Annotated in this window: 115 protein-coding genes, 3 pseudogenes and 1 riboswitch (2 of these 119 running past the window's edge); of the genes and pseudogenes, 52 read left to right on the top strand and 66 right to left on the bottom strand. The window is 44.2% G+C overall.

Annotated elements, in window-relative coordinates; translation table 11 throughout:
• The 3 genes from malE to malG all read left to right on the top strand — a co-directional run.
• Positions 1 to 1024 carry the 3' portion of a maltose/maltodextrin ABC transporter substrate-binding protein MalE gene (gene malE, locus C1S74_RS24575; RefSeq protein ID WP_045398554.1) on the top strand. 155 nt of this gene lie to the left of the window's left edge, so 1024 of the gene's 1179 nt are visible here — the last part of the coding sequence; its start codon lies beyond the left edge, outside the window; it ends in the stop codon at positions 1022 to 1024.
• 80 nt (positions 1025 to 1104) lie between these two features.
• Positions 1105 to 2679 (top strand): maltose ABC transporter permease MalF, encoded by a 1575-nt coding sequence (gene malF, locus C1S74_RS24570; protein ID WP_045398552.1) that lies wholly within the window; start codon positions 1105 to 1107, stop codon positions 2677 to 2679.
• A gap of 12 nt (positions 2680 to 2691) precedes the next feature.
• Entirely contained in the window at positions 2692 to 3582 is an 891-nt protein-coding gene (gene malG, locus C1S74_RS24565; RefSeq protein WP_020194055.1) for a maltose ABC transporter permease MalG, read from the top strand.
• A 374-nt stretch (positions 3583 to 3956) separates the two neighbouring features.
• Here malG and C1S74_RS24560 read toward each other — a convergent pair whose 3' ends face one another.
• The 3 genes from C1S74_RS24560 to C1S74_RS24550 form a co-directional block, all read right to left on the bottom strand.
• The gene (locus C1S74_RS24560) at positions 3957 to 4202 is read right to left on the bottom strand and encodes a hypothetical protein (RefSeq protein ID WP_038877777.1); all 246 of its coding nucleotides are present in this window, start codon (positions 4200 to 4202) and stop codon (positions 3957 to 3959) included.
• Between the two features lie 159 nt (positions 4203 to 4361).
• A complete protein-coding gene (locus C1S74_RS24555; RefSeq protein WP_038867221.1) occupies positions 4362 to 4847 on the bottom strand; it encodes an acyl-CoA thioesterase in 486 nt (161 codons plus the stop codon).
• 166 nt (positions 4848 to 5013) lie between these two features.
• Positions 5014 to 5919 carry a DMT family transporter gene (locus tag C1S74_RS24550; RefSeq protein ID WP_045398551.1) on the bottom strand — a complete coding sequence of 302 codons (906 nt, stop codon included), beginning with the start codon at positions 5917 to 5919 and terminating at the stop codon, positions 5014 to 5016.
• Between the two features lie 98 nt (positions 5920 to 6017).
• Between C1S74_RS24550 and C1S74_RS24545 the strand changes: the two genes are divergently transcribed.
• Positions 6018 to 6806 (top strand): AraC family transcriptional regulator, encoded by a 789-nt coding sequence (locus tag C1S74_RS24545; protein ID WP_045398549.1) that lies wholly within the window; start codon positions 6018 to 6020, stop codon positions 6804 to 6806.
• Here the strand turns inward: C1S74_RS24545 and C1S74_RS24540 are convergent.
• Positions 6801 to 7718: a M14 family metallopeptidase gene (locus C1S74_RS24540; protein ID WP_045398547.1), complete on the bottom strand. Its 918-nt coding sequence runs from the start codon at positions 7716 to 7718 to the stop codon at positions 6801 to 6803. The two genes, C1S74_RS24545 and C1S74_RS24540, sit on opposite strands and share 6 nt — an antisense overlap.
• A 173-nt stretch (positions 7719 to 7891) precedes the next feature.
• Here C1S74_RS24540 and C1S74_RS24535 point away from each other — a divergent pair, with 173 nt between their 5' ends.
• On the top strand, positions 7892 to 8800 hold the full coding sequence (locus C1S74_RS24535) for a DUF808 domain-containing protein (RefSeq protein ID WP_045398546.1): 909 nt from the start codon (positions 7892 to 7894) through the stop codon (positions 8798 to 8800).
• A gap of 104 nt (positions 8801 to 8904) precedes the next feature.
• On the opposite strand, the gene pyrC is transcribed toward C1S74_RS24535, so the two are convergent.
• Together pyrC and C1S74_RS24520 are read right to left on the bottom strand one after the other, a co-directional pair.
• Positions 8905 to 9933: a dihydroorotase gene (gene pyrC / locus C1S74_RS24530; RefSeq protein ID WP_045398544.1), complete on the bottom strand. Its 1029-nt coding sequence runs from the start codon at positions 9931 to 9933 to the stop codon at positions 8905 to 8907.
• A 155-nt stretch (positions 9934 to 10088) separates the two neighbouring features.
• On the bottom strand, positions 10089 to 10253 hold the full coding sequence (locus C1S74_RS24520) for a YqaE/Pmp3 family membrane protein (RefSeq protein WP_005453437.1): 165 nt from the start codon (positions 10251 to 10253) through the stop codon (positions 10089 to 10091).
• Positions 10254 to 10527: 274 nt separating this feature from the next.
• Here C1S74_RS24520 and C1S74_RS24515 point away from each other — a divergent pair, with 274 nt between their 5' ends.
• Complete coding sequence (locus tag C1S74_RS24515; RefSeq protein WP_045398543.1) at positions 10528 to 12345, top strand: hybrid-cluster NAD(P)-dependent oxidoreductase; 1818 nt, start codon at positions 10528 to 10530, stop codon at positions 12343 to 12345.
• A gap of 111 nt (positions 12346 to 12456) precedes the next feature.
• Here the strand turns inward: C1S74_RS24515 and nadE are convergent, their stop codons facing one another.
• A complete protein-coding gene (nadE, locus tag C1S74_RS24510) occupies positions 12457 to 13287 on the bottom strand; it encodes an ammonia-dependent NAD(+) synthetase (protein WP_045398541.1) in 831 nt (276 codons plus the stop codon).
• 210 nt (positions 13288 to 13497) lie between these two features.
• On the opposite strand from nadE, the gene C1S74_RS24505 reads away from it, so the two are divergent.
• Positions 13498 to 14019, top strand: a complete 522-nt coding sequence (locus tag C1S74_RS24505) for a nicotinate-nicotinamide nucleotide adenylyltransferase (protein ID WP_045398539.1) — start codon at positions 13498 to 13500, stop codon at positions 14017 to 14019.
• 26 nt (positions 14020 to 14045) lie between these two features.
• Positions 14046 to 14528, top strand: a complete 483-nt coding sequence (locus C1S74_RS24500; RefSeq protein ID WP_045398538.1) for a hypothetical protein — start codon at positions 14046 to 14048, stop codon at positions 14526 to 14528.
• Between the two features lie 67 nt (positions 14529 to 14595).
• Here the strand turns inward: C1S74_RS24500 and C1S74_RS24495 are convergent, their stop codons facing one another.
• A complete protein-coding gene (locus C1S74_RS24495) occupies positions 14596 to 15204 on the bottom strand; it encodes a cupin domain-containing protein (protein ID WP_045398536.1) in 609 nt (202 codons plus the stop codon).
• A 192-nt stretch (positions 15205 to 15396) separates the two neighbouring features.
• Here C1S74_RS24495 and C1S74_RS24490 point away from each other — a divergent pair, with 192 nt between their 5' ends.
• Positions 15397 to 16503 (top strand): 1-acyl-sn-glycerol-3-phosphate acyltransferase, encoded by a 1107-nt coding sequence (locus C1S74_RS24490; RefSeq protein ID WP_045398535.1) that lies wholly within the window; start codon positions 15397 to 15399, stop codon positions 16501 to 16503.
• A 104-nt stretch (positions 16504 to 16607) separates the two neighbouring features.
• On the opposite strand, the gene C1S74_RS24485 is transcribed toward C1S74_RS24490, so the two are convergent.
• Entirely contained in the window at positions 16608 to 17207 is a 600-nt protein-coding gene (locus C1S74_RS24485; RefSeq protein ID WP_045398533.1) for a leucine-rich repeat domain-containing protein, read from the bottom strand.
• Between the two features lie 146 nt (positions 17208 to 17353).
• Here C1S74_RS24485 and C1S74_RS24480 point away from each other — a divergent pair, with 146 nt between their 5' ends.
• On the top strand, positions 17354 to 17626 hold the full coding sequence (locus C1S74_RS24480) for a YnjH family protein (protein ID WP_045398532.1): 273 nt from the start codon (positions 17354 to 17356) through the stop codon (positions 17624 to 17626).
• A 76-nt stretch (positions 17627 to 17702) separates the two neighbouring features.
• Here C1S74_RS24480 and C1S74_RS24475 read toward each other — a convergent pair whose 3' ends face one another.
• Positions 17703 to 18002: a YfcZ/YiiS family protein gene (locus C1S74_RS24475; RefSeq protein ID WP_039975028.1), complete on the bottom strand. Its 300-nt coding sequence runs from the start codon at positions 18000 to 18002 to the stop codon at positions 17703 to 17705.
• 527 nt (positions 18003 to 18529) lie between these two features.
• Between C1S74_RS24475 and C1S74_RS24470 the strand changes: the two genes are divergently transcribed.
• Entirely contained in the window at positions 18530 to 18991 is a 462-nt protein-coding gene (locus tag C1S74_RS24470; protein WP_038867249.1) for a TetR/AcrR family transcriptional regulator, read from the top strand.
• A gap of 87 nt (positions 18992 to 19078) precedes the next feature.
• On the opposite strand, the gene C1S74_RS24465 is transcribed toward C1S74_RS24470, so the two are convergent.
• The 6 genes from C1S74_RS24465 to C1S74_RS24440 are packed head-to-tail and all read right to left on the bottom strand — an operon-like array spanning position 19079 to position 23614.
• Entirely contained in the window at positions 19079 to 19861 is a 783-nt protein-coding gene (locus C1S74_RS24465; RefSeq protein ID WP_038867251.1) for a heme ABC transporter ATP-binding protein, read from the bottom strand.
• Positions 19861 to 20898: a FecCD family ABC transporter permease gene (locus C1S74_RS24460; RefSeq protein WP_038867253.1), complete on the bottom strand. Its 1038-nt coding sequence runs from the start codon at positions 20896 to 20898 to the stop codon at positions 19861 to 19863. Before C1S74_RS24460 ends, C1S74_RS24465 begins: the two co-directional genes overlap by 1 nt.
• Positions 20899 to 20907: 9 nt before the next feature.
• Positions 20908 to 21777: a heme/hemin ABC transporter substrate-binding protein gene (locus C1S74_RS24455; protein ID WP_045398530.1), complete on the bottom strand. Its 870-nt coding sequence runs from the start codon at positions 21775 to 21777 to the stop codon at positions 20908 to 20910.
• Between the two features lie 27 nt (positions 21778 to 21804).
• Positions 21805 to 22218: an ExbD/TolR family protein gene (locus C1S74_RS24450; RefSeq protein ID WP_045398528.1), complete on the bottom strand. Its 414-nt coding sequence runs from the start codon at positions 22216 to 22218 to the stop codon at positions 21805 to 21807.
• Entirely contained in the window at positions 22215 to 22913 is a 699-nt protein-coding gene (locus C1S74_RS24445) for a MotA/TolQ/ExbB proton channel family protein (RefSeq protein ID WP_042600147.1), read from the bottom strand. The genes C1S74_RS24450 and C1S74_RS24445 overlap by 4 nt, the downstream gene beginning before the upstream one ends.
• Positions 22913 to 23614: an energy transducer TonB gene (locus tag C1S74_RS24440; RefSeq protein WP_045398526.1), complete on the bottom strand. Its 702-nt coding sequence runs from the start codon at positions 23612 to 23614 to the stop codon at positions 22913 to 22915. Before C1S74_RS24440 ends, C1S74_RS24445 begins: the two co-directional genes overlap by 1 nt.
• A gap of 168 nt (positions 23615 to 23782) precedes the next feature.
• On the opposite strand from C1S74_RS24440, the gene hutW reads away from it, so the two are divergent.
• The 5 genes from hutW to C1S74_RS24415 all read left to right on the top strand — a co-directional run bounded on the left by hutW (position 23783) and on the right by C1S74_RS24415 (position 27502).
• Positions 23783 to 25153, top strand: a complete 1371-nt coding sequence (gene hutW, locus C1S74_RS24435) for a heme anaerobic degradation radical SAM methyltransferase ChuW/HutW (protein WP_045398525.1) — start codon at positions 23783 to 23785, stop codon at positions 25151 to 25153.
• A 22-nt stretch (positions 25154 to 25175) separates the two neighbouring features.
• Complete coding sequence (gene hutX / locus C1S74_RS24430; protein WP_045398523.1) at positions 25176 to 25679, top strand: heme utilization cystosolic carrier protein HutX; 504 nt, start codon at positions 25176 to 25178, stop codon at positions 25677 to 25679.
• A 117-nt stretch (positions 25680 to 25796) separates the two neighbouring features.
• Positions 25797 to 26327: a heme utilization protein HutZ gene (gene hutZ, locus C1S74_RS24425; RefSeq protein WP_045398522.1), complete on the top strand. Its 531-nt coding sequence runs from the start codon at positions 25797 to 25799 to the stop codon at positions 26325 to 26327.
• An 86-nt stretch (positions 26328 to 26413) separates the two neighbouring features.
• On the top strand, positions 26414 to 26950 hold the full coding sequence (locus C1S74_RS24420; protein ID WP_045398520.1) for an ATP:cob(I)alamin adenosyltransferase: 537 nt from the start codon (positions 26414 to 26416) through the stop codon (positions 26948 to 26950).
• A 141-nt stretch (positions 26951 to 27091) separates the two neighbouring features.
• The gene (locus tag C1S74_RS24415; protein WP_045398519.1) at positions 27092 to 27502 is read left to right on the top strand and encodes a hypothetical protein; all 411 of its coding nucleotides are present in this window, start codon (positions 27092 to 27094) and stop codon (positions 27500 to 27502) included.
• Between the two features lie 6 nt (positions 27503 to 27508).
• Here the strand turns inward: C1S74_RS24415 and C1S74_RS24410 are convergent, their stop codons facing one another.
• Positions 27509 to 28423, bottom strand: coding sequence for a chemotaxis protein (locus C1S74_RS24410; RefSeq protein ID WP_038893517.1), 915 nt, complete (start codon positions 28421 to 28423; stop codon positions 27509 to 27511).
• Between the two features lie 269 nt (positions 28424 to 28692).
• Here C1S74_RS24410 and ppiC point away from each other — a divergent pair, with 269 nt between their 5' ends.
• A complete protein-coding gene (gene ppiC / locus C1S74_RS24405) occupies positions 28693 to 28971 on the top strand; it encodes a peptidylprolyl isomerase PpiC (protein ID WP_039975020.1) in 279 nt (92 codons plus the stop codon).
• A gap of 489 nt (positions 28972 to 29460) precedes the next feature.
• A complete protein-coding gene (locus C1S74_RS24400; RefSeq protein WP_045398517.1) occupies positions 29461 to 30810 on the top strand; it encodes an alpha-amylase family protein in 1350 nt (449 codons plus the stop codon).
• Between the two features lie 66 nt (positions 30811 to 30876).
• On the opposite strand, the gene C1S74_RS24395 is transcribed toward C1S74_RS24400, so the two are convergent.
• The 4 genes from C1S74_RS24395 to C1S74_RS24380 all read right to left on the bottom strand — a co-directional run bounded on the left by C1S74_RS24395 (position 30877) and on the right by C1S74_RS24380 (position 33577).
• A complete protein-coding gene (locus C1S74_RS24395; protein WP_045398515.1) occupies positions 30877 to 31866 on the bottom strand; it encodes a zinc-binding dehydrogenase in 990 nt (329 codons plus the stop codon).
• A 269-nt stretch (positions 31867 to 32135) separates the two neighbouring features.
• Complete coding sequence (locus C1S74_RS24390; protein WP_045398930.1) at positions 32136 to 32561, bottom strand: GNAT family N-acetyltransferase; 426 nt, start codon at positions 32559 to 32561, stop codon at positions 32136 to 32138.
• A 175-nt stretch (positions 32562 to 32736) separates the two neighbouring features.
• Positions 32737 to 33297: an RNA polymerase sigma factor SigZ gene (sigZ, locus tag C1S74_RS24385; protein WP_005442530.1), complete on the bottom strand. Its 561-nt coding sequence runs from the start codon at positions 33295 to 33297 to the stop codon at positions 32737 to 32739.
• Positions 33284 to 33577: an ArsR/SmtB family transcription factor gene (locus C1S74_RS24380; protein WP_005433559.1), complete on the bottom strand. Its 294-nt coding sequence runs from the start codon at positions 33575 to 33577 to the stop codon at positions 33284 to 33286. Before C1S74_RS24380 ends, sigZ begins: the two co-directional genes overlap by 14 nt.
• A 251-nt stretch (positions 33578 to 33828) precedes the next feature.
• Here C1S74_RS24380 and C1S74_RS24375 point away from each other — a divergent pair, with 251 nt between their 5' ends.
• Positions 33829 to 34965: a permease gene (locus tag C1S74_RS24375; RefSeq protein ID WP_045398514.1), complete on the top strand. Its 1137-nt coding sequence runs from the start codon at positions 33829 to 33831 to the stop codon at positions 34963 to 34965.
• Positions 34966 to 35040: 75 nt separating this feature from the next.
• Here the strand turns inward: C1S74_RS24375 and C1S74_RS24370 are convergent, their stop codons facing one another.
• Entirely contained in the window at positions 35041 to 35412 is a 372-nt protein-coding gene (locus C1S74_RS24370; protein ID WP_045398512.1) for a YybH family protein, read from the bottom strand.
• A 117-nt stretch (positions 35413 to 35529) separates the two neighbouring features.
• Between C1S74_RS24370 and C1S74_RS24365 the strand changes: the two genes are divergently transcribed.
• Positions 35530 to 36396, top strand: a complete 867-nt coding sequence (locus C1S74_RS24365; RefSeq protein ID WP_045398511.1) for a LysR family transcriptional regulator — start codon at positions 35530 to 35532, stop codon at positions 36394 to 36396.
• A 152-nt stretch (positions 36397 to 36548) separates the two neighbouring features.
• Positions 36549 to 36842: a hypothetical protein gene (locus tag C1S74_RS24360; RefSeq protein ID WP_045398510.1), complete on the top strand. Its 294-nt coding sequence runs from the start codon at positions 36549 to 36551 to the stop codon at positions 36840 to 36842.
• 60 nt (positions 36843 to 36902) lie between these two features.
• Here the strand turns inward: C1S74_RS24360 and C1S74_RS24355 are convergent.
• Positions 36903 to 37214, bottom strand: a pseudogene (locus tag C1S74_RS24355) (IS4 family transposase); the annotation flags it as partial.
• Between the two features lie 55 nt (positions 37215 to 37269).
• Here C1S74_RS24355 and C1S74_RS24350 point away from each other — a divergent pair.
• From C1S74_RS24350 to C1S74_RS24330, 4 genes and pseudogenes are all read left to right on the top strand, one after another.
• Positions 37270 to 38301 (top strand): annotated as a pseudogene (locus C1S74_RS24350) (IS630 family transposase).
• 672 nt (positions 38302 to 38973) lie between these two features.
• The gene (locus tag C1S74_RS27150; protein ID WP_197064546.1) at positions 38974 to 39204 is read left to right on the top strand and encodes a transposase; all 231 of its coding nucleotides are present in this window, start codon (positions 38974 to 38976) and stop codon (positions 39202 to 39204) included.
• 41 nt (positions 39205 to 39245) lie between these two features.
• Positions 39246 to 40295, top strand: a complete 1050-nt coding sequence (locus tag C1S74_RS24335; RefSeq protein WP_052437296.1) for an OmpA family protein — start codon at positions 39246 to 39248, stop codon at positions 40293 to 40295.
• A gap of 27 nt (positions 40296 to 40322) precedes the next feature.
• Positions 40323 to 43958, top strand: coding sequence for an Ig-like domain-containing protein (locus C1S74_RS24330; RefSeq protein ID WP_103415384.1), 3636 nt, complete (start codon positions 40323 to 40325; stop codon positions 43956 to 43958).
• Positions 43959 to 44299: 341 nt separating this feature from the next.
• Here C1S74_RS24330 and C1S74_RS24325 read toward each other — a convergent pair whose 3' ends face one another.
• Together C1S74_RS24325 and C1S74_RS24320 are read right to left on the bottom strand one after the other, a co-directional pair.
• Complete coding sequence (locus tag C1S74_RS24325) at positions 44300 to 46258, bottom strand: monovalent cation:proton antiporter-2 (CPA2) family protein (protein ID WP_045398502.1); 1959 nt, start codon at positions 46256 to 46258, stop codon at positions 44300 to 44302.
• Positions 46255 to 46872 carry an NAD(P)H-dependent oxidoreductase gene (locus C1S74_RS24320; protein WP_045398500.1) on the bottom strand — a complete coding sequence of 206 codons (618 nt, stop codon included), beginning with the start codon at positions 46870 to 46872 and terminating at the stop codon, positions 46255 to 46257. The genes C1S74_RS24325 and C1S74_RS24320 overlap by 4 nt, the downstream gene beginning before the upstream one ends.
• Before the next feature lie 319 nt (positions 46873 to 47191).
• Between C1S74_RS24320 and C1S74_RS24315 the strand changes: the two genes are divergently transcribed.
• The 4 genes from C1S74_RS24315 to C1S74_RS24300 all read left to right on the top strand — a co-directional run bounded on the left by C1S74_RS24315 (position 47192) and on the right by C1S74_RS24300 (position 52320).
• Positions 47192 to 49324 (top strand): bifunctional 2',3'-cyclic-nucleotide 2'-phosphodiesterase/3'-nucleotidase, encoded by a 2133-nt coding sequence (locus C1S74_RS24315; protein ID WP_231578781.1) that lies wholly within the window; start codon positions 47192 to 47194, stop codon positions 49322 to 49324.
• A gap of 159 nt (positions 49325 to 49483) precedes the next feature.
• The gene (locus C1S74_RS24310) at positions 49484 to 50425 is read left to right on the top strand and encodes a LysR family transcriptional regulator (RefSeq protein ID WP_045398924.1); all 942 of its coding nucleotides are present in this window, start codon (positions 49484 to 49486) and stop codon (positions 50423 to 50425) included.
• A gap of 179 nt (positions 50426 to 50604) precedes the next feature.
• Positions 50605 to 51582 (top strand): hypothetical protein, encoded by a 978-nt coding sequence (locus C1S74_RS24305; RefSeq protein ID WP_045398498.1) that lies wholly within the window; start codon positions 50605 to 50607, stop codon positions 51580 to 51582.
• 87 nt (positions 51583 to 51669) lie between these two features.
• Positions 51670 to 52320, top strand: a complete 651-nt coding sequence (locus C1S74_RS24300) for a hypothetical protein (protein WP_045398496.1) — start codon at positions 51670 to 51672, stop codon at positions 52318 to 52320.
• Between the two features lie 113 nt (positions 52321 to 52433).
• Here the strand turns inward: C1S74_RS24300 and C1S74_RS24295 are convergent, their stop codons facing one another.
• From C1S74_RS24295 to C1S74_RS24275, 5 genes are all read right to left on the bottom strand, one after another.
• On the bottom strand, positions 52434 to 52865 hold the full coding sequence (locus tag C1S74_RS24295) for a YccF domain-containing protein (protein WP_039985227.1): 432 nt from the start codon (positions 52863 to 52865) through the stop codon (positions 52434 to 52436).
• Positions 52866 to 53058: 193 nt separating this feature from the next.
• A complete protein-coding gene (locus C1S74_RS24290; protein ID WP_045398495.1) occupies positions 53059 to 54273 on the bottom strand; it encodes an MFS transporter in 1215 nt (404 codons plus the stop codon).
• Positions 54274 to 54285: 12 nt separating this feature from the next.
• Complete coding sequence (locus C1S74_RS24285; protein WP_167391158.1) at positions 54286 to 54450, bottom strand: hypothetical protein; 165 nt, start codon at positions 54448 to 54450, stop codon at positions 54286 to 54288.
• 172 nt (positions 54451 to 54622) lie between these two features.
• Entirely contained in the window at positions 54623 to 55345 is a 723-nt protein-coding gene (locus C1S74_RS24280) for a hypothetical protein (protein ID WP_045398493.1), read from the bottom strand.
• A gap of 106 nt (positions 55346 to 55451) precedes the next feature.
• Positions 55452 to 55970: a cysteine hydrolase family protein gene (locus tag C1S74_RS24275; protein WP_045398490.1), complete on the bottom strand. Its 519-nt coding sequence runs from the start codon at positions 55968 to 55970 to the stop codon at positions 55452 to 55454.
• 120 nt (positions 55971 to 56090) lie between these two features.
• On the opposite strand from C1S74_RS24275, the gene C1S74_RS24270 reads away from it, so the two are divergent.
• Positions 56091 to 57014 (top strand): GlxA family transcriptional regulator, encoded by a 924-nt coding sequence (locus C1S74_RS24270; RefSeq protein WP_045398489.1) that lies wholly within the window; start codon positions 56091 to 56093, stop codon positions 57012 to 57014.
• On the opposite strand, the gene C1S74_RS24265 is transcribed toward C1S74_RS24270, so the two are convergent.
• The 9 genes from C1S74_RS24265 to C1S74_RS24225 all read right to left on the bottom strand — a co-directional run bounded on the left by C1S74_RS24265 (position 57015) and on the right by C1S74_RS24225 (position 65080).
• Complete coding sequence (locus C1S74_RS24265) at positions 57015 to 57947, bottom strand: Gfo/Idh/MocA family protein (RefSeq protein WP_045398487.1); 933 nt, start codon at positions 57945 to 57947, stop codon at positions 57015 to 57017.
• 139 nt (positions 57948 to 58086) lie between these two features.
• Positions 58087 to 58803 (bottom strand): hypothetical protein, encoded by a 717-nt coding sequence (locus tag C1S74_RS24260; protein ID WP_045398485.1) that lies wholly within the window; start codon positions 58801 to 58803, stop codon positions 58087 to 58089.
• A 104-nt stretch (positions 58804 to 58907) separates the two neighbouring features.
• Positions 58908 to 60563: a phosphoethanolamine transferase gene (locus C1S74_RS24255; protein WP_045398483.1), complete on the bottom strand. Its 1656-nt coding sequence runs from the start codon at positions 60561 to 60563 to the stop codon at positions 58908 to 58910.
• Positions 60564 to 60584: 21 nt separating this feature from the next.
• Positions 60585 to 60941, bottom strand: coding sequence for a diacylglycerol kinase (locus C1S74_RS24250; protein ID WP_045398481.1), 357 nt, complete (start codon positions 60939 to 60941; stop codon positions 60585 to 60587).
• A 172-nt stretch (positions 60942 to 61113) separates the two neighbouring features.
• A complete protein-coding gene (locus tag C1S74_RS24245) occupies positions 61114 to 61506 on the bottom strand; it encodes a glycine zipper family protein (protein WP_045398479.1) in 393 nt (130 codons plus the stop codon).
• A 133-nt stretch (positions 61507 to 61639) separates the two neighbouring features.
• Positions 61640 to 62926, bottom strand: a complete 1287-nt coding sequence (locus tag C1S74_RS24240) for an ATP-binding protein (RefSeq protein ID WP_045398477.1) — start codon at positions 62924 to 62926, stop codon at positions 61640 to 61642.
• Positions 62926 to 63639, bottom strand: coding sequence for a response regulator (locus tag C1S74_RS24235; RefSeq protein ID WP_045398475.1), 714 nt, complete (start codon positions 63637 to 63639; stop codon positions 62926 to 62928). Before C1S74_RS24235 ends, C1S74_RS24240 begins: the two co-directional genes overlap by 1 nt.
• Positions 63640 to 63829: 190 nt before the next feature.
• Positions 63830 to 64549 carry an SDR family oxidoreductase gene (locus C1S74_RS24230; RefSeq protein ID WP_005442483.1) on the bottom strand — a complete coding sequence of 240 codons (720 nt, stop codon included), beginning with the start codon at positions 64547 to 64549 and terminating at the stop codon, positions 63830 to 63832.
• 225 nt (positions 64550 to 64774) lie between these two features.
• A complete protein-coding gene (locus tag C1S74_RS24225; protein ID WP_009704801.1) occupies positions 64775 to 65080 on the bottom strand; it encodes an isoamylase early set domain-containing protein in 306 nt (101 codons plus the stop codon).
• A gap of 193 nt (positions 65081 to 65273) precedes the next feature.
• Here C1S74_RS24225 and C1S74_RS24220 point away from each other — a divergent pair, with 193 nt between their 5' ends.
• Complete coding sequence (locus tag C1S74_RS24220) at positions 65274 to 65651, top strand: hypothetical protein (protein ID WP_009704800.1); 378 nt, start codon at positions 65274 to 65276, stop codon at positions 65649 to 65651.
• An 86-nt stretch (positions 65652 to 65737) separates the two neighbouring features.
• The gene (locus C1S74_RS24215; RefSeq protein WP_041053586.1) at positions 65738 to 66337 is read left to right on the top strand and encodes a thiol:disulfide interchange protein DsbA/DsbL; all 600 of its coding nucleotides are present in this window, start codon (positions 65738 to 65740) and stop codon (positions 66335 to 66337) included.
• 56 nt (positions 66338 to 66393) lie between these two features.
• On the opposite strand, the gene C1S74_RS24210 is transcribed toward C1S74_RS24215, so the two are convergent.
• From C1S74_RS24210 to C1S74_RS24160, 10 genes are all read right to left on the bottom strand, one after another.
• A complete protein-coding gene (locus tag C1S74_RS24210; RefSeq protein ID WP_005433479.1) occupies positions 66394 to 66639 on the bottom strand; it encodes a hypothetical protein in 246 nt (81 codons plus the stop codon).
• Between the two features lie 154 nt (positions 66640 to 66793).
• On the bottom strand, positions 66794 to 67240 hold the full coding sequence (locus C1S74_RS24205) for a DUF3429 domain-containing protein (RefSeq protein WP_009704798.1): 447 nt from the start codon (positions 67238 to 67240) through the stop codon (positions 66794 to 66796).
• A gap of 11 nt (positions 67241 to 67251) precedes the next feature.
• On the bottom strand, positions 67252 to 67797 hold the full coding sequence (locus tag C1S74_RS24200; RefSeq protein WP_045398473.1) for a glutathione peroxidase: 546 nt from the start codon (positions 67795 to 67797) through the stop codon (positions 67252 to 67254).
• Positions 67798 to 68169: 372 nt separating this feature from the next.
• Positions 68170 to 68826, bottom strand: coding sequence for a 3,4-dihydroxy-2-butanone-4-phosphate synthase (gene ribB, locus C1S74_RS24190; RefSeq protein WP_005433496.1), 657 nt, complete (start codon positions 68824 to 68826; stop codon positions 68170 to 68172).
• Between the two features lie 173 nt (positions 68827 to 68999).
• Positions 69000 to 69140, bottom strand: a riboswitch (FMN riboswitch).
• Between the two features lie 122 nt (positions 69141 to 69262).
• Positions 69263 to 69880, bottom strand: a complete 618-nt coding sequence (locus C1S74_RS24185; RefSeq protein ID WP_005442468.1) for a PGAP1-like alpha/beta domain-containing protein — start codon at positions 69878 to 69880, stop codon at positions 69263 to 69265.
• 59 nt (positions 69881 to 69939) lie between these two features.
• On the bottom strand, positions 69940 to 71796 hold the full coding sequence (locus C1S74_RS24180; protein ID WP_045398471.1) for an MFS transporter: 1857 nt from the start codon (positions 71794 to 71796) through the stop codon (positions 69940 to 69942).
• A gap of 182 nt (positions 71797 to 71978) precedes the next feature.
• Positions 71979 to 72338, bottom strand: coding sequence for a hypothetical protein (locus C1S74_RS24175; RefSeq protein ID WP_045398469.1), 360 nt, complete (start codon positions 72336 to 72338; stop codon positions 71979 to 71981).
• A gap of 10 nt (positions 72339 to 72348) precedes the next feature.
• Complete coding sequence (locus tag C1S74_RS24170; RefSeq protein ID WP_045398467.1) at positions 72349 to 73086, bottom strand: helix-turn-helix domain-containing protein; 738 nt, start codon at positions 73084 to 73086, stop codon at positions 72349 to 72351.
• Between the two features lies 1 nt (position 73087).
• Positions 73088 to 73741, bottom strand: a complete 654-nt coding sequence (locus C1S74_RS24165; protein ID WP_045398466.1) for an HD domain-containing protein — start codon at positions 73739 to 73741, stop codon at positions 73088 to 73090.
• A gap of 106 nt (positions 73742 to 73847) precedes the next feature.
• Positions 73848 to 74618 (bottom strand): hypothetical protein, encoded by a 771-nt coding sequence (locus tag C1S74_RS24160; protein WP_045398464.1) that lies wholly within the window; start codon positions 74616 to 74618, stop codon positions 73848 to 73850.
• 547 nt (positions 74619 to 75165) lie between these two features.
• Between C1S74_RS24160 and C1S74_RS24155 the strand changes: the two genes are divergently transcribed.
• A complete protein-coding gene (locus C1S74_RS24155) occupies positions 75166 to 75348 on the top strand; it encodes a hypothetical protein (RefSeq protein WP_009704791.1) in 183 nt (60 codons plus the stop codon).
• 52 nt (positions 75349 to 75400) lie between these two features.
• Here the strand turns inward: C1S74_RS24155 and C1S74_RS24150 are convergent, their stop codons facing one another.
• The 6 genes from C1S74_RS24150 to C1S74_RS24125 form a co-directional block, all read right to left on the bottom strand.
• Positions 75401 to 76678, bottom strand: a complete 1278-nt coding sequence (locus C1S74_RS24150) for a cytosine deaminase (protein ID WP_045398462.1) — start codon at positions 76676 to 76678, stop codon at positions 75401 to 75403.
• 9 nt (positions 76679 to 76687) lie between these two features.
• A complete protein-coding gene (codB, locus tag C1S74_RS24145; RefSeq protein WP_045398460.1) occupies positions 76688 to 77926 on the bottom strand; it encodes a cytosine permease in 1239 nt (412 codons plus the stop codon).
• A gap of 812 nt (positions 77927 to 78738) precedes the next feature.
• Entirely contained in the window at positions 78739 to 80085 is a 1347-nt protein-coding gene (locus C1S74_RS24140) for a magnesium transporter (protein WP_045398458.1), read from the bottom strand.
• 73 nt (positions 80086 to 80158) lie between these two features.
• Positions 80159 to 81481 (bottom strand): ABC1 kinase family protein, encoded by a 1323-nt coding sequence (locus C1S74_RS24135; protein WP_045398456.1) that lies wholly within the window; start codon positions 81479 to 81481, stop codon positions 80159 to 80161.
• A 102-nt stretch (positions 81482 to 81583) separates the two neighbouring features.
• Positions 81584 to 82807 (bottom strand): HlyD family secretion protein, encoded by a 1224-nt coding sequence (locus C1S74_RS24130; RefSeq protein ID WP_045398454.1) that lies wholly within the window; start codon positions 82805 to 82807, stop codon positions 81584 to 81586.
• Positions 82807 to 83133 carry an MFS transporter gene (locus tag C1S74_RS24125; protein ID WP_005433326.1) on the bottom strand — a complete coding sequence of 109 codons (327 nt, stop codon included), beginning with the start codon at positions 83131 to 83133 and terminating at the stop codon, positions 82807 to 82809. The genes C1S74_RS24130 and C1S74_RS24125 overlap by 1 nt, the downstream gene beginning before the upstream one ends.
• 107 nt (positions 83134 to 83240) lie before the next feature.
• Here C1S74_RS24125 and C1S74_RS24120 point away from each other — a divergent pair, with 107 nt between their 5' ends.
• Complete coding sequence (locus tag C1S74_RS24120) at positions 83241 to 84242, top strand: AraC family transcriptional regulator (RefSeq protein WP_045398452.1); 1002 nt, start codon at positions 83241 to 83243, stop codon at positions 84240 to 84242.
• Between the two features lie 63 nt (positions 84243 to 84305).
• On the opposite strand, the gene C1S74_RS24115 is transcribed toward C1S74_RS24120, so the two are convergent.
• Entirely contained in the window at positions 84306 to 84995 is a 690-nt protein-coding gene (locus C1S74_RS24115; protein ID WP_045398922.1) for a VV20781 family protein, read from the bottom strand.
• A gap of 12 nt (positions 84996 to 85007) precedes the next feature.
• A complete protein-coding gene (locus C1S74_RS24110; protein ID WP_045398451.1) occupies positions 85008 to 86552 on the bottom strand; it encodes a hypothetical protein in 1545 nt (514 codons plus the stop codon).
• Positions 86553 to 86920: 368 nt separating this feature from the next.
• Between C1S74_RS24110 and C1S74_RS24105 the strand changes: the two genes are divergently transcribed.
• A complete protein-coding gene (locus tag C1S74_RS24105) occupies positions 86921 to 87613 on the top strand; it encodes a response regulator transcription factor (RefSeq protein ID WP_045398449.1) in 693 nt (230 codons plus the stop codon).
• A 2-nt stretch (positions 87614 to 87615) separates the two neighbouring features.
• Positions 87616 to 88938, top strand: a complete 1323-nt coding sequence (locus C1S74_RS24100; protein ID WP_045398447.1) for an ATP-binding protein — start codon at positions 87616 to 87618, stop codon at positions 88936 to 88938.
• On the opposite strand, the gene C1S74_RS24095 is transcribed toward C1S74_RS24100, so the two are convergent.
• Positions 88919 to 89575, bottom strand: coding sequence for a pyridoxamine 5'-phosphate oxidase family protein (locus C1S74_RS24095; RefSeq protein ID WP_045398444.1), 657 nt, complete (start codon positions 89573 to 89575; stop codon positions 88919 to 88921). The two genes, C1S74_RS24100 and C1S74_RS24095, sit on opposite strands and share 20 nt — an antisense overlap.
• 100 nt (positions 89576 to 89675) lie before the next feature.
• Between C1S74_RS24095 and pdxR the strand changes: the two genes are divergently transcribed.
• On the top strand, positions 89676 to 91106 hold the full coding sequence (gene pdxR / locus C1S74_RS24090; protein ID WP_045398442.1) for a MocR-like pyridoxine biosynthesis transcription factor PdxR: 1431 nt from the start codon (positions 89676 to 89678) through the stop codon (positions 91104 to 91106).
• 17 nt (positions 91107 to 91123) lie between these two features.
• Here pdxR and yjeH read toward each other — a convergent pair whose 3' ends face one another.
• Complete coding sequence (yjeH, locus tag C1S74_RS24085; protein WP_045398440.1) at positions 91124 to 92386, bottom strand: L-methionine/branched-chain amino acid transporter; 1263 nt, start codon at positions 92384 to 92386, stop codon at positions 91124 to 91126.
• 176 nt (positions 92387 to 92562) lie between these two features.
• On the opposite strand from yjeH, the gene C1S74_RS24080 reads away from it, so the two are divergent.
• The 4 genes from C1S74_RS24080 (at position 92563) to C1S74_RS24065 (ending at position 95019) form a co-directional block, all read left to right on the top strand.
• Positions 92563 to 93018, top strand: a complete 456-nt coding sequence (locus C1S74_RS24080) for an Lrp/AsnC family transcriptional regulator (RefSeq protein ID WP_038877644.1) — start codon at positions 92563 to 92565, stop codon at positions 93016 to 93018.
• On the top strand, positions 93015 to 93392 hold the full coding sequence (locus C1S74_RS24075) for a nuclear transport factor 2 family protein (protein ID WP_045398437.1): 378 nt from the start codon (positions 93015 to 93017) through the stop codon (positions 93390 to 93392). Before C1S74_RS24080 ends, C1S74_RS24075 begins: the two co-directional genes overlap by 4 nt.
• On the top strand, positions 93382 to 94296 hold the full coding sequence (locus C1S74_RS24070; protein ID WP_045398434.1) for a LysR family transcriptional regulator: 915 nt from the start codon (positions 93382 to 93384) through the stop codon (positions 94294 to 94296). The genes C1S74_RS24075 and C1S74_RS24070 overlap by 11 nt, the downstream gene beginning before the upstream one ends.
• A gap of 108 nt (positions 94297 to 94404) precedes the next feature.
• A complete protein-coding gene (locus C1S74_RS24065; protein ID WP_005433441.1) occupies positions 94405 to 95019 on the top strand; it encodes a LysE family translocator in 615 nt (204 codons plus the stop codon).
• Positions 95020 to 95177: 158 nt separating this feature from the next.
• Here C1S74_RS24065 and C1S74_RS24060 read toward each other — a convergent pair whose 3' ends face one another.
• Together C1S74_RS24060 and C1S74_RS24055 are read right to left on the bottom strand one after the other, a co-directional pair.
• Entirely contained in the window at positions 95178 to 95399 is a 222-nt protein-coding gene (locus tag C1S74_RS24060; RefSeq protein ID WP_005442428.1) for a hypothetical protein, read from the bottom strand.
• A 257-nt stretch (positions 95400 to 95656) separates the two neighbouring features.
• A complete protein-coding gene (locus C1S74_RS24055) occupies positions 95657 to 97090 on the bottom strand; it encodes a glyceraldehyde-3-phosphate dehydrogenase (RefSeq protein WP_045398432.1) in 1434 nt (477 codons plus the stop codon).
• A 628-nt stretch (positions 97091 to 97718) separates the two neighbouring features.
• Between C1S74_RS24055 and C1S74_RS24050 the strand changes: the two genes are divergently transcribed.
• Both C1S74_RS24050 and C1S74_RS24045 read left to right on the top strand, forming a co-directional pair.
• Positions 97719 to 100355, top strand: a complete 2637-nt coding sequence (locus C1S74_RS24050; protein WP_045398430.1) for a hybrid sensor histidine kinase/response regulator — start codon at positions 97719 to 97721, stop codon at positions 100353 to 100355.
• A 52-nt stretch (positions 100356 to 100407) separates the two neighbouring features.
• A complete protein-coding gene (locus tag C1S74_RS24045) occupies positions 100408 to 101400 on the top strand; it encodes a Gfo/Idh/MocA family protein (protein ID WP_045398429.1) in 993 nt (330 codons plus the stop codon).
• Between the two features lie 91 nt (positions 101401 to 101491).
• Here the strand turns inward: C1S74_RS24045 and C1S74_RS24040 are convergent.
• Positions 101492 to 102830: pseudogene (locus C1S74_RS24040) on the bottom strand (MATE family efflux transporter).
• Between the two features lie 123 nt (positions 102831 to 102953).
• Complete coding sequence (locus tag C1S74_RS24035; RefSeq protein ID WP_005373603.1) at positions 102954 to 103268, bottom strand: DUF496 family protein; 315 nt, start codon at positions 103266 to 103268, stop codon at positions 102954 to 102956.
• 239 nt (positions 103269 to 103507) lie between these two features.
• Between C1S74_RS24035 and C1S74_RS24030 the strand changes: the two genes are divergently transcribed.
• The 5 genes from C1S74_RS24030 to luxQ all read left to right on the top strand — a co-directional run bounded on the left by C1S74_RS24030 (position 103508) and on the right by luxQ (position 108784).
• Positions 103508 to 103711 carry a hypothetical protein gene (locus tag C1S74_RS24030; RefSeq protein ID WP_231565440.1) on the top strand — a complete coding sequence of 68 codons (204 nt, stop codon included), beginning with the start codon at positions 103508 to 103510 and terminating at the stop codon, positions 103709 to 103711.
• A 93-nt stretch (positions 103712 to 103804) separates the two neighbouring features.
• Positions 103805 to 104458, top strand: a complete 654-nt coding sequence (locus C1S74_RS24025) for a YceH family protein (protein ID WP_045398425.1) — start codon at positions 103805 to 103807, stop codon at positions 104456 to 104458.
• Positions 104455 to 104781: a GIY-YIG nuclease family protein gene (locus C1S74_RS24020; RefSeq protein ID WP_045398423.1), complete on the top strand. Its 327-nt coding sequence runs from the start codon at positions 104455 to 104457 to the stop codon at positions 104779 to 104781. The genes C1S74_RS24025 and C1S74_RS24020 overlap by 4 nt, the downstream gene beginning before the upstream one ends.
• A gap of 329 nt (positions 104782 to 105110) precedes the next feature.
• Entirely contained in the window at positions 105111 to 106208 is a 1098-nt protein-coding gene (locus C1S74_RS24015) for an autoinducer 2-binding periplasmic protein LuxP (RefSeq protein WP_045398420.1), read from the top strand.
• The gene (luxQ, locus tag C1S74_RS24010; protein WP_045398417.1) at positions 106208 to 108784 is read left to right on the top strand and encodes a quorum-sensing autoinducer 2 sensor kinase/phosphatase LuxQ; all 2577 of its coding nucleotides are present in this window, start codon (positions 106208 to 106210) and stop codon (positions 108782 to 108784) included. The genes C1S74_RS24015 and luxQ overlap by 1 nt, the downstream gene beginning before the upstream one ends.
• 58 nt (positions 108785 to 108842) lie before the next feature.
• Here the strand turns inward: luxQ and C1S74_RS24005 are convergent, their stop codons facing one another.
• The gene (locus tag C1S74_RS24005; protein WP_045398415.1) at positions 108843 to 109505 is read right to left on the bottom strand and encodes a flagellar brake protein; all 663 of its coding nucleotides are present in this window, start codon (positions 109503 to 109505) and stop codon (positions 108843 to 108845) included.
• A 94-nt stretch (positions 109506 to 109599) separates the two neighbouring features.
• Entirely contained in the window at positions 109600 to 110526 is a 927-nt protein-coding gene (locus tag C1S74_RS24000; protein ID WP_045398919.1) for a DMT family transporter, read from the bottom strand.
• Positions 110527 to 110674: 148 nt separating this feature from the next.
• Between C1S74_RS24000 and C1S74_RS23995 the strand changes: the two genes are divergently transcribed.
• Both C1S74_RS23995 and C1S74_RS23990 read left to right on the top strand, forming a co-directional pair.
• Positions 110675 to 111136, top strand: coding sequence for an Lrp/AsnC family transcriptional regulator (locus C1S74_RS23995; protein ID WP_042604487.1), 462 nt, complete (start codon positions 110675 to 110677; stop codon positions 111134 to 111136).
• 42 nt (positions 111137 to 111178) lie between these two features.
• Positions 111179 to 111787, top strand: coding sequence for a class I SAM-dependent methyltransferase (locus C1S74_RS23990; protein ID WP_045398412.1), 609 nt, complete (start codon positions 111179 to 111181; stop codon positions 111785 to 111787).
• 477 nt (positions 111788 to 112264) lie between these two features.
• Here C1S74_RS23990 and C1S74_RS23980 read toward each other — a convergent pair whose 3' ends face one another.
• Positions 112265 to 112813, bottom strand: a complete 549-nt coding sequence (locus C1S74_RS23980) for a hypothetical protein (RefSeq protein WP_045398410.1) — start codon at positions 112811 to 112813, stop codon at positions 112265 to 112267.
• A gap of 82 nt (positions 112814 to 112895) precedes the next feature.
• Here C1S74_RS23980 and C1S74_RS23975 point away from each other — a divergent pair, with 82 nt between their 5' ends.
• Together C1S74_RS23975 and C1S74_RS23970 are read left to right on the top strand one after the other, a co-directional pair.
• Positions 112896 to 113564 carry an SH3 domain-containing protein gene (locus tag C1S74_RS23975; protein ID WP_045398407.1) on the top strand — a complete coding sequence of 223 codons (669 nt, stop codon included), beginning with the start codon at positions 112896 to 112898 and terminating at the stop codon, positions 113562 to 113564.
• 143 nt (positions 113565 to 113707) lie between these two features.
• Positions 113708 to 113875, top strand: partial view of a hypothetical protein gene (locus C1S74_RS23970; RefSeq protein ID WP_045398405.1) — the beginning only. It continues 312 nt past the right edge of the window; the window shows 168 of its 480 coding nt (coding positions 1-168); it begins with the start codon at positions 113708 to 113710; the stop codon falls past the right edge of the window.

Here is a 113875-nt window from a genome sequence, read left to right as displayed (position 1 = left end):
CACTGGCATTAAAGTAACAGTGGCTCACCCAGACGGCCTACAAGACAAGTTCCCTCAAACTGCAGCGACAGGTGATGGTCCTGATATCGTATTCTGGGCTCACGACCGTTTCGGTGGTTATGCAGAAGCTGGTCTACTTGCTGAAATCAAACCTTCTCAAGAGGTTCAAGAAGGCATCGTTGATTTCGCATGGGATGCAGTTCGTTATGACGGCAAACTGATCGGCTACCCTGTAGCGGTTGAGTCTCTATCTCTTATCTACAACAAAGACCTTGTTCCAAACCCACCTAAAACATGGGAAGAGGTTGCAGCATTAGATGCGAAACTTAAGAAAGACGGCAAGTCTGCAATCATGTGGAACCTAAAAGAACCGTACTTCACATGGCCACTAATGGCGGCTGATGGCGGTTACGCATTCAAGTACACTTCAACTGGCTACGATGTTAAAGATGCTGGTATTGCGAACAAAGGCGTGAAAGACGCAATGAACTTCGTGAAAGGTCTTGTAGACAAAGGCGTTATCTCTGCGGATATGGATTACTCAGTATCTGAGTCTGCGTTCAACCAAGGCACTGCAGCAATGACTATCAATGGCCCATGGTCATGGGGCAACATCGAGAAGTCTGGCGTGAACTACGGCGTAACGACGCTACCTAAATTCCAAGGTCAATCTTCTAAGCCATTCGTTGGTGTTTTAACTGCTGGTATCAGCACTGCATCACCTAACAAAGACCTAGCAGTAGAGTTCATCGAGAACTACCTACTAACTAACGACGGTCTACGTATGGTTAACAATGATAAGCCACTTGGTGCGGTTGCTCTAAACTCATTCCAAAAAGAGCTAGATTCAGATACTCGTATTGCTGCAACAATGGACAATGCGATGAACGGTGAAATCATGCCAAACATCCCACAAATGAACGCATTCTGGGGTGCTGCTAAGAACGCTATCATCAACGTTGTTGACGGTCGTCAAACTGTAGATGCTGCACTAGCAGATGCAGAAAAACAAATGACTAAATAATTCGGTAATACCCTTTTTAAGGAGGGGGCAACCTCTCCTTACTTTTCTACTTTTATCCTATATTCGCTAGCAGGTTCCCTATGCAGTCAGTTCAAGGTACAAATGCTATGACAGCACCAGAAGCCAGCCTTCCGAGCAGCAAAAAAGTGTTTATCAAGTGGGCACTATTAGGCACAGTCGGCATTATCAATGGCTACGCAACAATCCTTATGTATTCTCGTGGTGAGATTGCGTTTGCACTCCTTACGCTCATTCTTACCGGTTTAGCGCTATTTATTTTTGGTAGTAAAAAGACCTACGCTCATCGCTATATCTACCCAGGTATTGCGGGGATGATCTTATTCATCCTTTTCCCTTTGGCTTATACCATAGGTCTCGCATTCACTAACTACAGCGCAAAAAACCAACTCTCTTTTGACCGTGCGCAGACCGTTTTAATGGACAGAACGTACCAAAGTGGTGATAGCTACCCGTTCACTCTGTACAAAACTGAGCAGGGTCATCAAATTGTAGTGAAGAAAGGTGAAGCGCTTTTAGCAACACCAACCTTTGAATTGCAAGGCTTCTCTGCGACAGACTTAGATTTAGCGCCAATCACAGAAACGACGGGCGATAAAGAACCGATTAAAACGATCGTTAAAAACCGCAGTGCTTTGAGTGGTGTTGATTTACACCTGCCAAACGGCGATGACATCCGTATGAGCGGTCTTCGTAAGTTTGCGGCTGTTGTTCCGCTTTACACGCTGCAAGACGATGGTGAGACGCTATACAACAATCGTACCCAAGAGACACTACGTCCAAATATGGATGTGGGTTACTACCAACCAGTAGACGAAAATGGTCAGTTTGTTGGTAACACGGTTTCTCCAGGTTTCGTGGTAAACATCGGTACGCACAACTTTGAACGTGTTTGGAAAGATGATGGCATCAAAGAGCCGTTCATCAGCATCTTTATCTGGACGATTGTTTTCTCTGCGTTGACCGTTGTTTGTACACTGGTTATCGGTCTAGTACTTGCAAGTGTCGTTCAGTGGGAAGCCTTGAAAGGCCGCTCTGCATACCGATTACTGCTTATTCTTCCGTATGCGGTACCAGCGTTTATCTCTATCTTGATCTTTAAAGGTCTCTTCAACCAGAGCTTTGGTGAGATCAACATGTTGTTAGAAGGGTTGTTTGGTATTAGCCCTGCGTGGTTCTCTGACCCATTCATGGCGAAAACCATGATCCTAGTGGTTAACACATGGTTAGGTTTCCCTTACATGATGATTCTTTGCATGGGTCTACTAAAAGCCATTCCTGAAGACCTCTATGAAGCATCAGCTATTGATGGCGCAAACTTCATCACCAACTTTACTCGCATCACGCTACCGATGATGCTTAAGCCACTAACGCCATTGCTGATCGCTAGCTTCGCGTTTAACTTCAACAACTTTGTACTTATCCAGCTATTGACGGGTGGTGGTCCTAACATGATTGGCACATCGGAGCCGGCAGGTTACACGGACTTACTTGTAAGCTACACGTACCGCATTGCATTTGAAGGCGCTGGCGGTCAAGACTTCGGTCTAGCAAGTGCGGTTGCAACGCTTATCTTCCTATTGGTTGGCGCGCTAGCACTATTGAACCTACGTGTTACTAAAGTAGCTCAGGATTAAGGAGACAGAACAATGGCAATGGTACAAGGCAAGTCATTAAAATATCGTGTTTGGGCTACGCATATCGCAATGTGGGCGTTCTTAGCGCTGATTATCTTCCCTCTACTGATGATCATCGCGATCTCATTCCGTGAAGGTAACTTTGCAACGGGTAGCCTTATCCCAGACAACCCGACGCTAGACCACTGGAAATTAGCGCTAGGCATATCAGTTACAAACGCAGATGGGTCGGTTACACCGCCTCCATTCCCAGTCATGACTTGGCTGTGGAACTCAGTAAAAGTTGGTGGTATTTCAGCTATCTTGATTGTGGCTCTGTCGACCACTTCAGCGTACGCGTTTGCTCGTATGAAGTTCAAAGGTAAGAACACTATCCTGAAAGCGATGATGATCTTCCAAATGTTCCCAGCGGTATTGGCATTGGTTGCACTATACGCATTGTTTGACAAACTAGGTCAGTACATCCCGTTCCTAGGATTGAACACGCATGGTGGTTTGATCTTCGCTTACTTAGGCGGTATCGCTCTTCACGTATGGACAATCAAAGGCTACTTTGAAAGCATCGATTCTTCATTAGAAGAAGCAGCAGCGCTCGATGGTGCAACGCCTTGGCAGGCATTCCGTCTGGTACTGCTTCCACTGTCAGTGCCAATTCTTGCGGTAGTGTTTATCTTGTCATTTATCATGGTGATAGGCGAAGTTCCGGTAGCATCACTACTGCTATCTGATGTAAACTCGTACACTCTTGCGGTTGGTATGCAGCAGTACTTGTACCCTCAGAACTACTTATGGGGCGACTTTGCAGCAGCAGCAGTGCTTTCAGCTGTACCAATCACAGCGGTATTCTTACTGGCGCAACGCTGGCTTGTTGGTGGTCTAACGGCTGGTGGTGTGAAAGGTTAATCTTGGTTGGTCACTAAGATACAAAAGAATAACTAGAAAAGGGCGACCATTAGGTCGCCCTTATATTTAGCAATCGATATTACACTTTTGGTTTGGCCGCCGATCAGTAATATCTCGCTTTAATTGGCGTTACGCATAGCTGGCTGTTAGCTTAGTTCCTTACGCTTTAATCACTAACAGTTTCTTGTAACCATAACCTGAGTCTTGACTCAGGTTTTTTTATGCCCGTCGTTCACGAGGTTTATTTTCTTAATGCAGGTAGAGATTAGCGGCTTTGCAATGGATTACACAGTTGAGCTGGAATGCCATGCGTATCACTTCACATAAATAATCTGTGGGTATTTTCGAAAGGGCAATCAGGGAGTTGGGAGAGATTAAAACTCTCGGCTTGAAGGAGCACAACCTACGTATTGGAGCAAGGTATATAAGCTCTCTTGTTGCAGCGCAACGCGACGAAATAAATCAGCAAAAGTAGAGTCACCACCAAAGCAAGCTTGAATGTAATGATTAATCTCTGTTTCGTTATATCCTTCGACATACATCGTTCTTACCCATTGGTATTCAACGGCTTTCAAATTAGTGAGTGTGTCTTCGCTTAATGTGGTCTCTTTCAATCTCAAGATCCAAACTCTATCCAATAGCAAAATTGTGCTTGGATTTAAGCAAATCAAAGTGAAAGATTTATGACAATTTGACGCTTGTGTGAAGCGAATGACGCAACCATGATATTGCTTCACACAGCAAGGGGGCAAACGCTTACTTTTGTTGAGCGACGTGAGTTATTTGAGATACTTAACGTGCGCTTCCATCTCTTCACCAATTTGCTTACGCATGTTCATCAAGCGAATAGCCGATTGTTCTAGTGCTTTGTCTTCATCCGACTCAGGAATCCACTTTGGTACATCGGTCGGTTTACCGTCTTCATCAACAGCAACCATGATAACGATACAATGTGTCGTAAGGCGGTTTTTTAACTCTTTGGGATCGCAGGCTTGTACATCGATAGCAATGTGCATTGAACTGCGTCCTGTGTAGATAACTTTGGCACTGACTTCGACTAAGTTACCGACATGAATCGGCGCGACGAAGCGAATTCCGCCTGCGTATGCAGTAATACAGTACTTACCACTCCAAGCGGCGCTGCATGCGTAGGCTGCCAAATCGATCCATTTCATCACGGCACCACCGTGTACTTTGCCACCGAAGTTTACGTCTCCAGGTTCAGCAAGAAAACGAAGGGTAATATCTCTTTGACCACTGCTCATCTGTCATTCCTTTATTGTTGTCGTTGTTATTAGACTCAATGTATCAGCAAGGAATTCATTCTGGAATAGGAGACGCAACAAAATATTAACTTTTCTGTCAGCTTGAGCAGTAAAAGGTGCGGAGCACAAAAAAGCCACGGAAGATACCGTGGCTTGAGGGATTGAATTACGATGTCGCAGGCGGTAAATCTGGGCTTGGCGATTGCACCTTCTTTCGAATCTTAACCTGCGACAAGATAACGCCAGAGATAACCAGCATGCCGCCAATAATGTGGTACACATGGACTTCTTCGCCGAGCATAGTCGAAGCCAAAGCTACCGAGACCACAGGCATCAGGTTCATGAACATGGCACTAGAATCCGCGCCAATCAAATCAATTGCTTTCACCCACATCAATGGGGCAAAGATAGACGCCGCAATACCCGCGTAAGCAATGAGAGGTAGTGCGCTTTGGCTTGGAAGTAACTGGTCGCTGCTAAGCCAAAGTGGGGTAAGCATTATCAGCGTGAAAAAGCCCTGCATGTAAACCAGAGTCATACTGTTGAATGGCATTTTCCAACGCTTAAGTAACACGCAGTAAATCGCGTAACAAAGTGCAGCAAGAAGCATTAAGCTGTCACCTTGGGTCATGTCTTGATGTAGAAAATAGGTAATATCACCATGTCCGAGCATAAACGCTAAGCCAGCTAGAGAAATGACACCGCCTGCCACGCTCAACATCGAGATAGATTTACCAAGTAAAGGTACGCTCAAAAATACGCTTATAAGTGGCACCAAAGATGTGATTAGCGCCATATTGGAAGCCGTGGTAGTCAAGCCTGCGTAGTAGCCTAACGATTGGTTTAACACCATTCCGAGCAGAGCAAGGCAAGCTAGCTTCGCCATGTAAGGACGAATGATATGTCGTTGGCGGATGACGGCGGGTAGGCAGAAAGGGGTGAGAAGCGCCATAGCAACGAACCAACGATAGAAGCTCATTGCACTTGGTTCGATTGCACTTGCTGCCATTTTATTTACGATGGAATTCCCACCCCAAATCATGACAGTAAAAAACGGAAGCAAATAAACCATGAGAACCCCATCGCACAATAATTGATGGCGCTAGTCTGACAGGTCTTTATAATGAAAAGTATCTCTGTAAAGACATAGTAAGCGATAGGAAGACAATTTTGAAAAAGAGTACGAGGAATCTTCATCCATCATTATCAATTGACCGGGCTCCATCAGACGTATTTATGAATTTCGAAGCGTTCTTGTCGAATACGGAAACTCGAATACACAGCCACCCTTGGGGACAAGTTCAATTGATCAGTGGTGGGATTCTTGAGATGGATGCGGAAGACACGCGCTTTCTTGCTCCGCCACATTTGGCTATTTGGGTTCCTGCTGGGATCCGTCATACCAGTTATAACCGTAAACCTCTTGAGTATTGTTCGCTTAATATTGCGCCTGAACTGACTCAACATTTTCCGCTTAAAACCAGCTTAATCAAAGTAACGCCAATAGTATCCTCCATTATTGAAGATTTCCGCCAGCGAGATATCAACGTTGCTGACAGTGTCGAGGATAAACGCTTAGTTCAGGTCTTACTTGATCAGTTAGCGAAACAAGAGGTCGAGCATCACTTTTTGCCAACCACAGACAACAAATACTTAGAGCCGATTTTGAAAGCGGTCGAAGAAGCACCAACGGATGAAATTAGCCTAGGTGAGTGGGCTGAAAAGGTGCACACGACAGAGCGAACGTTAGCGCGCCATTGCCAAAGCGAACTTGGCATGAGCTTTACCGAGTGGCGATTACGCGTGCGTTATTTGTATTCAATGGAGTTGTTGCGTAAAGGTCAGACGGTGAAAGAGGTGGCGTTGACGTTGGGCTATAACCAAGCCAGTCCTTTTATTGCAATGTTCAAGAAATACTCCGGCATCACACCGGAGCAATATAAGAACCGCTTGTTATAGCTGAGCGAGAACGTAGTCTAAACCGCCTACAACTGCTGCAACTTGAGCATCGTTACACTCTTCATCAGTCACTTTCGGGCTGTCTGGGTAAACTTCCGTAGTGGTGCCGTAAGTGCAGTTGGTTACACCGCCACACAAACCCAGTTTCACCATTGGGTAATTAATCACACCAAATTGCACCACTGGCGAGCCAATGATTTCACCTTTATCGTCAGCAGGTGCAATGTGCGTTACTTTCGCTACTGACTCGATGACTGCTTTTTGGAACTCAGGTTGCGGGTTTTCTGTATCACCGACTGTGTAGAAACCGTCTGGGATCATGCCTTCGATGTATTCAAGACCGTCACGCGCCGCAAGTGCAGGGCGGAATTCAGTTTCATCAGAATCGGTGGTTTCGTGCAGGTCGATGTGCATCAGAACATCACCAAGAGTGGCAACGAGCTTGATCAGATTAGCCGACTCTTCCGCAGGGCTGTCTGCGTAGAAAGAGCGGTTTGGATCGATTGCATTTAGGTTCCAGCGGTTAATCACTTCGTAACCCCATGGGCTGACGCATGGCGCAACAACAATATTGAAGTGCTCTGCATAACGTTCTGCCTGTGTATCCGCAAACTTCAGCGCACCATGTACGCCACTTGTCTCGTAGCCGTGTACACCGCCAGTCACTAGAACAACAGGCTTTGCTGCATCCCAGTTGCGAGTCTTGATACAAAACAGAGGGAAGCGTGCTTCATCGTAAGAAAGTGCGCCGTATTGCTCAACATCAAAACGCTCGCGCAGTCCGTCAATCTTTGTCACGACTTCTTCTTGGTAGCTACGTTTTACATCACGTTGTTCACTCCAAGCTTTACGCTCTGCTTCGCCCCATGGCTGACCTAGGGTACCGATTGGGTAAGTGTATCCGCTTTTCATCTATACTTTTCTTTTGTGTGCTTGAAAGGTAAGACAAGACTAGTCCTGTCTCAAATCCACATCAACACAAAACACAATTTGTGACCTTATTCTTTGCAAAATCATAACTTTGCTGAGTGATTTAATGGTGTTACATTTTGTTACCTGTTCAATTCTATAAAAGAGACAAATAAATGGCTGGAGCAAGCTTACTAACACTGTTGGATGACATTGCAGCTGTATTGGATGATGTCGCATTGATGTCAAAGGTAGCGGCGAAAAAGACCGCTGGTGTATTGGGCGACGATTTAGCGCTAAACGCGCAGCAAGTATCGGGTGTTGCTGCCGAACGAGAAATTCCAGTGGTATGGGCGGTCGCGAAAGGTTCATTTAAAAACAAGCTAATACTGGTGCCTGCGGCGTTGCTCATTAGTGCGTTTATTCCTTGGTTGATCATGCCGTTACTCTTGATTGGTGGTTTGTTTCTCTGTTTTGAGGGCGCTGAGAAGATCTTAGAGAAACTGTTCCCTCACGCTCATGAGCATGAAGATCACGCGGAAGAGTCCTCTGATACGGGGGAATCCGTGGAAGAGTATGAAAAGAGAAAAGTGGCAGGCGCGATTCGTACGGACTTTATCTTGTCTGCGGAAATCATCGTAATTGCACTGGGTACAGTAACGGGCTCTAGCATCGTGACTCAGATTCTTGTCGTAAGCTTAATTGCCGTATTGATGACCATTGGTGTCTACGGTTTAGTGGCTGGTATTGTTAAGCTCGATGATTTGGGCTTCTATCTAGAGCGTAAATCCAATGGCGAAGGTCTGAAAGCCAAACTCGGTGGCACGTTAGTAGCGTTCGCACCGAAATTGATGAAGATGCTTGCGATTGTTGGTACTGCAGCAATGTTCTTGGTTGGCGGCGGAATTGTTGTTCATAATGTACCTGCGATTCATCATCTGATTGAACCTATCATTATGGACTTCCGTGGTCACACGATTGCAACGGCGATCGTACCGACACTGCTTAACGGTGTGATTGGTGTCATTGCTGGTTTGATTGTGGTTGCTGTTTGGACGGTTGTTGAAAAAATTCGCGGTAAATAAGCGCGAGTTTAGTATTTTGAGGCTGTACTGAAGCCAAAAGAAAAGGGTCATGCCTTTCCATATCGAATATGACGGCATGACCCTTTTTCATGTCTTTAGGGTGATTACTTCACTTCCCACTCAATTTTTTCATTTGCACGGATTGGCACAACGATGTCGCTGCCAAATGGCATCGTTTCTGGTACATCCCACGCTGCTTTTTCTAGCGTGACTGTATCTGTGTTACGAGCGATGCCGTAAAAATCAGGGCCATTCAAGCTTGCGAATGCTTCTAGGTTTTCTAGCTTGCCTTCATTCTCAAAGACTTCTGCGTAAAGTTCTAGTGCTGCGTGTGCAGTGTAAGACCCTGCGCAACCACAAGCCGACTCTTTTGCGCCTTTTGCGTGTGGTGCTGAATCCGTACCTAGGAAGAATTTCTTGCTGCCGCTTGTTGCTGCTTCTATAAGCGCTTGTTGGTGGGTATTACGTTTAAGAATTGGCAGGCAGTAGAAGTGTGGCTTAATGCCGCCGACTAGCATGTGGTTACGGTTGAACAGCAGGTGGTGAGCGGTGATAGTTGCTGCAACGTTGTCAGAAGCGTTGTTTACGAAATTAGCCGCATCCGCAGTCGTGATGTGCTCAAGAACGATTTTTAGGTTAGGGAAGTCGTTGACGATAGGAGCAAGAACCGTATCAAGGAATTCCTTCTCACGGTCGAAGATATCAACGTGATTGTGTGTTACTTCTCCGTGAACCAAAAGAAGCATGCCAACTTCTTCCATCGCTTCGAATACATGGTAGATATTTTTTGCGTCTGTTACACCTGAGTCTGAGTTCGTCGTTGCGCCTGCTGGATATAGCTTAGCAGCAACGATGTGACCGCTGGCCTTTGCTTTGCGGATTTCGTCAGGCGTTGTGTTGTCTGTCAGGTAAAGCGCCATAAGTGGTTCGAACTGCTCGCCGTGTTGCTCAGCAAGAATACGATCACGGTAGGCTAGCGCCATGTCAGTATTGGTAACAGGTGGGACGGTGTTTGGCATGATCAGTGCACGACCGTTATAACGGCTAATATCGCGAACGGTATCTTTTAGAACTTCACCATCGCGTAAGTGAACGTGCCAGTCGTCAGGACGTGTAATAGTCAGTGTTGTCATTAATTGCTCCCACCATTAAAAAAGTTGTGATTGGAGCCTAAACGCTGCATTTACCTCAAGAGCAAACGCTTGCGCTTAGGCGACAGGATGATAGTGGAATTGCAGTTCCATTTCATCCCATTTTTCACATTTCTTTACGATAGGAGCTCAATTGGTTACTTCATCGTCAACCAAAGAGCATGAATCGTACCTGGTAGGAAGAAGAAGAAAGTAAGGATCAGGTTGATGAAGAAGTCTTTTTCTAGACCTTTTTCCATGTAAACCGCCACTGGTGGAAGGAAGATACAAAGTAGAATTAGAATCAGTTTGTTAGTATCCATGGTCTATGCTCCGGATAGGTTATTTATAGGTGTCAAAAAGTTGGCGAATTATGTGCTCAATGTCACATCTTGGCAATCCTAGTTTCGTCAATACTGTGCAAAGTTATTGGACTTTGTTCATAAAATGCGATGCACTGACGTACATCCTAGGGAGCAAAAGTGACTGTCCAGTGAATATACCGCATATAAGTTGAAGTTTTATAGGCACTTGGGTCACAGAGCTTATGAAGATATGATAGTCCAATAATGAGAAAGTACCTGTAGGAAGAAGGCTATGTCGCAATCAGTTTTGTCCCAAATTAATGTTTTTCCAGTCAAATCCGTCGGAGGTGTTGCCTTATCTTCCGCTTGGGTAGAAAAACAAGGATTGAGTTTTGATCGTCGATTTATGATTGCGACGTCAGATGGCTCAATGGTGACCGCTCGAAAATTCCCGCAAATGGTGACCATTAAGTCAGCGTTGTTGCCCGATGGCGTGGTGTTTACCAGTCTTGGTGAAGAGCCACTAAAGATTCGCTATCAAGATTTCAAAATGCAGGAAGCACCTGCAACGGTTTGGAAAGACAGTTTTACGGCATATACCACCACGGATGAAGCGGACGATTGGTTCAGCAAAGTATTAGGTTTGCGAGTCGAACTGTTGTTTACTGGTGAACAATCGAATCGAGTTCGAGAAAAACTCGGTCACAATGTTAGCTTTGCGGATGGTTATCCGGTGCTTGTTATCAGTGAAGCGTCACTGGAAGAGTTAAATCGCAGAAGTTCTGAACAGCACTCAATGGATCAATTCAGAACCAACCTAGTGGTATCCGATACCAAGCCATTTGAAGAAGACTCATGGAAACGTATTCGCATTGGTGAAGTCGAATTTGAATCTGTAAAACCCTGTGAGCGTTGCATCCTAACCACCGTTAACACTCAACGCGGTACATTCCGAGAAAGCAAAGAGCCACTCAAAACACTGCAAGAGTTCCGTGCGAATGAGCGTGGCGGTGTGTTCTTTGGCCAAAACCTTGTTGCTCTTAATGAAGGCATTATTCGTTCTGGTGACAAAGTCGAAGTGCTGGAATACAAAGAGCCAGAGTTCTATCCGGATAACTCTCCTCATCGAATGACGCTCACTTGTGTTGAACGAGAAGAGATTGCGCGCGACTTCGTAACCTTATGGCTTGAGCCAAGTAAAGGTCAGTTACCAAAGTACTTACCAGGTCAGCATTTACCTATCGAAGTGGATATAGAAGGTAAGAAAGTAGGGCGTCGTTATACGCTGTCATCGAGCCCTTCTCGCCCGGGGCGCTACGCAATTTCGGTCAAGCGTGTTTCTGGTGGTCGCGTTTCTAATGCACTTCTCGACAACTTACAAGTGGGTGATGTGCTTGAAGCTGAAACGCCAGATGGCCAATTCCACCTAAAAGAGCATTCAGTTCAACCTCTACTCTTGTTGTCTGCTGGTAGCGGCGTAACCCCAATGCTGTCGATGGTTCGTTACTTGGCTGATCACAACCAACTCGATGATGTGGTGTTCTACCATCAGTGCAGCAGCGAGATTGATATTCCATGTAAAGATGAGCTCGATGAACTAAAACGTCAGTATCCGGGGTTAGATGTGAAGATTTGCTTAACTCAGCCCGCAGTGGATTGGTTTGGCCTGAAAGGACGCATTAGCCTGTCTCATATCAAGCAGATCAAAGACGTTGAGCAGCGACAGGTGTTTGTTTGTGGTCCTGATGGTTTTATGCAAAAGGCGAAAAACCTCCTATTCAAGAAAGGGCTACCGGAAGATAACTATCATCAAGAAGCATTCGGCGTTGCGGCTACCACAGCCAAGCCAGAGAAAAGTGTTGAGATTGAATTCAACGGCTTTAAGTTGATGGGAAACAACCAGCAGACATTGCTTGAACAAGTTGAAAATGCAGGCAAAAGCATTAGCAACAGCTGTCGAGCAGGCTTGTGTGGCGCTTGTAAGGTTCAAATGGAATCAGGGCAGGTTGATCATCCGGATGTCCCTGCGATAAGCGCTGAGGAGCGTGCGATGGGTAAAGTGCTCGCATGTTGCGCTATTCCGCAGACGGACGTGACACTCACAGACTAATTGCCATAAAGACGGATCGCAACCAGTAAAAAAACGCCGCTAACGTAGCGGCGTTTTTTATCTATCTCAGAGCGGTTTCAGAAACGAGTCGCTCAGAAATAAAATTGCAATTTAGTCGTAGATCGTTGGGATCGGCTGACGTTTGTGCTGAGTGGCCTTGTAAATTGACACCAGACGGTCACTCACTTGTTCCGAAACAGGTTTGCCTTCTAAGAAGTCGTCAATCTGTTCGTAAGAGAGATTCAGTGCGTCTTCATCTGCTTTTTGAGGATCAAGTTCTTCTAAATCTGCAGTCGGTACTTTCTTTACTAGTTGTTCCGGTGCACTCAGCGTTGCCGCGACTTCGCGTACTTGACGTTTGCTCAAGCCGAATAGTGGTGCCATATCACAAGCGCCATCACCAAACTTAGTGTAAAAACCGGTAATGTTCTCAGCCGAGTGGTCAGTGCCTAAAACTAGGCCGCCTACGTAGCCTGCGATTTCATATTGAGCAGCCATGCGGGCACGCGCTTTTACGTTACCTTTTACAAAGTCGACTTTTGCAGCGTCAGTTGGCAGAAGGCAAGTACCTTCCAATGCAACATGAGATGCAGAGTGAAGACCATCTACGCCCGCTTTTATGTTTACAGATACAGAATGAGTTGGTTGGATAAAGGCAAGAGCAAGTTGTGCTTCGTCTTCATCCTTTTGCTCACCGTAAGGTAAACGAACGGCGATAAACTGGTAGCTATTGTCGCCAGCTTCTTCGTTCAGTTGGTCCACAGCCAGTTGAGCCAAACGACCACATGTCGTTGAGTCAACGCCACCGCTGATGCCAAGAACAAGAGACTTACAGCCTGCTTCTTGCAATTTACGCTTGATAAAAGCGACACGGCGCTCGATTTCGAAATGCGGGTCGATTGATGGGAGAACTCGCATTTCATCGCGGATGGATTGTTCCATTTCGGGTTCCTTTTCCTGCAAATACATCAGACACTAAATTAGTCGGAATGTGTTCATACTTAGGCCTACGTTTATTGTTCACAATTGGCGGGAAAGTGTTCAATTGATGCTCATAAACGTCGCATTAGTGTCAAAAAACTCTAAAGATTAGTAGTATCATACCGAATTCATCGGATTAGAAAACTCTCTTCAACCAGGTAATCACCGGATATGAAAAAAATCGCCGTTTTTGGTAGCGCATTTAACCCACCAAGCTTAGGGCATAAAAGCGTGATCGAGTCCTTAAGTCACTTCGACCTCGTGCTTCTGGAGCCTAGTATTGCACATGCTTGGGGCAAAAATATGTTGGATTACCCGATTCGGTGCAAACTGGTTGATGCCTTCATTAAGGACATGGGGCTTTCTAATGTTCAACGCTCAGACCTTGAGCAAGTTTTGTACCAGCCTGGACAAAGTGTGACGACTTTTGCGTTATTAGAAAAAATTCAAGAAATCCACACGCAAGCCGATATAACTTTTGTCATAGGTCCTGATAATTTTTTCAAATTTGCTAAATTTTACAAAGCAGAAGAAATAACCGAACGTTGGACTGTGATGGCGTGTCCTGAAAAAGTCAAAATCAGAAGCACGGACATTCGTAATGCACTGTTAGAGGGTGAAGACATCAGTGCATTCACGACACCAACGGTCAATGAACTATTACTAAGCGAAGGCTTATACAAACAATCGTAATCTGAAAACGAAGAGGTCAGATTTTCATGGTCAGAGTTGTGGTACTTAGTGCATGCGCGCTGCTTGTGGCAACACAGGCTAGCTCTGCTTGTAACTATTTGTCTGATCGTTCCGTCGTGTTTGCTGATAACACCATGCCTATCTGTGAAGATATTTTTGATAGCGTGGGTGTTTTAAGTATGGACACGATCAACTGGTACATTGCTGAAAAGTCGATTGAGGGGCCTACAGAGAGCTATTGGGATCAGTGGGCAATTAAATCGGAAGACACGCCGATTCTTACTCAGAATCTAGAAAGTAACTACTTTGGTCTTGGGCTTTGGATGCCAGAAGAGTTGAGAGACGATGAAAGCAAAATGACAACCGAAGAATGGCTGAAGAGTCATGGGTTAATGTTCAGTATCGGTTTTGGGGACAAAAGTGATGGTGAACCAAGAATGCGCTTCGATTATCGTTGGCACGAATACTACGATGCTGACTGGATGATGCAGATAGAAGTGCCATTCTAAATAATACTTCTTAATCAAAAAGGGCGTACATCATGTACGCCCTTTTTGATTCTAAGTTGGTAGTTGGTTACAGCGCTTCCCCAAACACTAAAAAGCACAACTGTTCGTATTCTTCTTCATTACCTGCAAACAAACGTTCGACGATGTCCACTTGCTTTTTGCCAGACAGTTTCATTTTACGAGCTTCTCTTAGTGTTAGCACCAAACACAACTCGATTGAAATTGGTGATTCGCAACCAGGTTTCCACTGATTGATTAAACTAGTGAGGGGGGTGCCTATCAGTTTTGGTTTTAGTTCCAACACTTCATATTTTGCCACCGTTAATAAATCCAGTTGCTTTTCACTGCGCGTGGTTGTGGTGACCAGTTTATCCATTAGTGCTTTTAAGAGTGCTGTTGGTTTTACAAAGCCGGCTTGTTGAGCAAACTCATCGTTCAAACGCACAGAAAAATCACAACGAGTAGTGCGAGTATTTGGTAAAAAGGTGAGGGAGCTCAAACATCCCTGAGGAATCCAAAAATACTGACCTGGTTCGATGGCATACTCTTGTTTACCCAATTTGATGATCGCCAAACCCTCGACTACTAATAGCAGCGTGTGTTTTAGCGCTTTCTTACGCGCAGCAACATTGAGAAAAGGGTAATTTGCGTCGTGAAATTCAATTGCGTAGTTCATTGTGAATACCAGAGTTCTTGGGGCGCTAAGGGTAACGTTAAACCCTTAGAATGCCAACCGAATAACAGAATTTTTTGCGAATAGAAATTGTAATACGACTGGTATGACCATGTTAAAAGTATGGATTGAAATGCTGCTACTTGGCAAAACAATGCGTAAAATGTGCCAGCTTTTTTTGAAATGAATTGAATAATGACAGCCAATACCGATCCTTATATTGAAATTCGTCCATACAACGACGAAGAGATTCCAGCTGCGCTGGACCGCCTGATCCAAGACGATGAGTTTATCAGCGCGATTTTAGAGCACCGTTTCGCAAATAAAGCGAACTGGTTCAAAACACTCATGAGCCCGATTATCCGCGTCTACTTAAAAGCGAAGTGGAGCAAGCTGGACTCCGTAGAAGCGATTCAACTTGAAGTTAAGAAGTACCTTCAAGATACGTTGAATACGACGACGGATGGTGTGACCTTTTCCGGCTTGGACAAGCTAGATAAAGAAACTTCTTATTTATTTGTGTCTAACCACCGCGATATCGCTATGGATCCTGCGCTTGTTAATTACGGTTTGCATCAGACCGATCATCGCACTGTGCGCATTGCTATCGGTGACAACTTGCTTAAGAAGCCTTGTGCGACAGAGCTCATGAAGCTTAACAAGAGTTTCATTGTAAAACGTTCGGCAAAAGGCCCGAGAGAGATGATGAAAACGCTGGGTCAATTATCTGGCTATATTAAGCACTCTCTTGATACGGGTAACTCAATTTGGATTGCCCAAAAAGAGGGGCGAGCAAAGGATGGGAATGATTTTACCGATCCTGCAATCCTTAAGATGTTCCACGTCGAAGGGCGCAAGCAAAAAATCAGCTTTGGCGAATACACTCGCTCGCTGAAAATCGTTCCAGTTTCTATTTCTTATCAGAATGACCCATGTGACATTGCTAAGGCAAAAGAGCTGTACGAGAAAGCAGAAAACGGTAGCTACGAGAAGGGTGAGTTTGAAGATATCGAGAGTATTATCCAAGGTATCGTAGGCTACAAAGGCAAAGTTCATGTTGCGTTTGGTGATGTGGTTGATCAAGAGTTCGAAACACCTGAAGAACTTGCAAATGAAATTGATCGTCAAATCCATAACAATTACCGAGTGTTCCCGATGAACTTGCTTGCAGCGGGTCGAGAAGACGACACGATCACCGAATTGGTGAAGTCTCAGTTAGCAGAAAAGCTTGAGCAACTGCCAGCTGGCGCACATAGCTATTTAGTCGCAAGCTATGCAAATCCAGTCAATAACCAAGAATAGTCGTGCTTTAGACATATGATTGCCTAGCGTTAACATTGTGAGGAACGGGTAGGATCTTTAGCCGATGTGTTATTTGATTTTTCGCTCGTTCTTCTCACTCTGTTCTAAGGTGCAACGGCGCCACCTAAGGTCAAGTTCGTTGGCCACTTTGATATACGATTCCCACCTAAGAAAATGTTGCCATTGACCGTCATGGTCTCTGGGAATTCGGTGAGTTTTGAACCACTGATATACAAATTCCCCTCTACGACAAGGCCTTCAGGTAATTGAGTTAGCGGCGTTCTAATCACACTCAAGTCCCCCTTCACTCGCAGTCGAGTCGGTAAGCTTTGCAAAGGGGTATCTGTCAAATTTAGGTAACCCCCAAGCTTCACTCCTCGTGGCCAACGTTCGATTTTGCTTCCCAATAGATTTGCATACCCTTTGATCTTAGTCCCTGACCTAATGGTTTTAAGCGAACTGTTGGTGGCCTCCAAGCTACCCCCTACGTCAAGCCCTCTAGGAAGTTTGGTAATCGGGGTTTGCGAGATATTCAAATTACCTTTAACGATGAACCCATCGGGCAACTGAGAATAAGGTTTGTTGCGCAGGTCAACATTGCCGTAGTTGTCTGTATGGCCAAATTTGGAGTAGTAATCGAGCTCGTATGCAGCAGGGCTCGTACTTATGGCCATTAAGGTAAGAAAGAGAGGGAATACACGCATTATCGCTACTTCAACAAAAATTCACGAGAAAAGAATAACGTAAAGCGAGTAGGGCTTCTAGAGCGAGAGATATAAAGAATATGAGATGCTGCCGAGAACCGAAAATGGCTTCTTGTTAGTATGTTATCAAGATAAAGGGGAGAGCCATGGATAAAAAACCGATAGCTTGCATCACCATAAGTATTGTCAGCGTATTACTTTCTGGCTCGGTGATGGCGAAATCTTACAGTACGCCTGAGGCCAAAGCATTGGTTGTGGTAGACGGTAAATTAGGGCAGCGAGTTTGTTACTACGATGATAAAGCCTACACGACTGGAGCGGTACTGAGTGTTGACGGTGTTTTATTGGTCTGTACTGATGAAAATGACTTTGAAACGAATGGCGCGTTAAAGTGGGTGGTATTTAAGCAAGAAAAGTAATGTCACTTATTACAAGAGCGCTAAAAACACAAAAGCGAGCAGAGTGCTCGCTTTTTTACTCTTATAACTTTGATTTTTAACGCGCTAGAGAGCGAGTTTTCAGTTCAAAGATTAGCTTTTCAGCGCTAACTTCAAACTTGAAGCGAGCGGTGAGCTCTTTTGATTCTTCAGTGAGTTCAGAAACGTTGTATTCAACGCCGGCACACACTGTTGTCGCCATTTCGATGTATTTCGCCAACTCAGCTTCTAGTGCTGCTTTAGTTTCTGCGAAAATCGTTACGTCAGCAACATCGTCGCCTTCTTTGATGATAAAACCCATTTCACCAGCGCAACCGCAAGCTTCACAAACTTGGCTTTCTTCTAATTCGACACTCATAACGAATCCTCTTGTAAATACTGTGGGTATTCTATCAGGTATTTGATCTCTATCTACAAAAATGAATGATTTTGGATAAAAAAGGCACAGTATGTTATGTTGTTAACAAGGGGTTAATTAAATTCATTAGAACTTCCTTAATAAAATTAATGTGATATGTATCAATATTTAAAATCAATTAACCTAGATATTCGTGAGATTTTTGTCAGGTGAGTTGAACTGGGGTTCAATTTATAAGACTATTTCCGGATTAATTATTTTTACATAATTATCATTCTTAGCCTGAGAATAGTTTCGATGAATGATTTGGTGCAAGGTTTTGATGGAGTGGACTTTTCGCCATATTTTGAGTCACATGTATTGACAGAAATATCACTGTAAATTGCACGTTACGCAGTGCATTTTAGTTATGATTGACCCTCTAATTTGATGTTAGGGGCGTACAGTACATAATGCTGAGGATGATTTTCATTCTGGCCTCATTTAATTGTGAGTTAGATGGATTTACAAAGAGAAGAGCTTAAAATATGCCAAAGCGTAGTAAAGAAGATACCGAAATCACTATCCAGAAAATCATGGATGCCGTTGTTGATCAGCTTCTAAGACTTGGTTATGACAAAATGTCTTACACCACGTTAAGTCAACAGACAGGTGTATCGCGTACAGGTATTAGCCACCATTTCCCTAAGAAAACGGATTTTACCGCCGCGTTAGACGGTCGTATCTTCAAAATGTTCGTAGAGCATCTAGAGTTTGATAAAGGTCTAGAAGCGTTTTCGAAGAGCTGGATTAAAGCTCTAGAAGATACTGAATTCTTAGCGATCTTGCGTCTATTATTCCACCATATCGTCACTTCAGAAAGTGCACATGAGTTTGCAGCAAACGGTATTGACCGTTTGTACAAAATGGCTGAGAGCCAATTCGGTGCTGGTAGTGACAAAGAGTTAGAGTGGTTAATTGGTCGTTCGTTGATTCAGATGAGCAAATAAAACCAGAATAAAGAAAGCCCCGCATAATGCGGGGCTTTTTCTTATTTAATATATTGAACTGGACAATCTGTCCGTTAAGGCTGCTATTTAAGCCGCTGCATGGACTTGTGGGAAATCCAAGGTCGGGTGCTTAGTGACGATAGAACGATAGCCATAGACTTGCTCAATGCGTTCTGGTGTCAAAGCGTTCCACGGGTTGTCATCACAAACCAGTTTGCCATCATGAAGTAAAACCAATCTATCAGCGTACTGTGACGCTAGATTTAAATCATGTAATACAACCACAACGGCCGCATTGTTTGCTTTGGCTGCTTCACGTGCGATCTTGAGCGTGTTGTGTTGGTGGGCAAGATCGAGTGCTGAAGTCGGCTCATCCAGCATCAGTATTTTTTTGTCGCCAGCTTGATGAAGCTGAGTTAATACTCGCGCGAGATGTAAGCGCTGCTTTTCACCACCAGAAAGAGCAGGGTAGAGGCTATCTGCAAGATGAGATACGTCAGTCTGCTCCATGTACTGCAAAGCTAATTGTGTGGTTTCTTTGTTAGTTATCGACAACGGAATTGCGCCTAACTCTACAACTTCTCTAGCTAAGAACGGAAAAGTTAACGTGCTGTGTTGTGGTAACATCGCAATGTGTTTTGCGCTTTCAGCGGGCTCCCAATCGTTTTTTTGTTTGCCAAAGTACTCAATGTCATGTTGAGAAGGGATCTCGCCGCATAGGAGTTTTAGCAACGTGCTTTTACCAGCGCCATTTGGTCCAAGTAAGGCGGTAACTTCTCCTGCTCGAATATCAATACTGATGTCATCAAGTACGATTCGACTGCCATACCTCATGGAGATATTTCTGCCTGACATAACCGTTGGATTCATTACAGGATCTTCCCTTTTTGTTGGAACAATAAGTAGATAAAGAACGGCGCACCAATAAGTGCAGTTACGATACCTACAGGCAGTTCAGCTGGAGTAACAACAACTCGTGCGAACATGTCCGCAGCGGTTAATAGCAAGGCTCCCATCAGTGCTGAGATTGGTAGTAAGGTTCTATGGTCAGGCCCAGCTAACATTCTTCCTAAATGAGGAATGACGAGGCCGATAAAGCCGATGGCACCACAAATACTTACCGTAATACCAACGCCGACAGCAGAAAGTAATATCAACTGACGCTTAAGCTTTTGCACGGGCACACCCAAGTGCCTTGCTTCGGATTCACCTAAAAGTAGCGCGTTAAGTGACATTGCTTTTTTCTGGAACCAAAAAAGAAGAATCACGAGCGTCACTGCTGCTAGGCCAATACCAGACCAGTTTGCTCCTGCTAAAGATCCCATCGACCAAAGCGTAAGGTCGCGAAGCATTTGGTCATCGGCGATAAAGTTCATAAAACCAATAGCGGCACCAGAAAGGGCACTGATTGCGACACCAGCCAAGAGCATAATGGTCACGGAAGTACCAAATTTGTTCGTTCCGAGCCAATAAACCAATACTGTTGTAATTGCACCACCAAGAAAAGCAAAGAAAGGCAGCGCGGCTAAGTTCATTAGTTGAGGGTAGTTTTGGCTAAAATCCGCAAAGACTACAATAGCGAAAGCCCCGCCAAGAGCGGCTCCTGCAGAAACACCAATGATGCCTGGTTCAGCAAGAGGGTTTCGGAAAAGTCCTTGCATAACCACACCACAAATCGCAAGGATGGCACCAATGAACATGCATAGGATAGTGCGTGGTAAGCGTATTTCGTTAATGACTAGTTGGATGTGAGGAGCAAGGTCAGACCCTGCTCCGCTCAGGCTTCGTAGGCTGTCTGCGAAGCTGATATTCATGGGACCTACTGTGATTGAAGCTACAGCTATAAAGGCTAATATACCGGATAAAGCGAGTAGAATAGTAGATAAAGGGATACGTCTTAACAGCATTGAATCTCTCTACGGATATAGTAACTCGTTTAAGCGTTTAGCTTCAGATAGGCTTTTTAGACCCAAGCCACCGACTAATGCGTGACCATCAATCGTAACGATGTTCTTAGTCATACCTGCTGGCGTTGCAGCAAGCAGTGGCATCGCTTTTAAAATTGCATCAGCGCCACCCATAGTCTGGTAACTACGGCCACTCACTAAGATAACGTCTGGTTGCATTTCAACCATAGCTTCTGTTGATAGCGGCTTGTATGAAGACAGTTTACTTGCCGCTGGGTTCTCACCGCCGGCGAGAGTAATAATGGCATCTGGTGTCGTTTCTGAACCTGCAACGTTTGCGGCACGACCTTCATGAATCAGCAAGAAAAGGACTTTCTTTTTCTCGGCTTTTTCTGGTTGGTTGCCTTTTAGGGCTTGAACTTGCGCTTCAACTTGTTTCTTTAGTGTTGTGGCTTCAGTTTCACGATGCATGATGCCAGCAATTTGGTCGATACGATGAATTAAACCATCAACGTTTGCTTCTGTGTTTACGACCTCAACGTCGACACCTGCTGATTTTAATTGGTCAAGCGTTGTATTCGGGCCCATTTCATCAGAACCAATCACCTTTGTTGGGCTTAGAGCTAATAAGCCTTCCGCGGATAGGCGACGGTGATAACCTACTTTAGGTAACTCCATTTCTTTAGGAAGCTGACTCGTCACGTCAACTGCGACTAGGCTTTCTTTTGCATCAAGGGCGATGAGGAGTTCAGTTACCGCACTACCTGCACTGACAACTCGTTCCGTTGAAGGGGCTTCGCTAGCAAATAGGTTCGCACTTGCAAGCATAGTCACTGCTATGGTTAAGGCGGTACGAACTGGCAATAGTGTTTTGTTCATGAGTTTATTCTCTGTCTTATGTTCTTTTTATTGCGACTCTTCAGTTAACAACTGAGTCGCCTGAATTCCGTTTTCTTGTAAAAAGCCAAGAAGCTTAACGAGGGATTGAATATCAGCGGTTTTTTCTGCGCCAATCACAATAGGTTTGTCGGTTGATTTGCTCTCTTCGAGTAGGGCAAGAGTAAAGTTTTCCCAGTCGATATACGTTTTCCCATTGATAGCCCAATAAGGTTCTTCTTTGAGGATGTTGACCGTAATGGATTGTTTATCAACTTCGGCAACGGCTTGAGAATCTGTACTTGGTAAACTGACATCCAGAGAGTCGAGCTTGACCGCCGCAGTCAACATCAAGAACACCATTACAATAAAGATAATATCCAGTAACGGGGTTAGGTCCGGTGTTAAACCATGGCTGTTATTGTCTTGAGGTGCTTTAATCATGAGCTTCTCGCTTCAACATGATCAGCAACCGTTGCGATTTCTTTGTTGTTTTCTGGAGAAACGTGTTGCAAAGAAATGCCTTCTAACCAGAGGTTTACATAGTTCAGTGTGTGCTCAAGCTTAGCGATAACGCGATCAGCCCAAAGACCAATCAGTTGTGCGCCAGAAATTGCGGGCAATGCAATGATCAAACCTGCTGCGGTCGTGCGCATTGCCAAACCTAGGCCATCAGCCAGATCGTTTGGCGTGATGTTACCTGTAGAAGACGCAATGCCTTTAAACATATCGATCAGGCCAAGAACGGTACCTAACAGCCCGATTAGAGGACTGATCACACCAATGAGTGTCAAAAGGCGCAGACCGGAATGTAATTGATGACGCTTTTCTTGCAACCAGATTCCTGCCGCGTCTTCACGAAGTGACTTAGAGAAAGAATGGTGAGCAAGTAACATCGCGACACCACGATAAAGGAGAGGTCGCTTGCCAGAAAGATCGTCTGCAAGTGCTTCGATATCTTTGCTGTTTGTTGGATCTAGGGTTTTGAGCTTTTGACGAATTGCTCTTTTGCCTACTCCAAGACTAACAAATACTTGGAAAAGTCTTTCCGCAATGATCATGACTGTTAAAGCAGAACAAATAATTAAAGGCCAAGTCATAAGACCAAATTGGGTTTGTAAATGTTGTAGCTGTTCCATTATCCATCCAACTTAAAACGAACTGGGATTTGAACGCGGTGAGCAACTTGTTGCCCGCCAGAAATATGTGGTGAGAATTCCCATTGCTTTATCGCACGTAGCGCTGAAGCATCGAGCATTTCTGCACCAGAAGATTCAATAAGAACTTGTTTAACTTGATTGCCATTTGCATCAAGCCAAATTTCGTATAGTGCAACACCTTGAATGCCACGCTTACGAGCTGAACGAGGGTAGCGAGGCTGAACTGGTTGGGAGACAAAAGTTGGCTTATCGACTAGTACTGGCTCTGAAGTCGCACCTTTTGATTCATTTGTTGGTGCGGCTTTTTGCTCTTGTACTGGTTCTTTTGCGACTTTCTTCTCTACTTTTTCTTTTGGTTCCGGATCTTTTTTAGCCACTGGTTTCGTTGGTTGTGGCTTTTTAGGTGGCTTGATTGGTTCAGGTTTCTTTTTTACCGGTGGTTTTTTCTTTATAGCTTCTTTTTTGACGACGGGTTTTTCGATCGGCTTTTTAACTGGTTCTGGCTTAGGTTCCGGTTGCGCTTTAACAGGTTTAGGAGCCGAGACCAAATTCAGGCTTACTGTGCTTGCCGGATTTCCTGCAGGCATCGCAAAAACTTTTGTCTCTTGAGAGACAAAAAGAAGCGCTGCGTGAATCGCAAGTGAGGCGCCTCCGGCAATGACATATCTTTGTAGGTTCACGGGTAAATCTCGGTGTTGCTAATCATTATCAAGTTGGGACTGATTATCACTTACAAAGGAAATAAGATCAATTATCAATTGCATTATCATTACGCGCAAATTATGATCTTTGCAGTTTTTTTGAAATGAGCCTCAATCCTTTGTGTGGTGGGCTTTAAGTGAGTAAATATGAGCGTCGATATTTATAAATTTGACGAATCAATCCTTGGGAGTGATAGCCCGGATCCATTGCGCTTTGCTTTTGTGAAAAAGCACTCTGCCCATGCAGGTGGTAGTAGCATGCCAGTGCCGCCGCCACAACAAGGAGATATTCTTTCAAGGATTACGTCTGAAACGACGGTAAAGAACAATAAGCGTTGCTTGTACATTCACGTTCCATTTTGTCGTGTGCGTTGTACTTTCTGTAACTTCTTCCAAAATGCTGCCAGCCGTAAGTTAGTCGATGAATACTTTGATGCTCTGATGAAAGAGCTAAAAGAGAAAGCGGCGATGCCGTGGACGCAAAGTGGCATCTTCCATGCGGTTTACATCGGCGGTGGTACGCCTACTGACTTATCTGCAGACCAAGTTCGTATTCTAGGTCAGGCCATTCACGACTATTTCCCTCTCGCAGCTGACTGCGAAATTACACTTGAAGGTCGTATCAACCGATTCTCAGACGAGTTATATCAAGGTGCGCTAGATGGTGGATTCAACCGTTTCTCATTTGGCGTCCAGAGCTTTAATACCAAAGTTCGTCGTAGCGCTAAACGTCTAGATGACCGTGAAGATGTACTTCAGCGAGTAAGTGAGTTGGCGAAAGAAGACAAGATCCCTGTCATCATCGATTTGCTTTACGGCCTGCCTTATCAAACGAAAGAAGTTTTAGAGCAAGATCTTAAGGACTTTATGTCTACAGGCGCTCATGGCTTGGACCTTTATCAGTTAGTGGTTGGTGGTACAGCGCCAATGCTCAATTTAGTTGAAAAAGGCAAAATGCCGCCACCTGCAACGACACCGGAAAAAGCGGGCATGTACGAGCTTGGTGCCAAGTTTATGGCGGAGCACCACATGAAGCAGCTTAGTGTTAGCCATTGGGCAATTGATAACCGTGAACGTAGCTTATACAACAGCTTAGCGAAGACCTATGCAGAAGTACTGCCTGTTGGTTGTGGCGCGGGCGGTAATATCGGCAGTTACGGCATGATGCAGCACCGCACGCTAGAAACTTATGTGAAAGCGGTGAATGAAGGGCAAAGCACCATCGCGATGATGATGAAGCAAAGTCCACTTGAGCCGCTATTCGCAGCGCTGAAGTCCGGCTTTGATCGAGGCATTGTTCAAGCAAGCAAACTGCCAGCATTTATGGGCGAAGACACCTTCAATTTCCTGATGCCACTATTCAAAGTTTGGCATGACAAGGGCTTAGTTGAGCTACAAGAGCGCAGTTTAGTACTGACGTTAGCAGGTAGCTTCTGGGCTGTGTCTTTGGCTCAGGCATGTATTCAGGTACTAACGTCAGAAATGAACGAAAACGTACCAAAAGTATCTAACAATTAATCTGAAAGAAATGGAAAAAACAATGGAATCAATCAAGCAACAGGTCGAAACCCTACTAGAACAAGAGCCTCAACTACTTCCAGCAGCAATGGCTGAGCGCCTAGGTGTATCAGAGTTTGAAGTGGTAGCAGCACTTCCTCCAGAAATGGTTGCTGTTGCACCAGGTGAGCAAGCACAAAGCATTTTAGAAGGTCTTGTTGGTTTTGGCCCAGTAACAACTATCGTTCATTCTTTTGGTTCTATCTTTGAAGTAAAAGCGCCATTTCCGAAAGGTAAAGTGGCTCGTGGTTACTACAACCTTATGGGTAAAGAAGGTGAGCTTCATGGCCACCTAAAACTTGATAACGTGAAAAACATCGCGCTAGTAAGCAAACCTTTCATGGGGCGCGAGAGCCATTACTTTGGTTTCTTCTCTGAGTGTGGCAGCAACATCTTTAAGATTTACCTAGGCCGTAACGAGAAGCGTGAGCTTATCGAAGAACAAGTAACAGCATTCCGTGCAATGCAAGCAGAGTTCAACAAGTAATTAGTAAATTAGCGCGGCGTTGCTATTCACCGAAGTATCGTTAATACGGCGCCGATTTACCAAAGAATAACCGGGTAAAAACTCGGAATCACAATACAAGTAAAGTTAGGTATCAAAATGGATCAGCAAGTTAAACAAGAGCGTTTACAAGGTCGTCTAGGACCTGAAATCAAGGAATTTCGTCAGGAGCGCCGTACCATTCAATTAGCAACCGTTGATGCGGAAGGCCGTCCAAACGTAAGTTATGCACCGTACGTTCAAAACCAGGAAGGTTACTTCGTTCTTATTTCTCAGATTGCTCGTCACGCACGTAACCTACTAGAGAATCCAAACGTATCTTTGATGATGATTGAAGACGAAGATTCATCGAAGCAGTTATTCGCTCGTAAGCGCCTAACGTTTGATGCGGTTGCATCTGTTGTTGAGCGCGATACAGAGATGTGGCAACAAGTTGTTGGTCAAATGAAAGACCGTTTTGGTGAGATCATTGATGGTCTGAGCCAACTAGAAGACTTCGTTCTGTTCAACCTAAAAGCAGAACAAGGTCTATTCGTAAAAGGCTTTGGTCAAGCTTACCAAGTATCAGGCGATGATCTGGTTGATTTCGTTCACCTTCAAGAAGGTCACAAGAAAATCGAAAACGCATAAGCTGGTTTTCTAACTAATGAATGCCCAAAGGGAGTTAGGTTATACTGACTCCCTTTTTTATTAGAACAAAAGCACAGAGAAAGAGCATGAGACCAGTAAGCAAGGAACTTGGCGAGATTTGTTACCCATTCATCTATGAAGACAGCCCAGTATGTGACTTTGAAATCACCGCTGATGAGTTGTGTAGCCGAATTGGGCTGGTTCTATCGATGGAACTCGATGACTTTAGCCGTGACATACTGACTCGAATGCAGCCAAACGTATACCATGTGAATGGCTCTATCCGCGGAAAACTCGCGATTACAGAAGCGGAAGTCGATGAGCTAAAAGCCGATTACGATGCAATCAAGGCTCGTATCGATGGCGGCTTTAAAGGGTTTGTGCTTCCCGGTGGCCACCCAACGTCAAGCCAATTGCATTTGTGTCGTTGCCAAGCAAAGAAGGTGGTGCGTGCATTGGTTGCCGTTGAGCATTCAGGCAAGAAGCAACCCGAACCTATTTTGTTCCGCTATTCAAACCTGCTCGCGAATGTGCTCTACAGTCTGGCGTCTTACATCAACCACATTTATCAAGTCGAAGAAACTGAGTTCGTGTCTCGCAGCTACACAATGCCAAGTAAATAGGCAAAACATCACCTAATAGTCTGAATTTAATGACTTTAAGCTAGCCGTCGCAGAGTTCTTATTCGAGTGCTGTGATTACCTTTACCCATCTTTCCGCCTTTGTTTGAATAACGATTAAAATTGATTCAGAGGAAAGAAACGATGGGTTTAGTTGTTGGGGGGCCTTTATTGGTCTGGCTGTTTTGCGCGGTATTGTCTATCAGAGCGGGGTTCGTGCTGTTTGCAGGGCAGCATTTTTCGAGTGTCATGATTGCTATAGCGTTAGCGGTGGGTGCTACAGCGTCTATTGTTTTCTACAACTGGTATTCGATTGCGAAAAGGGAGGAGGTTTACTTTTTCTCCCTTGCAATGGAATTGTTGTGTCGCCGTGCATTGATTATGCCAGCGCTTATCGCGATAGGACTGTATTTGTTCGGCGGAGGGTTATTGCTCAATAGTCACATCAAGATGTTCGTCTTTGTTGCACTGTTTTCATGTTCGGTAGCGAGTATCACGAGTTTGTTCATTGCCGAAAAAGTTATTGATGTATACCAGATCAAGCAAACTTATTAGATATGATTAAGAAGCCATCGCTTTTGCTTCCAGTTCTTTTGCACCGCGCAGCATTGCTTCAATCAATTCACCTGCGTTGAACTTCTCTAATGCTTCGTGAGCGCCAACTTGGTGAGCTCGGTCAACACAAATCTCGCTTGATAGAGACGTGTGAAGAATGCGGTAAGAGTTGTTCAGCGCAGAATCATTTTGAACTTCAAACGCAAGTTCATAACCATCCAGCCCCGGCATTTCAATGTCACTCACTAAAAGGTCAATTGGGCGGTTCGCTTCTGCATCTCGCTTCATCAAGTCGAGTGCGTCTGAGCCGTTTTTACAGATTTGATACGGGATGTTGATGCGGTCTAGCGCGTCGCTCAATTGCTTGCGAGCGATAGAAGAGTCGTCCACCAAAAGGATATTCAAGGCTTTCAAACGCTCGCGCTCGATGTCTGTAAGCATTGGAATCTTGGTATTCTCGTATTGCGGGTAGATCTTAGAAAGCAGAAGCTCCACATCTAACATTTGTACGATCTTCTCTTCATAGCGAGTAATACCCGTTACAAAGACATTATGACCAGCACTTGATGGCGGTGTTTCGATAGATTTCCAATCACATTCAATGATTTTCTCGATACTTCGCACCATAAATGCCACCACGGTACGTAGACAATCGGTCACGATCAAATAGCAGTTCTTGTATTCTTCCTCTTGGATTGGACGGAATCCAATTGCTGCCGCCATATCAATGACTGGCACTGTCAAATCACGAATCGTCACAGTGCCAATTACATGATGGTGCGAATAGGGGATTTTGGTGGTTGGCATATAAGGAACAATTTCACGGACTTTAAGTGTGCCAATTGCGAAGTTCTGTTGCAGGGTGAGTTTAAACACTAACATGCCCTGAGATTGGTTCGCTTTACTTGCGACTTTTGCCATGAAAATAACCTTATCAATATAACTGATTTATCGAACTAATCTAATCTTATAAGGCGACAGCTTCAACCGTAGAGCATAGAAAAGTGAGCTTTTTAGGAAATAGAGCAAGTTAAGTGAGAAATCGAGCTGAAGAACGAATAAGTTTTCATCAATTTGTAAGGTGGTGCTGGTCATCTTTAGATGAAGATAGTGTCTGAGTAACAGAAATAATTGGCGATGATGGGGCGTTTCGGTAAACTTGCGCCATCAGAACATTGAGAGACAGACATATGGCAAATACTGCAGCTGCTTTGCACATCCTTGTAAAGCATAAAGAGCAAGCTGAAGACATTATCCAGCAACTGAAAAAAGGCGCGAAGTTTCAGGCTTTGGCAAAGAAGTATTCAACTTGCCCATCTGGTAAACGTGGTGGCGACCTAGGTGAGTTTCGCCGCGGTCAAATGGTGCCACAGTTCGACAAAGTTTGTTTTTCTGGTGAGGTTCTTACTCCACACCTAGTCAAAACCAAATTCGGTTGGCACGTTGTTAAGGTGTTATACCGCACTTAAAAAGATAGCGCGTTTATCGCGCTATTTTTGTATCTAACGTTCTTTATTCGTGCTCCTTTTGTCATCTTTTCGAGTCTTCCTCTCCTTTCCTGTCAATTTATAAACCGCACCAACTGTGACGTGAGCAGCAGTTTCGCTTTCTTAAATATTTGTTACATATCGAATTGTTGTGTCTATGTTCACATTCTTACTGAGAAAAGGCGTAATAGTGATATTAGGCTCGAACAGAATATTTTGATTGTAAAGTTATTATAAAACATGAGTTTAGGGTTGTATCTTTGCGATTTTTGTTGTGCCTAAGGCTTTGGAATGCGTTCAAACGGACGTTTAAACCTTAACCGGGGATAAGCTACGCCTTGTTTTTCCTCCTAACAGAAATGCGAAAGGGGTGAGGGAGGCTCGCCAATAGTTCTTATAATTTTGCCTATTGGATTCGCTCACGATGAAATCGAGTAACAATGGGTGAGCGAACGCGACTAGGAGATAGACATGAGTGGCTTACAGAAAACACAATTAACAGGTGCAAATGTTATCTTGCACGCTTTTGATTGGAAGTATGCTGACGTTACCTTACGTGCAAAGGAGATCGGCGAGCTAGGTTATGGCTCGGTATTGGTTTCTCCGCCGATGAAAAGCGCACAAGACGAACGCTGGTGGCAGCGTTACCAACCTCAAGATTATCGTGTTATCGACAATGCGCTCGGTAATACCACAGATTTTAAAAACATGGTTGAAGCGCTCGACCGTGTAGGTGTATTGGTTTACGCCGACGTCGTCTTTAATCACATGGCGAACGAAGCCCATCTACGATCGGATTTACAATATCCGCGCCAAGCCGTGATGGACGATTACCAGCAAAATGCAAGCAAGTATCAAGATCTGATTCTATTCGGTGACTTGTCAGAACCGCTGTTTGATGAGAATGACTTCGTTGAAGCTTTTGGCATCAAAGATTGGAAAGACAAGTGGGAAGTTCAAAATGGTCGAATCTCGGGCGGTCCAACCGATCCAGGGTTGCCGACTTTACGTGTGTGCAAGCATGTTGTTGAGCAGCAACGTACTTACCTGAAAGCGCTTAAGAATCTGGGCGTGAAAGGTTTCCGTATTGATGCCGCAAAGCACATGACGCTAGAACATCTAAAGTTGGTTTGGACCGAAGACATTACTCAAGACGTTCATATCTTTGGTGAAATCATCACAGATGGTGGCGCGACAGAAGAAGAATATGAGCTGTTTCTAGAACCGTATTTGAAAGAAACACGGTTAGGTGCATACGATTTTCCGTTGTTCTCAACCATCTTTAAGGCGTTCTCGAAGAAGGGCAGTTTTAAGTCTTTGATCGACCCGTACTGTTTTGGTCAGGCTTTATCTAACCGTCGAGCCATTACTTTCGCGATTACTCATGATATTCCAAACAATGATGTGTTCTTGGATTTGATCATGGATGAAGAGAACGAATGGCTAGCGTATGCCTACATTCTGGGACGCGATGGTGGTGTTCCGCTTATCTACACGGATCTGGATACCAGTGGCATCAAGGGCGTGGACGGTAAACCAAGATGGCAGAATGCGTGGAAGGATGCACGTATGGCAAAGATGGTGGCATTCCACAATCTTGTTCACGGCGAACCAATGACGGTGCTAGAGGGTAACGACGATATGTTGGTACTTCAGCGAGGCGAGAGGGGCATCTTGGTACTGAACAAATCCGCACGATCACAATCACTGCAACTCACAGTGAACAAGGCTCTGGTTGATATGATGACTGGAGAAGAGGTGCCTAGCGGTGAAGAGATTAAAGTGGCGGCGAAATCAGCAATGTTGTTGGTGACAAACTAAGTGTTGGATAAGAAGCGCAGGCTATTTTCCATGCTTGCGCTTCATCATTATTCTGTCGCTTAAGCACTAGTCGTTTATTGTCGCGACAACTTTTCCAACCGTACGTTGCTGACGAATTGATATTAACGCTTGAGGGACGTCTTTTAGCTCCACTAATTCCAACTTAGGTATTGTGATCTCACCGCGTTCTAGCATGTGAGAAAACTCGCTCCCGGCTTTTACCAAAGAATGAAAACCTTTGTCACCGTGAACGTGGCCAGATCCCAAGCTTAACTGATGGAAAGTAAGCCCTTGCAGGAAAGCGCCAGGGTATTCGGTTGCTCGGGTTGTTCTTACTAGCTCAACCATTTCGCCTTCAAACCCCAGCACAGAGGCACACAAGATGTCGTTTTCGCCACCAACGCAATCCAAAGATACTTCTACGCCTAAGCCTTCAGTGATAGACATGACGTGTTCTCGAACATCTTCTAGTTTGTAGTCAATGACATGTGTAGCGCCTAACGATCGCACAAATTCATGGTTGAGCGCTGAACTGGTTGTGATGATGGTTTCTACGCCAAAGAAGCGTGCAAGCTGAATAGCAAAACAGCCAACGCCTCCCGATCCTCCAGCAATAAAGATGCTTTTACGAGTTGAGATGTTTAGCTTGTCGACAAGAGCTCGATAAGCCGTCCAGCCAGCACAAGGTGTTGCGGCTGCGATTTCTGGTTCAACATTTGGTTGAGCAACCAACGTGCGTGAGTCGTGAATCGCGTATTCGGCGAAACCACCGCTCATTCGACGCATGTTGCCATGATAGAGAACGCGATCACCTACCTGCCAACCTGATACCTTGTTACCGATGGCAACGATTTCCCCCGAAACATCGAGGCCACCAACGAAAGTATCGTCCATGCCATCGACCATCTCGTGCCAAAGGTTGACCTTTGCATCGACAGGGTTGAGCCCAATAGCATGAACTTTCACTAACACATCAAACATGCCGGTTACTTCCGGAATATTGATGTCGGTATAGGTAAAGGTGTCTTGATCTTTTTGGTAAGTGACCGCTTTCATTCTTTTCCTCTAAGGGCATAAAGCACCGAGTTATATGGCTTAATAACGTTAGAATAGTTGGAAATCTTCATTTTGTTCCACGTATATTAGCCTTCAGGCAATAATTTCAAAAATTATCATTTGTTCTCATATTCATAAACTTATGTAATCCAAATTGAGTCATCGTCTCATTTACGTTCTGTGAGGATAAAAAAGCGCCGAGTAACTCGGCGCCTTTGGTAGATGCTTGTCTACACACCTTTCAAGTTCTGCTTTTTACGTAATCTGAGTTATTTCACTAAGTGCTGACCCATTACGCCATCCTCTTGAAATCCGAACGCACGGTAAAGCTTACCTGCCTGCTGATTGGAGGGTTTATGCATCGTGAGTAAGGTTTTCCCGCCTAGTTGTTTCACTTCTTCAACGAGCAAGTTAAGTACTTGCTTTCCATGCCCTTTGTTCTGGTGATCTTTGTCGATCATAAAGCGGAACAGCCAGTAAATTGAGTAATCAAGGGGCTCGTCTTCATGGCAAAACGCAAGTAAACCGATCACGGTCTCTTGCTCGTAAATCACTTTCAAACGGTAGTCGGTTTCAAAGTGGGATTGAGCAATCGTAATCGCGTTGGAGGCAAGGTTTTCTTCTTGTTCTGGATGAAGATTGAGACGAATACAATCTAGGTAGTTTTCTTTGGTGAGTTCTCTTAGTGAGATCATAAACATAAGTTTCCTTCTTCCTTAAAGCAGAAGAAGTAAAGCTTACTATTCAGCAAGATAGCAAATGAGAGAGCTGACGAAGAGATAAAGCTGTGATTGAGTTCATGGATAGGCGACTCAATGAAGAGCCGCCAAGCTATCGGTATTCATTGTGAGGTGGGCATTCAGCAAGGGATTAACATTTATCGCAAGAAGCACCGTTTTGGTTGCAATCTGTCATGCGACCTTGTTTGTCGAACGAGAAACTGCAACATTCTTCAAATAGCTTTTTCAATTCGACACGTCCTCTCTGTACGCGCGATTTGAGGGTTGAGTAGCTGATACCTTGCTCTTCGGCCAACTTCTTCTGACTCATGCCTTCAAGCTCAATAGAAGAGAGCAGTTGCGATTGCTCATCTGGTAATGCTTGCACAAAGGGCGCAATGCACTTTGACAGTTCTTGTTTCAGGTTTGACTCTTGCTCTTCAAACCAAAGATCGTCAGCAACGAGGTCATTATCACGCTGATTTCGAGCGCGTTTACGGTAGAAATCGATGATGGCGTTGTTAGCGATTTGGAAGAGCCAAGATTTGACGCTTGATACATCACGAATATCCGCAAGGTTTTGATAAGTCTTAAGTAAGATCTCTTGTTTTAAGTCGTCTACATCATCTTCATTGCTGACTTTAGAGCGCAAAAACGCATGAATAGCGTGTTCGTATTCGCTCCAAATCGATTCGAGGTTAGCAGTTTTCATTGATGCAACACTCGTCACGCAAGAAGCCAATAACCGTATCTAAGCATTCATACTCAGCAACACAATACAAAGTACGACCTTCACGACGCTGACTGATTAAGCCGGCTGAGGCTAGGCTCGAGATGTGATGAGAAAGAGTAGATGCTGGAATACCAAGTTTATCTTGTACTCCACCAACCGCGATTCCTTCATAGCCTGCTTTGACCACCTCTTTATAGATACATAAACGGGTAGGGTGTCCTAGCTCTTTGAGCGCTTTTGCTACAGCTTCGAGTTCCATACTGACCTCTTGGAATGACAGACGATAAATACATTTCGATGATAGTGAAAGTGTGGGTGAATAGCAAACAAGAAAAATTTCTAGGTTAATTTATTGATTACTAAGACTTTAAATTATATTTCGATATTTATCGAAATATAATGGTTGACGCGTGGGTTTTTAATTCTATAATTCGAGAAAAATAGAAATGAAGAGTTCAGCTTCATTAGGAAATTTACAGTTACTGATGTGACATCAGTAGGAGAATCAATATGAATCCAGAAATCATGACCATGGCTAAGGAAGCGCTTGATATGTTTGCGTTTCTAGCAACCGAACTTATCATCCTATTCCTAGCGATTAGCTACATCGTGGGTGTGTTGCAAGATTTTCTAACGCCAGAAAAAATTCAATCTATCCTGAGCTCAAAAAAGGGTAAAGGTTACTTCATTGCTGCGCTATTAGGTTCGATTACGCCTTTCTGTTCGTGTTCGACCATTCCTTTCTTGAAAGGTCTATTGCGTGCAAGAGCAGGTTTTGGACCTATGATGGTGTTCCTATTTGCTAGTCCACTGCTTAACCCTGTAATCATTGGTTTGTTTGTAGTGACCTTTGGTTGGAAGGTAGCGGTATTCTACTTTGCTATCGCGATGACAGTGTCTGTGGTTGCAGGTTATGTACTTGAAAAGCTAGGCTTTGAACGTTACGTAAAACCAGAAGCGTACGAAGCAGCAGGCACCTCTTCATGTGGTACATCTTGCGGTGATTCAAGCAAGAAAAAAGAACAAGCGAAACCTGCATCAAGCTGTGGTACCAGCGCTTGTGGCGAACCTGCACCAGTTGCAGCAAAAACATCATGCTGTAGTGAGCCAGCGCCTGTGGTAGCGAAAACATCTTGTTGTGGTGATAGCGCGCCAAAAGCAGAGCCTAAAGTGGAAGTGTCTTGCTGCTCATCAGACGGTAGTGCAACAGCGACCATCGTGGAAGAAAAAGAGCCTAGCCGCTGGGTACGTATTTGGTACTCAACTTGGAAAGACTTTAAACAAGTGTTCCCTTACCTAATGATGGGTATTGCGATTGGTTCATTCATTTACGGCTTCATCCCAACGGATCTTATCGCGGAGTATGCAGGTGAAGCGAAGTGGTACGCGATTCCAGTAGCAGCAATTATTGGTATTCCATTGTACATCCGTGCAGAGGCAGTTATTCCACTAAGTGCGGCACTAGTACAAAAAGGTATGGCACTGGGTTCAGTAATGGCACTTATCATTGGTAGCGCAGGCGCAAGTCTTACAGAAGTGATTTTGTTGAAATCAATCTTTAAGAACCAAATGATTGCAGCCTTCCTATTCGTTATCTTAACGATGGCAATGGGCGCAGGTTACCTATACACCTTCATCTTTGCTTAATTTAATTAAGTAAACTGAAAAACAAAAATCCCCAAGTTTCGGCTTGGGGATTTTTTATTCTGAAAGACTTAAAGCTTATCGTTCGCCAAGCACTTCAAACTCATCGTAAGTTAGGCGAGACAAACCATCTTCTTGAATTTCCCATAACTCTTTATGCACGACACCAAACGCCTTGTTCATCGTCCAATCTGAAGTAAGGATGCAGCCATTTTCGCTGTCTTTTTCCCACTTAGTGTTGGTGTAGTCCACGCTGTTAAAACCTTGGTCCATGATGTTTTGCCAGAATGCTTGGATCGCTTCACGTCCCTCAAATGTTCCAAATGGTTTTGCAATCATAACTGCATCTTCAGCGTATTGTGCTGCACAGCCCGCAGCGTCTTGATTATTGAAAGCGATTTGCCATGCTGAGATGCCTGCTTGAGCGCGTTTTAAAACTGATTGAGTCATCCTGAATATCCTGTGATTGGTGTTTGTTTATGTAGCAATCATAGGGTTAGAATTGAGATAGAAAAACAAATTAATAAGAATTGAATGTTCTGTAAAAAAGAACAATAAGGAAGAGCGATGAATAAGCTGCGTTTAATGTCTCTGTTCGTTCATATTGTCGAGTGTGGTTCAATCTCCAAAGCTGCAGATAAGTTAGAGCTTTCTAAGTCAGTGTTGAGCTCTGCTTTGAAGCAACTAGAGCAAGAGCTGGATACTTGCTTACTCAAACGTACGACCAGAAAGCAAACTCTGACCTCGACGGGTGAGTGCTTTTACGAGCAGTGCGCGCAAATGACAAAACAAGCAGAAGCAGCGTGGTTAGAAGCCACAGAGTTAAAGCAAGTGCCAACGGGAAGGCTTACTGTCACTGCGCCACATGCACTAATGCGCTCAATAGTGCTGCCTGCTTTAACGAGTGCTTTTGCTGATTACTCTGATGTGCAGTTAAATTTGATCAGTGATGATAAGCATGTGGATATTGTTCAGCAGGATATCGATCTTGCGGTACGAGTAGGGGCTTCTGGCGATTCAAATATTAAGCAGCGCAAAGTGGGGCAGTTTTGTGACGTACTGTGTCGCGTGAGAGGATCGCATACTGAGTTTGAAAGTGCGCCTTATATTGCTCAACATTGGCAACTTGAACCTGTGGCCCATGCGTTTGCTTCCAAGGAGCTGGAACGTCAAATTCAATATCCAGTGAAGCACCGAGCGAATACCGTCTTTGATGTGGCCAGCCTTTTAGAAATGGGGTTAGGTGTTGGGATCTTGCCTGATTTTATGTTGGAGTCGAACTCGCTTCTTGAACCGGTTCCCGGTGCGAAAGCGTCAAAGGTGAACCCAATTTATGTATTACATCCTTACCAAGCTCATGTGCCGATGGCTGTGACATTAGCAATAAAGGCGATTGAATCGCGCATTGACGAAGTCATTTTATGTAAAAACTGACGGTTAGTGGGGCGAACACTCATAGTCGGTTTGGAATTAAAATTGATTAATTTTTATTCAGGATCAATCTTCATTATTATTTCACCCCACGTTCAAAATGCCTCGTCTACACTGTTTGATGAGTTGTCAGTTGGCAGACCAAGGAGGCAGCCATGATTGCAGTTCATCGAGAGTATTGTTTATCGAATAGCCCAGATTTACACGCCCATGTTGAAGTCAACCCCGTCGGTAAATTGGAAGTTGAAATTGTCGAGCTTCATGAACACCACACCACCGAGTTTGATGATCTTTCTTTTGAAAACCAGGGGGGTGAAACACGGATATATGGGAAAGAGAATACGGTTCCATGGCAGTTTAATTTGGCGAAAACCGATGCGTTAGAACTCTCTCATCTTGTGGATGAAGCCAACGAAGAGTACGAAACGTTAATGAGTGATCTCATGTGAAGCAGGATTTATCCTCGGCAATAAAAAACCTCCCAGCTGGGCTGTCTCTTGATCACAAGTCTAGTGATCAAGAGACATTGCGAGTTCGTAGCCTTCAAGGATGGTTTGCAGTTTAAACCATCCTTCCCAAAGCACCTTTATTGAAGCTCTGCCCGTCCTCTTGGTATCTTTCCAACCGCCTAATGTTGCGAGATTTTTATACGCCCAGCCTATATCCGGCACTTCTTTAGGTAACGTCTTACTTTCTAGTTTCAACCACAGTAGCTTCCAAGCTTTCGTGCCTAAAACCTTTTCACAACTTTCTTTCGTTAGCTCATCAACTTCTTTAATGAAGCGTAACGCCAATAAACGCGTAGCAACAAAGGCATATACCCGTGATCATTGAAGATGCTTGATTTTCAGTAAAATCAGGATCATGCTACGAACCATGAAAATTACACTGACTCCTCAAAAGAAACTACAACTCGAACAAATGCACGACATTGAACGTGATAGTCGAGTTTGCGACCGTATTAAAGCTGTTTTGCTGGCTTCTGAAGGCTGGAGTCAGACTATGATTTAACAAGCTCTTCGTATTCATGAATCGACCGTTGCACGCCACCTCAGTGACTACGTGCTTTCTGAAAAACTTAAGCCTGAAAATGGCGCAAGCCAAAGCAAGCTTTCTGCTATTCAAACCATGCAGCTAATCGAGCATTTGACTGAGAAAACCTATTCTCACACTCATCAAATTGTCGCCTACATTAAAGAGATATTTGGACTTGATTACACTGTCTCTGGTATGAACAAATGGCTTCACCACAATGGTTTTAGCTACAAGCAACCAAAAGGCGTTCAACACAAGTTTGATGAAGCAAAACAGCAAGCATTTATAGAGGCTTATGAAGCGTTAAAGGCAAGCTGTGGCAAGGATGAATCGATAGTTTTTATCGACGCTGTTCACCCAACCTTATCAACAAAAATATCTCATGGTTGGATACGTACTGGTCAGGATAAAGTGATTGAAACAACGGGCAATCGTAGCCGATTGAACATTATTGGCGCACTGAACTTGTCAGATATTGGGGCTACTATTGTTCATGATTATGAGAGCATTAACCGTGAAACGATTGTTCGCTTTTTTTGTAAGTTAAGAGAGAGTTATCCGTTAGTTCATAAGCTTCATATCATCTTAGATGGAGCGGGATATCACCGCAGTGACTTAGTCAGAGATGCGGCGTTTGTCTTGAATATTGAACTGCATTATCTTCCACCTTACAGCCCAAACCTCAACCCAATAGAGCGGCTATGGAAAGTAATGAATGAGAAGTCGAGGAACAACGTTTATTTCAAAAGAAAACGGGACTTCAAGGCGGCAATAGACCAATTTTTTGCTGTGACTCTTCCAGAGATCGCAGGCTCTTTGACATCTCGAATTAATGATAATTTTCAGGTTCTCAAGCCTGCATCTTCAAGTTGATTCGGTATATACATAGCCCAATCTTTGAGAAATATTTGTAGTAATGAGTCGCTACATTTGGCGGAGGATATATGCTTTACTCCGCCACAGTTTATAAATGGTTACTTTTGCATATCAGTTTATGATGCGCTTACCTTGAACCAGCCTAGGTTTTACACTTCAGAGATCGATTACAATATAGAACCATTTACAGGATGTGGAGGCGTAGCAAAAGAACTATTGATCTCTCAGGTATTTTTTTTGCTGCCGAAGTTTTTCTACCTGAGAGCAAAGGTCGTTATACTCTCTCACTTTCTCATCGGAAAGTTTCTTTGCCTTGGCGTAAAGGTCTTCATATTCACGCTCGCGTCTCTGAGCTTCCTCCAACGCAAGCCGTTGCGCTTGTTCACGGTCCCGCTTCACGCCTTGCTGCGTCTTGTTCGTGTTGCATAAATTTACGACCATAAGCCCCAAGCCCCGACACGGAAAACCAACGGCCTATTCCTAAATTAATATAATCTCTCAATTCATCTTTTGAAATTGCATTATTTCCATGCCGAAACTCCGAAAGGTCTATCTCAATACAGTTCATGGTTAGGAATTTCAATCCTAACCATCAAAATGGCTAACGAGTCGTTAGAGCGAGCAAGAAAAGCAATACGTAGCCAACTGACACCATAACAACACGGTGGACTGCTAAAGGATAGATTTGTACTGTTAAAGCGAAGGCATGAGCTTACAGATGCTGAATACCTACGTTATTCAGGTTGGGTGCTCAACTATCCTAAAATGGGAGAGGCTTACGAACTTAAAGAGTCTTTCTTTTACATTTGGAATAGTCGAACTAGTGATGAAGCTCAGCAAACGTACTACGCTTGGCTACGACAAATATCCCCTTGTAAACGTTGCTATATAAAAAAATAACTATACTAAAAACTTAAGGTAAACATTATTTGGGGGAATCAATGAGATTCATCACTTTCTGTTCTCTTTTGAGTATCAATATACCCACCTCACTGGCTAATGATATCAACGACTTATACATAAGTGAAGAGCATGAAGCTTACTCTCAAACTGCTAACTCCATCTATGTTGGTACTAGCTTAGGCTGGAGCTATTTCCAAGATGCTTGTGGTTTGGCTGAGAGTGATTGTACAAATGATGTACTAAGTTATGGTGTTTACGCAGGTTATCAATTCAATGCCTATTTTGCACTTGAAGCAGGTCTACATTCTTTCAGTCAGTTAGAAGCTAACTATTTGGATAGCAACAGCTCGGTTGACATTTGGGGGGGAGATATAGCGATGGTTTTTACTTTGCCCGTATCCAACCAGGTTAGTTTGTATTCCAAACTTGGAGGCGCATACTTTGACATCGATAAAGAGGTCGATAGTACCGATTTCGCCAGCACACATGGGTTGGATGTATTAGCTGCTTTAGGAATGAACTATCAATTTTCTCAGAACTGGGCATTACGTGGTGAGTATTCATTCATTGATGGTGTGGGTAATACAAGCACGGCTCAGGCGGACTTACATTCATTAACATTGGGTTTGACTTATCATTTTTCCCCTGCGATACCTGTTGTAGTGGCAACGCAAAGCGCGGTTGAAACAGGAGAGTTTAAAGAAAACGAACCGCAAGATGCTCTTTCTGAACCTCAGGATCAAGTATTCCAAATAGAGCAGTTATTTGATTTTGATTCTACAGAGCTCAAATACAATAGTGCGCTCAAAAAATATGCTTCACAGCTCACCTTCCTTCCAAATAGCAAAATTAAAATCACAGGCTTTACTGACTCCCTTGGTACAAGAGTATATAACCAACGTTTATCTGAATTACGAGCTCAAGCGGTCGCTGAATACTTTAAAATGATGGGAGTGAGTCATTCTAGAATTGAAGTTATAGGCCTAGGAGAAAAAAACTTTAAAGCGGCGAATGATACGGAATATGGCAGAGCGCAAAACCGTAGAGTTGAAATTAGCGTTGCTCCTCAAGATCAATCAAATAACTAAAATTTAGAGTATATACCAGTGAAAAATATGATGAATACATTAATCCTATCCATCCTTTCACTATGTACCTTATTACTGGTCGGTTGTAATAATGGTGATAGTGGACTTTTGGATACCCCGACGTCACCTGTTGATCCGATCATTGAGTTGAATGTTGAACCTAGGCAATCGTCTGTCCCTATAGGTTTTTCTCAACAGATGCAAGCTTACGCAACGTTAGATAGTGGCCAAGTGATTGAGGTGACACAAGATGAAGCGATTACATGGAATACCAGTGATGCCAATATAGCAACGATCAGTAATAGCGATAATACCAAAGGCTTGGTGACCGCTGGGCAAGAGGGTGTGGTTACAATAATTGCTTCTGGGTCTGCAAACGGAAGAACGTTTGAAGCCTCAGCGATATTAAGTGTCACAGATGCGGTAGTCACCGAATTGATCGTTGAACCTGTGATTAATACACTCCCGGTAGGGTTTGAACAACAATACCGTGCAGAGGTGATTTTATCTAACAATCAAGTATTAGACGTTACCCAAGATAGTGCAATTAGCTGGCAGAGTAGCGATACAAACATTGCGACGGTCAGCAATAGTGCTGGTACAAAAGGTCAAGTGACAGCGCGAGCAGTAGGTGAGGTTGTAATCACAGCATCAGGCTCTGCTAATGGCCAGGTTTTCCAAGCCTCTGCAATTTTTAACGTTTCTAATGCGGTTGTCACGGAGCTCAACGTTGAGCCAGCTACCCAGTCGTTACCTGTTGGTTTGGAGCAGCAATATAGTGCGAAGGTTAAGTTGTCTGATAACCGTGTACTTGACGTGACTCAAGATTCCGCGATCAACTGGCGAGTGAGCGACACGAACGTTGCATCGTTAAACAGCAATATGGCTGAAAAAGGCTTGGTGAAAGCCTTGCAGGTGGGAGAGGTGATAGTCACCGCTTCGGGGGTGGCTAATGGTCAAGATTTTGAGGCCTCAGCGATATTAAGTGTCACAGATGCGGTAGTCACCGAATTGATCGTTGAACCTGTGATTAATACACTCCCGGTAGGGTTTGAACAACAATACCGTGCAGAGGTGATTTTATCTAACAATCAAGTATTAGACGTTACCCAAGATAGTGCAATTAGCTGGCAGAGTAGCGATACAAACATTGCGACGGTCAGCAATAGTGCTGGTACAAAAGGTCAAGTGACAGCGCGAGCAGTAGGTGAGGTTGTAATCACAGCATCAGGCTCTGCTAATGGCCAGGTTTTCCAAGCCTCTGCAATTTTTAACGTTTCTAATGCGGTTGTCACGGAGCTCAACGTTGAGCCAGCTACCCAGTCGTTACCTGTTGGTTTGGAGCAGCAATATAGTGCGAAGGTTAAGTTGTCTGATAACCGTGTACTTGACGTGACTCAAGATTCCGCGATCAACTGGCGAGTGAGCGACACGAACGTTGTATCGGTAAACAGCAATATGGCTGAAAAAGGCTTGGTGAAAGCCTTGCAGGTGGGAGAGGTGATAGTCACCGCTTCGGGGGTGGCTAATGGTCAAGATTTTGAGGCCTCAGCGATATTAAGTGTCACAGATGCGGTAGTCACCGAATTGATAGTTGAACCTGTGATTAATACACTCCCGGTGGGGCTTGAGCAACAATATCTCGCTCAGGTGATCCTGTCTAATAATCAAGTGCTAGATGTGACTCAGGATTCCGCAATCAGCTGGAGCACGAGTGATTCAAATATTGCGATTGTGAGTAATAATGCTGGGACTCGTGGTTTAGTCACGGCTTTGGATGAGGGAAGTGTCACGGTGACGGTTTCCGGCAGTGCAAATGGTCAAGTTTTTAATGCATCGGCCAATTTGATGGTGACCGACGCAGTGGTCACTCAACTATTAGTTGAGCCGTCAAACAGCGCACTTCCAGTCGGCTTAGAGCAGCAATACATTGCGAAAGTAGTGCTGTCTGACAAGCAAGTTTTGGATGTGACTCAAGACACTGCCATTAGTTGGCAAAGCAGTGATTCAAGTATTGCCTCTATTAGCAACGATACTGGTGTGAAAGGTTTGTTGGAAGCATTCAATCAAGGTGTGGTAACCATTACAGCCTCTGGTATCGCTAACGGGCAACGCTTTGACGCTTCGACAACACTAACGGTAACAGACGCCACCGTTACCGCCTTGCAAGTTATACCATTGAACACCAACTTGCCAGAAGGCACTCTCGATGGTGTCGCGATTCCGGTGGGATTGAGTCAATCCTATAAAGCGGTGGCGACGATGTCGGATGGTTCGACATTGGAGGTTACCAATAGCTCAGCATTAAGTTGGAGCAGCGAAAATTCTGATGTCGCAATCATTACTAGCAACTTGCCATCAGGCAATGGTGTGGCGGAAGGGTTAGCAACAGGATTTACCACCATTTCTGCTTCCGGAGAAGACAATGGCCAAGCTTTTATTGCTTACGCACAGTTGGAAGTTACCGAGGCTGTGGTTACTAACCTAGAAATCTCCCCATTGGATGCTTCAGTGCCTGCAGGGTTAACACAACAATTTACCGCGATAGCAACGCTTTCTGATGACTCAACGTTGGATGTGACCGAAAATGCAGCATTAAACTGGAGCAGTGATAACTCAAGCGTTGTGACTATCAATCCAAACACGGGGCTAGCGACGGGGATAGCAACAGGAGTGGCGACCATTACCGCAACGGGTATCGCGAATGAGCAGGTATTTTCAGCAAGTGTCGAGTTAGACGTGGCCAATGCAATAATAAGTACCTTGCAGGTATCGCCGCTCGATACCTCTATTCCTCGAGGACAAACTCAGCAGTTTGTCGCTACCGCAGTATTATCTGATGATTCTGAGATAGATGTGACCAACAACACTGGATTGAGTTGGGTGAGTAGCGCTCCTCAGGTCGCTGAAATTAAGAGTGGTTTGTCCGAAAGTAACGGTATAGCGAAAGGCTTGACTATCGGTACGACTCAGGTGACAGCGACAGCCATGGTCAATGGTACGTTATATAGCGCAAATGCAAACTTAGAAGTGACAGATAAAGATGTGAGTGCGTTGCAAATAGAAGGGGCTGCAAGCATCCCAGTATATAACTATCTCGGTTCGTTGACGGAATTCTATCAAGTGATTGCAGAATACTCAGATGGTGAAATCATCGAGTATCCGGAGGAATTAGAATGGACGATAGATATCACTACTCCTGGGTTAGCGTCATTTGATATTGAAGCACAGTCTATTACCACCTTCCCACCAGAAGATGAAGTCGCTGGTGATGTGATTATGACGGCATGCACCAGCCAAGGTGTTTGTTCGTCAAAACGAGTCATATTGTTCACTCGTATTATTCAGATCTTAGAGGGGAGTGTCGGTGGCACAGATAAAAGCTGTGAAGACATTGGTTACAGCTCTATCACGATAGAAGCCTACAGGGAGATATTTAATTCTGAATATCGACCAGAAGGCGTAGCTAATTGGGCTTACCGAAGAGGGACTTGGAGTTATGGTTTGGTAGCGAATGTTTACGGGCGTATTGAGCCTTATACAGAAACGTACATCGATAAAGTGGCTTATATAGTCACTGGAGCGGATATATTCGTCACGGATACGTATGACGTATTAAGTACCTCGTATCTACCTAATCATCTGATTTGTAAAATTGATTAGATATGGTCTCTGAGTAAACCTGCTAAATATAAAGCCGCCTTTAATTTCAATGGTGGCTTTGTTTTAGCAGAAGCGTCAAAACGTATTACTCATCGAGCTAACGCAGAAATGGCTTGCTGTACGGCCGAAAATTGAATTTTGATGATGCATCTCTTCGAAGGTAAGGAAATTTTGAGTTTCCTTACCTTCGACGTAGCTGATCAGATCGTAGGTTATAGATTTAGTTCCACTGAATTACGCAACAAAGCCCCCCCTAAATCCTGTCTCTTATACACAAATCCCCAAGCTTGTAGCTTGGGGATTTGTGTATAAGAGACAGCCCAGCTGGGAGGTTTTTTTGTTTATTGAGTGTCTTCTTTTGCAGGGTGTAATTCTTGAACGTTCTCTTCACTGAAATCATCCGCATACCCTTTTGGTGGCGGTGTCCAACCACGTTCTGAACGGGACAATTTATCGTGACGATCTTTTTGCATCTCTTCAGCCATCTTTTCTTCAAGATGGATAAACAGTTGACGGAAGTTGTTATCGTAACGCTCTCCTTCAGAATCGTCTGCCCATGCTTCGTACAACATGTCAGACTTTCGGTCTTCCACGCGTTTATAGGTTGCTTTCTGTTGCTCTACATAGAACGGGTGAATGCCCAGTGATTTCATAACATGACCGCCCATTTCCAAAGCTGAATGATAGGTTTCAGATTCAATAATATCTGCGCCTGCTTGACGAAGTAAGTAACTGTGTCCACGGTCAAAGGCGCGCGCAATGACTTTCACCTTCGGATACGTGTGCTTGACGTACTTGACCAGTTCAACACTCGCTTCTTGATTATCGATGGCGACGACAATCGCGGCAGCGTGCTCAATGCCAGCGGTATGCAGCATATCCGGGCGCATAGCGTCCCCGAAGTAGGCACGAGTACCTATTTGTCGCATGTTGTCGACTTGGCTTGCTTGGTGATCGAGTACTACCGTTTGAACACCATTAGATACCAACAAGCGGTTTACGATCTGACCAAAGCGACCAATACCTGCGATGATGACTGTACCTTGTTCTTCAATGGTGTCACTTTCACGCTCATTCGATTCACTTTCAAAACGAGGAAGAATCATCTTATCAAATAGAATGAACAGACCCGGTGTTAGGAACATGGAAATCGCAACGACTAATGCCAGTGTTTGTGAAAGCTCGAATGGGATTACGTGGTTTTGTACCGAGAAGCTTAATAGTACAAAACCGAATTCACCCGCTTGCGCCAAGCTCAATGTGAACAACCAACGGTTACTGCCTTTAATGCGGAAGATGAACGCAAGTGCGAATAAAATCGCTGCTTTCAGAATCATTACGCCAAGCGTCAGACCGATGATTAAACCAAAGTCGTTGAACAGTACCGAGAAGTCGATGCCCGCACCAACAGTGATAAAGAATAAGCCAAGGAGCAAGCCTTTAAATGGTTCGATGTTCGATTCGAGTTCATGACGGAACTCACTGTTCGCCAGTACCACACCTGCCAAGAAAGTACCGAGAGCAGGGGACAGGCCAACTAAGCTCATCAGCGCAGCGATACCGATAACCAGCATCAAAGCGGTAGCAGTAAAGATTTCACGTAAACCAGAGCTTGCTACATAACGAAACAGTGGGCGACTGAGGAAGTGTCCGCCAACCACCACGATAGCAATCGAAGCGGTGATCACTATGCCGTAAGCCCAACCTGGTAAACCAGCGACTAAGCTAAGTTCTTCATGGTGTTCTGCTGCGCTTTGGGCTGCCGATTGTGCTTGCTCTACGAGTTCAGGCAATGCCAACAGCGGAATAAATGCCAGCATTGGAATTACGGCGATATCTTGGAAAAGCAGCACCGAGAACGCGTTCTGACCACCTTCAGTTTTGGTCAGTCCTTTCTCGCTAAAGGTTTGCAGAACAATCGCTGTCGATGATAGAGCGAAAATCAGACCAATGGCCAATGCAACGGTCCAAGTTTGTCCAAAATAAAGTGCGATAGCCATAATCAGAGCGGCTGTGCCACCGACCTGTAAACCACCTAACCCCATCAAGCGGTTTCGCATTGCCCAAAGCATTTTCGGTTCGAGTTCCAAACCAACTAAGAACAACATCATCACTACGCCAAATTCAGCGAAATGTTGAATCGTTGTGGTTTCTTCGCCGACCAAGCCTATGATTGGGCCGATGACAACACCGGCGATCAAGTAACCAAGAACTGAGCCCAAGCCTAAACGCTTCGCCAAAGGCACTGCAATGACGGCGGCAATAAGGTAAACAAAGGCTTGTAAGAATATCCCTGTCATGACGCTTCCTTAATCAATTGTAGTAATGCGCTATTTAACTTGATGAGTGATGCTGCCGCTTTAATATCAAGCGTATCTTTAACCAATGCATTAAGCAGCGTTTGGTAACGCTCTACATGTTGTGGAATTCGGTCTTCTTCTTGAGCGGTACGAGAGCCAAACAGCGCGAGTGGAGCGATGTAGTTCATCCCAGTCAGTGCCGACATTTGTTCAATAGGGGCAAGTAGCTCTCTAATGGTGAAATGGTTATAACCTTCGGCTTTATAGGCTTCTTCTTTACCACCGGCAGAAAGTACACAAAGCATGGTTTTGCCATGAAGCTCTGTGCCTTCTGAGCCATAAGCAAAGCCGTATTCCAAAACCAGATCTTGCCACTCTTTTAAAATGGCTGGCGTGGAATACCAATAGAGAGGGAATTGAAAGATGACCACATCATGATCAAGTAAACGTTGTTGCTCACGATCGATGTTGATATTGAAGTGCGGGTACTCAGCGTAAAGGTCGACACATGTAACGCCTTCAATTTGTTGAGCGGCTTTAAAAAGCGGAGCATTCACCTCTGAGCGATGCTGGGAAGGATGCGCAAAGAGAATTAAAACTTTTTTACTTATCATAGGAATCCTTGCTATGCGTCTAAACCATTTTTGGTATAAGAATGAAAGACTTTTGGTTGCTGTATCAAACTGTAACCCATAAACCTTAACCTATCTACATAAGTGATTGAACTAGCGAAAGGTAAAATCACTTTCAATAGAATTCAGAAAATCATGATGGGATACATTTGGTATCTGCTTAAAGTTGAGATGATTCATTATAAGTATAAATGTCTGTTTTTAATGAAATAGTTTCGTCATTTATTTTCTATAAAAACGTCATACCTTATCGTCAAGATACTTGAGTTTTTAATCTAAACTTTGAGAATTTGAGGATAAAATGAATACGCCAACTAAATTAGCCCTGTCGACATCAATGGCTGTCGCGTTGTTCGGCTGCGGCAGTTCAAGTGATGATGAGCAAACGCCTGTTACAATAGACTTACGCTTGATGGAAACAACCGATCTGCATGGCAACATGATGCCTTACAATTACTTTAGTAATCAGGGGCAGCAGGATTACGGGTTTGCTCGCACGGCACCAGTGATTCGCCAAGCGCGTGAAGAAGTGGCTAACAGCATGCTGTTTGATAATGGTGACTTGATTCAGGGAAGCCCGATGGCGGATTACATGGCAAATTTAGGGCTAGAATACCTGGAGAAAAATCGCCATAGCGTTTACAAAGCGATGAACTTGCTTGATTACGATGCTGCAAATATTGGTAATCATGAGTTTAACTACGGGCTTGAATATCTAGATGCGGCTATCAAAGGTGCTAATTTCCCATACGTGGTGGCTAACGTTTTTAAATATGATGAAACGTTAGTGACACCTGACAGTTTTGAGTCACAATCTTGTGAGCCTCATATTGACTCTGAGTTTCTAGACCAAGCAGAAACAGCCTTTGATCCTTATCTCATCCTTGATCGTGATTTTATTGCTGATGACGGTGAAACTTACACTGTTAGCGTGGGTGTTATTGGTTTTACTCCACCAAATATTATGAGCTGGGACAAAACGCATCTCGAGTGTGAAGTTTTAGTGTCTGATATTAAGACGACAGCAGCTTATTACGTCGAGAAAATGAAAGACGACGGCGCAGATATCATCGTAGCGATCCCACATACCGGTCTTTCTGGTGGTGACGCAGATGTGCCATTTATGGATAACGCAACTTGGCAACTAGCACAAATCGATGGTATTGATGCGATTATGTTTGGTCACGATCACAACAATTTTCCAACCACCAGTGGCAGTTATGATGGAATGGAAGGGGTCGATGCGCCGACAGGGAAGGTCTTTGGTAAACCAGCGGTTATGCCAGGTTACTGGGGGAATAATGTTGGTGTGATTGATCTTGTGTTAGAAACCACTAACTCGGGCGAGTCTTGGTCTGTCAATCATGCTCAAAGTACAGCAGAGCTTCGCTCGTTGTTTGCTGATAAAAATGCCGTTGCTGCGGATGTCGTGCAAGCGGTAATGGAAGATCATGATGGAACGGTTGAATTCATGAAGACACCAATCCTACAAATTGAGCAGAAAATTAACAGTTTCTTCTCTGCGATTGAGTCTGACTTGTCTGTACAGATCGTGAATGAAGCGCAGTTTAATTGGGGTAATAAGATTACCTCAGATGGCACGTTAGAAATGGAACCAAACTCGATTCTACTTTCTGTTTCTGCACCATTCAAAGGTGGTCGTGGCGGCGCGTTCGATTACACCAATATAGATGGTAGTGAGTTAACGAACGCGAGTGTTGCTGATCTTTATGTGTTCGATAACAACACACCTGCCGTGCTCAAACTTACAATTGCGGATGTAAAAGAGTGGTTAGAAACCATTGCCTCCCAACAGTACAAGACGGTTACAGAGCAGGATGATTACTTATTGCATCAGATGTTCCGCAGTTACAACCTGGATATCTTCTATGGTGGCTGGGATGCAGATAATAACCCTATCTCATTGACTTACTCGATCGATGTGAATCAACCCCCTCGTTACTACGTGGATGATAGTGGCGAATTGATCAATGATACGGAGAATAAACCACAATTGAACCCTGCTGGTGATTATCGCCGAATCAGCGATATTTCATACAACGGCGCAGTACTCAATGATGATCAAGTGGTTTACGTCGTAACTAATAATTACCGTGCTTCGAACAATTGGATCCCCGGTGTTGATAATGCTGAGCTAGTGTATGAAGACGGCGCTTACTCAAATCGTGAGCTAGTAGACCAATACTTGAATGAACTGGCAGATTCCTACCCGGAGGCAGTACCATTGCATCGCTTTGAGAATGCGCAAAACTTTTCGCTCACAGGGTTGGCAGCAGGTACGAGTGTGAAATTCTTATCCTCTCCAGATGGTGATGTATTTGCTGGCGAAGTTGATTCGATAACTTTCACCAATGAAACGGGCGACGTTGGTGATAACTCTGGTTTCAGTGTTTATCAATATACCTTCGAATAGTCCCATCTCACTTTAATCAAAGCCCGCAAGTTTGCGGGTTTTGTTATTTTTTTGTCATAGGAAGGAATCTAGCGCAAAGAAATCATGCAAGTCGATTGGAAAGTACGCAAATCTGTTCTTATTCTGAATAATAACCCTAAGTTATTAACGACGTGGAATATGGCCAAAGATCTCTTCTCTAATCTCGACCTCAATTTGCTCCGGACGTTTATCATTCTCCATCAAGAACGTAACATGCGCCGAGCCGCTGAGCGTTTGTTCGTCTCTCAACCCGCGGTGAGTAAAGCACTGCAACGATTGCGAGATCATTTTGAAGATGAGCTGTTTGTGAAAACGCATCATGGTTTGCGTGCTACTGAATATGCGAACGAACTGGCTGAAAACTTAGGGCCGTTACTTGATGAGATTTCCAATACGCTCAACGGATCTAAAACCTTCAATCCATTGGAGATGAATGGGACCGTCAAAATAGCACTCGCCCCGTTTATTCTGAGCTCTTACGCCAGTGAAATCTTCCAAGCAATAAGGCTAGCTGCCCCAAATGTTCAAGTGCACCTGCTTAATTGGTCACGCTCAACCATGGAAGAGATCATTAAAGACGATGTTATGCTCGGTGTGAATTACGACATCAATCATGCACCTAAAGAGCTACTGACGAAAATGATCGTCAAAGACACCTTCTGTGCTTATGTTCGAAAAGATCACCCTTTGAAAGGCGAGCGCTTGCAAATATCCGATTGTAAGGACTTAGAGTTTGCGACTGTAATTGCTGCGGACTGGAACTCTAATATCTCGTTTTCGGAAAAGATAATGAAAATCAGAGGGGTAGAACCCAAAATTGCATTTCGCTCTGAATTGCCGTCGGCTATCATCGATGTGGTTGCCAATTCTGATATGGTTTTTCCAGCTTCCAAAACCGTCAATGTTGATAAGCTTCACAAACTACGTAGGCTTGATATTGAGTTTGATGGCATCGTGATTGAGCCTTGTCTGCATGCTTACTACCACCATAAAAACCGTCGCAATGAAACGGTGCATTGGCTGCGTAATATCGTGACCGAGATTATCGCTGGGCACTTAGAACGTACTTCCTACCAATAATAACCATCGGTTATCACGCCTTATACTTCTGTTTATTAATAACCCACCGTTAAGTGCGGGTTTCTTTTAAGCGATTAGTGCCAAAAAACACTGTTCAATATACTTCTCTTCATCGGGCAGGGAGTCCACAGATCCTGCAAGAGGCAGCCCTGAATTTCGACAAATTAAGAGAGTAAATCATGAAAGTTAAATTACTGAGTGCAGTTATCGCAGCATCTTTTCTAGCCGGTTGTTCATCATCAAGTTCTTCGGACTCCCCTAGTGAGCCAGCAGGTGTGGCATCGGTACAAACCTTCGAAGGTGAACATTTCGATGGAATGGCAATTCAAGGCGACAGCGGTGACTACAACACAGTCGCAATCCGTGGCGTAGAAGGTAACACCGTATTTAATGTCGGTGGTGAACTGTACTTCACAGACGGTGATGTCGTGAAAGATGCTTCAGGTAATGTGGTTGGTAATATTGAAGTTCGCAATAACGAGTTGGTGTTTGTGAATGATAAAGGCTTCGTACATTTATCCGTTGAAGATGGTCGTCTGGTTGTTGAAGAGTTTAAGCCTAAAGTTGAACACCCTATTGAACCGACACCTGAGCACCCAATCGTAGGTACGCCATCAAACCCAATTGAGCCAATTCCAGAACACCCAATTCAAGGTAGTCCAATAAACCCAATAGAACCTGTTCCGCAGCATCCAATTGAAGGTGGGCCTGTAAATCCAATTGAACCAATGCCAGAGCACCCAATTACAGGCTCTCCATCTAATCCAGTAGAGCCAGTTTTAGACACAAAAAACGCAAAACTCACGCTTGCAGAGACGACTCAAGATGGAGTGTGGGATATTCAATCAACAGAGGGCAAGGTGGGGCAACTCCTTATCACTGATAACGACAACGTTATGCTCTCCGTTGATGGAAAAAGCCATACCTTCGAAAATACTCATGTTGTAAAAGACATACAGGGTAAGGTTGAATCAATTGCATTGACTGGCTCTAACGGTAACAAGTTTTACTGGAATAAAGACTCGGGGATCAATCGAGTTGAGAAGCAACTAACCAAAGAACAGCGTGCAGAATTGAAACAGAAAGTGCAATCCCTATCACAAGAGCAACGTCAGCAAATAAAAAGAGCGATTCGCGACCGCGTTGAGCGTTCGTAAACCAAATCGCATAAGGGTAAGTAGCAAGGAGCCGCTTGATTTAAGTGGCTCCTTTTTTCTTTTCGAGTCTTTCTGATAGGTATCCCAATGAATAAATCTCTGACGCTGCTTTGCGCGCTCTTTGCCGTGCCGTGTTTTTCTGCTGACCACAAAATGCCAGAGTTTGGTTTAGATGTATCCAATACAGATGATGAATGGATTGCGACTGCTTCAGGGTACTTACAAGCAACAGAAGAATGGAATATTTCTGCTGAAGTGGATTCTACGGGGTATTTAGAATTGGGGACGGGATATGGCGTGATGCTCGGACAATTCTATACAGAAGCATTTGTGAGTTATGGACGTGCAGATCTGTTCGATGTGTATGATGCGGGAGTATTTACCGGAACCGCATTGGGGGATGATTGGATGATTTTTGCCAACAGCTCTCATGAGTGGAGAACCAGTTCAATTGGTAAGTCATTCCCATCATTGGAAAAGACAGAAAGAGAGTGGAAAAACACCGTTGGTGCAAGCTATACACCGATTGATTTTATCCGGCTTGGTTATTCGTATAACTACGATAAAAAACTCACAGAAGGCGGTCATCGAACCAATCACGAAGTACGTATTACTTTAAAACCGAAATGGGTAGAGCCTTATGTGAAGTACACATTTGGTGAGCATAGAGTTTCGCCGGGATCGACCAAGATAAGTGAAGAGAACAGCGTTGAACTAGGTATTAACTTTAACTTTTAACTGAGGTGGGAGTATGAACTTTCAATCAATTATTCTTGAGTATGCAGTGGCAATTATGGGCTTACTTTTGACAGGAATAACCCTCTAAGCAGGATGCTCAGAGGGTTAAAAAATTAACGGTTGATGTTGTAGCGAGCCATGGTCGCTTCTTCTGTCGTCACGACTGTTTTACCTATCGGAGCCAGAGAGATAACCGCGAGTTTCAGGTGTTGAAGTGCGAACGGAATACCAATGATGGTTACAAAGCATGCAACGGCAGAAAGTATATGGCCGATTGCCAACCAAATACCTGCAAATACAAACCAAATCACGTTACCAATCACGCCAAGTGGGCTAGTACCGATGTCCATTTCATTGGTCAGTTCATCTCGTGAAACCGCTTCTTTGCCGAATGGGAAGAACGAGAAGTTACCCATCACAAAACAAGCGCGTCCCCATGGAATGCCGATGATGCTGATGAAAGCCAGTAGTCCGAAGAACCACCATAGCAAACCCATGAATACGCCACCGAATACAAACCAGATGATGTTGCCGAGTGTTCTCATTTAAAACCCTTTTTGATTTATAGCGTTGTGTTAAGTATGTCACACGAATCTTAACAGAGGATGAATGGACGCACTTTATCTTAAATAAGCAATCATTGATGAGAATGCCTATTCGATTGAGGGAAAACAGAAAGCGTGTTGCGGGGAGAAAAGAGAAAAGGCTCCCAACGATAACGTTAAGAGCCTTCTTAGATTACGCGGTTGCCAAGTTCAAACGTGGCACCGGTTTGTCATTGATCGGCAGGTGAATAAGAGCCGCGATAAATGCCAACACAACTGTTGACCACCAGATTGGATCGTAAGAGCCGTAGTAATCGTAAATGCGACCACCAACCCAAGCACCCAAGAAGCTGCCTACTTGGTGAGTGAAGAACACCAAGCCGTACAAGGTTGAAAGGTAACGAGCACCAAAAATCTGGCGTACCAAGCCTGAAGTCAGTGGCACCGTGCCTAACCAACAGAAGCCGATAGCACCACCAAAAATGGCAGCAGTGTGTTCGGTGACAGGTAAAGTTACAAAAGCACCAATCACCACCGTGCGCATCAAGTACAGGGCAGACATAACGTGACGTTTGTTAAAGCGATCGGCCATCACACCCCAGAAGTAAGAGCCAAAGATGTTGAAGATACCGACATACGCCAGTGCCATCGCCGCTGTTGAAGCCGGTAAATCTTTATCTGCCAAGTAACTTGGTAGATGAGTGGCAATAAACATGACATGGAAGCCACACACGAAGAAACCAGCGTGGATCAACCAGTAACCTTTGTGTACGAAAGCTTCTTTTAACGCTTCTTTCAGAGTTTGCGTATCTTCTTGAGCACTTGCGGCGTTGTTGGTTTGTGGTTTTGCCGTTCTCATGAACAACGCAAACATCACCATAAAGCTACACAATACGGCAAACACCTGAAGCGCACCTTGCCAGCCCAAATCGCTCATCAACGCCTGTGCTCCAGGGATCATGGCAAACATGCCGAATGAGCCCGCTGCAGTCGTCAAACCAAAAGCTTTTGCAGCGTGTTGTGCAGGGACTACTTTAGCAACAGCACCTAGCACGATCACATAACTGGTCGCGCTTAAGCCGAAACCAACCAGCACACCCAATGACAGATACATCATGGTTGGCTCAACTGCGATAGAGGTCAGGTAAAGACCCAAAGCGTATGAAATGGCACCTAAAATGATAATACGCTTCGCGCCCCAACGGTCTGACGCCATACCAACAAACGGTTGGAACACGCCAAACAACAAGTTCTGCAATGCAATGGCAAAGCTAAAGAACTCGCGACCCGTTTGGAAGTGATCTGAAATTGGCATCATGAAAATGCCGAACGATTGTCTGATCCCTAGACAGATAATCAAAATCCCTATTCCAAGCCAAACAAGAATTGGAAATCGGAAAATACTCATAATTTGCTCTTATTAATGGTGATGATGGTGATGATGGTGGTGATGAGAGTGATCGTGTTGTTCGCCATCGCCAGTGGTCTGATGGCAACCGCTATTCATCGCTTGTTCTGCTAGCATTTCCAACAAGTTAGGTGAGTGATGGACAATAACCAGAGATAGAATCAACATGACTGACATTCTCACCACCTGAGCGAAAATGGATTGAGAAAAAAGCATACATTGTGCGCTCAAGTAGAAAAAAGAGCGCGAAGTGTAGAGATAAGTCTGTGATGACACAAATGATAAAAAGTGAAGTAAGGTATGCGTTTTATGCATACCTTGTTGAGTGTCCAAAATACCAGCAAATGGCTTAAAAAACAGAGTCTAAAACAGACAGCACTCGGCAGTTGCCCAATGGATCCAATATCACCATGATGGCTCTGGTTTCGGTAGAAACACTGCACGTGTCTATCACCGTTGCTGTGCCTGTTTCTCTGATTTCAATCGGAACATTTGCCGTATTTGCACCCACGATGATCTGGCTCGACAAGGTTCTTTTGCTCAGGTTAAAGATTCGTTGGGACCCATCCACCCAAACATCACTATTGATAGCGCCTTGTAGTTGGCTAGCATCCATAACGAATACAGAGACTTGAGTATTGGTTGTACTGCTCGTGTCGGGCTTGTCTTGGAAGACGAGGTCATAAAAACCTGTGTTAGCGTCACCAAAAGCAAAGATCACTTGAGGATTAGAGACAGTAATTGAGCGTGTCTCACTGACTAAGGTTTGCTGGCTATTGGTTTCAATCAAATCAAACGTGATATCAAAAGTGTTAGCGTTTTCTTGAATCAACAGCAAGCCTGTTTCTGTCGCACCATAAAGTGGCAGATTGGAATAAATATCTTCTTGCAGGCTGCCATAATTGGCTTGAACACTGATATCTGAAACACCGCTCGGGTTTTGGTTGACGAAGTTAACGCTCTGAAAGTTGAGAGCTCTTACCGCAATCTCTGGATCTGAGGAGTCGCTCCCTCCACAGCCGGTGAGTGCGCTCGATAAGGTGATAATTGATAAAACTGACATCCACTTCATTGTGCTGTCCCTATAGAGTTAATGAGAGTCAGTGCCAACCAACAGGACCCGACGCGTGGCGCATCGGGTCATTCTAATTAAGACAGTATAGTGGATGCTCGCAGGCTTACAGTTTTTGTTCTGCAGTTACTAGTGGGACGCGAGTTGATACAGCGTGCAGTGCGATGTTGTGGATCATTTCATCGACTGTTGTACAGCAGTCCATAAGAATTGATACATCGTATTTTTCTGCCGCTTTAGAAATCGCAGTATGAGTGACACAGTTTTGCGTCATCATGCCAGTTACTAATAGCTCTGTTACCCCATGTTTTTGTAGTACTTCTTCAAGGTTTGTTTGTTCAAAGCCGTCCGCAAAGTGTTTGATAACCACATCGGCATTTGGCGCTAGCGCTAAGATCTCAGGGTGAATGTCAGCGCCTTCAGAACCTTCATTAAAGAAAGGCGCAATGCCCATTGCTGGATCGGCGATGTGCTGAATATGAATGACAGGAATATTTTTCTCATTCGCTTTAGCAATTGCGCTCTTGATGTTGTTTAGTGTTGCTTCTGTATTCCATAGCGGAAATTTACCGTTAGGGAAGTAGTCGTTTTGTAGATCGATAACAAGAAGTGCTGCTTGGTTCATGGTGTTTTCCTTTTGTTTTCAGTGAATGTGTTGCTTTGGTATGGGAGCTATTATGCGTACTTTCTTTTTTCTTGCTTAGTGTCTAAAATGACAAAAAATAGGTCAAAAACGACAATTAGAATGAACAAGATAAACATTGCTATTGTGAACTATCCGGGGGCTTCAAAAGCGTCAGTCTATGGTTTGCAGGAGCTGTTTGAGATGGCAAACCGTGCTTCGATTGAGCTTGATGTTGAATGCCGCTTTCATGCAGACATCATTGATTGGAAAGAAGACGTTATTCGAGCCGATGATTTCGCGGTCGTCATACTGCCACCAAGCGGTGCGGAGCAATATTACCTTTCGCCAAGTGAGGCGTTAACGTCTTGGTTGTTTGAGCAGCACAAAGCTGGAGCGGTTGTTGCTTCTGCATGTGCAGGGGCTTTTATTCTCGCTCACGCTGATTTGTTGAATAACAAAGCGTGCACGACACACTGGGGGCTGGCAGGGTTATTCCGAGACAGGTTTCCTAACGTGACACTTAAGCCTGAATCCATCCTTATCAACGAGGGCAGCATCATTACCGCTGGTGGTATGATGTCTTGGCTTGATTTGGGGTTGGAGCTAGTTTCTCAGCTAAGTACACCTGCAGTGATGCGTTTGTTGGGAAAGATGCTGGTGGTCGATACTGGTGCCAGAGAGCAACGTTTTTATCAGCAATTCACGCCTAACTTTCAACACGGTGATAGTGCCGTTCTTAGTGTTCAGCACTACATGGCCGATCATTTCTCACATGTGATTTCAAATCAAGCTCTATCGGAGATCAGTTGTTTAACTGAGCGCACGCTTCAGAGACGTTTTCAAAAAGCAACAGGTTTGAACTTGAATCAGTATCTGCAGCATCTTCGTGTGCAAAAGGCGTGTGATTTATTAGAGTCGAGCAACTTAGCTTTTGAAGTCATCGCTTATCAAGTTGGGTATCAAGACGCGAGCGCGTTTCGCAAAGTGTTCATCAAAACCATGGGATTGACTCCCAAAGCGTTCCGCGCTCGGTTTAGTGCTTAATTATCGACGCACTGACTGTTCAATGTGCTGACAAATCGCTTCGGCAAGTTGGTGGCTAGCGATATTGCGCGCTACGATTTCAGAGGCGATTTTGCCTGACTGGATGACTTCAAACCAATCCAGCAGCATAGAGTGGAAACCTTTACTGGTTAGCATTGGCGTCCAATCTTTTAAGCTCAATTTTTGCTCCTGATTGTCTTGCCACAGTTTCCCTTCAATAAACGAATCAAACTCCATCGCTTTGTTTGAATAGCACGCTTGGACACGTTCAGTGGTGATACCAAAATGGCGGTTCATTGATGCGTGAAGCAGTGTCTCACCATGTTGCCATTGGATATCTAAACGAGCCAGTTGGTCACCATCCATTTGATGTGTAATGTAAGCGTCTTTCAGGTCTGCTCTGGCCGTGATGTTCACGCTATCAAGAGGGTGGATAAAATCGTCGAAAATGAAGGTACGGATATCCCCTGGTAATTGATGACGGTTCTTCTCCCAACGAAGAGACTTCAAGCCCGAGAATTCGCCTTTCTGGATGCTCGGCATATGTTGATTGTAGAGCGGGATATGACGGCGATTGAAGCCAACATACAGAGGCTGTTTCACGCGTTCTGCCAGTTCATATAGCTTTTCTACTTCAGCAGCGCTGTCTGCCAAAGGCTTATCAACGAATGTCGGGATGCCTTGCTCCAAAAAGAAAGCGGCAATTTGAGGGTGAACGCTAGTAGCGGCGTGAATCATGACCGCATCTACGCCCATGCCAACCAGTTGCTGATAGTCTTGGCAGGTTTCTGCGATTCGATACTGTTGAGCGAGTGCGTTAAGTGTGTCTGCATTACGGGTACAAAACACCAATTCTACATTTGGAAGTTGAGTGATAACGGGGAGGTAAGCTTTTTGAGCAATATCGCCCAAGCCAATGATGCCAATTTTCATTTGAATTCTTCTTTCAACGTCATACATATGGGGGTGAGTATAACTTGAATTAGGAAATGGATTGATTCTATGAGTGTGGTTTTCTGCACAAAAGAAAACAAAGTCTGTAGGCTATTTACCCCACAGACTTTGTAGCCTTTTATCCGCCAAGCGTTTCAAGGAAATCGACACTGAAGCAGTTGCCATATGGGCTCAACACAACCAATTCTGGCTTATCTTGGGTACTGAAGTGGCAAGTTTCTGCTTGGCCGTCTCGAGTAAACGTCATTTCAAGAGACTCCTGGTATTCTGGTGCGGTAAGCATGGATGAAAACGTTTTATTTGGCAGGTCTTTGATATGCTGATCAGCATAGGTGACCTCAGAATGCCTTTCTCCCTTTATTAGCCCCGCATCCATTACATAGATAGGTACTCTGTTGTTGGTGAGTTTCGGCAGAGAAGGGCGATCTTGGATTGAAATCTCATACTGGTTGTTGCTGACATCGCCAAATGCAAAGACCAACTCATGTTGCCCTGACTTCAACGTTTTCTTGGTTTGTGTTAATTGAAGTTGTGAGTTGCTATCAAACAACTTAAATGTATATGGAATCGATGGACTTTTTTGTTGTGTTATAAGGAGTGTACTGGCAGAAGACCCGTACTCGAAAAGGCCTGAATAAATGATTTGTTCACTGCCTTGGCTATAAGCTTTTATCTGAACGTCAGAAGGTTGGTTTTTACCATAGTCAACGAGGTTGATTGTTTGAGCTCGGACACTTTTTATCGGCAAGGGTGTCGGTGTAGAAATGTCTTCAGAATCACATCCAGAAAGACCTGCGGTAGTTAATAATATGATGATGAGTGTTGTTTTATTCATAAGAGAACCTTGTGTGGCATGTAAATTTCCACCTAGCCGTAGATGCTGATTTGAATGCTCATGGTTCGACGTGAGAGAGGTTTTTAAACCTCTCTCAATTATTTTTATATGCTTTGACGACAGGTCTTAAAGATGTCCAATTTCCCATCGTAGGCATTGGTTTCTACATCCATAATACCCAGCAAAGAGTGAAAGATATTATCGTGTGAATGTGTTGCGGTTTGCTTTGCTTCTTGCGCCAAACAATCGGTGTTGATGTGTTTCGCTTGCTTAAAGCCTGGTGACATCCAAAGCATCATAGGGACGCGTTTTTGGAAATCTGGTGCTAAGCCATAAGGCATACCGTGTAAGAACAAGCCATTTTCTCCGAGAGATTCACCGTGGTCAGAAACGTAGATCATCGCGGTATTGTATTTGTCTTCCAGCGTTTTTAATTTCGTAATGGTTTGGTCTAAAACGAAATCCGTATAGCGAATCGTGTTGTCATAGGAGTTCCTAATTTGCTCAATGCTACAGTTTTCGATGTCTGCTCTAGGGCAGTCCGGTTGGAAAAAGGCTTTGTCTTTTGGGTAACGTTGGAAGTATGTTGGGCCGTGGCTACCAATTAGATGCAGAGCCACTACTCGGTTGCCTTTCATGCTTGAGATTTGGTCATCCAAATTGTCTAGCAATGCCATGTCATAACAGGTGTCGCCGTTGCAAAGCGTGTTCTGCTCGTTGCGATCAACATCCATCTTATTGATCTTATGTGCAACCCCTTTATCACCGCCATCATTGTCTTTCCACATTAAATCGATGTCTGCACGTTGCATGATGTCGAGCGCATTATCTTGGTTATCCGCTTTGCTGCGATCGAAATCGCTACGTGGTAACTGTGAGAACATACAAGGAACTGAAACCGCTGTAGCCGTACCACAAGAGGAAACGTCTTGGAATGAAATGACGTCCAGTTTGCTGGTGTATGGATTGGTCTCTCTTTCATAACCATTAATTTGATAGTTCTGCGTACGTGCCGTTTCACCCAATACAAACAACAACAAGGTTGGTTTCTCTTGTGCCTGTTTGAGAGCCACTTCTGATTGCTTTGCATCCGCACCAATCTCACGATATGGCTCAGGTGTAGAGAGGTAATTTTCCTTCACATAGCTAGACATGGCGTACACGTATTGCGTTGGGATGATGATTTTTTTCAAGTAACTATTATTGCGACCGACAGAGGCATAATCTTGGTAGTAAAGGCCCGCAATAACGGCAATCACAGCCAGTGAAGCAAGCATCGAGACCATTTTAGTCAGAGTAAAGCGAAGCCATTGGCCTTTGAGTGGTTTGAATTTCAGTTTGAAAACAAGTAAAGCGGGAATAACGCCCATTACAATCGTCCAAATGACCGAATAAGCACTTAGGTAAGAACTGGCTTCACTAGTGTCGGTCTCTACGATATTGGTAATCATGTCCGTATCAAACAGGGTACCGTAGTTGTAACTTGCATAGCTCACCATGCCTGAAGTGATCAGCAGGAAAATGAAGAATGGCTTGCTGATCCAAGGCCAACTGAATAGGTTGAACAAGAAGTTCAGTGCTGCAAAGAAGAAGATGGGAATTGTTATGATGAAGCCTATCTTGACTTGATCAAGATCCGAAAAAATATGAACTAATTCCTTATAGATAGGAATATTCACCACAAGCGCGAAGTATAATGCGAGCAAAAGCGTAAAGGTAACATATGAGATACCTTTAGCTGTGGAATCAACTGTCTTCATAAGTGACTTTCTTTGGTTGGTCTAAAGTAAAATCGACGCCCAAACAAATAGGGCGAGAAAAAGTGCAACAAATACTGCTGCTGAACCAATGTCTTTGGCTCTCCCACTGAGTTCATGCCAGTCATCGCTGACACGGTCGACAACCGCTTCTATGGCGGAGTTAATCAACTCAACAATCACAACCAATAAGAGGCTGCTGATCATCATGATGCGTTCTAGTGTGGAGACAGGAAGCAAGAATGCGCAGATAGAAAGTACCAGTGTCAGCACTAATTCTTGTCTGAAAGCGGCTTCGTGAGTCCATGCTGCCTTCAATCCTTGAAGTGAATAGCCGGTTGCGTCCAAAATCCGGCGAATGCCTGTTTTACCTGGTTTCAAAATGTAGCCTTTTAACTGCTAAGCCTTAAAAAAGAGAGGTGCTTTGAGGGATAAAGCCCCCTAAAGAAAAGGCATTTAATTGCGATTGGAGTGTAAAAGAGTGAGCGTGAAACATTTGTGAAATTTACATCTACAAACTCACTTATTTATGCAATTGATGCGACTTTATACTTTATGATTCAAGGTCATAGACGGTGTAACCCTTGTTCGCTAAACACTTACGAAGAACCAGTGACTGCGTTTTGGTTGAATCGTTGGCTCCGCCCAGCGCGCCTGCCCCTGCTCCCACAGCAGTACCAGCAACAGCACCAACTGCTGCGCCACCAATTCCATCTTCAAGTACGCCAGCAACGGCTCCTACTAAAGCACCGGTTACCGCACCATTTTTTGCTTCCGTTTTTGCAGCCTCACCTTTATTGACTTTTTCTGCGTAGCCTTGGCAATACGTAAAGTCTTGTTCGTATTGGACTTGGTCGACATTTGTCATGTCGACAACCGGTTCTTGGTTGTAAGCACATGCAGCAAGGGTGGAAGAGAGGGTGATAAGAAGAAGCGGTTTATGCATTGGTTTAATCCATTGGTGCTGTGAATTTATGGATTAAATGTACACTGTTTTATTTTAACGCTCTGTCGGTCAATTGTATTGAAGTGTCGCCTTTTGTAATGGCTATTAGAGGGATATTGATAAGTTTATGAATTTATTTGGGAAAGCAGATCGTAAAGCACGCACCGCCATAAGGGCTGTGTGAGATTGATACTTCCCCTTTTTGCAATTCGACGATTTGTTTGACAATTGCAAGCCCCAAACCGAAGCCACTGGTACTCTTGTTACGTGATTTGTCGGCACTGTAAAACGCATCAAAAAGATGAGGCCAGTCTTTCTCTTCTACGCCATTACCATCGTCATGAACGCGAATGCAAGATTTATTCTGCGTCTCGACGATCTCTAAAACGATTTGAGTCTTAGCGTAGCGCATGGCATTGCGGAGCAGGTTATCCAAGGCACGTTTAAGCAGCTTCGGATCAGCATCAATCACCGTCTCTTGTGAGCTCGTGTCATCAATCAAGATCGAAAGCTGTGTATCACGTTGCCACTTAGGTAAAAATGATTGAGTTAAATTTGATAACGCGACAGAAGAAGTCTGAATTTCGGCATTTGGTCGCTCCATTTTGGCATAGTAGAGTAGCTCTTCGACCATATTTTCCATGTCGTCAATGTCTTCTACTATGCTGTTTACGTATTTTTGCTGCTGCTTGTCGAGAGTAGAGTCTGCCAATAGGTCTGCTTGCCATTGCAATCGAAATATAGGGGTACGTAACTCATGTGCGACGGCATTGGTGAGCATTTTGTTTGTCGTGATCAAGCGAGATACTTTTTCTGCCATGTGGTTGAAGCTTTTATTAAGTGTACCAACCGACTTAGCACTGGATGTATCTGCCCGAGCATTAAAATCACCAGAAGCAAAGTCCACAGTGACCTTTTCCAGTGCACGAACTCGGCGGCTCAAAAACCAAATCAAAAGCACACAATAAAGCGCGAAACCTGCGAGGAAGAACAGCCAAACAATGTTGTCATCAAAATTAATGGCTTGAATGATCGGGCTATTAGGGTTTTGGCTTAATTTAAACACCGGCGAACCTGGTTCGAAGCGGAACCACAAGTCTCGTTCGTCGTCGAACGCAGTGTTCACAAAAGGATCTTCATCAAAGGTTTTTTCAACTTCCGGCGGAAGGCTCGTCATTTCTTGTGCGATTAACAGCATGTGACTAGAAGTCGCGAACTTCTCTAATTGCTGGATGGTATAATTTTCGCCTTTCTCTTGGTAAATAGGGTAAATCAATTCATGGAAAGCTTGCGCTTCATGCTCTTCAAGTAAGTAGTCGTAGTCAGTATTTAGTTGATACACAATGACTTCATAGCCAACTAAGCTGGCAACGAAAAGAATGATCAGACCTAAAAAGCTTTCCAGATAAATGCGCTTCATTACGCATTCCAAGCGTCTGGCATAAATAAATAGCCTTTGCCACGCACAGTAATGATCTTTTGAGGTGGGGTAGAGGTATCTCCGAGTTTCTTTCTCAACGTTACGATGCGGTTGTCGATGGTGCGGTCAGTCCCATCGTACTCGATACCACGTAGAGTTTTTGTCAGCCACTCGCGAGAAAGGGTTTGTTCAGGGTGGCTTGCGAGTACCCAAAGTAAGTCGAATTCACCGTCGGTGAGGGCTATTAGCTCATGATTAAGTGCGCAGGCCTTGCGCAGACGATTTAAGCATAACACGCCAATTTCAAGGCAATTATCGGAATCTGAAGTGGCTACCTCTTTGCGTCGCAGCAACATTCGGATACGAGCAAGAAGTACGCGAGGCTTGATGGGTTTAGTTACGAAGTCATCGGCACCAATTTCAAGTGCAGCAACGTGGTCAAAATCGTCATCGCTGGCCGTTAACATTAAGACTTTACCCTTGTAGCATTCGCGAATTTGACGGCAAACACTCAATCCATCCTGGCCCGGTAACATTAAATCGAGTAAGACAAGGCTAGGTTGGCTTTCAAGTATCGCATCTGGTGCGTCCGTCCCGTTGTCGATACAACTGACGTCAAAGCCCTGTCCTGCAAAGTATTCGCCTAACATGGCCTGTAATTTAGGGTCGTCTTCTACAATGATAAGAGATTGCTTGGTGTCTTGTACGTTCATAGCAGTGATGCGTTTGTAGGAATTATCCTTGAAACTTAAACAAATTTGTCAGGTATTTCAATAAACGCAAAGAGTCAGAGGATATTTATAGGTGAGGGTGGTTGTTTTTAACAAGCGCAAAATAATAAAGCTCCGATAAAAATCGGAGCTTTTTAAAACGTTTTCTGATAATTAGCTAGAAAATTAACAATTAAGGCTGTTGCTTAGTTGGCGCTAATGCAATTTCACGGATACAAACGTTTTGTGGTTGTTGGTAAGCAAATACAACTGCACGTGCGATGTCATCAGCAGCTAGCACGCCGCCCATGTCTTCTTTCCACGCACCGTAACCATCTTTGATTTCTTGCGATGTTGTGTGAGAAAGCAGTTCAGTTTCTACAGCGCCTGGTGCGATTGTTGTTACGCGAACGTTTGATGCAGCCACTTCTTCACGAACGTTTTCAGAAATTGCGTGAACTGCGAATTTAGTACCACAGTAAGCCGCATGATCTGGGAACGTCTTTTTACCTGCGATTGAGCTGATGTTGATGATAGTACCGCTGTTACGTGCTTTCATTGGTGCTAGCACAGACTGCATGCCGTTTAGCAAACCAAGTACGTTCACGTCGAACATACGTTTCCACTCTGATGCATCTTGTGTGTCAATTTGACCAAGTAGCATTACGCCTGCGTTGTTTACTAGTGCGTCAGCAGGGCCAAATTTCTCTTCTGCTTTAGCAATTGCCGCTTCAAATGAAGCTTTTTCAGTAACGTCTACTTTTTCACATAGCGTGTTTGGTAGGTTTAGTGCTTCTAAGCGCTCTACACGACGGGCAAGAAGAAGAAGTGGGTGACCTTCATCGCTTAGACGGCGTGCGATAGCTTCACCAATACCAGAACTTGCACCTGTGATTACAATCAGTTTTTTCATCTTTTGTTTCCTTAATTTTTTAAGAATCGCTTTCGTTTGAGAGCAGCTTTTAGTCAAGAACACCTGTTTCGCTGCGATGTGGATATATTAAGGAAATGGCTTTTGTTGATATATATCACTTCAGTTAAAACACTGTTGTCATATAGCAACAATAAGCAATAACTCAATGAAAATTAGACAATAAAAAAGGCGCACTCGGTGCGCCTTTGTTTCTGAATTCGGTGCTTAAGCGATTTGCTCTTGTGTGCATACAACGCTGTTATCGCTACCAAAGCCATTTGGCACGTATGCGTCTGCTTGTGGATCGTTTTCCCACTCGGCTTCGTTGAATAGGTAACGGAACTGGATATTCTGTTCCTTCGGCAAGCGCGTCTTAAACTTAAACTGGCCACTTTTCTTCACGAGCTTCATTGGTTCTGGTTGCCAGTTGTTGAAATCGCCTGCAATTTGAATCGACTCCCACTGGTTTTTGTCTAGCTCGAACGTGACTTCGACTTCATCTTTTGTTTTAAAGAATCTCTTTTTAAGCATTAATCTTTCCTTGTTTGTACAAAAACTGATCTAACTATTACTCAGGTTTCATAGTGATTTCAAGTGTTATCGGCATTGCAGTCGGTATCGAGTGTCAGAATCGTCTTGTTTGTGAACCTAGCATTAAGTGATTGGCTTGTATGAAAAGAAGGATTCTGTATGATGAAGATTCACCGTATTTTGAAGAAGTTATATGCTGAGTTTTAACCGTACATTCATGACGACAATGCTCTGTCTATTAGCCATGTTGCTAACGGGCGTAGCGTCGAGTGTGCGTGCAGCCACAGCGCCAATCGAAGTGAGTTCGAATAACGATAGAACGGCTGAGCTTCATCAAAAGATGGGCGTGGACAATACGGACTGTATTGAATCACACCATGGTGATCATCTGATGGAGAAAGGGCAGCAAGTGCACACCAGTTGTAGCTCTTCTTGTATCGTCAAAATACCAACTAACCTCTTGCAAGATGATGTGATTTTATTACCGCATAGTCTTGCATTGATTGATAAATCACCCACCCCAAAAGCAGTGACAGTGATTTATAAGCCTTACCGTCCTCCTATTGTTTGATCCCTTTATTCATCACAAACCAGCACTGCTGGACTTTTAAACATTAATTAATGAATACGGCACACCTGTGTCCAAAGGAATCAAACATGAAAAAGCTATTTGCTCTTTGTAGCACTCTACTACTGGCATTCACTGCTCACGCGGCGCAATTTGAAGCGGGTAAACACTACAAAATCTTGGATGTAGAGAAAGCAAAAACACCGACAGTCACCGAGTTCTTCTCTTTCTATTGCCCACACTGTTACAAATTTGAATCTGTCATCGACAACTTGAAACCAGCGTTGCCGAAAGACGCTAGCTTTGAGAAAGTGCATGTCGCATTTATGGGCGGTGATATGGCTGTTCCGATGGCGAAGTCTTACGCAACAATGGTGTCACTAGGTGTTGAGGATAAGATGGTACCGGCGATGTTTGCGCAAATTCATCAGAAGCGTCAAGCGCCTCAAAACGAAGCAGAGCTTAAGCAGCTGTTCGTTGATAATGGCGTCGATGGCAAAAAGTTCGATGCGGCGTACAACAGCTTTGCAGTGAACTCTATGCAGAAAGGTTTTGATAAGCAATTCAAACAAAGCACGCTGACTGGGGTTCCGGGTGTTGTGGTGAACAACAAGTACATTGTGTTGCCAAATGAGATCCGCAGTTACGATGATTACAACGCGTTGGTGAACTACTTATTAACGCTATAATCGCATCAATAAAAATGGCGACCAATGAGGTCGCCATTTTTTATGTTCTTTTTGCGTTAGCGAAGCACAGCCGTGCAAGCTGCGGTTGGCATATCAGTCATAAAGATCGCATTTGGATAAAACAAGCTAGCAACAGTGACGGCAACGTTACAAGGCTGAGCGATGGTGGTTTTCACTACGTTGTTAAGAACAACTCCAGTGGTATTCACCGTATTGACCGCAGCCTGTTGTGCTTGATAAGACACACAACCTGCTGTTGCATTAATAACTGCGGTACTAAAAAGAAGTTTACGAAAAAACATATTCATATCCTTTGTGAATGCTTTTGAGATACTTATATGACCATCCATTCATAATTAAAACAAAACGGTGTTCAAAATTACGCGCACTTCACGAAATGAACATTGTTTTATATAACTTGGTTAATTTTGTGATCTGGTAGGTGGACAGACCAGTTTAAGCAATTAAAACCAACCCATGCATAAGTACCACACCTGTCGTGAGCTTGCCTCGCATCATCTGATACCCTTTTGGCTCCGCCTCTTTTTCTACTCTTCGAATCAACTTTTCTGCGTACCAAACGGCAATGTAGCCAGCAGCCAATAATAGAGTCGCGATAACATAATGCTTGTTACCTTGCAGCAGCGCTCCCCAAGCAAGCAATACGAATAAGTTACTTAGCACTAAGGCATTTCGACTCAATCGATGGTAGAAATGATCAATGGCGTTTCCCCAAAGTACCCCGGAAAGAAAACTCAAAATCACCGCACTGTAAGCAATAAAAAACTGCTCCCCAGATAAGTTAAACAAAGTCCTTTCTGTAACGATGAGAACCAAGCTGAACAGAAAGGGCAGCAGTCCTAAATAACCCAATTGCAGCATTGTCGTACGTGTGGTCGTCATAGCAGCCTTCCTTACAGTTGCTTTTCAATCATGTTAGTAAGCGTAGTACTTGTTGGAAAGGTTGAACTTGGGAAGGTCGCAACGACTTTACCTTCTTTGTTGATTAAGAACTTGTAGAAGTTCCATTTCGGAGTAATGCCCGCTTGAGTACTGATCTCGACGAATACTGGGTTTGCACCCTCGCCAAGAACAGAGGTTCGCGCCATCATAGGGAAGGTAACACCATAGTCGAGATAGCAAATTTTAGCGGTTTTTTCTTCACTGCCACGGTCTTGACGAAAGTCGTTACTTGGAAAGCCCACAACGGCAAAGTTTTGATCTTTGTAAGTCTGATGCAACTGCTCTAATTGCTCGAATTGAGGGGTAAAGCCACACTGGCTTGCGGTGTTCACGACCAGTAGCGTTTTGCCTTTGAAGGCGTCACAAAGCTCTATTTCTTCCGTTGAATTGAGAAGCCTTTGCTTTCCTTGCAAGATATCTGGACAGCTCGATGCAAAAGCCAAAGAGCTAGCGGAGAGTAGTGTTGCGGCAAGTGCGCTGCGAGTGATTCCCTTCATGATGTTGATTCCTTTTGTTTTTCTAGGGTCTGTTGACCTTTCGAACTGATTTTTGCAGTGATTTGTGGGTCATTTATACAAGGCAGAGGCTTTGAAATGTAGTGGTCTACCTGATAAGCCGATAACGAAGTAGAAATAAGCCACAAACGCTGCCCGAAGGGTTCGTCTAAAAGCGTTTTACTCTTTGTTGAGAGGTATTTGCTTAGAATGACTAGGCTACAAACCTCTCGCCGCGATTAAAACGCTTTTATCTCGAACAAAACTTAACCACGAAAAGTCAATAGACCCTAAGTATAACTACTAGCAAAGGAATCAAATCGATCAAAAAGCCGCTGAGTTCAGCGGCTTTCGACTAGGACAAATACGTGTTGATTACGCTAGCTTTAAATCAAATTGATTACGGTACGCAACCATGTCTTCTATGGTGAGCACTGGCATGTTGTGTAAACGACCAAACGCAACGATCTCTGGTGCTTTTGCCATGGTGCCATCTGGGTTTGTCACCTCACATAGCACGCCTGCAGGCTGCAAACCGGCCATTTGCATCAGATCGATAGTGCCTTCTGTGTGACCACGACGAGTCATTACGCCACCAGGACGAGCACGTAGAGGGAATACATGACCAGGACGAGCTAAGTCATCTGGTTTTGCATTTGGGTTTGCTGCTGTTTTGATGGTTGTTACACGGTCAGCGGCAGAAACGCCAGTTGTTACGCCTTGCTTCGCTTCAATAGAAACCGTGAAAGCTGTTTGGTTTGCGCTGTTGTTGTTCACAACCATTGGTGGCAGTTCCAATTTGTCTGCTTGAGCGTCTGTCAGGCATAGGCACACAATGCCGCTGCATTCGCGGATCATCAGAGCCATTTGCTCATTAGTCAGGTGCTCTACGGAATAAATGATGTCGCCTTCGTTTTCACGATCTTCATCGTCAAGAAGAAGCACGCCACGGCCTTCTTTTAATGCGATAAGTGCGTTTTCAACGCGAGTAATTGGGTCGCCAAATTCGGCAAGTAGTGATGACTGATTCATGGTTAACTCCTAAATATCACCAGAATCAGGGCGGTATGAGGGATCGTCACATTCTATGCAGGCAATGAGCCGCCAACGGTAAGATGGCACAAACCCACGCAATAAAAATGCGATCCAAAAAGAAGTGCACCAGTGTTCATCAACACAGAACGTTGAGGAAACCGCTGATGTTTTCTTATTCTCTTTCATCCGGACTATAACCGTCGGCTCTGGCATCTCACCAGATCTGCTGACCTCGACGAATCGAGCGCTCGCGGGCTCACTCAAAAGAGTATACCGCCGGTGGGGAATTTCGCCCCGCCCTGAGAACATTGAATCCAACCAATATGGTTAGAAGTAAAAAACTCCGACACTCAAATGAGTGGTCGGAGTAGAGATAGTACTGCGAACGCCTTGGCTTGAAAAGTAGATTGCAACTACTTGATGGAAAAGTGCGCTATCTGCTGAAGTGATCAGTTTTGATAAAGTGATCAATCTGCGCAGGTACATAGGTGTTGTAGATAAGGCTAGTGTGAGTCTGTTTCGTCTCTATATGATCTTGCATGCCTTCTAAACGTGTTTCATCAACGGTCACTGTGCCATCAGACATGGTGTTGTCTTTATGCATGAGAATAGGCCTAGCGCCAATGCCCATTGTGCCTGCGATGCTGCCGAGCTTTTGTGGGAAAGTCCAAACATCTTCGTGCTTGTTAAGGCCGTGATACGGTGAGTTACCAAGCATCGCACCGAATCCCAAATCTTGAATGCGAGTGACGATAGAAGCGCCTTTCAGTGGCGAGCCAATTGCCACAACGTGGGACACCAGACTTGTCGATGGCTTTCTGCTCGCGAGGTATCGTTTAATCATCAAACCGCCTAGGCTATGACCCACCAACACATTGGCAGTCAGCGGATTAAGCGCCTTGTCGATGGAATCGAACAGCGACTCTTCGTTAATTGAAACCGTGTTGTAACTCAATACTTGGGTCTCGTAGCCCAGCTTTCTCAGCTTTTGGCTAAGAGGCTGCATGACCAGCCCATGCATATAAAGACCATGTAAGATGATGATTTTCATAATACCTCCTAGATTTATGACGTTGATTTTATCCTACTAGATTCTCCACGAAACTACTGTCAGCGAATTAGCAAATCTTGCACTTCTTTTTGTAACAAATGGCGATCTAACGTGGTTGGTTGCAATAGCTCACCAATATTGACTTCGATACGAGACCAAAAGCGAGTAGGGCGCTTCGTTAACGCGTGTCCATTTTTGTGGCTGAAGAAAGATCCCCATAAGCCTTTTAGTGCCATTGGAATTACCGGTACGGGGGTTCGTTTTAGAATCTTCTCTACACCAGGTCTAAACTCGCCTAGTTCACCATTTGACGTCAATCGACCTTCAGGGAAGATACAAACTACTTCATCATTATTAAGAGCATGCTCAATTTTCTCGAAAGCCTTTTTGTAAGTCTCTGCACATTTGCGCGGCGAACAAATAGGGATAACGCCAGCATGACGAAAAACGTGTTTAAGAACAGGCAGCTCACTGATTGATTTGTCCATCACGAATCGAACAGGACGGGTTGATGTGCCCATAAGAATCAAAGCGTCTACATAGCTCACATGGTTTGCCACAATCAGCGCAGCGCCTTGTTCTGGGATATGCTGACGACCGGTTACCGAAACTCGGTACAGACAGTGGCTTAGTAAGTAGCTAATAAAGCGCTGAGTAAACTCAGGTACTTGACGGTAAACGTAGATAGCCACGATGAAGTTACCGACGGCCAAAATGGCAAATAGCTCAACAATAGAGAACTCTAAAACACTTAACACAAAGATAGAAACAGCAGCGGAAGCGACCATAAACAGTGCGTTCATGATGTTGTTTGCCGCAATAGATTGAGCACATTCGCCTTCTTCTGAGCGCGATTGGATAAACGCATAAAGGGGAACAATAAATACGCCTCCGCTCACACCAACCAAGAACAAGTCGATCATCACTCGAATATGTGAAGACTGGGCAATAAAGCTTTGTACATCGTAATACTGACTTGGGAAAGATTCGATTGCAGGTACTGCCCATAGTAGGTCGGCACTGAAAATCGTTAAGCCCAAAATACCAAATGGCAGAATACCCAGTTCAACTTGATTGAAAGACAGCTTTTCACATAACCATGAGCCTGTCGCGATACCAACTGAGAACAGAGCCAACAACAGAGAAACCACAGTGCTGTCTGCAAATAGGTGTTCACGAGCAAAATTTGGGAATTGAGTCAGGTAAGTCGCACCCATAAACCAGAACCAACTGATCGCTAGAATTGACATCCAAATACCGCGTTGTTTTTGTGCCAGTTTGAGTGTTTTCTTCAAACCAGTAATAGGTTCGAATTTTACTTTGTCACGTTTCTTACTTGGCAGAGAGGGGATGTTTGCGCTGCTCAAAAAGCCCAGTAGTGAAAGCGTAATCACAATGCAAGAGGCGATAAGCATACCATTTGGAATCGCAAGCAATAGACCTGCGCTTAATGTACCAATCAGGATAGAAAGGAAAGTTCCAATCTCAACCCAAGCGTTACCTTTCACTAGCTCATCAGATTTAAGCGCTTGAGGAAGTAGAGCGTATTTCACAGGGCCGAAGTAAGCCGATTGAGTACCAGTCATGAAGAGTAGAGCCAGCATTAGAATGGCACTCTGCGTCATGATAGCCGTCGCTGCACAACTCATGATCACTAATTCAATAAGTTTTAAGCGGCGGATTAACTTGGCTTTGTCCATGTTGTCGGCAATCGCACCAGCGTGGGCTGAAAACAAAAAGAAGGGAAGAATAAATAAGCCTGCCGCAAGGTTAACAAAGAGGTCAACCGACATCGGTAGTGAGTCAATTTGGCTGTAGGTCACCATCAACAAGAGAACATTCTTGTAGATATTGTCGTTCAGTGCACCAAGGCACTGAGTCACAAAATAGGGGAAGAATCGTTTAGTGAGAAACATGCTGGCTCCGTAATTGCAAAATCGCTTTGAGATGGGAGCACTTTAAAGGCTTGGCTTTGGGAAGCCAGTGTGAAGAAAAGAGTTACGTTATGAGAAACCAAAAGTAACACTTTGCGATACTTTTGTTTTCATAATTTTGTGATATCTCACTGATTGGTGCTTTCATGCGTTACGAGATGAGCTTAGTGTCGAAACCAGACGCTGAGCATTCTCAATGTGACAAACAGAATAAAACCAGAGAGTCCAATAAAGCCTAATGTCACCAAATAAAAGAACAGACGCACCAAGCGAGCTTTCATTCGTTTGAAAAAACCGAGGCTCGGCGTAAGTTCAGGAACATGCTGAAAGCTTGAGATCATCACCCAAGCGGCAAGCGCCCACAACGCGGTTACGCCACTCGGAATAAGATAAGACTCCTTAACCACATCAGAAAGTTGCAAGAGTGTGGCAATGAACACCACAAAACCACCAAAGGCAATGAGTATGAATAAAGGGAGAATAGGTCTCGTCTTGACCGATAGGCTTTTGAGTTTATCGAGCATCAGGTAGTCCCTATTTGCGTTCCCAAGGGTTAAACAGCGGGAATGTCCAACGACGCATCGCAATCACCAGAGAGGTACCGTGCTTCTCATTCATGTCCAATGAGTCGTCGCTTTGACAGATCTGATAAAACTCATCGATGACCTTTTGTAGCTTTTGCTGCATCTTCTTGTTGGTTGGTAAGCTCATTAAGCCCGTTGCCATCACTAACTTCTCATCCTCAGCAGAGAAATAGCTCTGGAAGAAAGCTTCTTGAACTTGTTGCTGGAAGAAACGCTGAATAGGGCCACCTGTGTGCCACTTGAAAGTCGGGGATATACGCAGACGAATCTTGTTACCTGGCAGCAAGTCGATGATATTGAGGCGGTCGAGTTGGGCTAGCTTTTGTATCAGCTCTAACTCATCAAAAGTGTATTGCTCGATGATTTGTTCGAAACGATAGCCATTGACCACACAAACCGCAACCAACAATAAGCCTTTATCATCAACCAGCTGTTTTTCTTGTTCTAGCGTGAGCGACTCTAGCCCTTTGTTGTGTGCTGCTGCCAGTTTAAATAGCTCTGCCATTTCTAACCCAGTCAGCTGACAGATACGCTCCAAGCGGTCGAGGCTGATTTGACTGCCTTCTGCCAATAAGCGTTTTACAGAGCCCTCGCTTAGCTCCAAATGCTGTGCGACATCGACATAGTGCAAGCCAGACTGCTTGAGCTGGCGTTTGAGCTCTTTAATTAGGTCGTGACTTTCCGACATATTAACCTTCTACTTCTTGGCGCAACTGCTCTAGGTAAGACTGCATAAACGCTTTACGCTTCAAACCTTCTTCATATGCTGCTCTGGTGTTCATCGTCTCGACTATTTTAAACAATTTGGTTTGGAAATGATCGATGGTGAATCGTTTATCTTCCAATTCTCGATGTTCTGCAAACATGTCCTGTTCGTTATATAAGGCGGCATCAAACAACGTGCTCACTTGAATACAACGTGTCACACCAATTGCTCCAAGCGCGTCTAAACGGTCTGCGTCTTGGACGACCTGAGCTTCCAAAGTATTAGGTGTAATGTTGGCGCTAAAGCTGTGAGATTCTATCGCGTGGGCGATAGCGTCATGGTATTGAGCAGGGTAGTCGATGCTTTCGAGAAACGAAATCGCTTTAGTTGCTGCAATCGTTGAGCTTTGTTTGCGGTTCGGGTGATCTTTTGGGTAAGTAAAGCAATCATGCAGATACGCAGCAGGCAATACAACAGCTAAATCTGCACCTTCTTGTTCTGCTAGCTGACGAGCGGTTTTGACTACGCGTCGTACGTGACTGAGGTCGTGAGCGGCATCAGTTTGCATCTCTTGCTGCATAAACTGTAGGAACTGAGGCTCAAATTGGCTGAGCTCTGCTGGATTGAGTTGAGACATGGATTTCTTCAAAAAAATAAAGGCTTAGACAGAGTATGCCTAAGCCTTTATTAAATTGCCAAGTGAGACGTTGTTATTGAGATGTTGCGAAGAAAGCCTTGTTGTTTTATTGGGTGCGAGTGAATCGGAACGTTTGTACTTTTTGTTCTGCTCCGTCGATGTAAGCGTAGCTATCGATGGTCCAAACGTTTGGTCCAGCAAAGCCAAGCTCTACGCGTACATCACCCGTTGGGATGCCTTGGTAAACTACATCATTAATATTCATCGGGTAAAAGTTATAACGATTACTTTGCGATTGTTGTTCACCAGCAAATGCGACCGAAACATCTTTGGCTTCGTTGGTCAGCGTTAGTTGATAGCCTGTTTGTTGGTCGAACGTGAATGCGGCATTAAGATCTACACCTTGCGAGTTAGTCACTTTTACATTTGCTTCGGTTGTTTTTGCTAACGAGCCGTGAGCTGACAGATCTTCTAAGCCTTTAAAATCGCGATTGTGGTTTTGGATGTTTACGTTCCAATCCCCAACAAAGTTATCGATCTCTTGCCATTGCTGAGATGCGCTGGTTGTTGCTGCGTTCTGACCGCCATTAATGCCACCAATTGCTTGGTTACGGCTATCATGTCGGATATTTTCACGGTTGTTGTGAATATCCGCACCAGCACCTGCTACACCACCAGCTACACCACCCGCAACTGCGCCTTTCACGGCAAGCTCAGCATCACCCGTCAAAGCGCCCATAGTCAGACCTAAAAGTGCTCCACCTGCAGCACCTTGTTTTGTTAATGCGTTTGGATCGTCTTCTCCCGGAGTCGCGCATCCTGCAAGTAAGGGAAGAGATAGCGCCGCGACCAATGTAGTTTTGTTGAAAATGTTCATGTATTTCACTCCGAGATGTTTGGTTCGAAGCTATTATTGAACGCTGTTTGATTAGGAATCCACTTATCTCGCTGATAACCGTCGGTTATCATTGTAGAAAGGTCTTTTGCATTTAGCTCGAAATGTAAGTGTGAATCTCTGGCTTGAAGAGAGGAAAAGAAAGGGTCAGCATAACTGCTGACCCTGTTTTTAGTATTATTCTTTATTTTATAAGCACTAATTGTGACGTTGTTAGTGTTGAATTTGTGTTTGGGCAATTTTTAGAAATTTAATCTAAAGCTCAATCAACTCGCTAACTTTAGTGTTTGTTAACAAAGAGTGCAAATATTTATTATGCAAACTGTCTATATTTCTAAATTTAATTTGAAGGTGCGTCGCAATAATTAGTATTAAAAAACACATCAAAGCGTACTCGTCCTCCTTTGTTGTCTCAACTTTGAGCCCTGCATAATGAGGATCAACCTTTCATGATCCAGATCAACATTAATCCTCTATCAGAGGGATAGCATTCACGCGAAAATTGATAATTATAAATTGAGTCCGAGATATGCAGGATTTATATGAGCTAGAACGTAAGTTGGTGGAATACGGCGCAGATATGAAAGGCTTAAAGGTTGTACCTGCCATTGTTGATGAAGATGGCAAGGTTGTCTATTTAGGGAATACGCCTTCGTTGCTAAGGAATGTCATTAGTTGCCGTAGACACCTAACACAGCGCGTGAAGAAATAAAAAAAGGGTCTGATGTTAGTCAGACCCTTTTTTTGCGTTTAAAGCTCAGCAATTAGCGTTTGTACGTCACTTGCTCTTGCTTATCCAAATGAATGTGCGTTGTCGCTGGTTGCGTTTCTGCAATCACTTTACCGTGACGAACAGAGTAACGGACTGGCACTTGGCGACGTACTGCGTCGAAACCATTCTCTGCAGGAAGAATCAGTAAACTACCTGGCTTACCTGTTTCAATGCCGTGCTTGTCTTGAATGTTCAGTGTACGTGCTGAATTCGTGCTGATCAGATCCAGTGAGTTGTTGATTTGGTCGTAACCCATCACCTGACACACGTGCAGACCCATATGCAGCACTTGTAGCATGTTTGCAGTACCTAGTGGGTACCAAGGGTCAAAGACATCATCGTGACCAAAACATACGTTGATGTTTGCATTCAGCATTTCTTTAACACGAGTCACACCACGGCGTTTCGGGTAATCATCGAAGCGCCCTTGAAGGTGGATGTTCACCAATGGGTTTGCAACGAAGTTGATGCCAGACATACGTAGCAAACGGAACAGGCGAGATGCGTAAGCACCGTTGTAAGAGCCCATCGCCGTTGTATGGCTTGCGGTTACCTTGTGACCCATGTTGAATTTGTGCGCTAGCGCTGCAAGCGTTTCAACAAAGCGTGACTGCTCGTCATCGATCTCATCACAGTGTACGTCGATCAAACGGTCGTATTTCTGTGCCAGTTCGAAAACGTAGTGCAGAGACTCGATGCCGTACTCACGAGTGAATTCAAAGTGAGGAATAGCACCAATAACGTCAGCACCCAACTGAACCGCTTCTTCTAGCAATTCTTTACCATTCGGGTAAGACAGAATGCCTTCTTGTGGAAACGCAACGATTTGGATGTCTACCCACTCTTTCATTTCTTCGCGTACCTCTACCATCGCTTTCAGTGCGATTAGGGTAGGGTCAGAAACGTCAACGTGAGTACGAACGTGTTGCACACCGTTAGCAATTTGCCACTTTAGAGTTTGCTTCGCGCGTGATTTCACGTCTTCAATTGACAGTAATTCTTTGCGCTCAGCCCAACGCTCAATACCTTCGAAAAGCGTACCTGAAATGTTCCAGCTTGGCTCACCTGCTGTTTGCGTTGTGTCTAGGTGAATGTGAGGCTCACAGAATGGAGCGACAGCCATGCCGCCCTCTGCATCAAGCACTTCACCTGTGTAATTTAGCTCTACATTATTGTCTTCAATACGCTTGAATTGACCATCCTCAATCAAAATTTGCTGGAGACCTTCCTGTCCCTTTAGCGTTGCGTTCTTGATCAATAGTGTTGTCATGATGGTTCCTTACGCTGGCTGCTGTGCCAGTGTCTTTTTATTAAGAATAGGATTTAGAATCAGGTAGCTGATTGTGCCGCCTAGTACCGCGTTCACAGGTACCACACCTGGAAGGAAGTGGCCCGCTGCAACACCAATCGCCACAGCGATAATGCCAGCCCAGTTAACCGTTTGGAACTCTGCTGCTTCGAAATTTGTGTAACGTTTACGGTTCATGAAGAAATCTGCAATGATGACGCCACCAATTGGTGGAATTGCAACCGATAAGAAGGTTAACCAACCTACAAAGTTATTGTACAACCATAAAGCGCACAACGTACCAACCAAACCGTTTGCCATCGAGATGTACTTGCTTGGTAAACCAGTGATGTTTGAGAAGCCTAGACCTGAGGCGTAAAGCGCATTGTCGTTAGTTGTCCAGATGTTCAGGCCAAGTACGATGATAGCTGGGATAAGCAGACCTTGCGCAATCATCACTTCAGAAATGTCTGATTGGCCGGTTACAGCCGCACCTGCTGCGCCGAAGATGAACATCAGTGAGTTACCGATAAAGAACGCCACCATAGTGACCATCACTGCGCCTTTTGGCTTTTTACCAAAACGAACGAAGTCCGCAGTTAGTGTGCCCGCACTGACGAATGACCCTACCACCATTGCTAACGCTACTGAAAAGTCGATAGGTTGTGTTGGTTGTACTTTTTGTAGTTCAGCCACACCACCAACGCTGTTTACTGCTTCCACTACAGAATAGCCACCAAGTAGGGCAATTGCTGGTACTGCAATCGCGGATAGTACCATGAGTGCAGAGATACCAAAGTAAACCGTCGCGGTCATTAGCAAGCCTGAAATGATGATGAGCGTGTTTGTATCAATGCCTGTTGCTTTGTTTACTGGAATCGCAAACATTGCTACTCCAACACCAAACCAACCAACTTGTGTGCCGCCGAGAAGAGCGGAAGGAAGCCAAGAGCCTTTAGAGCCAAAAGAGAAACGAGCAAGGAGGTGAGTAGAGAGACCAGTCGAAGCGCCGATGTAACCGAGGAAGGAAGTGTAAATACCGAGGATTAGGTTACCAATGAGAACGGCGAGGAAGAAATCATCAAAAGAAAGTCCGGTACCGAGCGAGCCGCCCGTCCACATACTTGCGGAGAAGAAAGTGAGTCCCAACATTACCATGGTTAATGATGCAACACCCTTTCTGGCACTGCTAGGAACTGGTCCTAGACTGTAGTTATTGTCTGCAGCCATTTTTACCTCCGCAAAGAAAATTAAAACGAATTATAGATCCCAATATCTGGGCAAACGGCGCGTATTATCGTGATGTAAATCTCATAGTCAATGAGTTTTTTGTCACTTAAACGATTGCTGAAAGCTTTATGTTTTTTAAATTCACTTAAAACATGGAGTTATGATTTTTTAGTAAAGCAAAAAAGTTTAGTCAATGATGTCTTATCTGACCAGTAATATGTAATGAAATCGGTGTCATTAGTGACTTTCTTATATCCCATCAAATTTCCATGCTTTGTTTATAAAAAGACGAACTGATTGAGTTTTATGATGCTTAGCAAACGTTTTCCTCATCTTGATAAGAATGGGTGTTCATAATTTGAACGAAAATGTATTTGTTTATCTCTATTTTTATTAGTTTGAATAGATTTTTGGTCTAAAGTGCATGTTTATAACAAAGAAGGTTTAGGAAAATTGATATTTAATTGATGATAAAAATAACTGAGTTAACAGGTTAAGGGGAGTTAAAGCGTATGGAGGAAACATTTGAGGGGGTCAGATAAAAAAATAGCCAACCGCAAAAAGTGCGATTGGCTTATATACTTGTGAACAAATTCAAGTTCACTAACAACGTCAGTTGGCTAGGTGACCCTCGGCTTAAGAAGGGTCGCTTTAATTAATGCAGTTAGTGTGCCAACTTTAAAACCACCAGAAAAACACGGTTTCTGTGATATAGGTTGCCTAAATCTAGTTGTTTTTTGCAAGTTGCAAATGCAGATTGCAACTTGTAATTATAATGCTAATGATGAATTAATTAACTAGGGTAATTCTTTTTACAACATTACTAGGCTTGCGGTTCCTAAAAAAGCAAAGAAGCCAACCACATCTGTCACGGTAGTCAAAATTACCGAGCCAGCCAAAGCAGGATCGAGTTTCAATTTATCCAGTACGATTGGTATTAATACACCAAATAAGGCTGCCGTGATGATGTTCACGATGATGGCTAACGCGATTGTGCCTCCCAGTACGGTTGATTGGAACCATAAGCCAGCTAAACCACCGATGATAAGCGCCCAAAGTAAGCCATTCAGTGAGCCGATACCGAGTTCGTTCTTCAATAGTGCAAAGCGGTTACCAGGGGTAATCTGGTTCAACGCCATAGCACGAATCATAAGAGTGAGAGTCTGGCTGCCAGCTATACCACCCATAGAGGCAACAATTGGCATTAGAACCGCAAGGGCAACCACTTGAGAAATCACATCTTCAAACAAACCAATCGTGACTGAGGCTAAGATAGCTGTCAGCAAGTTGATGCCAAGCCAAACGCCACGTTTTTGCGAGCTTTTAAGTACCGGTGCGAATAAGTCATCCCCTTCATCCATACCCGTACCAGCCATTAAGCGGGCTTCGTAGATTTCACGTTGTGTACTTAGTGCAAACTGCCAATCAACTTCGCCAATTAAGGTTTGATCTGCATCGGTGACTGGCAGAGCAGGGAGTGGACTGTGCTCCAAGGCTTCAACGGCCTCTGACAGTTCCATTTTACTATCAAGAATGGTGACGCTTTCAATGGCTAAGGTTTTTAGACGAACGTCAGGGTCACTACGTAAGATTTCGTAATAGTTTACGGCACCACGAAACTGTTTTTTACGGTTGATGAGATAGACTTGCTGGGGGGTGTCGTAACTGTAACGCTCCATCAAGCGACGTGCTTTACCAACGGTAATATTAAAAGGGATAGTGATGATCTTACGCTCAGCCCACCGGCCAAGTTCTTCGTCTTCATATTCGTTTGCTTGATCGTAGAGATCGAGCTCATCTTTCTCAATCAGCTCTAACGCTTCATTGATGAACTCTTCGGGTAGAGAATCCGCCCATTCGATCAGCGATAAGTTATCTAGTTTGGCTAAGGTTAGCTTAAGCTCAACTTCAGAAAGTGCTTCGATGATAGAAAGGCGCACTTCTGCACGCATTTCGGTTAGTACATCGATATGCAGTTCCATAGGTAATGCACGCCACAAGCGTACGCGATCATCGATTGGAAAGGCTTCGAGAATCAGCGCAACTGCACCGGGTTCGAGACCGCATTCGATAGAATCATTCAAAGCGGTGATTTGGTCCGCTTCTTCTGCTTGGACAATTTGTTCGATTAGAGTGGAGAGATCTTGAAACTTACTCACCGAGCACCTCGACAGTCGATTATTCTTATAGGTAGCGGATCAAGGTACTCGAAAGTGGCAGAAAAACAATAGCCTATTGATCACTTATCTGTAGGTAAGGTGCGACCAATTGGCGAATGTTCACTTTTGCGCCAATACGAGCCGCGAGCAAGTACATACCGCCAATTTTTCTATGGAGAAATAGGGCATCAGCTGGTGGTGTGTGCCAGTAGTCTTGCTCCATGCTCAAAATAGTCCCGGCTTCACGAAGCTTCTGCGCTAATCCACTGGCTTTGAAATCATAAGACTCATCAACCAACATAGGCTCACACGCCATTTTCACCAAGTCGAGAATCGCTTGGCGCTGTTCTGGCATGATAGTTTTGCTGAAGAATCCAATTTGCTCCAGTGCCTCATTCAAACCTTGTTCGTCATTGTTTACGACAGACGCAAAGGCTTGGCGATAACCGTTACTGAATCGTTCACTGTATTCACGAGTGGCCCCAAAGTCCAACAAGCCGATTTGGCGAGTGGTCTCGATGTACAAATAGTTGGCGAAGTTAGGGTCGGTTTGCACCATCTTAAATTCGAACAACTCACGGAACAGCAATTCAAGCAGACTGTGCATGACAAAATCACGTGTGCTTTGATCGTAGTGTTCGATTTGTTCAATAGAAACGCCATCTATGAACTCCATAGCGAGCACAGAGTCCGAGCAACTTTCAGTATGGATTTGTGGCACCACAAAGTGAGGGTGGTTTTTTAAGGCATCGTGATAGCGAATAGCAAATTGCGCTTCACGCGCGTAATCGGCTTCATCATGTAGCTGCTTTTTCGCTTCCTCTAACAATCCTTTGTAATCAACGGACTCTGGAATCAGTCCAACTACCTTAAGTAGTGTGCCTACGTTGTCGACATCACTATTGATACTCTTTCGGATGCCCGGATATTGCACTTTGACCGCTAGGCTGTCGCCCGCGTCGCTGTAGGCTTGATGGACTTGTCCTATGGAAGCACTGGCAATTGGTTTGAAGTTAAATGAGAGAAATTCTGCTTTCCAATTGATACCTAGTGAACTTTCCATCACGCCATTCAGTTGTTTGGCTGGCATTGGATCGGCGTTGGAGCGAAGCCGAGAAAGGATGTCTGCCAGTTCAGGCTCCAGAACGTCACTTGCATCCATTGAAAGCATTTGTCCAAGCTTCATTGCTGCGCCGCGTAAATGGGCGAGCTGGTCGGTTAAGCGCGCGATGTTCTGCGGCGTCAGCAAAAGATCTTTCGCTTTGGGTTTGTTGCCTTTAGCGATTTGTTTGGTGCCTTCTGCAATCACATTGCCTGCGACGCGAGTAGCAAGAGTCGCAAATTTGCTGAATCTCGAGATGCGATGAGTAGGTAGGCTTCTTTCCTTTGCTGACATGGATATTCTCCCCGAATAAACTAAGTATTTGTTATACGGGAAAAGTACGTGCTTGGATACAAATGAAAAGAAAACCGCCAGCTGAACTGGCGGTTTGTGAGGTTAGATAGAGTAGAAGAAGTACAGTTGAGACTTCATTCGGATGATAATGCCACGAATCACATCCAAGAAGGCGAGAAAGCCAATTGGTTTTTCGCCGCTCACCCATGCTAAACCTACAGAGCCGACTGGGATGTCGTAGCCTTCTGGTTCATCAATTTTCAGACGAACAAAGTGGTGTTTGTTCTGTAAGTTCTTGCCAGTGGTGACACGAACTGAATCATCCAAACCAAGTAGGTTACTTTGCGATTCCCCCGTTGCTTCCACAATGCCCTCTACGGTTGCCGAGAAGATCTTACCCGGGTAAACCGAAGACGAAAATTCCGCTGGTTGCCCAGGTTTGATGTTACGAATCGCTTGGTGATTCACTCGCATCAATACGTATTTCTCATTGGTGTACATGTTGATACGCGGCATTGCGGATACTCGCTGGCCTTCACGCAGGATAAAGTTGGTCACAAAGCCATCTGCTGGAGCGTGAACCTTCGTACTGTTCAAGTCCCATTGTGCTTTTGCAATCTGCTCTTCTGCTTGACGCAATTCCGCCTGTTTGGTTTCAACTGCGAGCTCTGCTTTATGAATCGCCAGTTTCGCTCGTGAAATATCCACTTGCTTCTTCTTGATTTGAGACTCAAGCGTCAACACATTGTGGTGTGCCATATCCACCGTGCTCGATTGCTTGTCGATGTCGCTTTCCGTAATGGTGTTTTTCACCACTCGGTTCTGTTCAACATAACGATCTAACATCTTTTTCTGCAATTTGTAGTCGACTTTCGCCGCTTCTAATTGGCTCTTTGATGTTTCTAAATCTTGCACAAGTGCTTCGTGATTCGCTTCTTCTATCTCGATATCACCTTGCGCTGTTGCAAGTGCAACTCGAGCTGAGTCTGCTGACACATTCGCTTGGTTCAATGCAATATCGTACTGGGTTGGGTCGAGTTCATAAATGAGCTGACCTTTTTCAATTTGTTGATTCGGTTTGATGTAAATATGGTCGACTTTGCCTTTTACGTTGGTCGAATCTGGGCGTAGCTGAATGTGCGGTGATTGCACAACAGAACCACCAGATAAGTCCATCGGAGTAAAGTTAATCAAACCCACCCATACGAACATTAACCAACCCAAACCACCAAGGTAAGAGAAAGCCTTAGTGGCTTTATTCCAAGGCATTCCGACTAAACGAAGTAGATAAATAAAGAGTGCCCAAACCGCTAAACCTTCTAACATTACGCCTCCTCTTGTGGCTGGGTTTCTGTTTGCGGTTTACTTTTCCATGTATCACGCAGATTGATGATGGCTTTTTCCATATCAACGAATGCAAAGATCACGGCTAGCACCCATACCCAGTGCCAGACAAATCCTATCCAGGTGAGGGCGGTGATGAGCCCTATCTGATGATGGTCTTTGCTGTGTGCCTTATTGATTGGCAACTCATGGATTTTCCAAAAGCCGTAACACGCGCCTGCTACGCTCGCGATTAAAACGACGGCAGCAACGACATGCAACGCTGTATCTGCGCCTGTTCCGACAAATGGGACACTCAGTAAACTCATTAAAGACTCCTCTCTCAAACTGTTAGCTTATTGTGTTCAGGAATTGAAATGGATGAGTCTTTGTGACACATTCAATCACTACAGGATTAAATTTGATGTGATTGGTTATGAAAACGGTTCGATTTATTCGCGCGATGGGTATTTTAAATATGCATAACCTCGCGTTATCTAAGTACAATTTGACCTCAGAGGCGCTCGGGATCCCCGCATCGGTGTTTCATAACCCCATGACCTTGATACCGTTGAAAGCTGTGAGCGAGTGGTATCGCCGTATTGAAAACTTGAGCAGTGATCCAGACGTAATATTGAATGTTAGCCGAGATATCGATTTGCAAAAGCTCGGTCCAGTAGGACGTTGGTTGTTCTCTGGGAATGATCTCGCCAGTACAATTCGGCGTGTAAACTACGGTGTGAGCAACTTACAATCGGGTGCTTTTTTTGCGGGTGAACAGTCGGGAAAAATCATCAAATGGACCTACCATAATCCTTTTATTGACCCTAACATCAAAGTCCACGACAGCATTCGCAGTGCTATCTTTATGATAAAAATACTGCGCGAATTTTTAGGTAAAAATTACAAACCTCTGCGAGTCATGATTTCCGGCTCACGGAAGAATCATGACTTGTATCGAGAATATTTTGGTTGTGAAGTCGAATGGAGTCAGCCAAAGACAGAGGTATGGATCAACGGTGATGATCGCCTAGCTTCAAGGCAGGTCAATCATCGTGAAGAGAGCCGTTTGGCAATGAGCTTTTCGGACTTAGATGATTTGCTAAATATGCCCGATCCTGAAGATGAATTGAAAGTCATCTATGAAGTGGTGAATTACAGTAGCCATTATGGATTACCAACGTTAGAGCGTGCGTCAGCGTTGCTAGGTTTATCCGATCAACAGTTTCAGCGACGCTTGCACAAACAGGGGCTGAACTTTTCAACCGTATCTGGTTATGTGCTGAGTAATGTGGCCGCAGGTTTATTGAGTAAACAAGTAAGCATAGGTGATATTGCAGCACGTTTGGGTTACACCAACGTGGCAAGTTTTAATCGTATGTTTAAAAAGCATCGTGGCTTAACGCCGAAGCAATACGCTGCACGATTAGAGAAATAGCGCTGCTCTAAGAAAAACAAAGCCCTCGAAGTGAGGGATTTGTTTTTTCTGTTTTGAATCTACTTACTCTTCAGGACGCCAACTGAGTGCACTCGCAATGGCACCAATGGCAACAACGTCTTTTTGCTTGTCGTTAAGCTTTGGCAACATTTGTACTGCGATGGTACCGTTGGTTTGTACTGCAGCAATTTCTTGTGTGCCTTGCTTGAAGCTATAACCCAGTGGGATATCCACCGCCATGACTGAATCAGGGCTGGTGTGAACGGTTTCCACATTGAAATGCGTGTTGCCAACTCGAACTACACCGGTTTCTTTTTTCTCAAGGCTAATGTCGATCAGAGCTGACTTTGGCTCCATGGCAAATTCACCCACTTTTACGCCGTCTTGAGTGATTTGACAGGTGTAAGGATCGTTGCCACCAAAATCGACGCCCATATAGTTAATCGACATACCGCCGCCTGTACAGCTCAATAGCCATGTTTCACCATTGTCGACACGTGTAACTTCTGCGCCCATTGCACCTTCTTTGAAAGAGACACTATTAAACCAGCTAGAGTTTGATGCACTGCGTGAGTACTTGCCTTTGTATTTGCCTGCAAAGTCAAATTGGCCATCGGCACCAAAGCCCCAAAAATCGCCATCGGTTTTCACCAACATCTCAGGTTGAGCTTTGACTGCATCAGTACGATCCATGATGGCAAGGCCACCACAGCCCATAAGGAATAGCGGAGCAAGTAAAGTAAATTTCTTCATATTTTTCATCATTTATAGCTCAGTTACGTCTAGAGTTTGGTCGGTAAATTGAATTTTCTGGATGTTGTAAAGTTCATCCGTCCCGATGTTTGGGCAGTCAACAGAAATAGAGTGCTTCGCTTTGATAACAAGGCATTCCGCCAGTTTGTGAGGAACACTGTAAGTGTTAACACCACCTTCACCGTAAATGCTGTTATTTTTGCTGTTGCCCTCGAAGGTGTTGTCTTGGTCGTTACCGATGACATTAATTGCTTGGTCACCAACGATCTTTACCTTTGTGAGCCACTGAGACTTGTAGGTGTATGCTTCTACTAAACCATCTTTGTTTGGAGCCATACGGAAAGTGGCAGCTGTGCCTGGGTTGGTCTTCTCGGTGTAGAGTTTGACGCCCTCAGAATCGATGTTCGCTGTATATTGCAAATATCTGTGGAACAAACCGCTGATCCAATCAACCGCTTGTGGATCTTGGTTTTGCATTTCCTCACGCGTCAAGGCTTGGTAGCCGTCTAAACCATGTCCGTTTGCTTGTGCTACACCCATATAGGATTCGAAAGCAGCAGCAAAGTATTCATGAGAGTAAGAGGGCCCAGTTTGCTTAACGCGCTCTGGGTCGAAGTCGTCAGACGCCCAATCTTCCCAATCACGTTGAGTAGGGCGCCACACGGTGGGCTTGCCGACTCGGATATCGGTATAGATACTCAGCGCATGTGCTTGAATGCCGTTTTGCAGTGACGAAGTCGACGCGTTAGGCGCAATACCTTGCGCTTGGACCAAGTGTAGAATTTCTTCAAAAGCGGCATCTCGGTCGGCATGCTTACCCAGATTGGCGCAGTAATCGGCAAAGTTGCTCATGTAATGGCAATCGCCTTCAACGGTTAATTCACGGTACATGAGAGATTGACTGTTCATCAGCCAGTTTGGTGTTTCTTTGCTGCTTAATAGTGTAGTTGCCAAAGATTCAACTAACGTATCCATGTCTTCTTCATTCAGTACCATCATATTCGCAATAAACTTCTCTAAGGAGTCAGTTTCAAAGGGTTGCAATAGACCAGAGTTAGCAACCGCATCCTTCAATTTATCTTGACGAATCAGTTCGCTGACGAAAATTTTGGTTAGCATCTCATTATTTTGGTCGTCGTCTTCCGTTAGGATCAACGTTGCGTCTCGCTCTGCTAGTGTCTTAGCGATTTCAGACTTGTCGGTCCCGTATTTCGACTCCGGCTTGTTTTTGAGTAAGTGCTGAATGATCTTTGCGGCACGAAAGATTTTCTCGTTATTTGCCCCATCATCCATTGCGATAATGTGGAAGGAATCATCGCTACGAGCTTCAGAAAGTGAAATCTTTACATAATGGGTGAAGCCTGCGTCAGAAGCCACTTTAAACTCGGTTGGAAACTCAGTGGAAGCTACTGTAGGGATGGTAACTGTGTTCAATGTTGGAACGGATGGAGCGGGAGGAGGTGTTGTCGACGTCTTCGAACTTGAGTTACTACCATCGCAGGCAGTTAAGCTGAGGGTACATAACATAGTTAAAGAAGTTAATTGAGCGAATTTCATCTTTTAATACTCACAAGCTGGGGGAACGGAGGAGAATGTAGGAGCAGAGCTAACTTATGTCTATATGAGTAAGTGGAGTTATCAATACTAGTGATGGGTTGTTGTAAGGTTTTTAATTCGATAAAACTAAAATTTTAATGGGTTTATATTTTAATTTTAATTGTTATTATGGTTTATTATTCTTCTTGAGTTTTGTAAATTGAATTTTTGTGCTAAATATCAAGTTTTAGAATCCATGCCCTGTGATAAATGTATGGTTTGTAAGTGTTTGTAAGATGTCGTTTGTCAGAGAGTTCGTACTTTCTTAGCTTGCACCCGATAATAAGAACGATATACTTTTCAAGTTTTATAGATGGAGTGAATGGATCATGGTTAGTAATAAAATCTTGCTCGTAGAGGATGACTCTGAGATTGCCCGACTGACTAAGATGTATTTAGAAGCTGAAGGTTATCTTGTTACTGTTGTTGATAATGGTCTGAATGCGTTAGATAGTATCAAGGCACTCAAACCCGATTTAGTGCTGCTTGATTTGATGCTGCCAGGTAAAGATGGCGCAATGATTTGCCAAGAAGCACGTGAGTTTTATCATGGTATCATCCTCGTACTGACTGCGACGGATGACGAAATGAGTGAGGTTAGCTTACTTAAATTTGGCGCCGACGATTACTTAACCAAACCCATCAAAGGTAATATCCTTCTCGCTCGCATTGAAGCGGCCCTGCGTCGTTATCGTCGCCAAGTAGATATGGTTGAAGAAGTAGAGTTAAGCCGTTATGGGATTGACTTGTGTACCCGCCGTTCAAAAGCCTTCTATTTAGAACAAGATATTGACTTAACCGACTCTGAGTTTGAAATCCTAGAATTGTTAATGCTTAACGTTGATAAACCCGTCTCACGCGAATCTTGTTGCCGATTAGCAAGAGGAATTGAGTATTGTATTACCGACCGCTCGATTGATATGCGTGTCTCTTCACTAAGAAAGAAATTTTCCAAAGCACATATTCATACTGCTACCATCAAAACCGTGCGTAACCGAGGTTACATGCTAACGGGCAAGTAGCTATGTTTTCGACGTTTACTCGATTGTATGTTGGCATTGTAACGGGCTTGGCACTAACGGTTGCTTCGTTCATTTTTATGGGCGAAGAGTTCATGCGTAAAACTGAAATCGGGGTATTTCTGGGAGACGGCGCATATTTTGTTGACCAATATATAGAGCAGCGTGGTACTTCTGATTCTCTGTATAAAAACCTCACGACAAATGGTAAGCAGGACTTCTTTGTTTTTGACTTAACGCTGCTTAAAAATTGGGATGGTTCACCTCCATGCCATAATTGTGAATTGTTGTATCGTCTACAAGGAATACCCGTCTACTTGATCGACGACGACATTTACGCGGCAGTATTTCCACTCCCGAATTCAGCTGAGAGTCTGGTTTTCAAAGAGAAAGGTGATTTCTTTAGTCCAGATATTGATTGGGATGAAGACTCAGAAATGATCTTCATTCTTACGTTGATCATGACAGTTGTACTGAGTTTAGGTGTCATGGTGTATATCCCAGTTCGACGACTAGAAAATCAGATCATGAATTTAACGGCAATCCAACAGCAGTTTGGTGCCGGTGAACTGGATAAGCGCGTCGATTTGAAGCATTTCTCTCCTCCAATACGCGAATTGGCCATTGGGTTTAATGGCATGGCGGAAGACATTGAAAGGCGTGTTCGTCAGACGCATATTTTTACCCAAGCCATTCCTCATGAAGTACGCACGCCATTGAGTCGAATTCAATTAGCGACGGACTTAGCCAGACGAACTCAAGGTGAGATGCAAGCAGAGTTACATGATGATATTGAACGCTATGTCGATGTAGTAACGGATCTGACTTCTGACATCGTGATGTTATCCCGTTTGAGTGTTAAAAATCATTCTTTAGCGAAGTCCGTTGAGAGCATCGAACTGTCGCTCTGGTGTAAAAGCCGAATGAATTATCGAGGTTTGGAATTGGCAAAACTAACCGTCGAAAATGAACTGGCTTATCAATCGATCCACTTACAACCAACCTTGGGGAACTTAGTTATCGATAATTTGCTCCAAAATGCGAAACGTTATGGACGTGACAATGTTGAGGTGACGATTCGGTCGGTTGAACATTTCTGGATAGTTGATATTGAAGACGACGGACCGGGTGTCCCAGAAGAGATGCGTGAAGAGGTGTTTGTCCCGTTTTCGCGGTTAGACAAGAGTCGTAACGCCGACGTGAAAGGTTTTGGCTTGGGGCTTGCAATAGCCACCAGTGCTGCAAGGCAACTGGGTTGGGAGCTTTCCGTCGGCGAGAGTCAATTAGGCGGAGCACGTTTTACCGTGCTTATTCCTGCCAACGAGTAGGGTAGGCACTGCTGTAATCTGGCTCTGCGATACCCTCATACAAGTCATCACAAGCTTGCAGCGGGCCTACAACCGTTCGGTACGGTAAGACGCCAGCCCAAACGGGAATATCCATGTCCTCTGTATCGTCGTTGACACCAAAGTGACTGATTTTCACTGACGCTTCCGTCAATGGGATGCGCAGTAGCATAGTTGCTTTGAGCTCTTTTTCGTTACTCAAACGCACATCTCGTGTTCTTCCTGGGGCAATTTGCTCAATGAAATGATTCAGTAAGCGGTCTTTTTCTTGATTGTCCTTTACCATTTCAAATTGCCCAAACACGACAGCACTTCGATAATGCGCGCTATGATGAAAGGCACTTCGAGCGAGTACCCAGCCATCAAATAAAGTAAACGTTAAACAAGTCTGTATCCCATGTTTCAGTGAGCGCAGCAGACGACTATTGTTCGCTCCATGGATATAAACGTAATTCTCAACGCGCCAAGCCAACATAGGAATGACCACTGGACCAGACTCGTTGGTAATCGCAATATGGGCTATCAGGCTTTCGTCAATGATGGCATGCAGTTTGTCCACGTCCGTGACGGCTTTATGTATGCCTTTTTTGATCTCAGTTCTGTTTGTGTTTGATAACATTTTCTCTCCTTACTTGCTCGCAGTGATGAGTACTTTCTCCTCATTCTTTGATTGCAATGTATCGTTTAACTGGTAGCTTAAAGAGAGCCAGTTTTAACTAATGGATGGATCCAGTTTGTCTTTGATTGATATCGGTGACCTGCATCTAAAAGAAAGTGAGGGAACACGCCAGCAAGCGTTGTTTTTTGCTATTCGCGAGAAGATTGTTCAAGGATTGTGGGCGAAGAATGGGAAGCTTCCCTCTACGCGAAAGCTTTCACAAGAGCTTAATATCAGTAGGAATACCGTGATTTCTGCCTACGAGCAGCTAGTGGCGGAGGGGTACTTGAATAGTCAAAAAGGTTCGGGCTTTTATGTCGCCGTAGAATTGCCGGAGCAATACCTGCCTGAACCGAGTTTAATGAAGGCAGACTCATCACCTAAAACTAACTTTGATATTAACCGCGCATTTGCTCCGGGTGTGCCTGATCTGGATGTATTTCCGATGGCACAGTGGCAAAAGCTACTCGCTCGTCATATGTCCCGCACCTGCTTACTCGGCAATCAAGATATTCAAGGCAGTTGGGCATTGCGCTGTGCTTTAGCTGACTATCTTGCATCAAGTCGTTCAGTGAATTGCTCTCCAGAGCGCATTATTATCACCTCCGGGGCTCAGCAAGCGTTGTCGATTGCGACGATGGTTGTTCTTAAACAAGGTGACAAGGTTCTGATGGAGCAACCGGGTTACGCACAAATGCGTAAGTTGATTCAGTTCCAGCAGTATCAATTTGAGCCTCTGTTCGTACGAGAAAAATTAGGCTTTGATGTGGAAGCGGTGACCACGAGCGATGCAGATGCTCTGTATATCACTCCAAGCAATCAATATCCGATGGGAACCACACTCAATACTGAGCAAAGAGGAAAGATCATCAACTGGGCGGTCGAGCAATCACGTTGGATTATCGAGGACGATTATGACAGCGAATTTCAGTTTGCTCACCGTCCTTACACCAGTTTACAGGGGCTAGCGGCTCAAATGGGGCGTGATGATCGTGTGCTGTATGTCGGTTCGTTTAGCAAGGTGATGTTTAATGGATTGCGGCTGGGCTATCTTGTGGTTCCTGAGAATTTAGTGGGACAGTGTTTAGTGGTTAAAGATGCGTTAAGCGGTGATTCTCCCACTCATACTCAAGAAGCGTTGGCTGACTTCATTACCGAAGGGGGCTTGTTACGTCACATCCGAAAAATGCGCCGACTGTATAAAACTAAGCATGAGCATATGTGTTTAGCAATCGAAAAGCACTTTGGAGGACGGGTGAGTGTGATCAGTCAAGCGGCAGGTCTTCATATCACGTTGAAGTGGCAACAAGGTATCGATGAGCATGAATGGACGCAGCGAGCTGCAGCGGAAGGCATTGTGATTCGCACCATGAGTTTTTATGAGCATGCTGCTTTCCAAGCGCGAGATTGGCATGGAGCTGTACTTGGCTATGGCTACGTCGCGCTGGAAGATATTGATGTGATGGTTAAGCGATTATCTGAGTTGTTTTAGTTGCTTCAATTCGAGGATTATTCAATCACTCGGTGGGGATTCTTTTTTCGCCAGCGCTTCCAAGGTAAGGAAAGCACGGCAAAGATAGTAATGGCGTAAAGCATCGACCAACCTAGGCAGATGAAGACCACTGAGCATAAGACCAGTGACATTCCTGCGAGTATTTTACTTGCGCCTTGCAGCAGTTTATACGCTGCCAACATGGCCAGTAGGTAAACCAAAACGAAAATACCATTCGCGAGTTTGAGGAAAAACTCCAGATCTAAACCAGATAGCGACCCAATAACGCACGAAACTAGCAAAATTGCACCAACAACGAGAGTGGCATTTGCTGGAACGCCTCGAACGGACACTCTCGCGATAGCGCTGGTTGGCTTGTGTTCTCTTGCTTGCGCCCACACCATTCGGGCTAAGCTTTGAGTGTAGAGGTTCACACTCGCAAAACATGCAGAGAAACCGATAACACTGATTAGCCACTTAGCATGATCACCAAATAGATGGGCACTTAGCCAAGGAATCGATGCACTGTCGAACTCTGCACTGCCGTAAGCACCAAATTTTAGTATCACAACAGAACATGCCCAATAGGTTGCGCCTGCGACAAAACAGCCAACGATAATCGCAATTGGGAAGTCTCGTTGTGGGTTTTTAAACTCTTCGCCCATATGAGCAAAAGCTTCTATTCCAACAAAACACCAGAACATCACGCCCAAAGCCGCTGCAATCGACCACGTTGAATCCAACGTAATGACAGGCATAGTTAAATCGACAGAACCAACATCGCCTTTCCACAGAAATGCACCGACCAAAGCAAAAATACTCAGTGCGATAATGGTTTGTAAGCGACCTGATGATTTGGTGCCGAGCAAGTTGACCACCATTAACAGAGCTACCGTGAGAATTTGAGCGAAAAGGTGATTACTAATGGACTCTGGTAACAGCTGTTGTAAAAAGCCTGCAGTAAGTGCGACAGCGGCAGGGACACCAACAGGAATGACGCTAACAAACAACCACGCCACGCTGCTCTCTAGCTTACTGTTGAAGGCTTTGCGGACGAAAAATGCTGTGCCGCCAGCACTTGGGTAGCGTTTGCCTAACTGAGCAAAGGTAAGCGCGATAGGGCAAATAGCAATGAATAAAATAATCCAAGCCCAAAGCGAGAAGTGACCTGCAATGCCAGCGGCAATCGCTGGGATCATAAATAGACCTGTGCCCATTAAGGTTGTTGAGAGCTGACCGATTCCGGATATCAGGGTAATGTCTTTTTTGAGTTGTTCCATAACGACCTCTGAACGTCTAGGTAATGCAAGCCACAAGCATATCTAAATTCTGCACAGCAAAATGATGTTGTCGACCGTCAAAATGACGGTTGTTTTGCCGATAAACCGCAAATTGTCGGTTTTCAATAAGTTGTAATTGAGTAGAATGGCAAAATTAAGGAAAGCTTGGTGATGTTATGGACAAATTTGATCATCAGATCATAGACCTATTACGGCAGAACGCCCGTCTCTCTATTACTGAAATCTCAGAGCAAGTTAGCCTGTCACGTTCAGCTGTGACAGCTCGGATCAAAAAGCTTGAAAATGACCAAGTCATCCTTGGCTATCATGCCGATATTGCGATATCTAAAGAGTCGACGATTTGTGCTTACATGGCACTCAAATTTGATACCTCCGCTTCTAGCCATCATTGCGACAATTACGCTAATGATCTGTATAAAATTGATGGTGTTAAATGGTGTCACGCTATTAGTGGTGAAACCGATATGATGCTGTTTGTCGAAGTACCTAATATCGCGCGTCTCAACGAGATTCGAGATTATATCCAAAGCTATCCAGAGCTTCGTAACGTGATGACACATACCGTGTTAACGGAGTTTTTCAATACCACAGGGAGTAAGTTTGTAAAATGAACGAAAAAGACATCGTCCTCAATTTTTGGAACGTAATGGCAAGCAATGACTTCTATGCGGCGGCAGAGTGTCTGTCAGCTGACTGCGCCGTGATTTGGCCATTAACTAAAGAAGTGATTCGAGGTAGAAAAAACTTTGCAGAGCTCAATTCAGCTTATCCTGCGGACGGGAAATGGACCTTTACTATCGAACGCGTCGTGGCTGATGCTGATCAAGTCGTTACCGATGTGATCGTTAGCGATGGTGCACGTTCGGATAGGGTAATTACTTTTCATACTGTCCGTGATGGCCTGATTTGCAAACAAGTGGAATACTGGCCGGAAGATTACGCCGCGGCAGATTGGCGTGCTCAATGGGTTGAGCGTGCTGAATAACATCAACCTGAATCTACTGCGCTCTTTACATGTCCTACTTGAAGAGTGCCATGTGAGCAGAACCGCCGAGCGTTTACATATCACCCAGTCGGCGGTAAGTCGCCAATTAGCGCAATTACGTGAATTGTGCGGCGACCCTTTATTGGTTCGACAGGGTAACCAACTGATTCCAACACCAAGAGCGCGACTTCTTAAAGAGAAGTTGGATGACTTGTTAGCTGAGTTCGACCATCTGCTCGATGACAAGCCTTTTGAACCAGCAGATTGGAAAGGGGAGTTAGTATTCGCATCGAGTGATTATGTCGCCCAATACGTACTCCCTGACATTGCCTCTCACCTCAGTGGCTTTGCTCCTCAATTGGATATGGCGTACCGACTGTGGCAGCCAGACTTTCTAGATAAGCTTCATGAGACTGGCATTCATATCGCGTCTTCCATGTATCCAGAAAAACCTCAGGGCGTATCCAGTGTGAAGATTGGTGAAGACTCATCAGTTTGTTTGATGAAAGCTTCTCATCCGTTAGCAAAGCAAGACAGTATCAGTGTTGAAGATTTAATTTCTTACTCCCACATTAAAGTCACAGGCGGTGGGGACAAAGATTCGTACACCGACTTAGCATTAAGAGAGCTAGGGCATACACGGCATATCACCTTCAAGGTGCCTTTCTTTTCTGCTGCTATCAATCGCTTAGTTTCTAGTGAACACTTGATGGTGGTTCCAGAACATATTGCGGTCAATCTCGCGAAGCATTGGGACTTAGCCCACAAGGCACTGCCGCTCGAAACACCTATTCATCAGTATTGGTTAATGTGGCATCCAAAATACGATACGGATCCAGCGCACAAATGGGTGCGCGAAGAGATTCGTTCGGTCATGCAGATTTCAGAGTATTCCATCCGATAATAAATGCATTATTGGGTTATGATTTGAAGTCATGGCTAGTATGAAAAACTTTGATTTCTAATTATACCCATTCCGTTGATAGATTAGCGTCAAAGAGGGGAGATTCTTATGACACTAACAGTTTGGTTATCACTTTTTACCGTGTGTTTATTAGGGGCAATGTCGCCAGGTCCGAGTTTAGCGATTGTTGCTAAGCACTCGTTAGCTGGTGGCCGCGTGAATGGTTTGGCTACCGCATGGGCGCACGCGTTTGGTATTGGCATCTATGCGTTCATTACCTTGATTGGTTTGGCGGTGGTACTTCAACAAAGTCCGCTGCTATTTAAGACTATCAGTTTGGCAGGTGCAGCTTACTTGGCGTATCTCGGTTTCAATGCCTTGCGCTCAAAGGGTGGAGTGGCAGCGAAGCTAGAATCTGGTGAAGAGACGACGGTTTTACAATCGGCGCGAGAAGGCTTTCTTATTTCGATTCTAAGCCCGAAAATCGCGCTGTTCTTTATCGCACTGTTCAGCCAATTTGTTGCGCTAGGTAATGATCTGAGTAACCAAATGATTATTGTGGCGACACCGTTCGTCGTCGATGGTTTGTGGTACACCTTCATCACATTGGTGCTGTCGAACTCGCGCGTTGTGGACCGTATTCGCTCAAAAGCGGTACTGATTGACCGACTATCCGGCATCGTTTTAATGCTATTGGCGGTGCGGGTGGTTGTGACGATTTAATTAAGCTGAACGCATTGTTTAAAAAGCAGAAAGGCTACCGCGATGGTAGCCTTTCTTGTATATGGCAGACAAAAAAACATCCTAACTCTTAACGAGATAGGATGTCAGCAAAGAAGGTTGCTCAGGAACATAGGGGGAGTGTGGAACCTTCAGAAACGCTAGCGACGAACTTCTTCAAACTCGCCTTCAATCGCGTCGGATTTGCCCGTATTGAATTCATATTCTTCATGCATTTCTTGTTGCATTTGCTTCACGCGCTTTTCAATACGTTTACCAGTGATCAGGGCTGCGATGGTCAAAGGAATCGCCATGATTAGGCTAAATACCAAAGTAAAAAAGCCAGTAATCAGTGCTAGTGCAGTAACGATAATTCGATTCATAATCATGACCTCTCTTTCAATCTATGTGTTCATATTAATGATCTGAACATGAACGAAACATGAATATACCGTTCAACTTAGTCGGTTAATGTCTGAACAATGTAAAACCGTCTGAAAAACGAAAAAACGCCTGAGGGTCATCAGGCGTATAAGCGGGGAAGAGATATTAGTACTGCGCAAGGCGCTTATTATTCAAAACAAATGTTGGGGTGTTGCTCGTTACCCGTTGTGGTTAACGTTGTGGAGCAAGGTTCACCTTATCGAGGGAATGTCTGGTAACGAACACCCATCATTTGTTCCATACAGTGCACAACCTGGCAGCTGTAACCGAATTCGTTGTCATACCAGATGTACAGTACACAACGCTTGTCTTGTGCGATGGTCGCTTGCCCGTCTACCACACCTGCGTGGCGAGAGCCTACCAAGTCGCTTGATACGATTTCTGTCGAGTCCGTGTAATCGATTTGCGCAGAAAGCTCAGAGTTCAGTGCCATCTCACGCAGATATTCGTTCAGAGAATCACGATCGACATCTTCACCTAAGTTTAGGTTCGCAACGGCCATCGACACATTTGGCGTAGGGACACGAATCGAATTACCAGACAGCTTACCAGCAAGCTCAGGTAGTGCTTTTGCTACGGCTTTCGCTGCTCCAGTAGAAGTCAGAACCATGTTCAGCGACGCACTGCGACCACGACGATCACCAGAGTGGAAGTTATCGATCAAGTTTTGGTCGTTAGTGTAAGAGTGCACGGTTTCAATGTGACCAGAAAGTACACCGTACTTGTCATTCAGAGCTTTAAGGACCGGTGTGATTGCATTGGTTGTGCAGCTCGCTGCAGAGATAATGGTGTCGCCTTCTTGAATCACTGATTCATTCACACCAAATACCACGTTCTTAATATCGCCTTTACCTGGTGCAGTAAGCAGTACTTTTTCCGCGCCGTGACACGCTAGGTGTTGGCTTAGGCCTTCTGCATCGCGCCAAACGCCGGTGTTATCAACAACGAGCGCATTATTGATGCCGTAAGCAGAGTAGTCCACATCACTTGGGGTGTTTGCGTAAATGATTTGAATGTAGTTACCGTTGATGATGAGGGCTTTGCGCTCTTCATCAATCACGATACTGCCATTGAATTGGCCGTGTACAGAGTCACGACGTAATAGGCTAGCACGTTTTTCAAGGTCGCCTTTCTTACCACCGCGAACCACGATAGCGCGTAGGCGTAGTGGGTAACCTGGGCCACTCTTTTCAATCAACAGGCGAGTTAATAATCGTCCAATACGTCCGAAACCATAAAGAACCACATCACGTGCAGCTAGAGATGAGTCGGCATCACGAGCGCCTTGTAGCGCAGTGTGCAAGAAATCGTTTAGTGCGGCAGTGTCTTCGTGATCTTTCCAGTACATCCCAGCAAGTTGACCAACATCGACGCGGCAAGATGAGATGCTCATTTCGCACAATGCTTGGATGATTGGCATGGTTTGTTCAAGAGAAAGAGGGCTTCCAGTGTAACGTCTTGCAACGCGGTGAGTTTTGAGAATGTCGATGGTGGTGGCGTTGATAAGTGTCTTACCAAAAAGAACCACTTCGATTCCTTTTTGACGATATAGCTTACCAATAAGAGGGGAAATAGATTCAGCAATCGTTTGGCTCGTTTGCCAGTCTTGGAGATATTTCTCTGGACTCATTGTTGTTTTGGACCTTTCACGTTTTGGGGGCTGACCTTACTTTCAGCTGTTACCTCAACGGTAGAGCGTGAAGTGAGGGTGTTATGTAATTGGGTTGTAATAATTATGTGTGCGGATTGTACGGGTGGAGGTCTTATTCTGCTAGGAAAAATAATTCTAGTTGAAAGTGTTGCTAACACTCCAATTATTGGTTGGTTAGTGTGACTAAAGCCGTGCTTTATAGGGATTGACTTTTTATATACCACTAACTTAATTTGCGACAATAACGACCAGTTTCATGATCTACTGATGTAATAAAATATAAGATGGCAAGTTTTTGCGATGTGAATTTTTTTTAACACGCAAATGGTAAACATTAAGGTGATTTCAAAATTGCTTGGACTGTTTCTCTGTTCGTCGCAGTTGCTTTAACGAAATCTGTTTAAAATGAACCTACAAAAATTTGCAAGCAGTCACAGATTCAGGGGGTTCATCTTTGGCTAAATCGAAGGTTATTAGAGAAAAATGGACGTTATTAAGAGTAAGGGGAGGATGGAGTAGGGCCAAAACGTATCATCCGGGTTCATATTTAATCTATGAAAGTAGTCTAGTATTAATTCGAAAGCCTTTTATTAACTCGGGCAAACGGATGATAAAACCTTCAATAAAAATACGTTTAGCTCTACTCGCACTGTTACCCGCAGCGGTGATATGTGTGTTTGCCATTCATCAATTTACCGAGAATTCTCGGCAAGTGGCGCGCCTAAACCAGACTGTTAGTAATATTCAAGGTTTAAAATTGATTTCAGAAGCGTCCCATTTTGTTTATGAAATGGAAAAGGAGCGTCATCAATATGGTGAAGAACAACCTTTGCCAATAGAGGTTAAAGTCCAGCAAGGCAACGCTCTAGCACTCTACGAAGCATTTACCAGAAATAATCACACCAATGAGTATGCCAACGATTTAAAACTCGCTATGTTTCAAGTCATCGCCGGTGACCTGAAAGACAGTATAAATGCTGGAGATTGGTCATTTCAGCTGTTGCAAGAAATGTCAGAAGAGCTTATTCAACATTATCACTTATTCGACAGCGATGAAGCGCATTGGATGCAAGATTTCATTTCTTACCTTGCGCAACTCTCTTACTGGACGCAAAAGGAAGCTTGGTTGACTTACCGGTTGGTATTAGAACCGGACAGTTTGCCCAGCCAAAGTCTGTTTTTTCAGGCAATTGAGCGACAGCAACAAAGCTTAGAGGGCTTTTTAGATCTTGGTGCCTCGAATGAACAAGTCGAGAAGCTACTCAGTTTGTTTACTTCCCCGCGTTATTTATCGACTGTCGAATCTCGTAGTCGTTTACTGGCGGGAGAAATGTCGCAAACAGATTATGTTACTTATCTAAGAGGTTTAGATCATCGTGTTCAAAGGCTGCAAGTGATGACTGGTGGCTTCACCCAGCAAGTCGAAGATACACTGTTGGTGCAAGTTCGCTCCCAGAAACAAAGCATCATGTGGATGACATCCGGCGTGCTAGTGATCATTATCTTGTTGTGTTGGTTGGGTTTTAGTACATGGTATCGAGTCCACAGTAAGTTGGATTCGATGACTCACTCGCTTAATGCACTTATCCATGAAAATATCAAAGGTGAAAAAGTAGTGGTGGATGGCAATGATGAGTTCACAGTGTTTGCCAAACAAGTCAATCGGATGATAGAAGAACAACATCGTCAGACTCAAGAGATCTTACAAACCAAAGAGTCTGCTATTTCTGCCAACCGCGCTAAGTCTGTTTTCCTTGCCAGCATGTCCCATGAAATCAGAACACCTCTGAACGGTATTATTGGAATGACGGAGATCTTATCGCAGAGCGAGCTTTCTGATCATCAAAAAGAAGTGTTAACCGATATTGATACTTCCTCGCATACGTTGCTTACCTTGCTCAATGATATTCTAGATTTGTCTAAGATCGAATCGGGTCATTTACAGTTATCGCTTATCGAAACAGATATTCGAGAAGTTGTGTATCAATCGATGATTTTGTTTCAATCGAAAGCCACATCCAAGCAGCTGGAATTAAATATTAATCTCGACGAACGCATCCCTCCTCGCATCATGGTAGATGATCATCGTATCAAACAGATCCTCATGAATTTGGTTTCTAATGCGGTGAAGTTTACCCAAGAAGGGTACATTTCTATTGATATCGATTATCAAGAATCGACCACGCAAAAAAGCATTTTCTTGGTTTTTCGAGTGACCGACACCGGCGTTGGGGTTGAAAGCGACAAATTGGCGACGATCTTCGAGCCCTTCACACAAGAAGATGAAGGCATTTCGCGCCAGTTTGGTGGCACAGGATTAGGGTTGGCGATTTGTCGTCAATTAGTGGCAATGATGGGAGGAAAGCTCACGGCGACATCGACTAAAGGGCTGGGAACCAGTTTCGAATTTTCTATTGAGGTCGAGGTGTTGCCCGTTTTCGGCTGGCGATCTGAAGTCATCAGAACAGGGTTGCTCATTGCGGACCACTATGCTTATACGGAGCAGATTATCAAAGAATGTCGCCTCTCAGGTATTCAACTGAGTAATATTCATAGCCTGCAAGAAGTAGTCGCTCAAGACCATGAATTTGATGTTATCTTCTATTGTCATAATGGTAAGCAACATCTTGAGAATGCCATTGATGAGTTGAATAGGCATCTTGATATCAGCCGAGTCATTGTGTGTCAGCATCACCTTACCACTACTTATACCAATTCGGAACGCATCCATGCGGTGTTAACGCAGCCTTTCTTGGGGAACCGATTTAGACATGCCATTGACGAGCTCGCGCAAGTAGAACAAAATACTAAGAGTTACAATGTCACGTCGACAGCTGTCATACATAGCGTTAATCAATCCAGAACTCATCGTCGCATTTTGATAGCAGAAGATAATTTGATGAATCAGAAGATTGCTAGCTTCTTTCTTGATAAAGCCGGATACGATTATTTGATTGCCAGCAATGGACAAGAAGCCCTTGAAGCCATCACGAAAGGGGAGCAATTTGATGCCATTCTTATGGATTGTATGATGCCAGTGATGGATGGTTTAACCGCTACAAAAGAAATACGCCGTTGGGAAAAAGAGGTCGGCAGCGATAAGATCACCATCATTGCATTGACCGCGAGTGTATTAGAGGAAGATATTCAGAACTGCTTTGCGGCGGGCATGGATGCGTACTTACCGAAACCTTACAAATCGAACCAACTATTTGAGTTGTTTAACGAACTAAAGCTTGCTTAAATCGTTCTCACAAGCCTTTAAAGCTATAGAACGATAATGAAAAGGAAGTAACATGTTCAAACTTGCTGTGATTGGAACCAACTGGATCTCCCAACAATTTGTTGAGGCGGCCATTCAAAGTAAAGAATTTTGCCTACAAGCAGTGTATTCGCGCGATATTGATAAGGCTCGTTCATTTGGTGAATCTCATAACGCTGAGTCTTATTACGATTGTTTAGAATCATTGGGTAAAGATTCAGATATCGATGCGGTTTACATTGCTAGCCCTAACTCTTTTCATGCACCTCAAGCAATTCAAATGCTAAATGCTGGTAAGCACGTTATCTGTGAAAAGCCGATGGCGTCTAACTATCCTTTGGCACAAGCCATGTTTAAGGCCGCAGAAGCAAATAACATGGTGTTGTTTGAAGCCTTTATGTCGCCATACACACCTAACTTCAGCGTATTAAAAGAAAGTTTGCCTACTATCGCTCCCTTGCGTCATGCCACCATTAGCTATTGCCAATACTCCTCTCGTTACCAGAAATACCTAAATGGCGAGAACCCAAATACCTTCAATCCAGAGCTCTCTAATGGCTCGATCATGGACATTGGTTATTACTGTGTTGGTTCTGCGATTGAACTGTTTGGTGAGCCAAATAGTGTTCAAGCGAGTGCTCATCTCTTATCTTCAGGCGTTGATGGTTGTGGCAGCGTTACATTGGCTTACGATGGCTTTAATGTGAACCTGTTGCACTCGAAAGTGAGTGATTCACTCATTCCAAGTGAATTCCAAGGTGAGCAGGGCAGTGTGATTGTCGATATGATTGCGACAGGTCGTGGTGTTGAACGCATTCCGCGCGGTGAAGATAAAGAAGTCCTAACGCTGCCGCAAGAAGAGAACCACATGTTCTATGAAGCTCAAGCCTTTGCTAAACAACTTAAATTGGGTGTGATTGATGATCAAATGAAGCAGCGTTCATTGACCGTTGCAAAAGTACTGACCGAAGTAAGAAGGCAAACTGGCGTGGTTTTCCCTGCTGATAAGATGTCTTTACTTAGTTGAGGTTAGTTCGTTCAACTTCTCGTTTTTAAAACAACAAAGCCCTCGCCGTTGAAGTGAGGGCTTTGTTTTTCAGCGTTACTCGAAAGTGTCGTTACATTGAGACTTGTTGAGCTGAGAGCTTATTAAAGGTTTTTTGGTACGTAATATAAGCCGCGATTCCAGCCATAAGGTTACCAATACAAGCGCCAATCAGTAGACCTTGAATGCCTCCCGCCTGAGCCCCCACCCATAGACACGGTAGGAAGAACAAAAACAGGCGCAGGGCTGAGATGGTTAGTGCGGTATAAGATTTCCCCAGTGCGTTACAAATCGACACCATCAACATACACACCCCAAGCGAACCTAAACTGATTGGGACAATCATCAAGTGCATGTGCAAGACTTGTTCTACTTGAGTATCACTTGTCATAAGTAAGGCGAGTGGGTTAGCTGCGGCAAAGGTTACTAGCGCAATCAACAACTGGAAACCAAGGATGAACTTAACGGCAATAGACACCAACGCACGAATGTCGGTGTAGTTTTTCGCTCCTAATAAGCGTCCGACCATCGGCGGCATTGACATGGTCAACGCCAATACCGATACAATCGCAAAAAATTCATAGCGCGAGCCCAAAGCCCAAGACGCAACTGCCGCCGTACCAAAGCCAGCAAGCAGCTTGGTTGCTAGCATAGAGGAGAGAGGCGGCAGTAACTGGCTGATCATCGCTGGTCCCATAATGTTGCCAATCGATGTTACGCTCTTAAGCACATTTAAATCTTGCCATTGGAATGTGGCCCAATGGTTTTTTTTGAACACGGGGAGCGACTACCAATATACCGAAACCAAATGCAATGATGGTCGCGATTGCAGCTCCATTTATGCCCAAATCAAACGTGAAGATAAATAACGGATCTAGCACTAAGTTCACACCGCTAGTGACCATCATCATGGTGCCAGGTAGCATGGTGTTGCCATTTGCGCGACAAATGCTGTAGTAAAAGTAGAGAACAGCGCCGGTCCAAGAGCTCAATAGCCACCAAGGCCAATAGCTGTCGATGATTGGCATTACCGTTTCTGGTGCGCTTAATAGGGAAAGGATAGGGTAGCGTAACAACCAAATGAGTAGGCCAAATATCGCCACACCCACAGAACCAATCATTAAGACAAGGCCACCTAATTGCTTTGCGTAGCGGGTATCGTTTGCGCCCAATGCTTTTGAAATTACAGCGGTTGTTGCAATGCCAAGGCCGACTTGAATGCCGATAACCACCATTTGAAGTGGTAGAGTAAAGCCCTGTGCAGCGAGAGGCAGCACACCTAGTTGGCCGATGAAGGCGCTGTCGACTAGCTGAAAGCTCATCAACGACAACACACCAAAGAGCATTGGCCATGTCATAGTAAACAGTTGTTTTGCTAACGTCGGTTGTGCGTTAGAAGAAGTTGAAGGCATAGGAACGTTGAATGTTTTTGAAACTGAAGTTGATTTTATTGTACACAGTGTATAACAAAGAGACAAAAAGAAACCCCGAGCAAGTTATCCCTGCACGGGGTTGAATTCTGTAACTAATTCGACTTATTTTTTGCCGCTAGTTTGCTTGTCTTCTTCAGTCAGTTCACGGATACGACGGCTGATGTCACGACGCGCTTTAGAAATCTCTGCGCTCTTGATGATATGATCGTCAACGCGGTCTTCGTAATCTGCTTTCATGTTTTTGATGATTGCAACGATTTCGTCGTGAGTCATTTCTGGTTTGATGTAGTCTAGTAGGTTTTCTAGAAGGTCTACACGCTTACGGTTATCACGAACTTTTTTCTCGTTATCAAGCAGCTCACGTTTTAGTTTGTTTTTACGACGAGCTTGGTTAACGATTTCAAATACGCTACTCATGGTTCCCTTTCCTAATTTGTGAATATCTGACTCGATTAAAGCACAACATGTCGTAGCATAACAGTCTTTAGATCAAACGCGTGGCAGGGTTGAACATTTATCCACCAATTCTGATGTGTTGTTAACACTCGTTACTGAAAAGCTTGGACTATCGTTCACTGAAATGAACCGACTCGTTGTCATAGGGAGGTTGACGCTATATTATCAGCTTCATTCAACACAATATGATGAAGCTCGAAATGAACTCTGGTAATACAGCGGAGCAAGTCGAAAGCCAAGAGATAGAATCAACCACCGATTCATTGGCAGAGAAACTTAAAGCGGCTTACGTTACAGCAAGAACACAACTCGAAATCACAGAAGTCGAACTCAACCGTTCGAAGATAATGATGATTGATGAGAATGGAAAGATGACCAAAGTGTCGATCTTATCAGAGCATTAAGACCTAACCCGAATCGCAAAGGGTGTCAGGTCCATGCGCTATGCTTTAGCCTGATACCCAAATTCAAATGCAAAAATAATAAGGAAATGCATTATGAAAGTTGAGCTAACGGCAATTGAAGCACGAGTAATTGGTTGCTTGATCGAAAAAGAAGTCACCACCCCAGACCAATATCCCCTCAGCCTTAACGCACTTACGAATGCGTGCAATCAAAAAAGTAACCGTGAACCAGTCATGTCCTTATCTGAAGCTGACGTCCTTGATGCAGTAGATGCTCTGATTGAGCGTCGACTTGTAAGCGATGAAAGCAGTTTCAATAGTCGTGTTAGCAAATATCAGCATCGCTTCTGCAATACCGAATTCGGCGATTTGCAATTAAGCGCGCAAGAAAAAGGCATGGTGTGTTGCATGTTGTTGCGTGGCGCTCAAACGCCGGGTGAAATCCGTACGCGAACTAACCGTCTCGCAACTTTCAATGATGTGAAGGAAGTGGAAAACGTACTTGAGCTCCTAGCTAGCGAAGAAAGAGGCCCTCTTGTGGTGAAACTTCCTCGTGAAGCTGGCAAACGTGAGTCTCGCTACATGCACTTGTTCTGTGGAGAAGTTGACATGAGCGAATTGGCCGTGGCCGCATCTGCTCCTTCTTCTGCGGGCTCTGAACGCGTTGCTCAACTAGAGCAAGAAGTCGCGCAACTTCGTGAAGAGTTAGAGGCACTAAAAGCACAGGTTAAATCACTGCTTTCATGAGTGACGCTGCCGAGCAAAGCTGGAGTGTGTATCTGATACGAAACAACCGCAATGCCTTGTATTGCGGTGTGACGAACGATGTGCAACGACGCTTTAAACAGCATCAAAATGGTAAAGGTGCGAAAGCACTAAAAGGGAAGGGACCGCTTATACTGGAGTGGTCATCTTCTTTTGAAAACAAAAGCGTTGCGATGAAAGCAGAATATTTCATCAAACAACTGACCAAAGCAAAGAAAGAGCAATTGGTAAAAGAAGTCGCGGAGATCACTATCGACGATAACCAATCCCTTTCCTTTCAAATGCGTAAAGTTGGATTTCAATAAATTAGGATAAAGCAGCGCCATTTAAGCACTATTTAAAATTGGTTAGAAAATGCAAATTTGGGCTGTTAATCCAAGCTTTGATATCCCAACCAAATGTTTCTTTTGCAACAAGACAAACCGCCTTCAAATGGCGGTTTATTTTTGACTGGGGTGGGTATCATTTCAGGCGGTAGTAACACATAATACGGTAACGTCCGATAAGGCTTATCAGCAAGATTTATATAGAATCGGACAATTTATGGAAGATGTAATTATTAGGGTAAAGGATGACTCGGCTAGGTAATAATATAGAGCTGCGACATGCTCCATAAAAACTAAAAGAGCAACATATGAAAAAAGCGTTACTATTTTCTCTGATTTCTATGATCGGTTTTTCACCCATTTCAAATGCTACACAAGTGCTTAATGGCTATTGGGCGTACCAAGAGTTTCTCGATGAGTTTCCAGAGCAAAGAAAACTGACCAATGCCTTGGCAGAAGCGGTTCGTGAGCACCCTGTTCCATTCTCAAAAACGAGAAAGCGGCCATTGAAAATTTCGGTTGTGTATCCTGGTCAACAAGTGTCCGATTACTGGGTAAGAAACATTGCCGCGTTTGAAAAACGTTTAGATAAGTTGAACATCAACTATCAAATAAACCAAGTATTTACTCGTCCAAATGCGGATATCAAGCAACAAAGTTTGTCTTTGATGGAAGCGTTAAAAAGTAAGTCCGATTACTTAATCTTTACTTTGGATACCACCAGACACCGCAAGTTTGTTGAGCACGTTTTGGATTCAACAGATACTAAGTTAATTTTACAAAACATCACCACGCCTGTTCGTGCTTGGGATAAGCATCAACCATTCTTATATGTCGGTTTTGACCATGCGGAAGGTAGCCGAGAATTAGCAACGGAATTCGGAAAGTACTTCCCAAAACACACTTATTACAGCGTACTTTATTTCTCTGAGGGCTACATTAGCGACGTAAGAGGTGATACTTTTATTCACCAAGTTAACCGTGATAATAACTTTGAACTACAATCAGCGTACTACACGAAAGCGACAAAACAATCTGGGTACGATGCTGCGAAAGCGAGCTTAGCAAAATACCCAGATGTTGATTTTATTTACGCCTGCTCAACTGATGTGGCTTTAGGCGCTGTCGATGCACTGTCTGAGCTCGGTCGAGATGACATCATGGTCAACGGATGGGGTGGTGGCTCTGCAGAGCTTAATGCCATTCAAAAAGGTGACCTAGACATTACTGTGATGCGTATGAATGATGATACAGGGATCGCGATGGCAGAAGCCATTAAATGGGACTTGGAAGGAAAACCAGTTCCTACCGTTTATTCCGGTGATTTTGAAATTGTCACGAAAGCGGATTCACCGGAAAGAATCGAAGCACTTAAAAAGCGCGCATTTAGATACTCAGATAATTGATGACAACACGATCAGACCCAAACAAGCGTCGCTCTCTCGCGACGCTTATTACAAAGATCATCATTCTTGTCCTTGCTCCGATCATTCTAGGGATTTTCATTCAGAGCTATTACTTCTCCAAACAAATTATTTGGCAGGAAGTGGACAGGACTAAGCAGCAAACCTCCGCATTGATTCACAACATTTTTGATAGCCATTTTGCGGCGATTCAAATTCATCACGATAGCAATACGAAAAGTGAAGTGATCCGTAATTTTTACGCCGACCGAAATACGGACGCGTTAAATTTCTTTTTTCTCAGTATTGACCAAAGTGATCCGTCCCATACACCTGAGTTTCGCTTCCTGACTGATCACCAAGGCATCATTTGGGATGATGGAAATGCGCATTTTTACGGTGTGAATGACCTCATTCTCGATAGTCTGGCAAACCGCGTGACTTTTAGTAACAACTGGTATTACGTCAACGTGATGACTTCTATCGGCTCCAGGCACATGCTGATTCGTCGTGTTCCGGTTTTAGACCCTCCGACCGGGGAGGTGCTGGGCTTCTCGTTCAATGCGGTTGTTCTGGATAATAATTTCGCTTTAATGGATAAACTCAAAAGCGAAAGTAACGTCGATAACGTCCTCTTGATAGCGAATAATGCCCCACTAGCGAATTCTCTAATTGGGGATGAGTCATACAGTGTGGCTGACGTTTTGCAACGTAAAGGGTCACAACAAAAACTCGATAAATTGCTCGTGATTGAAACGCCAATTGAAGTCAATGCGGTGACCACTGAGCTTTGTTTACTTACCGTACAAGACAATCACAGTGTTGTGACACTGCAAATTCAACACATTTTAGCCATGTTGGCTTCCATTATCGGTATGGTCATGATTGCTTTACTGACCAAAGAATGGATAGAGAGCAAGGTATCGGCTCAACTGGAATCTCTAATGTCTTACACACGTTCAGCTCGAGAAGAGAAAGGGTTCGAACGATTTAACGGTTCGAACATTGAGGAGTTTGACCACATTGGTTCGACGTTGGAAAGTACCTTTGAAGAGTTAGAAGCGCAAAAGAAATCTTTCCGAGATCTCTTCAACTTCGCACTATCGCCGATCATGGTATGGTCGGAAGAAAGTATCTTGATTCAGATGAACCCTGCTGCTCGCAAAGAGTTGGTGATAGACGACGATCATGAAACCATGCATCCGGTTTTCCAGGGTTTCAAAGAGAAACTGACCCCACACCTGAAAATGGCTGCTCAAGGGGCGACATTGACAGGGGTTAACGTACCTATTGGCAACAAGATATACCGTTGGAATTTGTCGCCAATCCGGGTTGATGGTGATATCAGCGGCATTATCGTTCAGGGTCAAGATATCACGACCCTCATCGAAGCCGAAAAGCAGAGTAACATTGCACGGCGTGAGGCAGAGAAGTCCGCGCAAGCTCGTGCTGATTTCCTCGCAAAGATGAGCCATGAAATTCGAACGCCAATCAACGGTATTTTGGGTGTCGCACAGTTATTAAAAGACACGGTAGAAACCGAAGAACAGAAGAATCAAATCGATGTGCTTTGCCATAGTGGTGAGCATTTATTGGCAGTTTTGAATGATATCTTAGACTTTTCCAAGATTGAGCAAGGTAAGTTCAATATTCAAAAGCACCCGTTTTCGTTCAATGACACCATTCGCACGCTAGATAACATCTATCGTCCAATTTGTAATAACAAGAGCGTTGAACTCATCATTGAGAACAAGCTCGATCAAGATGTCGAGATCTTTACTGACCAAGTTCGACTCAATCAGATTTTGTTTAACTTGGTCAGTAATGCGGTGAAGTTCACACCATCAGGAAGCGTTCATCTAAAAGCAGAATTAGAGCAATTTTATGGCGCAGAGAACAGTGTCTTGGTTGTTGAGATCATCGATACAGGGATTGGTATTGAATCGGATAAGCTTGACCAAATGTTCGAACCTTTCGTTCAAGAAGAGGCAACAACCACACGTGAATATGGCGGCAGCGGCCTTGGATTGACGATTGTAAAAAACCTCGTCGATATGTTAGATGGTGACGTCCAAGTTCGTAGTAGTAAAGGGCATGGCACCACATTTGTCGTCACGTTACCTGTGAAAGACCGAGCGCGTGTACTTCGCCCATTGGATGCCAGTCAGCGTGTGAAACCAGAAGCCTTGTTTGATGAAAGCTTAAAAGTCTTGCTGGTGGAAGACAATCATACCAATGCCTTTATCCTTCAAGCATTTTGTAAGAAATACAAGATGCAGGTGGATTGGTCGAAAGACGGTTTAGAGGCAATGGAATATCTGTCTGACAATAATTACGATTTGATATTGATGGATAATCAACTGCCGCACCTTGGTGGTATCGAAACGACGCACGAGATACGTCAGAACTTACGACTGGGCACGCCTATTTACGCTTGTACTGCAGATACTGCAAAAGAAACCAGCGATGCATTTATGGCAGCAGGGGCGAACTATGTGCTGCTCAAGCCGATCAAAGAGAACGCATTGCACGAGGCATTTGTCGATTTCAAGCAGCGATTCTTAGTAGAAAGAACGTAATTAAAAACCGAAACAGAGGGGCGTAGTTGCCCCTTTTATCGTTGACACTACTGAGTAGTTATATTGTCGCTGCAGAAAAGGATTGTTCAAGCAGCTCTGTTTTGAGTTCTTCCGTCATATTCAAAGGTTCCGCAAATTGCACCCCAATAATCCAACCCTTGGCAAGCTTTTTAATGTTTGCAACGGAGCAGCGATTGTCATCATCAATATAACCACTTAGAGGTGAGTCTATCGTGATCCTATCACCTACTAAGAACTCTGGTTCTATCATGGTTGAGATCCCGCAACCGGATAGCGAGAAATCAATCAAGCAGCCTTCGTATTTATTGTTCATATGGTCGATAGCGCAATCCAGCTGTAGCTTGTAGCGTTCATGTTCTCGCACGGGCTTGGTCGCGAATGTGGCTGGAATACGAATAAACAACAACGGAGATGGACGTAGAATATTCATCAGAACGCTGGTTTTAAAAGCAATCACGTGTCCCAAATCCGTATCTGAAACGCCTCGGATGACCACATCGACATTGTTGAGCTTACGGAGTGCTTGTTCTTCCAGTAGGCGTGTTGGAATATCGAGAATGATATAAGCGTTTTCTTTCAATCCAATATAAGTCGCAGCGTAACTGTATTTTTCTTCCGAGCTGAACTCGAAGTTAACCCAGAGGCGCATTCCAGTTTTTAAAAATCGATGTAATTCGTCTTTGCTGTGAGTTGAAGGCATAACATCTGACGTTGTAATTTATTATGCTCAACAGGTTATCAAAACGCCGTTTTGGCTTTCAATAGTCGGAGACAAAAGTCATGCAATTTTATTCTTATCTGTGAACGGGGGGCTGATATTTTTGGCCAGGGTCTTGTTTCATTAAAACATTGCTTGCCACGATGCTGCCACACGTAACCAAAAAGAGTGCGCACCAAGTTAAGATGTCTGGTCTTTCATTGAAAACCGGTATCGCCAGCAAGGTCGCGAGCACAGGGGTTAAGGAACCAAAGGCTGCACTCGCTTCTGCCCCAATGTTTTTTACGGCATAGAGGAAAGTGAAAGAGGCAATTAACCCAGCCCCAATGCCTTGCAGTAAGATATGTCCAAGGAGTTCACTCCATGGCCATTTGCTTAAGGAGGTGATGGCGAGGTAACTGTCTGTCCAACCAAACCCGATGGCAACGATAAGCATCGCAAACGAGATGATCGATGCAAACCCAGCGCAAACCTGTGCACTCAAATTTGCTACACGAGCACTGATAGTAAACGTGGCCCACATCAAACTACCCAGCAAAAACAAAAAATGCCCTTTAAGTTGAGGCCAATTGTATTCACTTCCCAAATTGGACAATAAAAAAACAGCTATACCAAACAACACCGCCGAGAGACCAATAATTCGATGTCGGCTGAGTGGTTGTTGAAAGCAAATTACCGCGATAGCAGATACAAATAAAGGTAAGGTTCCAGGGACGAGAGCACTGCCATGCGCGACAGGGGCAAACTGCATTGCAGTGCCAACAATCAACAAGTAAGGCAAGCCACTGCCAAGAAGGATACCGAGGAGGTATTTGTTGGGGACCGCGCGCACGTGATCCATCGATTTGATGACGAATGGAAATAAGACTAAGGCCGGGACGAGAAATCGGGTGAGAGCAATGTCTGCTGGCTCAAGATTAGAAATCGCCCCGCCTTTGAGGGACAGAAAAAAACCAGCCCAAAGAAAAAGGGTGGTGAGCATCGCGGCGTATCCTAAAGCCATCATGTGTCCAATACTTTGTGAATAATGTGTTAATTATCGGATGAAAGTGACGATTAATGGTGGCAAACTATAGCGCTAGATTGCTAAATATTGATGATTTTAATCTCAATGAAAGCTTTTATTGGTGAAATTTGGCATGGATGATGGAATGGATAAAATAGATCGCCAATTACTTCATTTGATTCAACAAGACGCGACGATGACGACGAGTGAGCTTGCAGATAAAGTCGGACTCTCTGCCTCACCTTGTGCAAGAAGGATCAAACGGCTAGAGCAGGAGGGGGTCATTAGTGGTTATAGGGCAATGATTTCACGTGATAAAGCGGGCATCGCGATGACGGTGTTTGTTGAGGTCAGTTTGAATAATCACCAAGCAACCTCTATTGATGACTTTGAACAAGCCATCGGTGATATGGAAGAGGTCATCTCTTGTCATGTTGTTTCTGGGGCATACGACTATCTGCTCGAAGTAGTAAGCAAAGATCTGACGGGTTATGAGTCGTTTACTCGAAAATTACAGCGATTGGAAAATGTAAAAGACATCCACACGCACTTAGCCATTCGACAAGTGAAGGGTAATGGTAATCTTCCAATTTATACTCAAACTTAAGTTGATACTAAATCATAAAGTGATTTCGAAAGGTAAGTAAACATGAAGTGGTTAGATAGGCTGCGTATCGCTCATTATCACCGTAAACGATATAAGCAATTTGGTGACGACAAGGCAAAAACATTAGGTTGGCAGGACAAGTTTAGCCAAGTAAGTCGCTTTGAAGCCTTGTGTCATGATTTGCCGCTTGATGGTGCGAGCCTTGTAGATATCGGGTGTGGTTATGCTGATTTACTTGAATATTTAGAGCGAAAAGATATCTGCTTATCTGGCTATATCGGAATTGACCAGCAGAAGCAGTTCATTTCTGTGGCTAGGCAAAGAGTCTTTAAAACACACGCGGATTACATACGAGGAGACTTTTCCAAACTTGTGCTGCCGAGTGCGGACTATGTCTTGGCTTCTGGCTCTTTGAATTATCAATCAGCTAATCCAAATCATACTGTCGAGATGATTGAGAAGATGTATCGGGCGGCGAAGATAGCCTGTGCGTTTAACTTATTGGATGAAGCAAAGTTGCCGAGTATGAAGATGCTTGAATCGCACAACAAAGAGGGAATACTGCGTTATTGCCGACTGTTATGTCAGGACAGTTATTTGGTTGAAGGGTATTCCGAGCACGATTTCACTATTGTTATGCCAAAACATTAAATCGCCTTCCGTTTAGCGAACAATAAAAAACGGAGTCAGTTTCCTGACTCCGCTTGGTGATTCTTTTAAGCCTTATTGGTATTTGTATTTTGAGATCTCACAGTTACCTGTGTGTCTATCAACCTTAAATGAGAACGCGGCTGAATGGTATTCCCTCCCATCGCTCCAAATTGTCTCTCCGAAGATTTTACAAAGGTCCAGGTCACTGATTGAACCGAACTGTTTAACGTGCCTAACTACTGACAAAAACTTGGCTTTGGTAGCATTAGGACAATCCCTGTTACTTAATCGATTGATAACCATTTTTGTAGCATCATCTCCAGCCAAATGTGACTTTATATTAAATTTTGTTAATGGGTAAATTACCCAAAAACTGGTCGTAAGTAAAGCGTTATTGTGACGGATGTCTCTATAAAATGACCTGTTTGATTATTAATTGCTCAATTTGGAGGGGGAACAATCCCAATATGAACAGAATCAATCAGACCTGTTTCGTGCATAGTTAATAGCGTCGATTTCCATACCATATTGGTTGGCAAGCGTGAGGTACTTTCCGGCCAAAATTCGGAAGTCATTTTGCATTTCTAATGTATTGGTCAGATACCAGTTTGCGGTGATTTCGTTCGACTTAGTGCCTTCCTTTTGACAATAAAAGACAATGCGTTTCCAATTTTCAGCGATGGTTTGAGAGCGATGCATCAGGGCGTTTATAGCGCGGGACATTTCGATGAAATCTTCTCGTTGCTCCTTAGATTCCAACAATTGCTTTTTCAATCGGTTTTTATTGGAAGGCGTGCGCCAAAGATTGATTAATTCATCCGTTGAAAACGTTTGTGAGTACATCTTGCTATCGTTGTATTCTTGTAGCCTTTCATTAAATAAACGAGCATGTTCATTGTAATTGGACTCTAAACGACTGAATTGGGTAAGATTGTCATTCCACGAAGTGTGGTCACATTGAATATTGGGGAATGCTGGAAGTGGAACTAGGAGCAATATCAATATCCATTTGAGCTTGTTCATCATTGTTTTCACGTCAGTTATGCATCTGCTATCAGTATAGATGGTGTATCGACGTCGTTAACGTAAAGAAGAAAAGGAATAGGACATGAAGAAAGCACTGATTGCACTGGTCATTTTATTGCTGCTTGGAGGTGCTGGGGCAGGGTACTACTTCTTCTTTATGCAAAAAGACGAACCCGTCACTGAAGCGCCGCCTAAGCCTGAAAAAGAGGTGGAGCAGAAAGAGGAACCAAAACCTATTATGGACTTGGAAGGGCCTGCTCCAGAGATCACTGAATACTATGTCACAGATCGCCGCATCAACGTGTATAACAAACCCGATAACCAATCATTGATTGTTGATGCCTTGTATAAGGGTGAGAAAGTGTCGGTACTGGAGAAAGCAGATGGTTGGTTCCGCCTCTCGGATTACATTGTTTATGAAGAGGGTGGGGAAGAAACCGCAGAATGGGTAGACGCGAAAGGGCTATCCGATTCACAACCGGTTATTAAAGAACAAGAACGCTTGGAAATATTGGATAGTTACTTGCAAAAGTCCGATGATTTGAAAGTACACATAGATATGTTCCGAAATAAAACGCAGCAATTGCTTGATGACGAAACTTGTACACCTAGTGACTTCGAAGAACTTGGTGGTTGGGTTCGCTCTGTGACGTATAAAAAGCGCAATGTGTATTTCATATACTGCGGCGGTCTAGAACAAGAAAACAAAATCTATTTAGATGTCGATAAAGGTGAAATATTCTATCGATGAATGCCTGCTGAACGCTGGTGGATGTTGCTTTCCAAGGTTGGAAACAGAGATTTATAACTTTTTAGTTGTTAACTATAAGCAATAGGAATACTATCTCCGAGCTGAGTTGTAAACTCGGCTCGTTTTGTTTTAAGTGAGCTATCATGCCTTGGATTTACGTTAGAAAACTGTTTTTGCTGCTACTTGCAATGGTGCTGTCGCCAATGCAGGTTTCTGCTGCACAGTTAGAACATAAATCACACTTACCTCATTTCTCTAAGTTACAACCCTTTACGGTTGCTAACTCTGCAACGAACTCTCCGGTTGATATC

Source organism: Vibrio hyugaensis, assembly GCF_002906655.1.
Taxonomy (GTDB): domain Bacteria; phylum Pseudomonadota; class Gammaproteobacteria; order Enterobacterales; family Vibrionaceae; genus Vibrio; species Vibrio hyugaensis.
Note: the sequence above shows the minus strand (reverse complement) of the source record. Positions and strands in the feature narration are given on the sequence as shown.

What these genes read in the sequence shown, in the direction of transcription:
- C1S74_RS24230 (WP_005442483.1), bottom strand. Translation starts at nt 64,549, where the DNA reads ATGAAAAAACTGATTGTAATCACAGGTGCAAGTTCTGGTATTGGTGAA.
- C1S74_RS24005 (WP_045398415.1), bottom strand. Translation starts at nt 109,505, where the DNA reads ATGCCTTCAACTCACAGCAAAGACGAATTACATCGATTTTTAAAAACT.
- C1S74_RS24220 (WP_009704800.1), top strand. Translation starts at nt 65,274, where the DNA reads ATGCTGAGTTTTAACCGTACATTCATGACGACAATGCTCTGTCTATTA.
- C1S74_RS24400 (WP_045398517.1), top strand. Translation starts at nt 29,461, where the DNA reads ATGAGTGGCTTACAGAAAACACAATTAACAGGTGCAAATGTTATCTTG.
- nadE (WP_045398541.1), bottom strand. Translation starts at nt 13,287, where the DNA reads ATGGAACAATCCATCCGCGATGAAATGCGAGTTCTCCCATCAATCGAC.
- C1S74_RS24000 (WP_045398919.1), bottom strand. Translation starts at nt 110,526, where the DNA reads ATGGCTTTAGGATACGCCGCGATGCTCACCACCCTTTTTCTTTGGGCT.
- C1S74_RS24110 (WP_045398451.1), bottom strand. Translation starts at nt 86,552, where the DNA reads ATGAAATTCGCTCAATTAACTTCTTTAACTATGTTATGTACCCTCAGC.
- C1S74_RS24130 (WP_045398454.1), bottom strand. Translation starts at nt 82,807, where the DNA reads ATGTTAGAAGGTTTAGCGGTTTGGGCACTCTTTATTTATCTACTTCGT.
- C1S74_RS24305 (WP_045398498.1), top strand. Translation starts at nt 50,605, where the DNA reads ATGAAAGTTAAATTACTGAGTGCAGTTATCGCAGCATCTTTTCTAGCC.
- C1S74_RS24115 (WP_045398922.1), bottom strand. Translation starts at nt 84,995, where the DNA reads ATGAAGAAATTTACTTTACTTGCTCCGCTATTCCTTATGGGCTGTGGT.
- C1S74_RS24015 (WP_045398420.1), top strand. Translation starts at nt 105,111, where the DNA reads ATGAAAAAAGCGTTACTATTTTCTCTGATTTCTATGATCGGTTTTTCA.
- malG (WP_020194055.1), top strand. Translation starts at nt 2,692, where the DNA reads ATGGCAATGGTACAAGGCAAGTCATTAAAATATCGTGTTTGGGCTACG.
- C1S74_RS24505 (WP_045398539.1), top strand. Translation starts at nt 13,498, where the DNA reads ATGAAAAAAATCGCCGTTTTTGGTAGCGCATTTAACCCACCAAGCTTA.
- C1S74_RS24280 (WP_045398493.1), bottom strand. Translation starts at nt 55,345, where the DNA reads ATGAAGTGGATGTCAGTTTTATCAATTATCACCTTATCGAGCGCACTC.
- C1S74_RS24285 (WP_167391158.1), bottom strand. Translation starts at nt 54,450, where the DNA reads ATGTCAGTCATGTTGATTCTATCTCTGGTTATTGTCCATCACTCACCT.
- C1S74_RS24515 (WP_045398543.1), top strand. Translation starts at nt 10,528, where the DNA reads ATGTCGCAATCAGTTTTGTCCCAAATTAATGTTTTTCCAGTCAAATCC.
- C1S74_RS24170 (WP_045398467.1), bottom strand. Translation starts at nt 73,086, where the DNA reads ATGTCGGAAAGTCACGACCTAATTAAAGAGCTCAAACGCCAGCTCAAG.
- C1S74_RS24025 (WP_045398425.1), top strand. Translation starts at nt 103,805, where the DNA reads ATGAAAGTTGAGCTAACGGCAATTGAAGCACGAGTAATTGGTTGCTTG.
- C1S74_RS24185 (WP_005442468.1), bottom strand. Translation starts at nt 69,880, where the DNA reads ATGAAAATCATCATCTTACATGGTCTTTATATGCATGGGCTGGTCATG.
- C1S74_RS24240 (WP_045398477.1), bottom strand. Translation starts at nt 62,926, where the DNA reads ATGAAGCGCATTTATCTGGAAAGCTTTTTAGGTCTGATCATTCTTTTC.
- C1S74_RS24300 (WP_045398496.1), top strand. Translation starts at nt 51,670, where the DNA reads ATGAATAAATCTCTGACGCTGCTTTGCGCGCTCTTTGCCGTGCCGTGT.
- C1S74_RS24360 (WP_045398510.1), top strand. Translation starts at nt 36,549, where the DNA reads ATGATTGCAGTTCATCGAGAGTATTGTTTATCGAATAGCCCAGATTTA.
- C1S74_RS24500 (WP_045398538.1), top strand. Translation starts at nt 14,046, where the DNA reads ATGGTCAGAGTTGTGGTACTTAGTGCATGCGCGCTGCTTGTGGCAACA.
- C1S74_RS24120 (WP_045398452.1), top strand. Translation starts at nt 83,241, where the DNA reads ATGAAAACGGTTCGATTTATTCGCGCGATGGGTATTTTAAATATGCAT.
- C1S74_RS24475 (WP_039975028.1), bottom strand. Translation starts at nt 18,002, where the DNA reads ATGAGTGTCGAATTAGAAGAAAGCCAAGTTTGTGAAGCTTGCGGTTGC.
- C1S74_RS24265 (WP_045398487.1), bottom strand. Translation starts at nt 57,947, where the DNA reads ATGAAAATTGGCATCATTGGCTTGGGCGATATTGCTCAAAAAGCTTAC.
- C1S74_RS24465 (WP_038867251.1), bottom strand. Translation starts at nt 19,861, where the DNA reads ATGAATCCAACGGTTATGTCAGGCAGAAATATCTCCATGAGGTATGGC.
- C1S74_RS24390 (WP_045398930.1), bottom strand. Translation starts at nt 32,561, where the DNA reads ATGATCTCACTAAGAGAACTCACCAAAGAAAACTACCTAGATTGTATT.
- C1S74_RS24310 (WP_045398924.1), top strand. Translation starts at nt 49,484, where the DNA reads ATGGCCAAAGATCTCTTCTCTAATCTCGACCTCAATTTGCTCCGGACG.
- C1S74_RS24095 (WP_045398444.1), bottom strand. Translation starts at nt 89,575, where the DNA reads ATGTTATCAAACACAAACAGAACTGAGATCAAAAAAGGCATACATAAA.
- C1S74_RS23980 (WP_045398410.1), bottom strand. Translation starts at nt 112,813, where the DNA reads ATGATGAACAAGCTCAAATGGATATTGATATTGCTCCTAGTTCCACTT.
- sigZ (WP_005442530.1), bottom strand. Translation starts at nt 33,297, where the DNA reads ATGAAAACTGCTAACCTCGAATCGATTTGGAGCGAATACGAACACGCT.
- C1S74_RS24455 (WP_045398530.1), bottom strand. Translation starts at nt 21,777, where the DNA reads ATGAACAAAACACTATTGCCAGTTCGTACCGCCTTAACCATAGCAGTG.
- C1S74_RS24160 (WP_045398464.1), bottom strand. Translation starts at nt 74,618, where the DNA reads ATGAACATTTTCAACAAAACTACATTGGTCGCGGCGCTATCTCTTCCC.
- C1S74_RS24260 (WP_045398485.1), bottom strand. Translation starts at nt 58,803, where the DNA reads ATGAATAAAACAACACTCATCATCATATTATTAACTACCGCAGGTCTT.
- hutZ (WP_045398522.1), top strand. Translation starts at nt 25,797, where the DNA reads ATGGATCAGCAAGTTAAACAAGAGCGTTTACAAGGTCGTCTAGGACCT.
- C1S74_RS24200 (WP_045398473.1), bottom strand. Translation starts at nt 67,797, where the DNA reads ATGAAGGGAATCACTCGCAGCGCACTTGCCGCAACACTACTCTCCGCT.
- C1S74_RS24125 (WP_005433326.1), bottom strand. Translation starts at nt 83,133, where the DNA reads ATGAGTTTACTGAGTGTCCCATTTGTCGGAACAGGCGCAGATACAGCG.
- C1S74_RS24225 (WP_009704801.1), bottom strand. Translation starts at nt 65,080, where the DNA reads ATGCTTAAAAAGAGATTCTTTAAAACAAAAGATGAAGTCGAAGTCACG.
- C1S74_RS24065 (WP_005433441.1), top strand. Translation starts at nt 94,405, where the DNA reads ATGACACTAACAGTTTGGTTATCACTTTTTACCGTGTGTTTATTAGGG.
- C1S74_RS24050 (WP_045398430.1), top strand. Translation starts at nt 97,719, where the DNA reads ATGATAAAACCTTCAATAAAAATACGTTTAGCTCTACTCGCACTGTTA.
- C1S74_RS24495 (WP_045398536.1), bottom strand. Translation starts at nt 15,204, where the DNA reads ATGAACTACGCAATTGAATTTCACGACGCAAATTACCCTTTTCTCAAT.
- C1S74_RS24365 (WP_045398511.1), top strand. Translation starts at nt 35,530, where the DNA reads ATGAATAAGCTGCGTTTAATGTCTCTGTTCGTTCATATTGTCGAGTGT.
- luxQ (WP_045398417.1), top strand. Translation starts at nt 106,208, where the DNA reads ATGACAACACGATCAGACCCAAACAAGCGTCGCTCTCTCGCGACGCTT.
- codB (WP_045398460.1), bottom strand. Translation starts at nt 77,926, where the DNA reads ATGGCTGCAGACAATAACTACAGTCTAGGACCAGTTCCTAGCAGTGCC.
- hutX (WP_045398523.1), top strand. Translation starts at nt 25,176, where the DNA reads ATGGAATCAATCAAGCAACAGGTCGAAACCCTACTAGAACAAGAGCCT.
- C1S74_RS24410 (WP_038893517.1), bottom strand. Translation starts at nt 28,423, where the DNA reads ATGGCAAAAGTCGCAAGTAAAGCGAACCAATCTCAGGGCATGTTAGTG.
- C1S74_RS24450 (WP_045398528.1), bottom strand. Translation starts at nt 22,218, where the DNA reads ATGATTAAAGCACCTCAAGACAATAACAGCCATGGTTTAACACCGGAC.
- C1S74_RS24315 (WP_231578781.1), top strand. Translation starts at nt 47,192, where the DNA reads ATGAATACGCCAACTAAATTAGCCCTGTCGACATCAATGGCTGTCGCG.
- C1S74_RS24555 (WP_038867221.1), bottom strand. Translation starts at nt 4,847, where the DNA reads ATGAGCAGTGGTCAAAGAGATATTACCCTTCGTTTTCTTGCTGAACCT.
- C1S74_RS24205 (WP_009704798.1), bottom strand. Translation starts at nt 67,240, where the DNA reads ATGACGACCACACGTACGACAATGCTGCAATTGGGTTATTTAGGACTG.
- C1S74_RS24460 (WP_038867253.1), bottom strand. Translation starts at nt 20,898, where the DNA reads ATGCTGTTAAGACGTATCCCTTTATCTACTATTCTACTCGCTTTATCC.
- C1S74_RS24380 (WP_005433559.1), bottom strand. Translation starts at nt 33,577, where the DNA reads ATGGAACTCGAAGCTGTAGCAAAAGCGCTCAAAGAGCTAGGACACCCT.
- yjeH (WP_045398440.1), bottom strand. Translation starts at nt 92,386, where the DNA reads ATGGAACAACTCAAAAAAGACATTACCCTGATATCCGGAATCGGTCAG.
- C1S74_RS24165 (WP_045398466.1), bottom strand. Translation starts at nt 73,741, where the DNA reads ATGTCTCAACTCAATCCAGCAGAGCTCAGCCAATTTGAGCCTCAGTTC.
- C1S74_RS24535 (WP_045398546.1), top strand. Translation starts at nt 7,892, where the DNA reads ATGGCTGGAGCAAGCTTACTAACACTGTTGGATGACATTGCAGCTGTA.
- C1S74_RS24180 (WP_045398471.1), bottom strand. Translation starts at nt 71,796, where the DNA reads ATGTTTCTCACTAAACGATTCTTCCCCTATTTTGTGACTCAGTGCCTT.
- C1S74_RS24255 (WP_045398483.1), bottom strand. Translation starts at nt 60,563, where the DNA reads ATGAAGACAGTTGATTCCACAGCTAAAGGTATCTCATATGTTACCTTT.
- C1S74_RS24325 (WP_045398502.1), bottom strand. Translation starts at nt 46,258, where the DNA reads ATGACAGGGATATTCTTACAAGCCTTTGTTTACCTTATTGCCGCCGTC.
- C1S74_RS24030 (WP_231565440.1), top strand. Translation starts at nt 103,508, where the DNA reads ATGAACTCTGGTAATACAGCGGAGCAAGTCGAAAGCCAAGAGATAGAA.
- C1S74_RS24335 (WP_052437296.1), top strand. Translation starts at nt 39,246, where the DNA reads ATGAGATTCATCACTTTCTGTTCTCTTTTGAGTATCAATATACCCACC.
- C1S74_RS24055 (WP_045398432.1), bottom strand. Translation starts at nt 97,090, where the DNA reads ATGAGTCCAGAGAAATATCTCCAAGACTGGCAAACGAGCCAAACGATT.
- hutW (WP_045398525.1), top strand. Translation starts at nt 23,783, where the DNA reads ATGAGCGTCGATATTTATAAATTTGACGAATCAATCCTTGGGAGTGAT.
- C1S74_RS24105 (WP_045398449.1), top strand. Translation starts at nt 86,921, where the DNA reads ATGGTTAGTAATAAAATCTTGCTCGTAGAGGATGACTCTGAGATTGCC.
- C1S74_RS24215 (WP_041053586.1), top strand. Translation starts at nt 65,738, where the DNA reads ATGAAAAAGCTATTTGCTCTTTGTAGCACTCTACTACTGGCATTCACT.
- C1S74_RS24060 (WP_005442428.1), bottom strand. Translation starts at nt 95,399, where the DNA reads ATGAATCGAATTATCGTTACTGCACTAGCACTGATTACTGGCTTTTTT.
- C1S74_RS24135 (WP_045398456.1), bottom strand. Translation starts at nt 81,481, where the DNA reads ATGTCAGCAAAGGAAAGAAGCCTACCTACTCATCGCATCTCGAGATTC.
- C1S74_RS24290 (WP_045398495.1), bottom strand. Translation starts at nt 54,273, where the DNA reads ATGAGTATTTTCCGATTTCCAATTCTTGTTTGGCTTGGAATAGGGATT.
- C1S74_RS24415 (WP_045398519.1), top strand. Translation starts at nt 27,092, where the DNA reads ATGGGTTTAGTTGTTGGGGGGCCTTTATTGGTCTGGCTGTTTTGCGCG.
- C1S74_RS24210 (WP_005433479.1), bottom strand. Translation starts at nt 66,639, where the DNA reads ATGTTTTTTCGTAAACTTCTTTTTAGTACCGCAGTTATTAATGCAACA.
- C1S74_RS24150 (WP_045398462.1), bottom strand. Translation starts at nt 76,678, where the DNA reads ATGACAACACTATTGATCAAGAACGCAACGCTAAAGGGACAGGAAGGT.
- C1S74_RS24020 (WP_045398423.1), top strand. Translation starts at nt 104,455, where the DNA reads ATGAGTGACGCTGCCGAGCAAAGCTGGAGTGTGTATCTGATACGAAAC.
- C1S74_RS23975 (WP_045398407.1), top strand. Translation starts at nt 112,896, where the DNA reads ATGAAGAAAGCACTGATTGCACTGGTCATTTTATTGCTGCTTGGAGGT.
- pyrC (WP_045398544.1), bottom strand. Translation starts at nt 9,933, where the DNA reads ATGACAACACTGACTATTACACGTCCTGACGACTGGCACGTTCACTTA.
- C1S74_RS24045 (WP_045398429.1), top strand. Translation starts at nt 100,408, where the DNA reads ATGTTCAAACTTGCTGTGATTGGAACCAACTGGATCTCCCAACAATTT.
- C1S74_RS24320 (WP_045398500.1), bottom strand. Translation starts at nt 46,872, where the DNA reads ATGATAAGTAAAAAAGTTTTAATTCTCTTTGCGCATCCTTCCCAGCAT.
- pdxR (WP_045398442.1), top strand. Translation starts at nt 89,676, where the DNA reads ATGGATGGATCCAGTTTGTCTTTGATTGATATCGGTGACCTGCATCTA.
- C1S74_RS24175 (WP_045398469.1), bottom strand. Translation starts at nt 72,338, where the DNA reads ATGCTCGATAAACTCAAAAGCCTATCGGTCAAGACGAGACCTATTCTC.
- C1S74_RS24420 (WP_045398520.1), top strand. Translation starts at nt 26,414, where the DNA reads ATGAGACCAGTAAGCAAGGAACTTGGCGAGATTTGTTACCCATTCATC.
- C1S74_RS24075 (WP_045398437.1), top strand. Translation starts at nt 93,015, where the DNA reads ATGAACGAAAAAGACATCGTCCTCAATTTTTGGAACGTAATGGCAAGC.
- C1S74_RS24375 (WP_045398514.1), top strand. Translation starts at nt 33,829, where the DNA reads ATGAATCCAGAAATCATGACCATGGCTAAGGAAGCGCTTGATATGTTT.
- C1S74_RS24245 (WP_045398479.1), bottom strand. Translation starts at nt 61,506, where the DNA reads ATGCATAAACCGCTTCTTCTTATCACCCTCTCTTCCACCCTTGCTGCA.
- C1S74_RS24080 (WP_038877644.1), top strand. Translation starts at nt 92,563, where the DNA reads ATGGACAAATTTGATCATCAGATCATAGACCTATTACGGCAGAACGCC.
- ribB (WP_005433496.1), bottom strand. Translation starts at nt 68,826, where the DNA reads ATGAATCAGTCATCACTACTTGCCGAATTTGGCGACCCAATTACTCGC.
- C1S74_RS24035 (WP_005373603.1), bottom strand. Translation starts at nt 103,268, where the DNA reads ATGAGTAGCGTATTTGAAATCGTTAACCAAGCTCGTCGTAAAAACAAA.
- C1S74_RS24480 (WP_045398532.1), top strand. Translation starts at nt 17,354, where the DNA reads ATGGATAAAAAACCGATAGCTTGCATCACCATAAGTATTGTCAGCGTA.
- ppiC (WP_039975020.1), top strand. Translation starts at nt 28,693, where the DNA reads ATGGCAAATACTGCAGCTGCTTTGCACATCCTTGTAAAGCATAAAGAG.
- C1S74_RS23990 (WP_045398412.1), top strand. Translation starts at nt 111,179, where the DNA reads ATGAAGTGGTTAGATAGGCTGCGTATCGCTCATTATCACCGTAAACGA.
- C1S74_RS24550 (WP_045398551.1), bottom strand. Translation starts at nt 5,919, where the DNA reads ATGGTTTATTTGCTTCCGTTTTTTACTGTCATGATTTGGGGTGGGAAT.
- C1S74_RS24445 (WP_042600147.1), bottom strand. Translation starts at nt 22,913, where the DNA reads ATGGAACAGCTACAACATTTACAAACCCAATTTGGTCTTATGACTTGG.
- C1S74_RS24485 (WP_045398533.1), bottom strand. Translation starts at nt 17,207, where the DNA reads ATGCGTGTATTCCCTCTCTTTCTTACCTTAATGGCCATAAGTACGAGC.
- C1S74_RS24330 (WP_103415384.1), top strand. Translation starts at nt 40,323, where the DNA reads ATGATGAATACATTAATCCTATCCATCCTTTCACTATGTACCTTATTA.
- C1S74_RS24540 (WP_045398547.1), bottom strand. Translation starts at nt 7,718, where the DNA reads ATGAAAAGCGGATACACTTACCCAATCGGTACCCTAGGTCAGCCATGG.
- C1S74_RS24470 (WP_038867249.1), top strand. Translation starts at nt 18,530, where the DNA reads ATGCCAAAGCGTAGTAAAGAAGATACCGAAATCACTATCCAGAAAATC.
- C1S74_RS24370 (WP_045398512.1), bottom strand. Translation starts at nt 35,412, where the DNA reads ATGACTCAATCAGTTTTAAAACGCGCTCAAGCAGGCATCTCAGCATGG.
- C1S74_RS24155 (WP_009704791.1), top strand. Translation starts at nt 75,166, where the DNA reads ATGCAGGATTTATATGAGCTAGAACGTAAGTTGGTGGAATACGGCGCA.
- C1S74_RS24270 (WP_045398489.1), top strand. Translation starts at nt 56,091, where the DNA reads ATGAACAAGATAAACATTGCTATTGTGAACTATCCGGGGGCTTCAAAA.
- C1S74_RS24520 (WP_005453437.1), bottom strand. Translation starts at nt 10,253, where the DNA reads ATGGATACTAACAAACTGATTCTAATTCTACTTTGTATCTTCCTTCCA.
- C1S74_RS23995 (WP_042604487.1), top strand. Translation starts at nt 110,675, where the DNA reads ATGGATAAAATAGATCGCCAATTACTTCATTTGATTCAACAAGACGCG.
- C1S74_RS24275 (WP_045398490.1), bottom strand. Translation starts at nt 55,970, where the DNA reads ATGAACCAAGCAGCACTTCTTGTTATCGATCTACAAAACGACTACTTC.
- C1S74_RS24235 (WP_045398475.1), bottom strand. Translation starts at nt 63,639, where the DNA reads ATGAACGTACAAGACACCAAGCAATCTCTTATCATTGTAGAAGACGAC.
- C1S74_RS24295 (WP_039985227.1), bottom strand. Translation starts at nt 52,865, where the DNA reads ATGAGAACACTCGGCAACATCATCTGGTTTGTATTCGGTGGCGTATTC.
- C1S74_RS24100 (WP_045398447.1), top strand. Translation starts at nt 87,616, where the DNA reads ATGTTTTCGACGTTTACTCGATTGTATGTTGGCATTGTAACGGGCTTG.
- C1S74_RS24395 (WP_045398515.1), bottom strand. Translation starts at nt 31,866, where the DNA reads ATGAAAGCGGTCACTTACCAAAAAGATCAAGACACCTTTACCTATACC.
- malF (WP_045398552.1), top strand. Translation starts at nt 1,105, where the DNA reads ATGCAGTCAGTTCAAGGTACAAATGCTATGACAGCACCAGAAGCCAGC.
- C1S74_RS24490 (WP_045398535.1), top strand. Translation starts at nt 15,397, where the DNA reads ATGACAGCCAATACCGATCCTTATATTGAAATTCGTCCATACAACGAC.